Annotated in this window: 105 protein-coding genes and 3 pseudogenes (1 of these 108 cut by a window edge); 52 read left to right on the top strand and 56 right to left on the bottom strand. The window is 71.7% G+C overall.

All coding sequences use genetic code 11. From position 1 onward, the window contains the following. The 3 genes from G3I60_RS00530 to G3I60_RS00520 all read right to left on the bottom strand — a co-directional run. A protein-coding gene (locus G3I60_RS00530) for an aldehyde dehydrogenase family protein (RefSeq protein ID WP_138351406.1) crosses the window boundary here: on the bottom strand, positions 1 to 390 show its 5' end (the start). The gene continues 1,080 nt to the left of window position 1, outside the view; only the first 390 of its 1,470 coding nucleotides appear in the window; the start codon lies at positions 388 to 390; its stop codon lies off the left edge, out of view. 315 nt (positions 391 to 705) lie between these two features. Continuing rightward, a complete protein-coding gene (locus G3I60_RS00525; protein ID WP_138351405.1) occupies positions 706 to 897 on the bottom strand; it encodes a DUF1059 domain-containing protein in 192 nt (63 codons plus the stop codon). A 136-nt stretch (positions 898 to 1,033) separates the two neighbouring features. Continuing rightward, positions 1,034 to 1,654 carry a TetR family transcriptional regulator gene (locus G3I60_RS00520; protein WP_138351404.1) on the bottom strand — a complete coding sequence of 207 codons (621 nt, stop codon included), beginning with the start codon at positions 1,652 to 1,654 and terminating at the stop codon, positions 1,034 to 1,036. 102 nt (positions 1,655 to 1,756) lie between these two features. Here G3I60_RS00520 and G3I60_RS44415 point away from each other — a divergent pair, with 102 nt between their 5' ends. The 3 genes from G3I60_RS44415 to G3I60_RS00510 all read left to right on the top strand — a co-directional run bounded on the left by G3I60_RS44415 (position 1,757) and on the right by G3I60_RS00510 (position 4,251). Then, positions 1,757 to 1,915, top strand: coding sequence for a hypothetical protein (locus tag G3I60_RS44415; RefSeq protein ID WP_187144730.1), 159 nt, complete (start codon positions 1,757 to 1,759; stop codon positions 1,913 to 1,915). Between the two features lie 47 nt (positions 1,916 to 1,962). Next, complete coding sequence (locus G3I60_RS00515) at positions 1,963 to 2,247, top strand: DUF4190 domain-containing protein (protein WP_138351403.1); 285 nt, start codon at positions 1,963 to 1,965, stop codon at positions 2,245 to 2,247. A gap of 297 nt (positions 2,248 to 2,544) precedes the next feature. Further along, on the top strand, positions 2,545 to 4,251 hold the full coding sequence (locus G3I60_RS00510) for an MFS transporter (RefSeq protein WP_164292677.1): 1,707 nt from the start codon (positions 2,545 to 2,547) through the stop codon (positions 4,249 to 4,251). A gap of 173 nt (positions 4,252 to 4,424) precedes the next feature. On the opposite strand, the gene G3I60_RS00505 is transcribed toward G3I60_RS00510, so the two are convergent. Further along, on the bottom strand, positions 4,425 to 4,700 hold the full coding sequence (locus tag G3I60_RS00505; RefSeq protein ID WP_138351401.1) for a DUF2087 domain-containing protein: 276 nt from the start codon (positions 4,698 to 4,700) through the stop codon (positions 4,425 to 4,427). Positions 4,701 to 4,984: 284 nt separating this feature from the next. Continuing rightward, positions 4,985 to 5,668: a family 16 glycosylhydrolase gene (locus tag G3I60_RS00500; RefSeq protein ID WP_164292896.1), complete on the bottom strand. Its 684-nt coding sequence runs from the start codon at positions 5,666 to 5,668 to the stop codon at positions 4,985 to 4,987. A gap of 491 nt (positions 5,669 to 6,159) precedes the next feature. Here G3I60_RS00500 and G3I60_RS00495 point away from each other — a divergent pair, with 491 nt between their 5' ends. From G3I60_RS00495 to G3I60_RS00465, 7 genes are read left to right on the top strand one after another with little or no spacing between them, the layout of a single operon-like run. Continuing rightward, the gene (locus G3I60_RS00495) at positions 6,160 to 7,389 is read left to right on the top strand and encodes a substrate-binding domain-containing protein (RefSeq protein WP_164292678.1); all 1,230 of its coding nucleotides are present in this window, start codon (positions 6,160 to 6,162) and stop codon (positions 7,387 to 7,389) included. A 5-nt stretch (positions 7,390 to 7,394) separates the two neighbouring features. Further along, positions 7,395 to 8,192 (top strand): ABC transporter ATP-binding protein, encoded by a 798-nt coding sequence (locus G3I60_RS00490; RefSeq protein ID WP_343240790.1) that lies wholly within the window; start codon positions 7,395 to 7,397, stop codon positions 8,190 to 8,192. Next, positions 8,189 to 8,950, top strand: a complete 762-nt coding sequence (locus G3I60_RS00485) for an ATP-binding cassette domain-containing protein (RefSeq protein WP_164292679.1) — start codon at positions 8,189 to 8,191, stop codon at positions 8,948 to 8,950. Before G3I60_RS00490 ends, G3I60_RS00485 begins: the two co-directional genes overlap by 4 nt. Further along, a complete protein-coding gene (locus G3I60_RS00480; RefSeq protein ID WP_164292680.1) occupies positions 8,950 to 9,837 on the top strand; it encodes a branched-chain amino acid ABC transporter permease in 888 nt (295 codons plus the stop codon). The genes G3I60_RS00485 and G3I60_RS00480 overlap by 1 nt, the downstream gene beginning before the upstream one ends. Beyond that, positions 9,834 to 10,994: a branched-chain amino acid ABC transporter permease gene (locus G3I60_RS00475; protein ID WP_164292681.1), complete on the top strand. Its 1,161-nt coding sequence runs from the start codon at positions 9,834 to 9,836 to the stop codon at positions 10,992 to 10,994. Before G3I60_RS00480 ends, G3I60_RS00475 begins: the two co-directional genes overlap by 4 nt. Next, positions 10,991 to 11,908 carry an alpha/beta fold hydrolase gene (locus tag G3I60_RS00470; protein ID WP_164292682.1) on the top strand — a complete coding sequence of 306 codons (918 nt, stop codon included), beginning with the start codon at positions 10,991 to 10,993 and terminating at the stop codon, positions 11,906 to 11,908. The genes G3I60_RS00475 and G3I60_RS00470 overlap by 4 nt, the downstream gene beginning before the upstream one ends. Further along, positions 11,905 to 13,359, top strand: a complete 1,455-nt coding sequence (locus G3I60_RS00465; protein ID WP_164292683.1) for a PHB depolymerase family esterase — start codon at positions 11,905 to 11,907, stop codon at positions 13,357 to 13,359. The genes G3I60_RS00470 and G3I60_RS00465 overlap by 4 nt, the downstream gene beginning before the upstream one ends. A gap of 37 nt (positions 13,360 to 13,396) precedes the next feature. On the opposite strand, the gene G3I60_RS00460 is transcribed toward G3I60_RS00465, so the two are convergent. Further along, on the bottom strand, positions 13,397 to 13,726 hold the full coding sequence (locus G3I60_RS00460) for a hypothetical protein (RefSeq protein ID WP_343240791.1): 330 nt from the start codon (positions 13,724 to 13,726) through the stop codon (positions 13,397 to 13,399). A 13-nt stretch (positions 13,727 to 13,739) separates the two neighbouring features. Here G3I60_RS00460 and G3I60_RS00455 point away from each other — a divergent pair, with 13 nt between their 5' ends. Continuing rightward, on the top strand, positions 13,740 to 14,027 hold the full coding sequence (locus tag G3I60_RS00455) for a hypothetical protein (protein ID WP_239069440.1): 288 nt from the start codon (positions 13,740 to 13,742) through the stop codon (positions 14,025 to 14,027). Between the two features lie 405 nt (positions 14,028 to 14,432). Here the strand turns inward: G3I60_RS00455 and G3I60_RS00450 are convergent, their stop codons facing one another. After that, positions 14,433 to 14,972 (bottom strand): 2'-5' RNA ligase family protein, encoded by a 540-nt coding sequence (locus G3I60_RS00450; protein ID WP_164292685.1) that lies wholly within the window; start codon positions 14,970 to 14,972, stop codon positions 14,433 to 14,435. Positions 14,973 to 15,190: 218 nt separating this feature from the next. On the opposite strand from G3I60_RS00450, the gene G3I60_RS00445 reads away from it, so the two are divergent. After that, positions 15,191 to 16,255 carry a glycoside hydrolase family 19 protein gene (locus tag G3I60_RS00445; RefSeq protein ID WP_239069484.1) on the top strand — a complete coding sequence of 355 codons (1,065 nt, stop codon included), beginning with the start codon at positions 15,191 to 15,193 and terminating at the stop codon, positions 16,253 to 16,255. 119 nt (positions 16,256 to 16,374) lie between these two features. Here the strand turns inward: G3I60_RS00445 and G3I60_RS00440 are convergent, their stop codons facing one another. The 3 genes from G3I60_RS00440 to G3I60_RS00430 all read right to left on the bottom strand — a co-directional run bounded on the left by G3I60_RS00440 (position 16,375) and on the right by G3I60_RS00430 (position 21,025). After that, positions 16,375 to 18,876 carry an NlpC/P60 family protein gene (locus tag G3I60_RS00440; protein WP_164292687.1) on the bottom strand — a complete coding sequence of 834 codons (2,502 nt, stop codon included), beginning with the start codon at positions 18,874 to 18,876 and terminating at the stop codon, positions 16,375 to 16,377. A gap of 156 nt (positions 18,877 to 19,032) precedes the next feature. After that, on the bottom strand, positions 19,033 to 20,070 hold the full coding sequence (locus tag G3I60_RS00435; protein ID WP_164292688.1) for a helix-turn-helix transcriptional regulator: 1,038 nt from the start codon (positions 20,068 to 20,070) through the stop codon (positions 19,033 to 19,035). 169 nt (positions 20,071 to 20,239) lie between these two features. Then, positions 20,240 to 21,025 carry a trypsin-like serine protease gene (locus G3I60_RS00430; protein WP_164292689.1) on the bottom strand — a complete coding sequence of 262 codons (786 nt, stop codon included), beginning with the start codon at positions 21,023 to 21,025 and terminating at the stop codon, positions 20,240 to 20,242. A gap of 140 nt (positions 21,026 to 21,165) precedes the next feature. On the opposite strand from G3I60_RS00430, the gene G3I60_RS00425 reads away from it, so the two are divergent. Then, a complete protein-coding gene (locus G3I60_RS00425; protein WP_164292690.1) occupies positions 21,166 to 22,611 on the top strand; it encodes an AlkA N-terminal domain-containing protein in 1,446 nt (481 codons plus the stop codon). Positions 22,612 to 22,620: 9 nt separating this feature from the next. Here the strand turns inward: G3I60_RS00425 and G3I60_RS00420 are convergent, their stop codons facing one another. Both G3I60_RS00420 and G3I60_RS00415 read right to left on the bottom strand, forming a co-directional pair. Further along, positions 22,621 to 23,448, bottom strand: coding sequence for an isocitrate lyase/phosphoenolpyruvate mutase family protein (locus G3I60_RS00420; RefSeq protein ID WP_164292691.1), 828 nt, complete (start codon positions 23,446 to 23,448; stop codon positions 22,621 to 22,623). Positions 23,449 to 23,578: 130 nt separating this feature from the next. Then, complete coding sequence (locus G3I60_RS00415; RefSeq protein ID WP_164292692.1) at positions 23,579 to 24,136, bottom strand: MepB family protein; 558 nt, start codon at positions 24,134 to 24,136, stop codon at positions 23,579 to 23,581. Positions 24,137 to 24,319: 183 nt separating this feature from the next. Between G3I60_RS00415 and G3I60_RS44940 the strand changes: the two are divergent. From G3I60_RS44940 to G3I60_RS00395, 4 genes and pseudogenes are all read left to right on the top strand, one after another. Next, positions 24,320 to 24,703, top strand: a pseudogene (locus tag G3I60_RS44940) (MBL fold metallo-hydrolase); the annotation flags it as partial. Between the two features lie 127 nt (positions 24,704 to 24,830). Continuing rightward, entirely contained in the window at positions 24,831 to 25,100 is a 270-nt protein-coding gene (locus G3I60_RS00405; RefSeq protein WP_164292082.1) for a hypothetical protein, read from the top strand. Positions 25,101 to 25,288: 188 nt separating this feature from the next. Continuing rightward, positions 25,289 to 26,260 carry an aldo/keto reductase gene (locus tag G3I60_RS00400; protein WP_164292693.1) on the top strand — a complete coding sequence of 324 codons (972 nt, stop codon included), beginning with the start codon at positions 25,289 to 25,291 and terminating at the stop codon, positions 26,258 to 26,260. Between the two features lie 534 nt (positions 26,261 to 26,794). Next, positions 26,795 to 26,947 carry a hypothetical protein gene (locus G3I60_RS00395; RefSeq protein WP_164292695.1) on the top strand — a complete coding sequence of 51 codons (153 nt, stop codon included), beginning with the start codon at positions 26,795 to 26,797 and terminating at the stop codon, positions 26,945 to 26,947. A gap of 185 nt (positions 26,948 to 27,132) precedes the next feature. On the opposite strand, the gene G3I60_RS00390 is transcribed toward G3I60_RS00395, so the two are convergent. The 4 genes from G3I60_RS00390 to G3I60_RS00375 form a co-directional block, all read right to left on the bottom strand. Then, a complete protein-coding gene (locus G3I60_RS00390) occupies positions 27,133 to 27,864 on the bottom strand; it encodes a lasso peptide biosynthesis B2 protein (protein WP_164292696.1) in 732 nt (243 codons plus the stop codon). Between the two features lie 13 nt (positions 27,865 to 27,877). Continuing rightward, positions 27,878 to 29,761 (bottom strand): albusnodin/ikarugamycin family macrolactam cyclase, encoded by a 1,884-nt coding sequence (locus tag G3I60_RS00385; RefSeq protein ID WP_164606419.1) that lies wholly within the window; start codon positions 29,759 to 29,761, stop codon positions 27,878 to 27,880. Between the two features lie 41 nt (positions 29,762 to 29,802). After that, positions 29,803 to 30,000 (bottom strand): lasso RiPP family leader peptide-containing protein, encoded by a 198-nt coding sequence (locus G3I60_RS47005; protein WP_138351599.1) that lies wholly within the window; start codon positions 29,998 to 30,000, stop codon positions 29,803 to 29,805. Positions 30,001 to 30,307: 307 nt separating this feature from the next. Further along, on the bottom strand, positions 30,308 to 31,498 hold the full coding sequence (locus G3I60_RS00375) for an ROK family transcriptional regulator (protein WP_198359529.1): 1,191 nt from the start codon (positions 31,496 to 31,498) through the stop codon (positions 30,308 to 30,310). Between the two features lie 376 nt (positions 31,499 to 31,874). Here G3I60_RS00375 and G3I60_RS00370 point away from each other — a divergent pair, with 376 nt between their 5' ends. Then, entirely contained in the window at positions 31,875 to 32,351 is a 477-nt protein-coding gene (locus G3I60_RS00370; RefSeq protein WP_164292698.1) for a hypothetical protein, read from the top strand. Positions 32,352 to 32,371: 20 nt separating this feature from the next. Here the strand turns inward: G3I60_RS00370 and G3I60_RS00365 are convergent, their stop codons facing one another. Both G3I60_RS00365 and G3I60_RS00360 read right to left on the bottom strand, forming a co-directional pair. Then, positions 32,372 to 33,862, bottom strand: a complete 1,491-nt coding sequence (locus G3I60_RS00365) for a HAMP domain-containing sensor histidine kinase (protein WP_343240793.1) — start codon at positions 33,860 to 33,862, stop codon at positions 32,372 to 32,374. Then, the gene (locus G3I60_RS00360; RefSeq protein WP_164292699.1) at positions 33,859 to 34,605 is read right to left on the bottom strand and encodes a response regulator transcription factor; all 747 of its coding nucleotides are present in this window, start codon (positions 34,603 to 34,605) and stop codon (positions 33,859 to 33,861) included. The genes G3I60_RS00365 and G3I60_RS00360 overlap by 4 nt, the downstream gene beginning before the upstream one ends. Positions 34,606 to 34,729: 124 nt before the next feature. On the opposite strand from G3I60_RS00360, the gene G3I60_RS00355 reads away from it, so the two are divergent. From G3I60_RS00355 to G3I60_RS00345, 3 genes are read left to right on the top strand one after another with little or no spacing between them, the layout of a single operon-like run. Beyond that, positions 34,730 to 36,112 (top strand): ferredoxin reductase family protein, encoded by a 1,383-nt coding sequence (locus tag G3I60_RS00355; RefSeq protein WP_164292701.1) that lies wholly within the window; start codon positions 34,730 to 34,732, stop codon positions 36,110 to 36,112. Between the two features lie 5 nt (positions 36,113 to 36,117). Then, entirely contained in the window at positions 36,118 to 36,582 is a 465-nt protein-coding gene (locus tag G3I60_RS00350) for an FMN-binding protein (protein ID WP_164292900.1), read from the top strand. Positions 36,583 to 36,616: 34 nt separating this feature from the next. Beyond that, positions 36,617 to 37,357, top strand: a complete 741-nt coding sequence (locus G3I60_RS00345; RefSeq protein ID WP_164292899.1) for an FAD:protein FMN transferase — start codon at positions 36,617 to 36,619, stop codon at positions 37,355 to 37,357. A gap of 44 nt (positions 37,358 to 37,401) precedes the next feature. Here G3I60_RS00345 and G3I60_RS00340 read toward each other — a convergent pair whose 3' ends face one another. From G3I60_RS00340 to G3I60_RS00320, 5 genes are all read right to left on the bottom strand, one after another. Next, complete coding sequence (locus G3I60_RS00340) at positions 37,402 to 40,596, bottom strand: N-acetylmuramoyl-L-alanine amidase (RefSeq protein WP_164606417.1); 3,195 nt, start codon at positions 40,594 to 40,596, stop codon at positions 37,402 to 37,404. Positions 40,597 to 41,127: 531 nt separating this feature from the next. After that, on the bottom strand, positions 41,128 to 42,129 hold the full coding sequence (locus tag G3I60_RS00335; protein WP_164292704.1) for a hypothetical protein: 1,002 nt from the start codon (positions 42,127 to 42,129) through the stop codon (positions 41,128 to 41,130). Continuing rightward, entirely contained in the window at positions 42,126 to 43,487 is a 1,362-nt protein-coding gene (locus tag G3I60_RS00330) for an MFS transporter (protein WP_164292705.1), read from the bottom strand. The genes G3I60_RS00335 and G3I60_RS00330 overlap by 4 nt, the downstream gene beginning before the upstream one ends. Before the next feature lie 3 nt (positions 43,488 to 43,490). Further along, a complete protein-coding gene (locus tag G3I60_RS00325) occupies positions 43,491 to 44,906 on the bottom strand; it encodes an alkaline phosphatase PhoX (protein WP_164292706.1) in 1,416 nt (471 codons plus the stop codon). Positions 44,907 to 44,981: 75 nt separating this feature from the next. After that, entirely contained in the window at positions 44,982 to 46,571 is a 1,590-nt protein-coding gene (locus tag G3I60_RS00320; protein ID WP_343240794.1) for a discoidin domain-containing protein, read from the bottom strand. A 304-nt stretch (positions 46,572 to 46,875) separates the two neighbouring features. Between G3I60_RS00320 and cas3u the strand changes: the two genes are divergently transcribed. Next, a complete protein-coding gene (cas3u, locus tag G3I60_RS00315) occupies positions 46,876 to 49,782 on the top strand; it encodes a type I-U CRISPR-associated helicase/endonuclease Cas3 (RefSeq protein ID WP_164292707.1) in 2,907 nt (968 codons plus the stop codon). 6 nt (positions 49,783 to 49,788) lie between these two features. On the opposite strand, the gene G3I60_RS00310 is transcribed toward cas3u, so the two are convergent. Continuing rightward, on the bottom strand, positions 49,789 to 50,229 hold the full coding sequence (locus tag G3I60_RS00310) for a hypothetical protein (RefSeq protein ID WP_164606410.1): 441 nt from the start codon (positions 50,227 to 50,229) through the stop codon (positions 49,789 to 49,791). A gap of 148 nt (positions 50,230 to 50,377) precedes the next feature. Continuing rightward, a complete protein-coding gene (gene cynR / locus G3I60_RS00305; RefSeq protein ID WP_164292709.1) occupies positions 50,378 to 51,295 on the bottom strand; it encodes a transcriptional regulator CynR in 918 nt (305 codons plus the stop codon). A 110-nt stretch (positions 51,296 to 51,405) separates the two neighbouring features. Between cynR and G3I60_RS00300 the strand changes: the two genes are divergently transcribed. The 3 genes and pseudogenes from G3I60_RS00300 to G3I60_RS00285 form a co-directional block, all read left to right on the top strand. Further along, on the top strand, positions 51,406 to 52,011 hold the full coding sequence (locus tag G3I60_RS00300; protein WP_164292711.1) for a carbonic anhydrase: 606 nt from the start codon (positions 51,406 to 51,408) through the stop codon (positions 52,009 to 52,011). A 50-nt stretch (positions 52,012 to 52,061) separates the two neighbouring features. Further along, complete coding sequence (cynS, locus tag G3I60_RS00295) at positions 52,062 to 52,532, top strand: cyanase (protein ID WP_164292713.1); 471 nt, start codon at positions 52,062 to 52,064, stop codon at positions 52,530 to 52,532. Positions 52,533 to 52,691: 159 nt separating this feature from the next. Next, positions 52,692 to 52,823: pseudogene (locus G3I60_RS00285) on the top strand (transcriptional regulator); the annotation flags it as partial. Positions 52,824 to 52,870: 47 nt separating this feature from the next. Here G3I60_RS00285 and G3I60_RS00280 read toward each other — a convergent pair. Beyond that, positions 52,871 to 53,263 carry a signal peptidase I gene (locus G3I60_RS00280; protein WP_164292715.1) on the bottom strand — a complete coding sequence of 131 codons (393 nt, stop codon included), beginning with the start codon at positions 53,261 to 53,263 and terminating at the stop codon, positions 52,871 to 52,873. A gap of 134 nt (positions 53,264 to 53,397) precedes the next feature. On the opposite strand from G3I60_RS00280, the gene G3I60_RS00275 reads away from it, so the two are divergent. Together G3I60_RS00275 and G3I60_RS00270 are read left to right on the top strand one after the other, a co-directional pair. After that, positions 53,398 to 53,925 (top strand): DUF4232 domain-containing protein, encoded by a 528-nt coding sequence (locus G3I60_RS00275; protein WP_164292717.1) that lies wholly within the window; start codon positions 53,398 to 53,400, stop codon positions 53,923 to 53,925. A gap of 75 nt (positions 53,926 to 54,000) precedes the next feature. Further along, on the top strand, positions 54,001 to 54,219 hold the full coding sequence (locus G3I60_RS00270) for a hypothetical protein (RefSeq protein ID WP_164292718.1): 219 nt from the start codon (positions 54,001 to 54,003) through the stop codon (positions 54,217 to 54,219). Between the two features lie 331 nt (positions 54,220 to 54,550). Here G3I60_RS00270 and G3I60_RS00265 read toward each other — a convergent pair whose 3' ends face one another. Next, positions 54,551 to 55,978, bottom strand: a complete 1,428-nt coding sequence (locus tag G3I60_RS00265) for a HAMP domain-containing sensor histidine kinase (RefSeq protein ID WP_164292719.1) — start codon at positions 55,976 to 55,978, stop codon at positions 54,551 to 54,553. Then, positions 55,975 to 56,691, bottom strand: a complete 717-nt coding sequence (locus G3I60_RS00260; protein WP_138351361.1) for a response regulator transcription factor — start codon at positions 56,689 to 56,691, stop codon at positions 55,975 to 55,977. The genes G3I60_RS00265 and G3I60_RS00260 overlap by 4 nt, the downstream gene beginning before the upstream one ends. A gap of 35 nt (positions 56,692 to 56,726) precedes the next feature. On the opposite strand from G3I60_RS00260, the gene G3I60_RS44935 reads away from it, so the two are divergent. Further along, positions 56,727 to 57,275, top strand: a complete 549-nt coding sequence (locus G3I60_RS44935) for a hypothetical protein (RefSeq protein ID WP_232486087.1) — start codon at positions 56,727 to 56,729, stop codon at positions 57,273 to 57,275. A 239-nt stretch (positions 57,276 to 57,514) separates the two neighbouring features. Next, positions 57,515 to 58,312, top strand: a complete 798-nt coding sequence (locus G3I60_RS44930; RefSeq protein ID WP_239069439.1) for a CAP domain-containing protein — start codon at positions 57,515 to 57,517, stop codon at positions 58,310 to 58,312. Between the two features lie 417 nt (positions 58,313 to 58,729). Here G3I60_RS44930 and G3I60_RS00245 read toward each other — a convergent pair whose 3' ends face one another. From G3I60_RS00245 to clpX, 4 genes are all read right to left on the bottom strand, one after another. Continuing rightward, the gene (locus tag G3I60_RS00245; protein ID WP_164292720.1) at positions 58,730 to 60,646 is read right to left on the bottom strand and encodes a HAMP domain-containing sensor histidine kinase; all 1,917 of its coding nucleotides are present in this window, start codon (positions 60,644 to 60,646) and stop codon (positions 58,730 to 58,732) included. Next, complete coding sequence (locus G3I60_RS00240) at positions 60,636 to 61,334, bottom strand: response regulator transcription factor (RefSeq protein ID WP_164292721.1); 699 nt, start codon at positions 61,332 to 61,334, stop codon at positions 60,636 to 60,638. The genes G3I60_RS00245 and G3I60_RS00240 overlap by 11 nt, the downstream gene beginning before the upstream one ends. A 117-nt stretch (positions 61,335 to 61,451) precedes the next feature. Further along, entirely contained in the window at positions 61,452 to 62,177 is a 726-nt protein-coding gene (locus tag G3I60_RS00235; protein WP_164292722.1) for a class I SAM-dependent methyltransferase, read from the bottom strand. A gap of 51 nt (positions 62,178 to 62,228) precedes the next feature. After that, the gene (clpX, locus tag G3I60_RS00230) at positions 62,229 to 63,533 is read right to left on the bottom strand and encodes an ATP-dependent Clp protease ATP-binding subunit ClpX (protein WP_164292723.1); all 1,305 of its coding nucleotides are present in this window, start codon (positions 63,531 to 63,533) and stop codon (positions 62,229 to 62,231) included. A gap of 173 nt (positions 63,534 to 63,706) precedes the next feature. On the opposite strand from clpX, the gene G3I60_RS00225 reads away from it, so the two are divergent. Further along, positions 63,707 to 64,819, top strand: a complete 1,113-nt coding sequence (locus tag G3I60_RS00225; protein ID WP_164292724.1) for a TetR/AcrR family transcriptional regulator — start codon at positions 63,707 to 63,709, stop codon at positions 64,817 to 64,819. A 102-nt stretch (positions 64,820 to 64,921) separates the two neighbouring features. Here the strand turns inward: G3I60_RS00225 and G3I60_RS00220 are convergent, their stop codons facing one another. Beyond that, positions 64,922 to 65,353: a protein phosphatase gene (locus G3I60_RS00220; protein ID WP_138359097.1), complete on the bottom strand. Its 432-nt coding sequence runs from the start codon at positions 65,351 to 65,353 to the stop codon at positions 64,922 to 64,924. A 129-nt stretch (positions 65,354 to 65,482) separates the two neighbouring features. Between G3I60_RS00220 and G3I60_RS00215 the strand changes: the two genes are divergently transcribed. Then, positions 65,483 to 66,040: a dihydrofolate reductase family protein gene (locus G3I60_RS00215; protein ID WP_164292725.1), complete on the top strand. Its 558-nt coding sequence runs from the start codon at positions 65,483 to 65,485 to the stop codon at positions 66,038 to 66,040. 52 nt (positions 66,041 to 66,092) lie between these two features. Here G3I60_RS00215 and G3I60_RS00210 read toward each other — a convergent pair whose 3' ends face one another. Beyond that, a complete protein-coding gene (locus G3I60_RS00210; protein WP_164606408.1) occupies positions 66,093 to 67,655 on the bottom strand; it encodes an MFS transporter in 1,563 nt (520 codons plus the stop codon). A 109-nt stretch (positions 67,656 to 67,764) separates the two neighbouring features. On the opposite strand from G3I60_RS00210, the gene G3I60_RS00205 reads away from it, so the two are divergent. The 6 genes from G3I60_RS00205 to G3I60_RS00180 all read left to right on the top strand — a co-directional run bounded on the left by G3I60_RS00205 (position 67,765) and on the right by G3I60_RS00180 (position 74,289). Continuing rightward, positions 67,765 to 68,463, top strand: coding sequence for a TetR/AcrR family transcriptional regulator (locus G3I60_RS00205; RefSeq protein WP_164292727.1), 699 nt, complete (start codon positions 67,765 to 67,767; stop codon positions 68,461 to 68,463). Positions 68,464 to 68,653: 190 nt separating this feature from the next. After that, a complete protein-coding gene (locus G3I60_RS00200) occupies positions 68,654 to 70,183 on the top strand; it encodes a leucyl aminopeptidase (protein WP_164292728.1) in 1,530 nt (509 codons plus the stop codon). Positions 70,184 to 70,509: 326 nt separating this feature from the next. Then, positions 70,510 to 71,289 (top strand): GNAT family N-acetyltransferase, encoded by a 780-nt coding sequence (locus tag G3I60_RS00195; RefSeq protein ID WP_164292729.1) that lies wholly within the window; start codon positions 70,510 to 70,512, stop codon positions 71,287 to 71,289. A 66-nt stretch (positions 71,290 to 71,355) separates the two neighbouring features. Next, positions 71,356 to 72,276, top strand: coding sequence for an NADP-dependent oxidoreductase (locus G3I60_RS00190; RefSeq protein ID WP_164292730.1), 921 nt, complete (start codon positions 71,356 to 71,358; stop codon positions 72,274 to 72,276). A 356-nt stretch (positions 72,277 to 72,632) separates the two neighbouring features. Further along, entirely contained in the window at positions 72,633 to 72,848 is a 216-nt protein-coding gene (locus G3I60_RS46655; protein WP_203671800.1) for a hypothetical protein, read from the top strand. 166 nt (positions 72,849 to 73,014) lie between these two features. Beyond that, complete coding sequence (locus G3I60_RS00180; RefSeq protein WP_164292731.1) at positions 73,015 to 74,289, top strand: MFS transporter; 1,275 nt, start codon at positions 73,015 to 73,017, stop codon at positions 74,287 to 74,289. Positions 74,290 to 74,344: 55 nt separating this feature from the next. Here G3I60_RS00180 and G3I60_RS00175 read toward each other — a convergent pair whose 3' ends face one another. From G3I60_RS00175 to G3I60_RS00145, 7 genes are all read right to left on the bottom strand, one after another. Then, on the bottom strand, positions 74,345 to 75,217 hold the full coding sequence (locus tag G3I60_RS00175) for a helix-turn-helix transcriptional regulator (RefSeq protein ID WP_164292732.1): 873 nt from the start codon (positions 75,215 to 75,217) through the stop codon (positions 74,345 to 74,347). A 53-nt stretch (positions 75,218 to 75,270) separates the two neighbouring features. Then, positions 75,271 to 76,128: a class I SAM-dependent methyltransferase gene (locus G3I60_RS00170; protein WP_164292733.1), complete on the bottom strand. Its 858-nt coding sequence runs from the start codon at positions 76,126 to 76,128 to the stop codon at positions 75,271 to 75,273. Next, entirely contained in the window at positions 76,125 to 77,606 is a 1,482-nt protein-coding gene (locus G3I60_RS00165; RefSeq protein ID WP_164292734.1) for a 4-hydroxyphenylacetate 3-hydroxylase family protein, read from the bottom strand. Before G3I60_RS00165 ends, G3I60_RS00170 begins: the two co-directional genes overlap by 4 nt. Further along, a complete protein-coding gene (locus G3I60_RS00160; protein WP_164292735.1) occupies positions 77,603 to 78,178 on the bottom strand; it encodes a flavin reductase family protein in 576 nt (191 codons plus the stop codon). Before G3I60_RS00160 ends, G3I60_RS00165 begins: the two co-directional genes overlap by 4 nt. After that, positions 78,175 to 80,004: an asparagine synthase (glutamine-hydrolyzing) gene (gene asnB, locus G3I60_RS00155; RefSeq protein ID WP_164292736.1), complete on the bottom strand. Its 1,830-nt coding sequence runs from the start codon at positions 80,002 to 80,004 to the stop codon at positions 78,175 to 78,177. Before asnB ends, G3I60_RS00160 begins: the two co-directional genes overlap by 4 nt. Beyond that, positions 80,004 to 80,855, bottom strand: coding sequence for a hypothetical protein (locus G3I60_RS00150; RefSeq protein WP_164292737.1), 852 nt, complete (start codon positions 80,853 to 80,855; stop codon positions 80,004 to 80,006). The genes asnB and G3I60_RS00150 overlap by 1 nt, the downstream gene beginning before the upstream one ends. A 334-nt stretch (positions 80,856 to 81,189) precedes the next feature. Further along, positions 81,190 to 82,116, bottom strand: a complete 927-nt coding sequence (locus tag G3I60_RS00145) for a response regulator transcription factor (protein ID WP_164292738.1) — start codon at positions 82,114 to 82,116, stop codon at positions 81,190 to 81,192. 641 nt (positions 82,117 to 82,757) lie between these two features. Between G3I60_RS00145 and G3I60_RS00140 the strand changes: the two genes are divergently transcribed. From G3I60_RS00140 to G3I60_RS00115, 7 genes are all read left to right on the top strand, one after another. Then, a complete protein-coding gene (locus G3I60_RS00140) occupies positions 82,758 to 83,708 on the top strand; it encodes an ABC transporter permease (protein WP_164292739.1) in 951 nt (316 codons plus the stop codon). Beyond that, a complete protein-coding gene (locus G3I60_RS00135; RefSeq protein ID WP_164292740.1) occupies positions 83,705 to 84,337 on the top strand; it encodes an ABC transporter permease in 633 nt (210 codons plus the stop codon). Before G3I60_RS00140 ends, G3I60_RS00135 begins: the two co-directional genes overlap by 4 nt. Further along, positions 84,232 to 84,603, top strand: a complete 372-nt coding sequence (locus G3I60_RS00130) for an ABC transporter permease subunit (protein WP_164292741.1) — start codon at positions 84,232 to 84,234, stop codon at positions 84,601 to 84,603. Before G3I60_RS00135 ends, G3I60_RS00130 begins: the two co-directional genes overlap by 106 nt. After that, positions 84,600 to 85,418 (top strand): ABC transporter ATP-binding protein, encoded by an 819-nt coding sequence (locus G3I60_RS44920; RefSeq protein WP_239069438.1) that lies wholly within the window; start codon positions 84,600 to 84,602, stop codon positions 85,416 to 85,418. The genes G3I60_RS00130 and G3I60_RS44920 overlap by 4 nt, the downstream gene beginning before the upstream one ends. Then, entirely contained in the window at positions 85,415 to 86,212 is a 798-nt protein-coding gene (locus G3I60_RS44915) for an ABC transporter ATP-binding protein (RefSeq protein WP_239069437.1), read from the top strand. Before G3I60_RS44920 ends, G3I60_RS44915 begins: the two co-directional genes overlap by 4 nt. Positions 86,213 to 86,290: 78 nt before the next feature. Continuing rightward, entirely contained in the window at positions 86,291 to 87,925 is a 1,635-nt protein-coding gene (locus G3I60_RS00120) for an ABC transporter substrate-binding protein (protein ID WP_164292742.1), read from the top strand. A gap of 47 nt (positions 87,926 to 87,972) precedes the next feature. Then, entirely contained in the window at positions 87,973 to 88,998 is a 1,026-nt protein-coding gene (locus G3I60_RS00115; RefSeq protein ID WP_138353471.1) for an LLM class F420-dependent oxidoreductase, read from the top strand. Positions 88,999 to 89,041: 43 nt separating this feature from the next. Here G3I60_RS00115 and G3I60_RS00110 read toward each other — a convergent pair whose 3' ends face one another. Continuing rightward, positions 89,042 to 91,756, bottom strand: coding sequence for a tetratricopeptide repeat protein (locus tag G3I60_RS00110; protein ID WP_164606406.1), 2,715 nt, complete (start codon positions 91,754 to 91,756; stop codon positions 89,042 to 89,044). 280 nt (positions 91,757 to 92,036) lie between these two features. Between G3I60_RS00110 and G3I60_RS00105 the strand changes: the two genes are divergently transcribed. Beyond that, on the top strand, positions 92,037 to 92,213 hold the full coding sequence (locus tag G3I60_RS00105) for a hypothetical protein (protein WP_164292744.1): 177 nt from the start codon (positions 92,037 to 92,039) through the stop codon (positions 92,211 to 92,213). A 38-nt stretch (positions 92,214 to 92,251) separates the two neighbouring features. On the opposite strand, the gene G3I60_RS00100 is transcribed toward G3I60_RS00105, so the two are convergent. Next, positions 92,252 to 92,611: an STAS domain-containing protein gene (locus tag G3I60_RS00100; RefSeq protein WP_343240797.1), complete on the bottom strand. Its 360-nt coding sequence runs from the start codon at positions 92,609 to 92,611 to the stop codon at positions 92,252 to 92,254. A gap of 315 nt (positions 92,612 to 92,926) precedes the next feature. Between G3I60_RS00100 and G3I60_RS00095 the strand changes: the two genes are divergently transcribed. Beyond that, complete coding sequence (locus G3I60_RS00095) at positions 92,927 to 93,148, top strand: hypothetical protein (protein WP_138353469.1); 222 nt, start codon at positions 92,927 to 92,929, stop codon at positions 93,146 to 93,148. Between the two features lie 48 nt (positions 93,149 to 93,196). On the opposite strand, the gene G3I60_RS46650 is transcribed toward G3I60_RS00095, so the two are convergent. From G3I60_RS46650 to G3I60_RS00070, 5 genes are all read right to left on the bottom strand, one after another. After that, complete coding sequence (locus tag G3I60_RS46650; RefSeq protein WP_164292745.1) at positions 93,197 to 94,111, bottom strand: GNAT family N-acetyltransferase; 915 nt, start codon at positions 94,109 to 94,111, stop codon at positions 93,197 to 93,199. Between the two features lie 131 nt (positions 94,112 to 94,242). Beyond that, positions 94,243 to 95,184, bottom strand: a complete 942-nt coding sequence (locus G3I60_RS00085; protein ID WP_164292746.1) for a sigma-70 family RNA polymerase sigma factor — start codon at positions 95,182 to 95,184, stop codon at positions 94,243 to 94,245. 127 nt (positions 95,185 to 95,311) lie between these two features. Beyond that, positions 95,312 to 95,908 (bottom strand): TIGR03086 family metal-binding protein, encoded by a 597-nt coding sequence (locus G3I60_RS00080; protein WP_232485997.1) that lies wholly within the window; start codon positions 95,906 to 95,908, stop codon positions 95,312 to 95,314. A 445-nt stretch (positions 95,909 to 96,353) separates the two neighbouring features. Next, the gene (locus tag G3I60_RS00075; RefSeq protein WP_138353465.1) at positions 96,354 to 96,545 is read right to left on the bottom strand and encodes a ferredoxin; all 192 of its coding nucleotides are present in this window, start codon (positions 96,543 to 96,545) and stop codon (positions 96,354 to 96,356) included. Between the two features lie 61 nt (positions 96,546 to 96,606). Continuing rightward, on the bottom strand, positions 96,607 to 96,882 hold the full coding sequence (locus tag G3I60_RS00070) for a cytochrome P450 (protein ID WP_343240798.1): 276 nt from the start codon (positions 96,880 to 96,882) through the stop codon (positions 96,607 to 96,609). Positions 96,883 to 96,913: 31 nt separating this feature from the next. Here G3I60_RS00070 and G3I60_RS44905 point away from each other — a divergent pair. The 4 genes and pseudogenes from G3I60_RS44905 to meaB all read left to right on the top strand — a co-directional run. Beyond that, positions 96,914 to 97,132: pseudogene (locus tag G3I60_RS44905) on the top strand (hypothetical protein); the annotation flags it as partial. Between the two features lie 223 nt (positions 97,133 to 97,355). Continuing rightward, the gene (locus tag G3I60_RS00065; protein WP_138353463.1) at positions 97,356 to 99,257 is read left to right on the top strand and encodes a methylmalonyl-CoA mutase family protein; all 1,902 of its coding nucleotides are present in this window, start codon (positions 97,356 to 97,358) and stop codon (positions 99,255 to 99,257) included. Then, positions 99,257 to 101,506 carry a methylmalonyl-CoA mutase gene (gene scpA / locus G3I60_RS00060; RefSeq protein WP_164606404.1) on the top strand — a complete coding sequence of 750 codons (2,250 nt, stop codon included), beginning with the start codon at positions 99,257 to 99,259 and terminating at the stop codon, positions 101,504 to 101,506. Before G3I60_RS00065 ends, scpA begins: the two co-directional genes overlap by 1 nt. A gap of 4 nt (positions 101,507 to 101,510) precedes the next feature. Next, positions 101,511 to 102,506, top strand: coding sequence for a methylmalonyl Co-A mutase-associated GTPase MeaB (gene meaB, locus G3I60_RS00055; protein WP_138353461.1), 996 nt, complete (start codon positions 101,511 to 101,513; stop codon positions 102,504 to 102,506). Positions 102,507 to 102,521: 15 nt separating this feature from the next. Here meaB and G3I60_RS00050 read toward each other — a convergent pair whose 3' ends face one another. Further along, positions 102,522 to 103,532: a LysR family transcriptional regulator gene (locus G3I60_RS00050; protein WP_164292748.1), complete on the bottom strand. Its 1,011-nt coding sequence runs from the start codon at positions 103,530 to 103,532 to the stop codon at positions 102,522 to 102,524. A 258-nt stretch (positions 103,533 to 103,790) separates the two neighbouring features. Between G3I60_RS00050 and snpA the strand changes: the two genes are divergently transcribed. Then, the gene (gene snpA, locus G3I60_RS00045; RefSeq protein ID WP_164292749.1) at positions 103,791 to 104,450 is read left to right on the top strand and encodes a snapalysin; all 660 of its coding nucleotides are present in this window, start codon (positions 103,791 to 103,793) and stop codon (positions 104,448 to 104,450) included. A gap of 85 nt (positions 104,451 to 104,535) precedes the next feature. Here the strand turns inward: snpA and G3I60_RS00040 are convergent, their stop codons facing one another. The 5 genes from G3I60_RS00040 to G3I60_RS00020 all read right to left on the bottom strand — a co-directional run bounded on the left by G3I60_RS00040 (position 104,536) and on the right by G3I60_RS00020 (position 110,042). Next, positions 104,536 to 105,153: a DUF6629 family protein gene (locus tag G3I60_RS00040; RefSeq protein ID WP_164292750.1), complete on the bottom strand. Its 618-nt coding sequence runs from the start codon at positions 105,151 to 105,153 to the stop codon at positions 104,536 to 104,538. A gap of 80 nt (positions 105,154 to 105,233) precedes the next feature. After that, a complete protein-coding gene (locus tag G3I60_RS00035; protein ID WP_164292751.1) occupies positions 105,234 to 105,902 on the bottom strand; it encodes an NAD-dependent epimerase/dehydratase family protein in 669 nt (222 codons plus the stop codon). A gap of 115 nt (positions 105,903 to 106,017) precedes the next feature. Beyond that, positions 106,018 to 108,141, bottom strand: a complete 2,124-nt coding sequence (locus G3I60_RS00030; RefSeq protein ID WP_164292752.1) for a tetratricopeptide repeat protein — start codon at positions 108,139 to 108,141, stop codon at positions 106,018 to 106,020. Continuing rightward, a complete protein-coding gene (locus G3I60_RS00025; protein ID WP_164292753.1) occupies positions 108,138 to 109,316 on the bottom strand; it encodes a hypothetical protein in 1,179 nt (392 codons plus the stop codon). The genes G3I60_RS00030 and G3I60_RS00025 overlap by 4 nt, the downstream gene beginning before the upstream one ends. A 288-nt stretch (positions 109,317 to 109,604) precedes the next feature. Continuing rightward, positions 109,605 to 110,042, bottom strand: a complete 438-nt coding sequence (locus tag G3I60_RS00020) for a GNAT family N-acetyltransferase (RefSeq protein WP_138353456.1) — start codon at positions 110,040 to 110,042, stop codon at positions 109,605 to 109,607. Between the two features lie 155 nt (positions 110,043 to 110,197). On the opposite strand from G3I60_RS00020, the gene G3I60_RS46200 reads away from it, so the two are divergent. Next, positions 110,198 to 110,323, top strand: a complete 126-nt coding sequence (locus G3I60_RS46200) for a hypothetical protein (protein ID WP_275405853.1) — start codon at positions 110,198 to 110,200, stop codon at positions 110,321 to 110,323. Positions 110,324 to 110,335: 12 nt separating this feature from the next. On the opposite strand, the gene G3I60_RS00010 is transcribed toward G3I60_RS46200, so the two are convergent. Both G3I60_RS00010 and G3I60_RS00005 read right to left on the bottom strand, forming a co-directional pair. Then, positions 110,336 to 111,280, bottom strand: a complete 945-nt coding sequence (locus G3I60_RS00010; protein ID WP_164292755.1) for a glutathione S-transferase family protein — start codon at positions 111,278 to 111,280, stop codon at positions 110,336 to 110,338. A 40-nt stretch (positions 111,281 to 111,320) separates the two neighbouring features. Next, on the bottom strand, positions 111,321 to 112,348 hold a 1,028-nt coding region (locus tag G3I60_RS00005), incomplete at its 5' end, for a glycoside hydrolase family protein (RefSeq protein ID WP_239069436.1).

Genomic DNA, 112,348 nt, shown 5'->3' with positions numbered 1-112,348 from the left:
CGGGTTACCGGTGTCGATGACCCGGTCGGTGCCGCCCGAGGCGGCCAGATTGCCGAAGTACCGGAAGCAGTTGGCGATGTCGTCCATGTCGTACTCGCTCTCGACCAGCCGTTTCCCGGTGTCCAGGGATTCGGCGCGGGCGAAGGCGGCCTTGTCGCGCTCGAGCAGGTCGGCGACGCGCAGCAGCAGCCGGCCGCGCTGGGCGGCCGGTGTACCGGGCCAGGGCCCGTTGTCGAACGCCTCGCGTGCGGCGCCCACCGCAGCGGCGGCGTCCTTGGGACCCGCCTCGTCGACGGTGGCGACCAGCTTGCCGTCCGCCGGACAACGGATCTCGCGCACCTGCCGGTCGGAGGCGGCGGTCCACTGGCCGCCGATGAACAGCTCCGGCATGAAGGCTCCTGCAGTTCGTGTTGGGCTGTGCGGTCTTGTGACGGTCTGTTATCCGACACTAAGGCGACCGTCCGGCGTCCGCAGCACACGAGCGGCCAACCGGACGGCATCCCTCCGCGCATCTGTCCGCAAATCCGGAAACCATGCGTAACCCGTGCGGCCTAATCCTCCGTCACCATGGGGCGGGCATACGGAGGCTCCGCCGCAGGTCAGTGCGGCGGAGTCCGGCAGTGCTGGTGGTGCGGGACCTCGGCCCCGGTTTCGGACGGGGCCACGGCTTCGGGCGGGTCCACGCGTTCAAACGGGTCCGCGCGTTCAGACGTGTTGCGGGGCTTCGTCCTTCAGGCTTCCGCGGACCATCTCGCGCAGCTCCGGGGTGTCCGCGTGTCCGTGGACCGACGCGGCGTGCTCGGACGCCGCACGTACGACCTCTTCCTCCTCGCCGGCGATGGTCAGCGTGCAACCGGATTCGCTGGGCATGTCCCGGCAGTCGGCGACCTTACGCATGACAAACCTCCAGTCCGCCCGGGCCGCCTTACCGCTGGCCTGTGGGCACTGGAGCCGAAAGCCATGGGGGCAGGCGCTGGGCTTTATACACCAAATATAGGTATTCCTCACGAAGAACACCAGGTTGCGGACCGTCTCAGGAGTCGAGCCAGTGCCGCCGGCCGAGACTGATGACCCGCAGCTGGCGGCGTGCGGTGGAGGTGATGCGCTCCTCGTCCTCCGGCGTCGCCTCCAGGAACTGGGACGCGGTCGTCACCATGTGGTCCACATAGAGCTCCGCGAGCATCCGCACGTCATCGTCCGTCCAGCCGTCGGAGACGGGCTGAAGGGCGAGGCCGGCGGCCACCTCGTCGGCGAAGTGCGTCAGCTGGGTGGCGATCGCCTCGCGCACCGGACGGACGCCGCCGTGCCGCTCACGGGCGATGAAGCGGATGTGCGGCCGGTGGTCGAGGACATGGCCGGCGATGATCTCCACCGTGCGGTCGATCAGCCGGTCCGGATCCCGCTGCTCGGCCATCGCCGCCTGGATCGCCGAATGCAGGCTGCCGAGCGACTCCTCGACCAGGGCGACCCCGAGATCCGACAGGTCCTGGAAGTGCCGGTAGAACGCGGTGGGCGAGACGCCCACTGCCCGGGTGACCTCGCGCAGCCCGAGACTGCTCAGATTCTGGTGCTCCAGCAGGCCCAGCGCGGCATCGAGAAGGGCCTGCCGGGTCTGCTGCTTACGGGCCTGTCGGACGCCGAGGGTGTGACTCATGTCATTCAGTAAACATCTGTTCTCCGAAATTTGCCAGGGTAGACTCTCACTCAGTGAACAGTTGTTACCCGAATTTCCCAACTCCCCAAGGAGGGACCGCAGATGAGCCTCGTCGTACTCCTCATGGCCATGGGCATCCTGATGGGCGCCGCCGCCCACACCTCGCTCTCGGTCTTCACCATCGCGTCGGCCCTGATCGTCGCCTGGCTGCTGGCCTTCGGCGTCCGCGAGGGCATCGCCCGCGTCCGGAACCATCGCTGACCAGCAGAACCACCCGGTTCCACATCAACCAGCAAGGGGGAAACACCATGAACGCCATCAACACCCAGCTCGCCTCGCCCGCCACGCACTCGACCCGGGAGCGCAAGGACGCCGACGGCATGGCCGTCGCCTCGTTCCTGCTCGGCCTGCCCGGCCTGCTCGTCCTCAACCTCGTACTCGGCCCCTGCGCCATCGCGCTGGCCTGCACCGCACTCGCCAAGGGCACCCAGCGCCGCGGCCGCGCCCTGCTCGGCCTGGCCCTCGGCGTCGCCGACCTCGGCATCCTGCTGGTCATGACGATCGCCAACCACGGCGTGCTCTGGCAGTTCTGACAAACGACCCGGCTGCCGACGACCTGGCGGCCGACCCCCCGGCGGCCGATATACCGGCGGCCCATGACCAGCGACTCCAGGACTCCCTGGCCCCGTTCCTCAGGGGCCGGGTCGGCAGTCCGGAGAGCTGAACTCCGCACCGGCCGGACCCGGCGCTCGACGAGACCGTCGCGCCGTGTCGAACGGGTTCGAATCCTTCGTGCACACATCTAGGCCGTACCGACTGGTCGGTACTACCCTCTGGCCACGCCCTCCGAAGGCGCTCCGCTCGGCACATCCGTATCCAGGAGGAGCCGCATGGCCACGCCCCCGTCGTTGCACGACGACGCCAACGCCGTCCCCGAACCGTCCGCCAGACTCCGGCCCGGCCTCGCCGCCCGCCTGTGGCACCGCGACCTCGCGCACTATCCCGCCACCGGCCGCCGTATGGGGTACCTGGCGATCGTCGTCGTGACCACCGTCGTCCTGTACTACATGCTGTACATCCAGTACGCGGTCGCTACTTCGATCATCGCGCACTTCCACATGACCTACAGCTACTTCATCTGGGTCTCGGTCGTCGGCAACGCGGTGGGAGCCTTCGCATCACTGGCCGCCGGCCTCGCGGACCGCTGGGGGCGGGCCAACATGGTCGTCTACGGGCTGCTGATCGCCGCGCTGCTCGTCCTGTTCGGGCTGCCCAACGCCTCCTCCAAGGGCATGTACCTGGTGCTCTTCACCTGTGTGAGCTTCATCGAGGGTGTCGTCCTGGTCGCCACCCCCGCGCTCATCCGGGACTTCTCCCCGCAGCTCGGGCGGGCCACCGCCATGGGGTACTGGACGATGGGCCCGGTGATCGGCAGCCTCGTCGTCACCACGGTCACCAGTCACACCCTGGACACAGCCAGCTGGCAGGACGAACTGCGGTACTCCGGCGCCTCCGGACTCGTCGTCTTCGTCATCGCGCTGTTCGCACTGCGCGAGCTCTCGCCCGCGCTCCGCGACCAGATCATGGTCAGCCTGCGCGACCGCGCCCTGGTCGAGGCCCGCGCCAAGGGCATGGACCCGCAGGCCGTCCAGCAGGGGCACTGGCGCCAGATGCTCCGGCTGGACGTCGTCGGCTCGGCGTTCGCCATCAGCGTCTACCTGCTGCTGTACTTCGCCGCGGTCGGGAACTTCGTCGTCTTCTTCGCGACCGTCTTCGGCTACACCGAGCAGCGCGCCAACGCGGTGGCCAACTGGTACTGGGCCGCGAACGCCGTCGCCCTGGTGGTGGCCGGCCTGCTGTCGGACCGGCTCCGGGTCCGCAAGCCGTTCATGGTCGTCGGGGCGCTGGGCTCGATCGTGGTCACCGCCGCGTTCGCGATGCGTGCCACGCATCCGGGCACCGACTACTACACGTTCGCCTGGCTGTTCATCGGCATCGGCGCCTTCGCCGGGTTCGCCTACGCACCGTGGATGGCGAGCTTCACCGAGACGGTGGAGAGGCACAACCCGGCCGCCACGGCCACCGGCCTGGCCATCTGGGGCTGGATCATCCGGGCCGTCGTCGCGGTCTCCGCCGCCTTCATCCCGGTCCTCGTCACGGCCGTCACCCCGCTGGTCGACCACGGTGCCGAAGTACAGGCGGCCCAGGTCCAGGCGGGCCCGGCCCGCGCCGTGGTCGGCGCGCACCAGGAGCTGTTCGCCGAACTCGGTAAGTTCCCGCCGACCGCCATCCCGCCGGACCTCACGGCACGCGCGGTGAAGGAGGTCGGACCCGCCGACCTCGCGGTGGTCCAGAAGGCGCAACCCCAGCTGCAGTTGCTGCAGGAGTACGGCCCCAAGGTCCAGAAGGCCGCCAAGGACGGCCCCGGCCAGTGGCGCACCTGGTGGTGGGTGTGCGTCGGCGGCCAGGTGCTCTTCCTTCCGTTCATCTTCGTGATGTCCGGACGATGGAGCCCCAAGAAGGCCAGGGAGGACGCCGAGGAGCACCAGCTCGCCGTCGACCGCGAAATGGAAGCCCTCACAGCAGAACGCGCCTGACAGCACCGGCTTCCGTCGGTCCTGAACCCAGTGGTCTCGCCCGTGTCACCGGGAATCCGGTGGCGCGGGCGTTCACTGTCCCGGCCTCCAGCCAGTAGACGTCGAGCGACACAGCATCGCCGTACGCGTGCTCCAGCCGCACGCACTCGCAGCCAGGCGTGCACCGGCCCCGGTCAGTGGACCCGTCGGTAGCTCGCGCCGTCCCTGGTCCGGGCCAGCAGGCCGCCCTCCACCAGATAGCGCCGCAGCGCCGAGCTGTCTTCGTGCACCGTGTGCAGTGCCTCGTTGACCTCTCGCTCGGTGTACTCCCGGTCCCGCTCGAACAGGGTTTCCGTGAGATGGACGAGCAGTTGCTCGCGGCGGGCGGTCTTGCGCGGGATCGCTACCAGTCTCCCGTGGGAGAACAGGCCGGCCACCCCTTGTGACGTGCTCGGATCGTTGTCGGACATGACCGGAAGCCTCCCCTACCCGCCGACCGCCCGGCAAAGTGTTTTCGGGGGCCGGCAGGTGGAGGGCCGGATCAACCGGCGTCAGGCTGGTCCGGTCGCATCAGCATTCACCGCCCCGTACGAGACTCGTGATGGTGACTCCTGGGGCGAATCCGCGGATCGCGTACTCACCCCGACCGGGGTTGTAGTGCAGGCAGCGGTCCCAGGTCTTGCCGTCGAAGGTCCAGGTCGCCTGAATACGGCCCGGGCAATCCTTTCCATCTCCGTCGAAATCCCCAGGTCGCTCAGGCGCGCGCGGACGTATGGACGCGGAGGTAGTCGACCTCGTAGGACATGGCCGTCACGTCCGCCTCCGGCGCCGGGTGGTAGCGGCCGCCGCAGACCGAGAGGTTCACGATCAGGTAGGCATGCCAGTTGCGGCCCACGCCCTTCCCGTCGGCGAAGACCCGCGTTCCGTTGACCCACCAGACGACGGATCTCGCACGGAACTCGACCTTCAGATCGACCCAGGCACCGGGATGGATCGACGCGTCGGTGTAGGAGCTGTGGGCGCCCCTGACATGGTTCGACAATTCCAGCAGATCCGGATTGTCGGGGTGGTATTCGAATACGTCGATCTCGTTTCCACCGTCCCGCCACGTCCAGATCGCCGGCCAGGCCCCGATCGCCTCGGGCAGCCTGACCCGGGTCTCCAGAATGTCGCCGGTACGGAGGGTGAATTCCTCCGCACTGCCTTCGGTGGTCAGCAGGCCCGTGTTCCAGTTGCCGTCGGGACGGCGGGTCGCCCGGAACGATCCGCTGCGGCAGTAGTCGGCATCGGGCACGAGGTGATCGAGCTTGTCGTCTCCCGGATTCACCGGCCCGCCGTCCGGATACGCCCACGAATGCCCGGCGACCCACTGCTCCTGCGAGGAGAAGTCGGCCGTGAACCGGAGGTTCCCCTCCGTGGAGCGGGTGTTCCCCTCCATCGGCGGCGGTCCGCCGGGAGCGGGAACGGAATGCTTGGGCCCGAGCTTGTTGGTGAGCCATTCCAGGAGCACCGATCCGCGCTGGTTCACGGTGTCCCTCCTATCGAAATCGAAACTCGAAACTCGAAAACGGAGGCCGTCGTCCGGCCCCGGTTGATTCGTACGGCGACGGAACAGGACGGAAGGGAGAGCGGGATCGGTCTTTCAACTGGTGTTCATGCTAGGGGAATCATTCCCCGACGCGCCCGGAACGACGCGCGGCACCACCCGTACGATACGACCCGCGTCGGCGGCGTCACGTCCTGCGAATCGGTGCTCGATCCGCCCCGGCGCCACGGTGTCGACATGCTGATCACCAGGACGGTCGTCGACACGCCATGTTTCTCTCCCCCATTCCCGGCACGGCGGGAGGGTGGCTCCTCCACATGTCCGGTGCGGCGCGGCGCTCCTACGGTTTGCGCAACCCATCACCTCTGCGGGAGCCGGTCACCATGCGTTTGCGTACATCGCGCACCACGAGCAGCAGATTCCTCCGCGGGCTGTCCCTGTTGGCCGTCGGCGCGGTGCTGGCCGGGTGCAGTGCCGCGGGAACGGCCGGCGGTCCGGCCGCGGACGGCGCGGATTCCGCCGCCGTCAAGGTAGGACTCGTCTACTCCCGCAGCGGGCCGCTCGCGGCCTACGGGAAGCAGTACCGGGAGGGCTTCACCGCGGGCCTCGCCTATGCCACGCACGGCACCGGCAAGGTCGGCGGCCACTCCGTCGAGGTCACCGAGCAGGACGACGCGGGCGATCCGGCCAAGGCCGTCGCCGAGGCCAAGAGCCTGCTCGGCAAGGGCGTCAGGATCCTGGCGGGGACGACGGACTCGGGAGTGGCCCTGCAGATGGCGCCGCTGGCGGCGCAGAACCACGTTCTGTTCATCAGCGGTCCCGCGGCCACCGACGCGGTGACCGGGATCAACAAGTACACCTTCCGCTCGGGGCGCCAGTCCTACCAGGACATCCTCACCGCCGGCTCGCTGCTCGGGGACTCCCAGGGCAAGAAGGTGACGGTGCTGGCGCAGAACTCCGCGTTCGGTCAGGCCAACGTGGCGGCCGTGAAAGCCGTGTTGGGTGCGGGCGGTGCCCGTGTCGGCTCCGTGCTCGCGCCGCCCGGCGCGGGTGACCTCACGCCGTTCGCCCAGCAGGTGAAGGCCGGCAAGCCGGATCTCGTCTTCGTGGCGTGGGCCGGTGCCTCCGCCCCGGCGCTGTGGACGGCGCTGAACCAGCAGGGAGTTCTGGACACCGCGAAGGTGGTGACCGGGCTGGCCGGCACCGCCTCGTACCCGGTGTTCGGTCCCGCCGGTGGCAAAGTGTCGTTCCTGGCCCACTACTTCCCCGGCGCGGCCGCCAACCCGGTGGAGACCGCGATGCTCGACGGCATCACCAAGGCGGGCGGAACGCCCGACCTGTTCAGTCCCGACGGCTTCACGGCGGCCCAGATGATCGCGCACGCCATCGAGGCCGGCAGCGCCACCGACACCGCCGCGATGGCGAAGGCGCTGGAGGACTGGACGTTCAACGGGCCCAAGGGCAGCGAGCGGATCCGCGCCCAGGACCACGCGCTGCTGCAGCCGATGTTCACCGCGCAGCTGACGGGGCCGACCGCGGCCGCCAGGCCGCGCCTGCTCACGACCCTGCCGATGGCGGCGGTCACGCCCCCGGCCAAGCCGATGGCGGGCTGATCCCAGTGCACTCCACGATCCCCGCACCACTGGGCGCCGACGCGGGGCACGGCACACTCCCCGCTCCGGTGCTCCGGCTCCAGGACGTCGGCTGGACCGTGGGCGGCGCCACCATCGTCCAGGACGTCTCCTTCGACGTGCGCGAGGGCGAGTTCCTCGCCTTCATAGGCCCCAACGGGGCCGGCAAAACCTCGCTGTTCAACCTCATCAGCGGTCTCGTCCCGGCCACCGAGGGCACCATCGAGCTCGACGGTGCCGACATCACCGCCGAGTCCGTGCCGGCGAGGGCCCGGCGCGGGCTCGGCCGTACCTTCCAGACCTCCAGCCTGTGGCCCGCGATGACGGTGGCCGACCACATACGGCTGGCGGCGCAGGCGGCCACCGGAGGCTCGTACCGGATCTGGCAGCGCGCGGCGCGCTACGGGCGGCAGGTCGACGAGGTGCTGGAGCGCACCGGTCTGGCGGAGCGCGCCGAGTCACCGGCGGCGAGCCTGTCGCACGGCGGGAAACGCCAACTCGAGCTGGCGGTGCTGCTGGTCGGGGAACCGCGGCTGATGCTCCTGGACGAGCCGATGGCCGGGGTCAGCGCCGAGGAGGTACCGGCGCTGACCGACCTGATCCGTTCCCTGCACCGTGACGAGGGGCGCACCGTCCTCATGGTCGAACACCATATGGAGGTGCTGCTGGGCCTGGCCGACCGGCTCGCGGTGCTGCACCACGGCACCCTCCTGGCGCTGGACACCCCGCAAGCGGTGATGGCCGACGCCACCGTGCAGCAGGCCTACCTCGGGGAGGCGCTGTGAACGAGTCCGAGACCCCTTTGCTGACGGTGCGTGAGCTGCGGGTCGTCATCGGCGGCAGGCACATCCTGCACGGCGTCGACCTCGATGTCGCCGCCGCCGGGGTGACCGCCCTGCTGGGCCGCAACGGCGCGGGCAAGACCACCACGGTGCGCGGCATCCTCGGACTCGTCCCGCGCACCGGCAGCGTCCTGCTCGACGGCGAACAGACGATCCGGCTGGCCACCCACACGCTGGTCCGCCGCGGCATCGGCTACGCACCCGAGGACCGCGGGGTGTTCGCCGGTCTCACCGTCGCGGAGAACCTGCGGCTCGCCGAGCGGCGCGGCGCCGGCGAACCAGCCTACGGCCTGGTGCACGAGCTCTTCCCGGAACTGAGGCAGCGTGCCCGGCAGCCGGCCGGCACCCTCTCCGGCGGACAGCAGCAGATGGTCGCGATCGGACGCACCCTGCTCAACGGGAACCGGCTGATCATCGCCGACGAGCCGACCAAGGGCCTCGCGCCCAAGGTCGTCACCGAGGTGGCCCAGGTGCTGGAGCGCGCGGCGCAGGCCGTACCCGTCCTGCTCGTGGAGCAGAACCTCGCCATGGTGCGCCGGCTCGCCGAGCACTGCGTCGTACTGGCGGACGGCCGCACGTCGTACCGCGGCCCCGCCGCCCAACTGCTGGCCGACGCCGACGCCATGCGCCGTCTCCTGGGCGTCGGACGGCACGGCGCGGCACCGGCCGGGGCCGTGCGCACCGAGGAGGGCGGCGTCTGATGTCCACCGTCGTGCTGCTCGCACTCACCGGACTCGGGCTGGGGGCGCTGTACTTCCTCGTCGCGTCGGGGCTGTCCCTCATCTTCGGTCTGATGGACGTCCTGAACTTCGCCCACGGCGCGCTGCTGTCGATCGGCGCCTACGGCACCTGGTGGGCCGCGTCCGGTCATCTTCCGGCAGCCGGGTCCGGCGGATTCGGGTTCGTCCTGGCCGTCGCCTTCGGGACCGCTGCGGGGGCCCTGGCAGCCGTGCTCCTCGAACTGGCCCTGATCCGGCCGCTGTACGCGCGTCCCCGTGAACAGGTCCTCGCGACCGTCGGCGTCGGACTCGCGGTTCCGGCGCTGCTCTCCGCGATCTGGGGAGCCGACGCCCGCCCCTTCCCCGGACCGCGGGCGCTGTCGGGCACCTTCGGACTGCTGGGCGCCCAGATCCCCGTCAACCGCCTGGTCCTGACGGGCGCCGCCGTGGTCGTGCTCGCCGCCCTGAAGCTCTTCCTCGGCGGCACCCGGCATGGTCTGGTCGTCCGCGCGGGAGTGGAGGACCGGGCCATGGTCACCGCACTGGGCATCGACGTCCGCAGAGCGTTCACGCTGGTCTTCGCCATCGGTGGAGCCGCGGCCGCGCTGGCGGGCGCCCTCGGCGGTCTCTACTTCGGTTCCGTCGACCCCGGCCAGGGCACCTCGCTGCTCATCTTCGCCTTCGTCGTGGTCGTGATGGGCGGCATGGGCTCGATCACCGGCGCCGCGCTGGCCTCCGTCGCCGTCGGCCTCGTCCAGCAGTTCGCCAACTACTACACCACCGCGGGACTCGGCGACCTCGCCGTCGTCGTGCTGCTCGCCGCGCTGCTCCTCGTCCGGCCGCGCGGCCTCACCGGGAGACTCGCGTGACCACCACGACCCAGCCGAAGGACCCCGTTCGCGAGCACCCCGGCACCGCTGCCGGCCATGGCCGACGCCGCCGGCACCTCATCCGCTGGTGGCCGGCCGGCCTGTTGCTCGCGCTGCTCGCCGCACCGTACAGCGCACTGCCCCTGCCGGGGTTGCTGGACGGTCCGATCGGCAGCCCCGGCAGTCTCCAACTGCTCGCCCTGTGCCTGGCCTTCGGGGGCCTGGCCACCGGATACGACCTGCTGCTGGGCCGTACGGGACTGCTCTCCTTCGGCCATGCCCTGTACTTCGCCGCAGGCGGTTACGCCACCAACACGATCATGCTGGAGGCCGGGCTGCCGTTCGTCACCTCGGCGCTCCTGGCGCTGCTCTTCGGCACGGCGCTGGCCGCGCTGCTGGGAGCGGTCGGGCTGCGGGTGAGCGGCATCGGCTTCTCCATGGTGACGCTGGCGTTCGCCCAGGCCGGGTCGATCCTCGTCGCACGCGACCCGGGCGGCCTGACCGGCGGGGAGGAGGGGCGGGCCGTCCCTGCGGACCGGCTGCCCGCCTCCCTGGTGGGCATCGAACACACCGTCAATCTGTACTGGATCGCGCTGGCCTACCTGGTCGTCACGCTCGCCGCCGTCCACTGCGCGGTGCGTTCGCCCACCGGCCGGGTCTGGGAGGGCATCAAGGAGAACGAGCGCCGGGTGGAGGTGCTCGGGCTGCGGCCCTACGGCTTCAAGCTCGTGGCGTTCACCCTGTCCGGCGCCCTGGCGGCGCTCGGCGGCATCGTCTATCTGCTGCTCACCGGCGGTGCCACCCCGCAGACGACCACGTCGAACTTCACGTTGTCGCTCCTGGTGATGGTGGTGCTGGGCGGCTCCGGATCGCGCTGGGGACCGCTCGTCGGCGGGGTCCTCTACACCTGGGCCGACCACCGCCTCGGCGACCTGGCCGGATCCGGCGCGGTGGCCGGCCTCCCCGCGGTGCTGCGGGTCCCGCTCTCCCAGCCGCTGTTCCTGCTCGGCACCGTCTTCGTCGCGGTCGTGTACCTGCTGCCCGGCGGTGTGGTGCGGCTACCGGAACGGGTCCGCGTCACCTGGTCCTCACGAGCCACCGGGCGCACCATGACAGAAGCCGAGCCCGCCGAACGGAAAGAGATCCCCGCGTCATGACGCAGAATCCCACCCCCGCCGTCGAGGCGGAAACGTTCGAGGAGTTCACCGTCGCCGTGGAAGGAGGGGAACTCGCCGTACTGCGCTGGCCGGCCGCCGTGCCCGAGGCGCCGGTGGTGATGGCGCTGCACGGGATCACCGGCAACGCCCTGTCCTGGGCGCGCGTCGCCCATCATCTGGCGGGCCGCGTCACCCTGCTCGCCCCCGATCTGCGCGGGCGGGCGGGCAGTGCCGCGCTGCCGGGACCGTACGGGATCGCCCGCCACGCCGATGACGCGGCAGCCCTGATGGCGGCGGTCGGTGCGCCCCGCGTGGTGCTGGCCGGACACTCCATGGGCGCCTTCGTCGCGGCCGTGGCCGCGGTACGCCACCCGGACCGGTTCCCCTCCCTGCTGCTGGTGGACGGTGCGGTGGGCTTTCCGGCACCGCTGGAACTGGCACCCGACGAGCTGATCACGGCGGTCATCGGACCGGCCATGAGCCGTCTGTCGATGACCTTCCCGGACCGCGACACCTACCGGTCGTTCTGGCAGGCGCATCCGGCGTTCGGCGCGTCCTGGGAGCCCTGGGTGGACGCCTACGTCCAGCGCGATCTGGTGGGGCAGGAGCCGGAACTGCGGTCCTCCTGCCGGATCGAGGCGGTCCGCACCGACGGTGTCGACCTGTTCTCCGAGGACGTCCTGGCCGCCGTTCACCAGCTGCCCGGCCAGGCCCGGCTGTTGTGGGCCGAACGCGGTCTGATGGACGAGCCGCAGGGGCTGTACGACGAGGAGCGGCTGGCCGCGGCCGGCCTGGACCACCCGAACGTCACCCCGCTGAAGCTGGCGGGCACCAACCACTACACCATCCTCATCGGGGACGAAGGCGCCCGGACGGTGGCCCGACACCTCGTGGAACTGGCAGGTTCGTCATGACCGCACCCCGCCTGCGCGGCATCTTCCGACGCCTCACCCTGATCGTCGTTCTCGGGCTTCTCACCGCAGGACTGACGAGCGTGCCGGCTGCCGCGGCGGCCGGCACGTATCAGCAGGTCACCGGCTTCGGCTCCAATCCCGGCGATCTGACGATGTACCAGTACACGCCGGCGAACCTGCCCGCCGGCGCCCCGCTGGTCGTCGCCCTCCACGGCTGTACGCAGACCGCGAGCGACTACCACACGCACTCGGGCTGGCAGAAGTACGCCGACCTGTGGGGCTTCGCCGTGGTCTACCCGCAGACCGGCACGGCCAACAACATCCTGTCGTGCTTCAGTTGGTTCGACGCGACGAAGGACACCCGCGGGCGCGGTGAGGCCGCCTCGGTGCTCCAGATGGTGAACCACGCCGCGGCGCAGCTCGGTTCCGACAGCCACCGGGTCTTCGTCACCGGTCTGTCCGCGGGCGCCGGCATGGCGGCCGATCTGCTCGCCGACTACCCCGAGATGTTCGCGGGCGGCTCCGTCGACTCCGGGCTGCCCGCCCAGTGCGCCACCACCCAGGCCGCGGCTTCCTCCTGCCAGAACGCCGCCCAGAACCTCACGCCCGCCCAGTGGGGCGACAAGGTCCGCGGCTCCTTCCCCGGGTACACCGGACCGTGGCCGCGCGTCGCGATCTGGCAGGGCACGTCCGACACCACCGTCCGACCGGTGAACGCCACCGAGCTGCGTGACCAGTGGACCGACGTCTGGAGCATCGGCCAGACCGCGTCCAGCACCCGGAACCTGCCCGGCGGCACCACGCTGAGCACCTACAACGACAGCGCGGGCAAAGCCGCCGTGGCGCTGTACTCGATCTCCGGCATGGGCCACGGTCTCGCCGTGCAACCGGGATCCGGCACCGATCAGTGCGGTACCGCCGGCGCCTACTTCCTCGACATCGTCTGCTCCAGCTACTACACGGCCACGTTCTGGGGCCTGGACAGCTCCCCCGGCGGTCCCGGCTCCCTGCCCGCTCCCACCGGTGTCCGGGTCACCGGGTCCACCGGCACCTCCGCGTCACTGGCCTGGAACGCGGTCGACGGCGCGGCCTCGTACACCGTCCGGCGCAACGGTGCCGTCGTGGGATCCACCGCATCGGCGTCGTACACCGACACCGGGCTGGCCGCCGGCACCGCCTACGGCTACACGGTCACCGCGGTCGACTCCGCGGGCGCCGCCGGTGCCGCCTCGGCGACGGTCACGGCGACGACCACCGGGGCCGCGCCCCGGTGCTTCACCACCGACAACTACCACCAGGTCGCGGCCGGGCGCGCCCACCAGAGCGGTGGCTACGCCTATGCCAACGGCTCCGGCCAGAACATGGGCCTGGACAACGTCTTCACCACCCACACCCTCCAGGAGGCCCCGACCGGCTACTTCGTCATCGCCGACGCCGGCTGCCCCGCGTGAAGCCCCGGATCGGCCGCATCGGCCCGACCGCCCCGGCTCAGCCGGACGCTCGGGCGAGCAGGCCCGTGAGCAGCACCTCGAGCAGTTGGCGGAGGGTGTCGGTGAAGTCCAGCCGCATCGCCGCCGGCTCGGGATCGGTCTCGTAGACGGCGAGCATCGCGGCTGACGGCTGCGAGTGGGTCCACGTCGCGCCGGTCACCATGACGGTGGCACCGGCGAACCGTACGGCGTCGTGCTCTGCGAGCTCGGGCACCCGCTCCCGCACCATCCGGGCCAGCTCACCCACGTTGGTGATCGCGATGCGCTTGTACTCCGCGGTGACCTTCGGAGAGACGTTGCGTTCGAGCAGGGCGGCCTGCGCGCGCACCGACCTCCAGACGGTGGGCGCGACCCTGGGCCGCGACAAGCCGAAGCGCTCGCTGCTCAACAGCCTCGCCATCCTGCCGTCGCAGGGCGTCGAACAGGGTGCCGAGCCGCTGCTGTACGCCGCCACCAGCCCCGACGCCACTCCCGCCGCCTACTACGGACCGGGCGGACGATTCGGACTGGTCGGCCCCACCACCACCGCACGCACCACCCGCCGGGCCCTCGACACCACGGCCAACGCCCGGCTGTGGGCGGAAGCCGAACGCCTCACCGGCGTCACCCTGCCCGCCCTCGCCGCATGACGACCGCGACCCGGTGACTATCGTGCGGGCGGGCCGCGACCCGGCCGGTTCGTCACCGCGGCCCGGTCTGCGATCGCTGGGTCTCCTCCCCGGCCACGGCTCCACGATCACGCCCCCGCCGCCATTCGGCACCGGCACGCTCCGCGGCCGACGACGGGCGGACCGCGGGCACCGGTGGTATCCAGTCCACTGTGGATGAACAACGTGATGTGAACGGCCCGTCCCAGATGTCCCGGCAGCCGCGGCTGCTGTCGACCTCCTGCGGCAACTGCTCGTGCTGCGGAGAGGGCGCCTGCGTCAGAGGCCCGGACAACGGCTGCCCGGTGAATCTGGAGAGTGTGACGTCCTGCCCCTGTCTGACGGAGTGACCCGTTCGGCCCAGCGGCCGGATCCCGGTCAGGATGGTCAGCCGCGCAGCGGGAACGTCTCCGCGTCGTGCCAGTGGGCGCCGTCCCAGACGACCAGCTGCACCGCGGTGACGCGGGTCGTGACGGGAAGCCCGGCCGTCAGATCGGCCTCGATCGTGTCGAACACGCCCGGATCCGGGCTGTAGGCGACGGTCAGATGCGGTGCCGCGTCGGCGTACCGGCCTCCGTACGGTTGCGCCTCCGGCCAGCGGTCGACGACGCCACGGGTGAGCGCCCGGAGGGGGCCGTCCGGCTCGGGGACGAGATGGAGCATCGCGGGGAAGCGTCCGCAGCGACGGAAGGCCAACTCGAACGGGGCGTGAGCGCCCAGTGACTCCCCCAGGGCCTCGGCGACGGAACCATCGATCCGCGGGTGGTCCAGGAACGGGTAGAGCACCGACACGTGCGCCGGGACCCCGGTCCCCGTGGCGGGGTCGAACCGCCGCCGCCACTCCCCCACCAGAGGTTCCGCCTCCGGAACCTTGATGACCAACGCCGTACGGCCCGCCGGATGCCGCGCACTGCCTTCTGACGCCATTGCTCCGGTCACGGTCCCGTCGATCGTTCTGCGGTCACTGCCCAGGAGGCTACCGCAGCCGCCGCCAACCACTCCCCGGCAGCGGCTCGTTGGAGAACCGCTCCGACCTCGCGCACTATTGGTCCAGACCTTGACAGGTCCAGACCAATCGGGTTGAGTGCAGGGCTATCCCCACTCGATCCCCCACTAGGAGTGGCCCCGTGTCAAGAAAACGGATCATGGCGTTCCTCACCGCTCTGATCGTCGCGGTCGGACTGGCGGTCCTCGTACCGCTGGCGTCCACCGCTTCCGCCGCGCAGTGTACGACCGCGTGGAACTCCTCCACGGTGTACACCGGCGGACTGTCCGCGTCCTACAACGGTCATAACTGGTCCGCGAAGTGGTGGACCCAGAACGAGACACCCGGCAACGCGGCGGTCTGGGCCGACCAGGGAGCCTGCGGCAGCTCGGGTGGCTCCGGCGGCACCACCGGCGGCACCGGAACGTGCGACTACCCCGCGTGGGTCGCGGGCCGGGCCTACGTCACCGGTGACGTCGTCAAGTACACCGACGGCAACGCGTACCGCGCCGAGCACGACAATCCCGGCTACGACCCGGTCATCAGCACCTGGTACTGGGAGCCGTACACCTGCGGCGGATCGCCGACCACACCGCCCAGCCAGGGCGGCTTCCCGGTCAGCGAGTCCCAGTTCAACCAGATGTTCCCGAGCCGCAACTCGTTCTACTCCTACAGCGGCCTGACCGCGGCCCTCAGCGCCTACCCCGGCTTCGCCAACACCGGGAGCGACACCGTCAAGCGGCAGGAAGCCGCCGCGTTCCTGGCCAACGTCAACCACGAGACCGGCGGACTCGTCTACATCGTCGAGCAGAACACCGCCAACTACCCCCACTACTGCGACGCGAGCCAGTCCTACGGCTGCCCCGCCGGCCAGGCCGCGTACTACGGCCGCGGTCCGATCCAGCTGAGCTGGAACTTCAACTACAAGGCCGCGGGCGACGCACTCGGCATAGATCTGCTCCACAACCCCAACCTCGTCCAGAACGACTCGTCCGTCGCCTGGAAGACCGGCCTGTGGTACTGGAACACCCAGAGCGGCCCCGGCACCATGACCCCGCACAACGCCATGGTGAACGGCGCCGGCTTCGGCGAGACCATCCGTAGCATCAACGGAAGCATCGAATGCAACGGCGGCAACCCCGCCCAGGTGCAGAGCCGGATCGACGCCTACCAGCGCTTCGTCCAGATCCTCGGTGTCCCGGCAGGCAACAACCTGAGCTGCTGAGTCCCGTTCCTCCGGACGGAACGGCTCACGGACCCGGCGACCTGACTGCCGGGTCCGTGAGCCGTTCGTCCGTTGTGAGGTGTTCGGTCCTCCGTTGTCAGGTGTTCGGTCCTCCGTTGTCAGCAGGTGGGCAGGGAGTCGTCCCAGGCCGGTCCCTTGATGTAGATGTTGCTGATCCAGCCCTGCTGGTCCGCCAGCCGGCTCCAGCCGTCGTTGGTGTAGCCGTCGGCGGTGACGCTCTCGCTGTGCTTCTGGCACACCACGGTCACCTGGGTCGGCCCCGCCAGCGTGGCGACCACCCCGGACCCGGAGGTGGCGTCCTGGTGGACGCGCACATTGGTGCCCCAGGTCGTCCGGGTGTTTCCGTGGGTCTCGCCACCCGGACTGCCCGGATCACCGTCGCAGGCCGGTACGCCGTCGAGCCAGGCGGCACCCTTGACATAGATGTTGGAGATCCACGCCTGGCGGTCGGCGAGATGGCTCCAGCCGTCGTTGGTGATGCCCTCGGCCGTCACCGACTGGCCGTGCACCTGGCAGTCGATCGTCACCGCCGTCGGGCCGGGAAGCAGGTCCGCCCGCGCACTCGTGGCCGTCGGAGCGGTGTGCAGGTAGACGTTGGTCCCCCACGTCATGTGATCACCGCCCACGGCCCCGCCGCTGCCGCCCCCGCAGGTGGGGACGTCGACCAGCCATGCGGCGCCCTTGACGAAGATGTTCGACACCCATCCGTTGTAGTTGGGCAGGAAGCTCCACGCGTCGTTGGTGATGCCCGACGCCGTCACCGACTCGGCGTGCTTCTGACAGGAGATGCCGATGTCCGTCGGACCGGCCAGCGTGGTCACCAGCCGGCCGGAGGCCGACGGGATCGCCCGGATGTTGACATTGGTGCCCCAGGTGGAATGGGCACCGCCGCCCGGCGACGAACCGTCGCAGGCCGGGATGTTGGGCAGCCAGGCCGGTCCGCGGACATAGATGTTGGAGACCCAGCTGCCGCCGATGTCGGGCAGATGCGACCAGACGTCGTTGGTGTAACCCTCGGCCGTGACCGACTGGGCGTGCTTCTGGCAGTCGATACGGATCGCCGTCGGACCGCTGAGCGTGGTGTACACCGGGCCCGACGTCGACGGTGTGGTGTGCGTGCGGACGCCCGTGCCCCAGGTGGAGTTGGGACCGCCGACGCCTCCGCCGCCCCCGCTGCCGGAGCCCGACGGCCGGACCGCGCCCATGTAGTCGTGGTGGTTGGACATGGGTGACACCCGGATCTTCTCGTTGGACTGCGGGGCCTCGGCGATCAGCCCGGTGCCCAGATAGATCGCGGTGTGATGGATGTTCGCGGAGGTGCCGAAGTAGACGATGTCCCCGGCCCGCAACACACTCTCACCCATCGGAGGACCGAACCGCACCGACCACGGCGCACGGTACGCCGAGTCCGCCGTACGGTCGCCGATGATGTCGTACCCGGCGGCCTTGTAGTAGGCGAAGCGGACGTATCCCGAGCAGTCGAAGCCCTTGCGGTACGGGTCGTTGGCACTGCGGACGGGGTCGGACTGGTCGACCGAGCCGAATGTCGCCTGCGGCGGAGAGACGCTGTGCCCGCCGCCCCAGGTGTACCAGGTGTCCTGCGCGATGACGGAGCAGGCGGCCGCGATGGCGGCGGCGCCCATCGGGTCGGTGTCGGTGTGCGGTGCGCACGGGGTGTTGGGGTTGGGGTCCGATCCGCCCGATGCGGCGAAGCTGACCGCGGTGGACACCGCCTTGGCCGCCATACGGTTCGCCGTCGCGCCGTGGTCTCCGGCGCCGTACTGGGTGTGCGCGGGAAGGCTGTACGCGAACTGCTGCGCCAGGTCGTCCGTGCTGGGCGGACCCGGGCGGTTGCAGACGTGGTCGTCGGTGCGGCACACGTCGAAGTACCGGCCGTCGCCGATGAATCCGGCGAAGGCTCCCGGAACATTCAGCCGCCCCAGCAGCCCGCCGTCGGCGACGGCAGCCGTGCCGGTGCTGAAGTCAGGGTTGATGGTGAGCATCGCACCGGCCTGGGCCATGCCGATCTGGCCGTTGTTGCGGCTGGGGTCGGCGACCGTGAGCACGGCGCCTATGGTGTCCGCGTGGGACTGCACGACGGGCAGCTGCAGCGCCGACTTCACGACGTGCGCGCCCATCGAGTAGCCCAGCAGGATCAGATGGGGATGGTTGGCGCACCCCGCGTAGAAGTTGACCTCGCTGGCCAGCCGGTCACGGCCGATGCCCAGCCCCGTCCAGTAGTCCGGCAGGCCGCCGGGCCACGGGCGGGAGATCAGTGACGCCGGGTACTTGAGGTTACGGACCTTGATCGCCTGGTCCTGGACGCCCTTGTCGTGCAGGGACTGGACGATCCCCGCGATGAACCAGCTGTTGACTCCGCTGGAACCCCACTCCATCCCCGCGCCCTGGTGCGTGGTGTCCTCCTCGGTGCCGTACGCCGAGATCACCACCCAACTGGGCCCGCAGACCGGGTCCCCCGGATCAGGATTCGGATAGTCGGCACGGGCGTCCGGGGCCGCGCCGAGCGTCGTGGTCGCCACCATCGCCAGCAGGACGGAGAGGAGCAGAAGCCACCGTGGCAGCCTCGGCCTGGTAGTCACATTCACTGTACGAGAGACCTTTCCTGCGCTGCCGTTTCTGCACTGCCGCGGCATCGGCCGAAGGGACGCGGGGAACATCACCGCGAAGACCGTTGCCGGTGCACCATCACCTTGCCGGTGCGGGGACAGCATGCGGCGGGGCGGGCGGACGGGCAATCATTTCGAGCACAGGCTAAACGGGCCCTGCGGGAGCGGACTGTCGACCAGGCCCGGCGTTCCCCCGCCCAACAGCCGGAGGCCCAGCGGGGTCGCCGTGTGCAGAACGTACTTGCCGTCACGGCGGCTGGCCACGAGCCCGCCGTCCCGCAGTACCCCGATCTGGTAGCTGACGCTGGGCAGGGTGACGCCGACGGCTTCGGCCACCTCGGAGGTGGTCCGGGCGTTCCGGTTGGCCACCTCGGCCAGTACCGCTGCCCGGGTCCTGCCCAGCAGGCGCACCAGTCCCTGTTCCGTCGCGCCCTCTCCGTCGAGCGGCACCTTCGCCACCGGATAGACGAGCACCGGCGTCAGGCCCGGGTCCGCGAGAGCCGTCGGCCGGCCCCAGCAGAAGTACGAGGGCACCAGCAGCAGCCCACGCCCCGCCAGGTGCAGGTCGCGGTCGACCGGGTAATCCACTTCCAGCGTCGGGGAGTTCCATCGCGCCAGCGGGCGCAGTCCTTCCAGCAGCGCCTGGGTGCCGCCTCCCAGCAGAGTGCTCGCCCGCCGGCCGATATCGTTGTCAACGGCGGTCCGGATACGCGGCCAGAAGGGCTGCAACAGCGCCCGGTGGTAGGTGGAGAGCGCTTTGGTGAGCGGGACGAGCCCGTCGGCTCCCGGCCGGCCCATCGTGGTGGCCCAGACCGGGACCGGACGGGACTCGGCAAGCCGCGTCAATTCGCGGGTCAGTTGTCCTCGGGGAGTGCCGCGCACCTGGTCCAGGCCGGCGAACAGTTCGCCACCGGTATTGCTCGGTGTGAGAAAGTCCGGAATGTAGCCCGAAGCGGGGATCAATAACCGCAGCAGATGCAGCACCCCCTTCACGACGGGATCTCTGCGCAGCCGTTCATATGCCGTGCCGCGCCAATGGCCGAAATCAAGCGGTCCCTGTCTGGTCTGCAGACGACAGATACTGCACACCAGTTCCCACAGCGGGTCGGGATGCTGGGCAATTCGAATGTTCTGCAGGTCGTGGGGGGTGAAGTGAACGCGGAGCATGCAGCCTCTTTCGCTCGCAGGCCCAATGCGGGTCGCGGCCGTACCGGTTCGGCGCGGCCATGGGTAAAGACCCGCACCGGCTCTCCAAGGTTGCCCCCTGACCCGACTTCGCGCGGGGACAGGAGGCGGAACGCGGCAGACCTCGCCCGCAATTCCTCTTTATCGTTGCTCAAGGAGACCGTGTGAGGAGTCCGAGACCGGCGGCCACCGAACTCACCCGGGAGAACGTGGAGTAGGCGGTATCCGGGGTGCAGTATTTGTTGCCGCTGCTCACGATACCGATAACGCGGCCACCGGCGATCAGTGGTCCACCGGAGTCCCCGGCGCAGACGCTCTCCGGTACGGCACTTCGGGGAAGCCCGCAGATCTTCACGGCCGAGGTGGAGGACCACGGGCCGCAGTCACTCATCGGCGCCAGCTTGAGCGTCGCCTCCTTCAGCCGGCGACCCGCGGCGGCCGCATCGCTGTTCGCCACGGCGGTCTCCGTTCCTGTCCGCCCCCAGCCCAGGACCGTGGCCGGGCGCCCGTAGCCGTAAAGGGCGGAATCCGCGGGCCGGGACACCGGAACGGTCCTGTACGGCAGCGCCCTGTCGAGCGTGACGACCGCGGCGTCGTAATCACCCGCGAAACCCTGGTAGTCCGGGTGGACCTTCACCTTCACCGCGTGCCGGACCTGCCCCTTCGTGGTGCCCAGGTCGGTACGCCCGCCGATGAAGCGCAGGCCGGTCACGTCCATGGCGTCGAAGCAGTGTGCCGCGCTGAGCACCTTGGCGGGAGCGATCAGTGCCCCGGTGCAGAGCTCCTGGTGGTCCGGAGTCTCGATCGCGATCAGATAGGGGTACGTGGCGGTCGTGGCGGGCTTGCCGCCGAGCACCGCCGAGGCCGAACCCGACAGGGTGACGACGAGTCCCGCCGCGGCCATGCCGGCCACCGCGAGACGCACTAAAGCCTTCATCGAATCTCCTGGAAGTGTCTCCGACTACTGGATCACTGAGACGAGACCGCGAGACGCCTGGTTGCACCCCGGCCGGACAGCGGCGTCATCATGTCCGGATCCGGCTGGCCCGTGCCCCTTGCGGATGCGAGCCTGAGCAGGTGACTACGTATTCCGCTGTACGGACCACGGGGATCTACTGCCGGCCGGGTTGCGGGGCCAAGCCGCACGCCGAGAACGTCCGCACCTTCGAACTGGCGGGAGCCGCGGAGGCGGCCGGCTACCGGGCCTGTCTGCGCTGCCGCCCCTATCGTGTCGCCGGCACCGTCGCCGACGACACTCCCGAACTCGTCTGCCGGGCCGTCCAGCTCATCATCGGCGGCACGTTGGACGAGGCCAACGAAGCGGCGCTGGGCGCCCGGCTCGGCGTGTCCGCGCGCCATCTGCGGCGGATGTTCCACGACCACCTCGGGGTGACACCGGACCAGTTCGCCCGTTCACGGCGTGCGCACTTCGCCCGGCGGCTGCTCGACGACTCCGACCTGTCGATCGCCGAGGTCGCCTTCGCTTCGGGGTTCGGCAGCCTGCGCCAGTTCAACCGGGCGATCCGGGAGGTGTTCCGCTCCGCGCCGAGCGATCTGCGGGACCGGCGGCGGCGCGGAGACCGGCTCACCGCCGACGGCGGACTCGTCCTGCGCATGCCGTTCACCGCTCCTTACGACTGGGACGCCACCCTCGATTTCCTCGCCGAACGAGCGGTCCCCGGTGTCGAGTCGATCGAGTCGGGCCGGTACCGGCGGACCATCGCGCTCGACGGGGCGCCCGGGATGCTCGAGATCGGGCCAGGAGGCTCCGATCACCTCCGACTGCGAGCGCACCTGCCCTACTGGGAGGGCGTCATCCATGTCGTGGAACGGGCGGCCCGGCTCGTGGGTATCGACGCCGACCCGGTCCTCCCGTCGGCGCAGCTCATCGCCGACACCGCACTCGGTCCACTGATCGCCTCCCGCCCGGGGGTACGTGTCCCGGGAGCGTGGGGACCGTTCGAGGTCGCCGTGCACGCGGTGCTCCGCCAGGAGTTGCCTGCGCAGCGGGCCCGCGCCGCGCTCGGCGCGCTGGCCCGCTCCTACGGGCCGCCCGTCGACGGACTCGGACACGGGCTCACCCACGCCTTCCCGTCGGCTGGGACCCTCGCGGACGTGCCCCCGGACGCGTACGGACTGCCGGACGGAACCGGCGGGACCGTCAGTGCCCTGGCACGGGCGGTGGTCTCCGGGTCCGTCCACCTCGACGGCGGCGAACCACTGGCGGAACTCGTGGCATCGCTGGTCGCGGTCCCAGGCCTCGGCGCCGCCGCCGCGCACCATGTCGCCCTGCGCCTCGGCGCACGCGACGCGTTCCCGGCGGGAGACCCGGACGTGCGGCGAGCGGTGCAACAGCTCGCAGCCTCACTCGAAGTATCCGACTCACCCTACTCACCCGACTCGTCCGCTGATCTCGATGCCGTCTCCGCGCCCTGGCGTCCTTGGCGGGCGCTGGCGACGGTCCACCTTCTCGTCGGGGACCGCCACCAGGCACCACGCACCGCCCCGTCCGACAGCCGCTGAAGCGGACCCTCAGCGCAGCAGGTCGTTGAGCTCCCCGTAACCCATCGCCGCTTCGAGCGAGACGTAGGTGCCGGAACCGAGCAACTCCCTCGCCGCGTCCGCCGCCAGACCGTAGGCGGCCTGGGCGACGGCCGAACCCACACTGATGCGTGCGACACCGAGCGCCGCGAGTTCCGCGACGGTCGGCGCCCCCGGGTGCGCCATCACATTGATCGGCAGCGGCCCGTCGACGAGTGCGCGTATCGCCTCGGGATCGACGAGGCCGGGAACGAAGAGCAGGTCCGCTCCGGCCGCGGCGTACCGCTCGGCGCGGGCCAGGGTGGCTGCGAGCCGTTCGCTCGGCGCACCGACTCCGGCGAGGTAGGTGTCCGTCCGGGCGTTGATGCACAGATCGACGTCCCCGGCCCGCGCGCTGTCCCGGGCGGCGGCGAGCCGATCGGCCTGTGCGCCCGGGTCGAGGAGCGGCTCGCCCCGTACACCGGGGCTGTCCTCGATGTTGACGCCCACGGCACCCGTGGCGAGGACCGCGGTGATGGTCGACGCCACCTCCTGCGGGGTCGCGCCGTATCCCGCCTCGATGTCGGCGGTCACCGGAACGGAGACCGCGGCGACGATGCGCCGCAGGGCGTCGAGAGCGGCGGCGCGGCTCATGCCGCCCCCGTCCGGCACTCCCACCGCCCACGACACCCCCGCGCTCGTGGTGGCGATCGCGGTGGCACCGGCCGCCTCGATCGCCACCGCCGAGGCCGGGTCCCACGCGTTGGGCAACACCAGCGGAGGTTGAGCGTGCAGGGCGCGCAGGACACGCGCCTGTTCCTTCTGATCGAGCGCCTTCACGGGGCTCTCCTGATTCCACGGGTTCGGGCGGGCCGAACGACCCTCCACCAGGTAAGACTCTCCCGGTCCGCCATCATCGGTCTGGCCATATCCGGTCACGCGCCCGCCGTGCTCAGGGGCGCGCCCGGCGCTACGGGTGGTACAGCGCGCGAGCCCGCCCGGCGTCGGCCGGACCGTCCTCAGGGATCCGCAGGAAGTACCGCAACTGCCAGGCCTGGCTAGCGCGGGCCTGGCGGTTGACCGCGGTGGCCCAGGGCGGGTAGACGCGGAAAGCCCGTTTCCCGCCCACGCCGTTCCTGGAGACGACGTCCCGTTCGCAGAGCACATCCCTCGGAAACACGAACTGCCCGAAGTGCTGATCCTCGCGGGAACTGACCACGAGGAGGTCGACCGCGTCCGTGGAGTCGAACGGCTGGATGGGCCCCTCCGGGGACCGCTTCCACACGGTGACGAACTGCCCGATCTTCGTCGGGGTTGTCCTGGCCACCCGGAACCGCACGGAGGCGCCGTCCAGCGTGAACTCGTGCGCACCGTAGTCGGCACTCTCCGGCTCGGGTACCGGCCGGGAGCAGACGAACCCGTTGACGTCGTACACCCGTGTCTTCGCCGCGAGCAGATCGCTGTGGAGCGGCCCGGCGGACGAGGTCCACGGATCGGGACCGGTGCTCGTCCCAGGACCGGTGCTCATCCCTGATCTCCGGTTTCGGCGTCGCCGGCGGTGGGCCCGCCGGCCTGCGGTTCCAGGGTGCGCATGAACATCTCCATCGTGAGGTCGGGTGCGTCTCCGAACCTAGCCGAGGGCACTGTCAACGGGTCGGAGCGGCCGCCCGGGTCCCGGGGAAGCGGCCGGCGCACGACGGCTCGCCGCCCCCGTCGGCTGGCCACCGCCGCCTTCGCCTGTCACACCCGGTCGATCCGCCACCCGTCCCGCACCCTGGACCCGGCGGCCGACCCCTTCCCCCTGCGGCTGACCGACGACGTCCATCTGTGCGGGCACAGCTCCTCGCACACCGCGGGAGCCGACGCGTATCTCCTGCAACGCCCGTCCGGGCAGCTGATGATGGTCGACACCCCGCGCTGGAACAGCGGGCCGGCCGCGCGGTACGAGGCGCGGGGACCCGTCACCGATGTGCTGCTGACCCACCGCGACCAATCGGCGCACGGCCGGCGGTACGCCGACCGGTTCGGCGCCCGGCTGTGGATCCATGAGGGCGACCTCGACGCCTCCCCGGACGCCGATCACGTCATCCGGGGCAGGGTCGGGGTGTCGGGGGTCACCGTCCGCGTATACCCAAAATTTAGCGACTTGTCAGTGCCGCCTGGCAGGATCAGTGTGCTCGGTCCACGAGCGCTACGGGGGATGTACGGGGGATGGGGACAGCATGACGGAATTCCTATGGCCACGGGGGGCGGACGCGGGGGACACCGCCGCGTTCGAGGCCTGGCTCGACGCGCGGGGTTGGGAGATCGACCCGACCATGTTCATGGCCGGAGTCGGCGGTCCTGCGGTCCAGGTGCGCCGGATCGGCGAGACGTGGCAGGACGGGGACGACGGGCTGCTGATCCTGCCGGGCGAGTCCGTGACGTTCGACGCCTGGCGGATGAGCGTCATACGGACGACCGGTATGGGCATGCTCTGCCGCAGCTCGTAGGCCATGTCTTCAACGTCCCGGATCGCCCGGCCGTCGCGGGGGACGCGCGGCCGGGCGGACCGGTGTGCCGGTGGGCGGTCGGGGATGTGCGGTCGGTGGCGGTCGGGTTGAGGGCTTGACCTCAAGCGCGCTCCAAGTGACAGGGTTCGCGACGTTCCCCCACTTCCTCGCACCCCTGCGGAGCACTCATGCGTTTTCGTACTCTGGGCCGCCGTCCCGACGCCACTCCCGGCCCCGGTGTCAGCACCCTGTGCCTGGGCGCCATGCCCTTCGGAACCCATGTCGACGAGGCCACGGCCTTCGCGATCCTGGACCGCTTCGTGGAGCGCGGCGGCACCTTCGTCGACACGGCCAACTGCTACTCGTTCTGGGAGGACGGCGGGCGCGGCGGTGAGAGCGAAGAGCTGGTCGGCCGGTGGATGACCGCGCGCGGCAACCGGGACCGGATCGTGCTCGCCACCAAGGTCGGCGCCCAACCGACAGGTCCCGGCGACTGGCCGGGCAACGCCGAGGGGCTCTCGGCGAAGGCCATCCGTGGTGGCGTCGAAGGCAGTCTGCGCCGACTGGGCACCGACCGCGTCGACGTGCTCTACGGCCACATCGAGGACCGCGCGACGCCACTGGCCGAGACCGTCGGAGCGTTCGGTGAACTGGTCGCCGAGGGGACCGTCCGCATCCTGGGCGTCAGCAACCAGGTCACCTGGCGCATCGAACGCGCCCGGACCCTCGCACGCGAACACGGCCTGGCCGGATACTCCTGCATCCAGCAGCAGTACACCTATCTGCGCCCCAAGCCCGGCGCGGCCTTCGGAACGAAGGAGCACGTCACCCCCGAACTGCTCGACTACGTCCGCGCCGAACCCGACCTGACGCTCCTCGCGTACACCCCGCTGCTCTCCGGCGCCTACACCGACCCCGCCAAGTCCGTGCCCGAGCAGTTCGACCACCCCGGCGCCGCCGCCCAGCTCACCGCGGTGCGCGAGGTCGCCGCGGAAACCGGGGCCACGGCCGGGCAGGTCGTCCTCGCCTGGCTGCTCGGCGGCGAGCTGCCGATCATCCCCATCATCGGCGCCAGTTCCACCGCCCAGCTCGACGAATCCCTCGACGCACTGGACCTCGACCTCACCCCGTCCCAGCGCGACCGCCTCGACCAGGCCTGAGATCACGTCACACCATGGCACCACTGCGGCAGTTGGGGTTGCCGGGACCCTTGCACCGCTTTCCTCGTCGAGATTTTGCCGAATCCATACCGGGCGGCTTTTCCCGCGAGCGAGGGCCCGACCCGGGTGCGGCCCTGGTCGGTGCAGCGGTCGAATTTTTGCCGGGCCGCCGTCCGCGTCTCCCGCCGGTCTTCAATTCTCGCCGTACGGCGGGCAGTTCCATGGCCCGCGGACGCGAACCCTCGTTCTCGGGGATCCCGCCACCAGAGCTCACCGGGTGACGAACCCACGCCCCCGGCGGCGGGTGACACCGCGCCCCCGGGCTTCGAATTGAGGACGGACACACCTAGACGATCCATGCGTCCCTGCATTTCGAATACCGGTCATTCATAAAGGGTTCGACACAGCCGGACGACGTCTCCCTCCAGGCTTCACATCAGGCCGTATAAACGCCTGTTGCCCCACCGCGTAACCCTGCCACAGACTGAAGGAGTCAACCGGAAGGCCGAAAAAACCCTGGGAGGAGGCAGTCCAATGGAGCTCAACATCCGAGTAATCGCCCAGTGCGTATCACCCGTGCGCTGGGTCCACGTCCGGGCGGCGATCACCATCATCGTGATCGTTGTCCTGGTTCTCTTCGGGCACGGCGAGACGTCGATGTTTGACGCCCTCGCTCGCCGTCCCTGAAGTATCCGCAGTACAGCAGCATCCGCAGTCCTTTGGAGGGGCTCGGTCGCCCACCGGCGGCCGGCCCTTTCGTCATGTCCTGGGCCCGCTCGGCCGGCTGTGCCCGCCGACCGCCCGGGCGACACCTTTTCCCGCCATTGCCATCCAGCTAAAGGACGGCAGGCACAAAGAAACGTTCGTGCGGGTCAAATGGAAAGGACGCGCCGGAAAAGAGCGCTCTCAGAATCGGAGGGGTGCGTGACGGGAAGTTCATCGACCTCGGCCCAGGCATGGAACCGATAGGGATCGTCGACCGTCCCGATACACCAGTCGAGCCGCCGGCCCAGCAGCGCCATCGCCACGACGGCGCTCAGGGAGAGTTCGAGGCAGGCGGCCCGTCCGGGGAATCGGCGTGCCACGGCCTCGACCGCGATCACCGCCCACAGCGCCTGCTCCTCGGTGGCGGCCGCCCGGCACCATCGCTGCCGTGCCCCGACCAACGCGACGGTCCGCCGGAACGGGAGTCGTAGCAGCAGCAGCGCGATGGCGAAAGCCAGTTGGGGAAGCCCCCGATGGGACGGTGGCCGCGGTGCGGTGCGTGCGACCGGGAACTTCTCGGCCCGCTCCCCCGGCCCCGGCCACCCGCCCGGACCCGGTCGCTCGCCCGGCTCCCCGGACACCACCAGCCCACGCGCGGCCAGCCCGGCGGCCAGCTCCTCCGCGTCCGACCGGACCTGGGTGCGCCGCTCCAGTGGGTAGCGGTGTGCCATGGCGTCGACGGCGGAATCGAAGTCGCCGGTGCGCTGCCACTCCTGCCAGAGCGTGTGCGCGGTGGAGTTCAGGGCGTACCACTGCCCCGAGTGCGCGTTCAGCAGAACGCTGCCGCCGTGCGGGGAGACGCTGTCATGGATGTGCGCGGGAATGTACAGGTCCGGCATGGGTGCCATCTCCTCAGGAAGGTGGGTCGGTCCGCAGGGGGCGTCGGTCCAGACCCCGTAGCCACAGTTCGGCACTCAGCAGCCGGTTCAGCGCGGGCAGCGGCGCCCGGATCCCCATCAACACCCGGTCGAGCGAGCCGATCACGGCCCCCTGGTCGATGATCCCGAGGTCCGCCAGCCGCGATCCGGTGAGCAGCGATCTGATCTCCTTCGCGTGCAGCCGCGCGCCCTGGTAGTCCTCGGCCGTGTAGTTCCCCTTGCCGCGCCTCGTCAGCACGGGCTCCGGCACCAGACCGGCCAGCGCGGCTCCGAGCAGTGGCTTGACGGCGCGGGGGTCGGCCCGGTGGTACGACGACAGTCCCGTGCACGCCCTGACCACGTCGTTGTCGAGGAACGGGGCGTGCGGCCACACCTCGAACTCACGCGCCGTGTCCGACAGTTGCTGCTGGACGGTGGCCGCGATACGGAGTTCGGTGAGAGCCGTCCGGTCGCCCACTCCGATGCCCGGTGTCACCGTCTCGGTCCGTGCGCGGCTTCTGGCCAGCTCGGCCAGCTCGCCCCGCATGGCCCCGGTCAGCCAGCCGGCCTCGGATCCCGGGTCCGGCCACCAGGCGATGGTGTCCAGCCACTGCGGGATTCCCTCCGCCGGCCGTTCCAGTCGGTCGGCCAGCCGTTGCAGCGCTCCGGCCGGAGAGGTTCGTGACAGGCGCAGCGCTCGGGCGGCCACCGCCGTGGGCGCTTCGCGGCGGGCTTTCGCCACATCGCGGCAGTGCCGCCCGAAGGTGCGCGGTCCGCCCTGGCGTGCGAGGTCCGCCAGATAGCCGGCGGCCGGTACGAGGAGGGCGTCGCCGCCCTCGCCACCGAGGTGGATCGCGCTGCCTCCTGCGGCGATGCCCGCGAGCCGGACCCGGAGCCGGGCGCTGTTCACCGCGGCCGCCTCGGGCTGGCCGGCCGGGCGCACCTGATCCAGCCCGTGGTAGGTGAGGGTCTGCCGGGAGCCGGGAAGAACGGTCAGCTCCAGCCGCCCGTCGAGCCGGGCGAACCGCTCGGCATGCTCGAGATCGCCGGCGGGGGCGTCCGGGTGGTGATAGACGAAGACGGGGAGCGGAGTACGCGTCCGGTGTGCGGCGAGGAAGGCGAGGGAGGTGGAGTCCAGACCGCCGCTGAAATCCGCGGTCAGCCGCTCCCCCAGATCCACGCGTGCGCCGACCGCGGCCGTCAGTGCCGCCCTCAGCGCTTCGGCGCCGTCCGCGAGCGACACGTGGCGGTCAGGGATCAGCGGATCGTAGGTCCATGTCTCCGGATGTCCCGCGGCGTCGATCCGCAGCGCCTGGCCGCCACCGAGCCGGTGTACACCGTCGAGGACGGAGCGCTCCCCGAACAGGGGGTCGGCGGTGGGGCACAGGATCTGGGCCGCCAGGGTGGCGCGGTCGGGCCGTGCGGGGATTCCCGCCGCCGCTGCCGCGATGGCGGGTCGGGAGCCGAAGGCCACCCGCCCGAGTACGGGGCAGTAGTACAGGGGGAATTGGCCGGCCAGATCGGTGAACGCGAGGAGTCCGTCGTCCCGCGCCATGATGACGAGGTAGCTGCCGGGCCACCGGATGAGGGCTTCCCACCGGTCGCTCTCCACCGCCTGGACGAGCCCCGCCGTGAGCTGTCGGTCGTCGGCGAAACACTGCCCCAACGTGACGAGGCCGGCCCCCTTGTAGGTCACCCCTCGTAACTCGCCCGATCGCCACCGGCCCCAGGACCACAGGGAGGACAGCCCCGGCCAGACCCTGCTCATCCCGTGCGCCGGGAAGTCCGCGTCCACGGATTGCGGGACGGCGGCGGGTACGGGAAATGTGCCGGCCACGTACGGCGCACACTGTGCGGGCAAACGGGTCAGCAGGGTCATCGCGCGTCCCGGGTCGGAATGCGCTGCGATTTCACCGGGCCCTACCAATAATACTGTGAGTTGGCGTCCGCATTGCCGCTGGAGGAACTCCCCAGCGTCAGTTCCCGTACATGGCCAAGATCGGCGAGGAGCGGGGCCTCGTAGACTGCGGGCCCGCTGTCCTCGGCTGACCTCGGAGAACCCGGTCCGCACTGGACACAGAGGTCATCGGAACACTCGTTCCGCGAAAGGAAAGACATCATGTCTCCACAATGGGTCGGCAGTCATCAGTTCGCCGCGTAGCCCCGGACCGTTGGACGTCGGGGAACACCGTGCGGCAAGATGAAACTCTACCTGGACTGATGCATCATCAGTTGCCTGATTCCGCCAACGCTGCACGCGGCTTGTCGCACATCCAGTCGAGGAGTGCCACGTCAGGAACGGCACGGCCTTCGGTGCCGAATAGCGCGGGAAACGGTACGGATCGCGGGTCGATGACACGGGCTCAATTAATTGAACCGGCCGGCCGACGGATCTCCCGTTCCGACTTCAAATCGATCCCGCCTGTCAGCTCTTCTCGATCTCCTCGTCCGAGAGGATCGAGCTGAGCCCGAGGACCAGCGCGCCCAGCGCCTCGGCCCGCTGCTTCAGGTTGCTGAGCCGCAGCTCGAAGTCGGTCGACGGGTCCACGGCGCCCGACAGCGCGAACCGCTCCAGGGCCTCCCTGCAGGGCTTCAGGACCAGATCCTTGGCCGCGGCGAGCTGGCCGCCGAGCACGATGACGTCGGGGTTGAAGAGATTGCAGAGTTGCGCGAGCGCCCTGCCGAGCAGCCGCCCCGCGTCCTGCAGGGCACGCACGCACACGGCGTCGTTGGCATGTGCCTTGGCGATGAGCGCCGCGAGGGAGCCGGGCAGGTCCGCCGAGTTCCCCAACTGCGACTTCCTGACCTGGTCGATGAGGTACTCGGCGCCGATGATGGTCTCCAGGCAACCGCGGCCGCCGCACTGACAGATCACCCCGTGCGGATCCATGGTCAGATGGCCGAGCTCGCCGGCGATACCGCTGCGGCCCCGCAGCAGGTTGCCGCCGACGATGAGGCCGGAGCCGATCCCGGTCGACGCCTTCACGTAGACGACGGTCTCCAGGTGGTCGCTCCCGCCGTAGGTCTGCTCCGCGAGAGCGCCGAGGTTGGCGTCGTTGTCCATCACCACACGGACCCCGAGCGCCCTGGCCAGCTCTATCGCCGGATCGCCCCCCTCACCACTCCAGGGAGGCAGTACCGGGGCGGCGAACGTCCCGCTCCGGGGATCGATCATCCGGGGCACGGCGATGCCCACGGAGATGATGTCGTCCGACGTGCGGCCCGTCTCCGCCACCGCTTCCTCGATCATCCCCTTGACGAGCGGAATCACGTGCGCGAGGCCGCGGTTGGCCCCGTCGGTGCTCTGCTGCACCTTGACCCGGTCGTACTGCTCGTCGACCCGCCGGGCGATCACGGTGACGTGGTTGAAGCCCAGGTCGACCCCGACGGCGACATTGACCGCGCCCTGCAGGCAGACCCGGACTCCGCGGCCCCCCTTGCCCTGGGCGGCCGAGTTGCGCTCCATCCGGACGATGCCGTCCTTCTCCAGGTCGCGCACGGCGGTGGAGACCGTGGCCTGGGACAGGATCGTGCGACGCGCGATACCGGCCTGCGTATCCGGTTTGATCATGATGGCGAGGATGATCCGCTTGCGGTTGCTGTCGCGGTGACTCACGGCGGGACGGAGGTGCGCACGTAAGTCAAGCATGGAGTCCCCCGACGACCAGCAGTGATGATTACAACGAAGTTGAAGGCAATAATAATGTCAGGTGTATCTTCAATTCAATTGATTCACCACATCGAATCCAAGTGTTCCAAAATATCGAACATGTACACCCGGAAGTCGATCAGCCTCTTCCGATCTTGGCCGTAAACCGATCCCTCCGACGAGTGTTCCGGCGGTCCTCCAGCGGAACTTGAGGGGTGGCCCGGCGCCTCCCGAGACGGATTCCAGCACCGCGCGAGTCACCGGTGACAGACTTGGACGGCCCGCCTCGCGCGGTAATCCCGCGAGTCCCCCGGCCCCACACCCAACGATCTCCGTGCTCGACATGAATGCCCTTCAGCGGGGCGATGTACTGCTCCAGGCCGCCGTCGCCGAAGCCGCTCCCGGCGAGAGTGCCATGGCCCGCGGCAGGGTCGACCTGCTGCTCGAACTCGACGACGACACCCTGTTCACCCTGACCAAGGTCGCGGTGACCTTCCTCATGCGGATCCATCGGGCGGAGGGCCAGGAACGGACCGCGCTCCCGGACGACGGGACCGGCCCGAACGACTCCGCCCGGAGTTACACCATCGGGCTGCTCAACGCCTGGTCCGCCCGCGAGGGCAGCACCGTCAAGTCGCTCTTCGCCACCGCGGCCGCGGATCCGCACCGCCGGGAGGAGATCCTCCGCGATCCGTTCGACTTCGCGATCGAGCGGGCACTGGAACTGGCCACCAAACACGTCGGCCCGCACACGCTCGTACGGCAGTTGTGCAAGTCCATCGCGCGGGAAGACCGCTCGATGGCCCAGGACTGGCCCTGAGCCGACCGCGGGGCCGCGCACTACCGCGGCCCCGCACCCGCCTCCGGCTCCTCCTTGGCGCCGCCGGCGCCGTCACCGAGCGGCAGCCGCACCGTGAACTCGCTCCGGCCCGGCCGGCTGCGGGCGGTGACCGTGCCGTCGTGCGCCTCGACCACGGCGGCGACGATGGCCAGGCCCAGGCCCGCACCGCTGCCCGCGCCGGGGCGCCGCCGGTCGGCCCGCGCGAAGCGTTCGAAGAGCGTCGCGCGCACCGCCTCCGGCACCCCCGGGCCGTTGTCCGCGACTCTCACCTCGACCGTCCCATCGCCTGACGGTACGGTCCGCAGCCGCACCGCGACCTCGGTCCCGTCCGGGGTGTGGATGCGGGCGTTGGCCAGCAGGTTCGCCACCACCTGCTGCAGCCGGTGGGCGTCACCGGGGACGGTGACGGGCTCCTCCGGCAGATCGAGCACCCAGCGGTGACCGGGGCCGGCGGCCCGTGCGTCGTCCACCGCGTCCAGCACCAGCCGCGTCAGGTCCACCGGCCGGCGCTCCAGCGGCCGGCCGGCGTCCAGCCGGGCGAGCAGCAGCAGGTCATCGACCATCACGCCCATCCGCGCGGACTCCGCGGCCACCCGCTCCAGCGACCGCCGTACCTCGGCCGGCACCGGTCCCGGGTGGCGCAGCGCCAGTTCGGCGTGGCCGCGCACCGAGGCGACGGGGGTGCGCAGTTCATGGCTGGCGTCGGCCGCGAACCGGCGCAGCCGTTCCTCGCTCGTGTGCCGCTTGGACAGGGCGTCGCCGACATGGCCGAGCATGAGGTTGAAGGCGGTGGCCACCTGTCCCGCCTCGCTGCGCGGATCCGCGTCCGGGACCCGCAGCGGCAGGGCGACCTCGCCGCTGTCCAGCGGCAGCCGCGTCACGGCCGTGGCGGTCGCGGCGACCCTGCGCAACGGCCGCAGCGACCAACGCACCCACAGCGCCCCGGCCACACCGGTCACCACCAGGGCGCCGCCGAAGACGGCCGCCTCGACCAGTTCGAGCCGGTGCACGGTCTCCTCGACGCCGTGCAGGGGCAGACCCGTGATGAGCACGTCCTGGTCGTCGCCGGCCACGGCCCTGACCCGGTAGCGGTGCAGGGCCGACAGCCTGATGTCGTGGGCATGGCCGTCGACCGGAACGGCCGCCAGTTCCGCCTTGTCGGCCGCGTTGAGCTCCACCGTGGTGTCGGTGCCGGAGCGCACCACAGCGGCGTCGGTGACCACTCCCGCGAGCAGCCGGGCGCCGAAGGTGCCGGGCGACTGGCGGCGGGTGTCGGCGTGGTTGTCCGCGTCAGGTTCGCCGTGCTCCCCCGCGTGCTCCAGGCTCGCCGGGAACTGGCCGCCCGCGTCGCTGAGCTGCTGGTCGAGGCGCTCGGTGAGAAAGCCCCGCAGCGCGAGCACCGCGGCGACGCCGACGGCGGCGCAGCTGACCGCGAGCAGCACCACCAGCCCGCAGGTCAGCCGGGCGCGCAGCGAGTGCGGGCGGATCACGGGGTGCCCGGCTTGAGGACGTAACCGGCGCCCCGCACCGTGTGGATCATCGGAACGCGTCCGACGTCGATCTTCTTGCGCAGATAGCTGATGTAGAGCTCCACGATGTGGGCCTGGCCGCCGAAGTCGTACGACCAGACGTGGTCCAGGATCTGCGCCTTGCTCAGCACCCGGCGGGGGTTGCGCAGCAGATACCGCAGCAGCTCGAACTCGGTCGGCGACAGCTCGACGGTCTGCCCGTCCCGGGTCACCTCCCGCGCCTCCTCGTCCATGACCAGGTCGCCGACGCTCAGCAGCGCGCCCTCGGGCCGCTGCCGGGTCATGCCCGCGCGGCGCAGCAGCCCGCGCAGCCGGGCCAGTACCTCTTCGAGGCTGAACGGTTTGGTGACGTAGTCGTCGCCGCCCGCGGTGAGGCCGGCGATCCGGTCCTCGACGGCATCGCGCGCGGTCAGGAACAGCACACAGATCCCGGGCTGCCGGTCCCGCAGTCCGCGCAGCACGGACAGCCCGTCGAAGTCCGGCAGCATGATGTCGAGGACGACGGCGTCGGGCTGGAAGTCCCGGGCCGCGGTGAGCGCCGAGGCCCCGTCAGCGGCGGTCCGCACCTGCCAGCCCTCGTAGTGCAGGACCCCGGCGAGGACCTCGAGCAGGTCCGGCTCGTCGTCCACGACGAGGACCCGGACCGGGGTGCCGTCCGGGCGGGTCAGGGAGGGCAGCGGGGGTGCGGCGGGAGGGATGTCCATGGTCCGTCCAGCATGCCGCCCCAACCTCTGAGTTTCCCATGAGACCCGCCCCGGGCCTCCGGTTCAGAGCTGATTCAGAGGTTGCGGCGGCACAGTGGGCCGTCAGCCGACGAAAGGGGACATCGTGGCGACCACCTACGGCCACCGGGCGGGCCGGCGCCGGTCCGCGCCGCCCGAACCACCCGCGCCGCGCGGCCGCCGCTCACCGGCCCGCTTCATCCTTTCCCTGGTCGGGGCGGGTGCGGTCGCGGTGCTGGCGCTGTGGTGGCAGGACACCGCCTCGGTCGTCGGGCCGGCAGGCTGGCTGATCGGCGCGGGCCGGATCGCCGGCCTCCTCACCGGCTACGGCTGCGCCGTCCTGGTCGCCCTCATGGCCAGGGTGCCCGCCCTGGAACGCGGGGTGGGCAGCGACCGGGTGGCCCGCTGGCACGCGATGGCCGGCCGCTACACCGTCTGTCTGCTGCTGGCCCACATCGTCCTGATCATCTGGGGCTACGCGCTGCAGGCCCGCACGAGCGTCGTGCGGGAGACCACGACCGTGGTGCTGGACTATCCGGAGATGCTCAAGGGGACGGCGGGTGCGCTGATCCTCGTCGCCGTCGGCGTCTTCTCCGCGCGTGCCGTACGCCGTCGGGTCAGCTACGAGACCTGGTACTACCTGCACGTCATGACCTATCTCGCGCTCTTCCTCGCCTTCGGCCACCAACTCGCCCTCGGCGCCGATTTCGCCGGGAACGCGGCGGCCCGGAACGCCTGGTACGCGCTGTACCTCGGAGTCGCTGCGCTGGTGGTGTGGTTCCGCGTTCTCGTCCCCGTCCGGTTGAACGTGCGGCACCGGCTGCGGGTCGCGGCGGTCGTACGCGAGGCGCCCGGCGTCGTCTCCGTCCTGATCCAGGGGCGCCGGCTGGACGGACTGCGCGCCGAGCCGGGCCAGTTCCTGCGCTGGCGGTTCCTCACCGGCGGACTGTGGTGGACCTCCAGTCCGTACTCGCTGTCGGCCGCCCCCCGCCCGGACCAGCTGCGCATCACCGTCAAGGCCGCCGGCGCCCACAGCGCGGCGCTGGCCCTGCTCCGGCCCGGCACCCGGGTCTGGGCGGAGGGCCCGTACGGGGCGCTTACCTCCGCCCGCCGGACCCGTTCCAAGGTGCTGCTGCTCGCCGGCGGGGTGGGTGTCACCCCGCTGCGCGCGCTGTTCGAGACGCTCCCCGCCCGCCCCGGCGAGCTGACCCTGCTGTACCGGGCCCGCACGCCAGGGGACCTGGCCCTGCGGTCGGAGCTGGAGTCGATAGCGCAGTCCCGCGGAGCCCGCCTGTACTACGCCGTCAACGCGGCCGACGGCACCCGCGCCGCGATCACCGTCACCGGCCTGCGGACGATACTGCCCGACATCGCACAGCACGACGTGTACCTGTGCGGGCCGGAAGGCATGGCGCAGGAGTCGTACGACGCACTGCGCGCGGCCGGTGTGCCATCTGGCCGCATCCACCACGAATCCTTCGAGCTGTGAGCGCCATGCGAACCCATCCCCTGCGCCGCATCGTGCTGAGCGCGGCAGCCACCGTGACCGGCGTCGTCCTCCTGCTGTCGCTGAAACCGCACGCGCAACAGCAGTCGGTGGCGCAGCAGAACCCGAACCGGGGATCCTCCCCCGCAGCGGCTGGGTCCGCCCCGTCGGCGTCGGCGGGTTCGACGTCCGGCGGGGTCCGGACCGTCGACGGGGACACCATCCAGACGCGGTTCGGGCCGGTACAGGTGCGGATCACCCTGACCGGGTCGAAGATCACCGCGGTCACCGTGCTCCAGGTACCCGACGAGAACGGCCGGGACCAGGAGATCGCCGAGTTCTCCGTTCCGCTGCTCACCCAGGAGGCCCTCGACGCCCAGAGCGCGGGCATCGACACCGTCTCCGGCGCGACGTACACCAGCGAGGGGTACATCCGCTCCCTGCAGAGCGCGTTGGACAGATCCGGTGGCTGACACCCCGGATCGGCTGCGGCACCTGGAGCACGTGATGGGCACCGTGTTCTCGTTCGACGTCCGTGGTGACACGGGTCCGCGCACCCGTACCGCGCTGGCCGCCGCCACCGCCTGGCTGCACCACGTGGACGAGGAGTTCTCGCCCTACCGGACCGGCAGCCAGGTCAGCCGGCTGGCCCGCGGCGAGCTCACCCCCGACGAGTGCTCGGCGGAGGTACGGGAGGTGCTGCGGCTGTGTGCGGACGCAGAGTGGCTCAGCGGCGGCTGGTTCAGCGCCCGGTACGCGGGAGGGATCGATCCGACCGGTCTCGTCAAGGGGTGGGCCGTGGAGCGGGCGGCCGCGATGCTGCACTCCGCGGGTGCGCCCGCCGTCTGCGTCAACGGCGGCGGCGATGTGCAGCTGCACGGCGGACCCTGGCGGGTGGGGGTGGCGGACCCGCTGCGGCCCGGTGCCGTGGTGACCGTCGTCGAGGCCCGGCACACACTGGCCGTGGCCACCTCCGGCCCCGCCGAACGCGGCTGCCACATCCTCGACCCGCACACCGGCGCACCCCCGGCCGATGCCCTCGCCTCGGTCACGGTGGTCGCCCGCGGCCTGACCGACGCCGATGCCTGGGCCACCGCCGCCTGCGCAATGGGCGCGGACCGGGCCCGCGGGTGGCTGGAGGACCTGCCGGGAGCGGAGGCCTTCGCCGTCACGTCCGAGGGTGGTACGTGGCAGACCAGTGGCTTCGCGCGGACCCACTCCGGCGCGAACACGGCCCGGGAACGCTGAAGGGCCCGCCCGCTGGTCGCGGCCGGGCCCTTCCGTACCCCTTGTCAGCTGGTGTAGTAGCCGGTCAGGTCGGCCAGCAGGTGGACATTGCCCAGGAGGTTGTAGAAGTCGACCTTCCCGTTCACCACCGGAACCACGACCAGGTTCGGAATCGTCTGCTTCGCCACGAAGTTGAGGTTCGAAACCCCCGGCCGCGGCTGCCCGTCCGGATAGACACTCACGAAGCCACCGGAGGTCGGCGCGACCGCCGTCACGTTCAGGACCACCGCCGTCACACCCGTGGCCGGCAGCCCCGCGCGTCCGGCGATCTGCAGGGTGATGGTGCCGCCGGGGCCGACGGGGGCGTGGATGCCTCCGGTGCCGGAGCGGGTGTCGAGCACGCGGGTGGGTCCTGCGGTGTTGAACACCGATCCTGTGGAGGTGTAGTAGCCGGTGAGGTCGGCCAGCAGGTCAACGTTGCCCAGGAGGTTGTAGAAGTCGACCTTCCCGTTCACCACCGGAACCACGACCAGGTTCGGAATCGTCTGCTTCGCCACGAAGTTGAGGTTCGAGACGCCCGGCCGGGGCTGCCCGTCCGGATAGACGCTCACGAAGCCACCGGAGGTCGGCGCGACCGCCGTCACGTTCAGGACGACCGCCGTGACTCCGGTGGCCGGCACGGCACCGACGCCCGCGACCTGCAGGGCGATGCTCGCCCCCGGACCCACCGGAGCCTTCGCCGCACCCAGCCCCGACCGCGTGTCGAGCACCCGCGTCGGACCGGCGCTGTTGAAGCGGGAGCCGGTGGTCGAGGTGGAGTAGTAGCCGGTGAGGTCGGCCAGCAGGTTGACGTTGCCGGCGAGGTTGTAGAAGTCGATCTTTCCGTTGATCACCGGAACCACGACGAGGTTCGCGATGGTCTGCTGCGGCGAGAAGTTGAGGTTCGAAACGCCCGGCCGCGGCTGCCCGTCCGGATAGACGCTCACGAAGCCACCGGCGGTCGGCCCGACCGCCGTCACGTTCAGGACCACCGCCGTCACACCCGTGGCCGGCACGGCACCGACCCCCGCGACCTGCAGAGCGATACTCGCCCCCGGACCCACCGGAGCCTTCGCCGCACCCAGCCCCGACCGCGTGTCGAGCACCCGCGTCGGACCGGTCGGCGTGTACGTGCCCGTCGGGGGCTTGGCCGCCTCGACGGTGGTGACATCACTCGCCTTCACGAAGGCGATGCGGTGGTTGTAGCGGATCGGGTAGTACGTCGTCGTGCCGACGACCAGGGTGTGGTCCCCGGGCGCGTCCATGTTGACGTTCTGCGCGTAGAAGAAGTCGCTCGCGATCGGCGCGTCGGCGACATAGGCCTGGCCGGCCGGCATGGTGTAGCTGGTCGCCACGACCTGCTGCTTGGGGTCCTTGCCGACGGCGGAGAGGACGGCCGGGTACGCGGACTCCTCCGGGTAGGAGCGGCCGTAGACCGGTACGGCGGCGCTGCCGGCGGGGGTGACGACCTTCTGCGCGGTGCGGCTGTTGGCGACGGCGTTCTGTCCGCCGGGGTTGAAGAACCACGCCTTCTGGCCCGCGTACCAGATCGCCGTCCAGTCGCCCTGGACATCGGCGACGATGAAGGTCTGGCCGGAGACCGCCTTGTCCGTCCAGTCGGCTCCCTGGATGGTCCCCGTGGCCCCCTTCTTGGCGACGAGAGCGTCCTTGATCAAGGCCGCGGAAGCGGACGGGGAGGTCCGCAGATAGACGAAGTTCGCCGGACGTGCCGGGCACGGGCTCGTGGACGTCTTGCCGTCGCAACCGGTCACCACGGGCTGGTTCGCCGTGGTGAAGGGCGGAGCGATGGTGATCTCCCCGCCGACGATCGGAGCGCCGTTGCCGCCGAGCGGGGCGCCGAGCAGATCCATGTAGTGCGACCAGTCCCAGTACGTACCGGGGTCGTAGTGCATGCCCGCCACGTAGTCGTCCGTCGGGCCGGTGACATCGTCGTGGCCGATGATGTGCTGCCGGTCGAGCGGGATGTTGAAGCGGGCCGCCAGGTAGCGCACGAGTGCCGCCGAGGACTCGTACTGCGCCTCGGTGTACCAGCTCGCGTTCGTGAGGGCGAAGCCCTCGTGCTCGACGCCGAGGCTGTGCATGTTCAGCACCTTGCTGCCGGCGTGCCACGCCTCGTCCTTGGTGGGCACCACCTGTGACACCAGGCCGTCCTTCGCGCGGACCAGGTAGTTCGCGCTGACGTAGGAGGTCGGGTTCTGGAAGATGTTGACGGCGGAGCTGTAGTCGCTCTCGGTGTCATGGATGACGATGTAGCGGATCGTCTGGCCGTCGGCCGGCCGGTTGGCCTTGTCGTAGTTGCCGTAGACGGCCGGGTCCGGGGCGTTCGTCCCCTGGTAGGCGGCCGGGACGACGTCGCACACCAGACCCGAGGGGCACTCCGCCGCGGCGGCGGCCTTCGCTCCCGCGGCCTTGGCCGTGCGGGTGGGCGCCGGGGCCGCCGGGACGACCGAGGGGGCGGCGGCCAGCGTGACCTGCTGGCCGTCCGCGGTGGTGCGGGTGGCGCCGGTGCGGATGGTCGCGAAGACCCGGTCGGCGAACTGGTTCGCGGCGGCGGTGTCCGGGGACTGGGTGTAGCGCGCGACGGCGTCGTACCACTGGCCCGGGTCGGCGGCGAGCTTCCCGTGCGTCTGCTTCTCGTAGGAGGCGAGCAGGGCCGCACCGCCGCGGACGCTCTCCCGCGGATCGGTGCGGAGCGCCTTGGCGGGCTCGTCGATCAGCGCGGCGGCGGCGTCCAGGGTGTGCAGCGCCGGATCCGACGTCCGGACGGAGCCGACGGCGGCGAGCGCCGCCTTGTCCGGACGGAACCGCTGTGCGGCGCTTGCGCCGCCTTCGCCCCGCTGGTTCAGATCCGCGCGGCGCTCGCTGTCGGTGCGGGCCGGTACGGCCGACGCGTCGACCTGCGTGAGGCCCATGACATTGAAGTTGCCCGTGGCGCTCGGTGCGCCCTGGTGCGATTCCCAGCGCGTCTGGTGGTACGACACGGCGAGCAGCACGCTCTCGGGTACCTGGAACTCCGCGGCGGCCGCGCTGAAGTCCGCCTGCAGCGCACGCGACGCACCGGCGGGCGACGCCGCCTGCCCGTGGCCTGCCGGGGATGCGGAGGCGTACGCTCCGACCGCCAGCGCCGAGACCGCGACCGCCGCGGTGATACCGGTGACTACCCGCGACCGTGACCGGCCGTGTCTTCCCCGCACTGGCATGCTCCCACTGTGTAAGTAACGTCCGGGCGATTCCGGGCCGGGCCGAGCGACAAGGTCTCAGGCCCGGGGACGACTCGCCTTCCGCGCCGACGCTAGCAGGCGGCCGGCAACGTGAGCGGCGGGCGTCGCCCCATGTCCGTTTTCGGGGTGGAGCGGCCGACCGGACTCCCGGAATCCGCCGGGTGGGGGCCGTGTCAGGTGCAGATGCATCTCACTCTGTGGCAGCGGGGACAGACGACACGTCTCCTGACGTCAACGGCCGGCTCCGGTTCCATAACGCGCTCCTGACTCTCCAGCACCGCCACGGCTGTGCCCGGCAGGCTCGTTGTGCTCACTCCTTTAGACGCTTGAGCAGCGGTCTGGGTTCGCCTTTGACGCAACTTCGTGACAGCGCTTGCTCGATGGGCCGCCGTACGCCCGCTCTTGGGAGCCCTCGTCCGAGTTGTACCCCCACTCAGGTTTCGCACAGTGAAGGCGCGGTGGCCGTCGAAATGCTCACGACGGCCACCGTCCGTGCCCGGAACCCTTCCTTCAGCGACTTGGTGACGCTGCGTCGACAATGAGTTCACGGGGTTGTCCGGTCCCGTCGGACGGGACGGCCCAGACGTCGGAGCCGCCCTTGCCCCGCGATCTGGCGTACATGACGGTGTGCTCGTCGAACCACGCGGCCTGGTCGTCGATGCTCGCCGTCTCGGCGAGCGGGGTCTCCAGCATCGTCGCCAGGTCGAGCACGTGGAGCCGCCAGGGCCGCGCCGCGTCGGAGGAGACCCGCTTCTTGAACACCACCCGGGTGCCGTCCGGCGACAGGGAAGGGCACTCGGCGTTCTCACGCAGCGTGTGCGCCTCCCACTTCCCGTAGTCGCCCTGGACGAGGTACGTCTTCCCCTTCGTCGTCACGGTCGCGTAGAAGCGGTTGTCGTCCGCCGCGAAGGTCACCCCCCAGAAGTTGACGTCGGACGCGCGGTAGCGGCGGCCGTCGATGAACAACGGGATGTCCTCGATGTTCAGCACCGCGTAGCCGGTACGGGTATCGAGGATTCCGGTCCAGGTGGAGAAGCCGCCCCTGTTGTAGGAGTCCCCCTGGACGAACACCGTCCAGGAGACCATGCGCCCGCTGGGCGAGACCCGGGCGCGGTTGGGGATGCCCGACAGCTTCACCCGGCGGACCTCGCGCAGTTGACGGTCGACGATCAGCGCGTACGTCCTGGGCACGGCGCCGGTGCTGGTGACGAGGCAGACGCCGGTGCCCGCCGCGCTGTAGAACCGCTCGCAGCCCAGCCCGCTGACCGTACGGGGAGCGCCGGCCGTGCCGGCCGGCACTGCCGCGATGTTGCCGTGGCCGGCCCCGGGAGCGGTGTTCCGGAACAGCAGTTGGCCGGGGCGGGCGGTGTCGATCGGCTCGCCGTGGACGGCGGGGACCGCCTCGCGCTTTGCCGCGTGGACGCTGTAGCCGACCCCGAGCCCGGCCAGCACCAGCAGGGCGACCACCGGTGCGAGCAGCCGGAAGCGGGCGTGCTGCCGGAATGCGGTCATGCGATCGTCTCCTCGTCGTACGCCCGGGCGTTGGGTGATGCGGTGCCAGGTGCACGGTCGTCGGGTGCTTCGGTGCCGCCGGAGGAGTCGGTGTCGTCGGTCCGGGCGTCGTCCGTCGGGAAGCCGAACCTGGCCACCAGGAGGCACACCGCCAGCCCGGTCGCCATCACCGCGAGCCCGGTGCGCGGACCCCATGCCGTCCAGGCAGCGCCGAGGATGATCGAGGACACCACCCGGGCACCCGCCTGACCGGTCTGCAGCAGTGCCATCCCGCTCGTCCGCAGCCCGGCGGGCAGCATCGGTCCTGCCGCGGCCATCAGCACGCCGTCGGTCGCGGCGTAGAACACCCCGTGCAGCAGGAGCGCCGGGATGAGGACGAAGAGTCCGCCGGCGGGTCCGAGCAGCATCGCGTACGCGCCGAGCAGCGCCACATGGCCGCCGAGGAACATCCGGAACCTGCCGGTACGGTCCGCCATCCGGCCGAGCGGCACGGCGAGCAGGAGGTAGGCGCCGGTGGTGCCGAGCGGCAGCAGCGGGAAGTACTCCGGGGCGATCCCCAACCGCCGTTGCAGCAGCAGGTAGATGAAGGAGTCGCTGACCGTGACGAGACCCAGGGCGGCGGTCAGGACGCAGGTGCGGCGGAACGCGGCCGCGCGCAGCAGTCCGAACGCGGCGCGCAGCGCGGGCTCCCGCCGGTCCGGGGGTGGATCCTGCCGGTCCCGGACGAGTGAGACGAGCAGCACCACACCGAGCGCGGCGACGCAGAAGCTGACGACGAACACCGCGTCGTAGGCGGTGCCGGTCGCGGTGAGGACCGCGAAGGCCGCGAGCGGGCCGATGAAGGCGCCGACGGTGTCCATCGCCCGGTGCACACCGAAGGCGAGTCCGAGGGCCTGCGGTGGCGTACTGAGGGAGATGAGCGCGTCCCGAGGGGCGGTGCGCAGGCCCTTGCCCGCCCGGTCGGCGGCCACCACGGCGCCGAGGGCGCCCACCGAGCTCCCCGCGGCCAGCAGGCCGAGTTTGCACACCGCCGACAGCCCGTAGCCGATCCCGGCGACCAGTTTGCGGCGCTGACGGCGGTCGGCGAGATGGCCGCCGACCAGCCGTACGAGGACGGTGGCGCCGGAGTACAGGCTGTCGAACATGCCGAACGCGAGCGGGCTCAGCCCCAGTTGGAGGACCAGGTAGAGCGGCAGTACCGCACTGACCATCTCCGAGGAGACATCGGTGACCATGCTGACGGCGCCGAGTGCGACCACGTTGGCGGGGACCGTACGCAGCAGCCCGGCCCGGCGCCCCGGGCGGAGGCCCGGGGCGCCGTCGGCGGCACTGGTGCTGCTGCTCGCCGAGATGTACATCGGCTACTTCCACCCGCTGATGTCGAGCAGTACGCCGTAGCCGGTGACGTTGTACTGGACGATCACGTACAGATGGCGCCCGGTCGCGTCGAAGACGCCACCGGTGAACGAGCCCATCGGGTCGTTGACGGTCGCCACCCGGATACAGCCGTCGCTCTGCAGGTCGGGGTCGGACCCGTCCGGCAGACAGCTCCACAGGTCGTTGCCGTGGAAGCCCTGCAGATCGCTCTCGGTGTCACCGTCCTCGTGCACGACCCAGGTGCCGCGGCCCGGCCGGAAGGCCATGTTGTCGGGCATGTTGACCGCCGGACTGCCCGGGACGAACAACTGGATCTGCGGGATCGCCGCGTTGGTGGTGGCGGCGGCCACCGTCCCGTCGGTCAGGCACACCGACTCGCCCCAGTTCTGCGCCTCGTCCTCGTTTCCCGTCTCGTTGACGCAGGCGCGGACCTGCCCGGCGGCGAGCGCGGTCCCGTCCAGGTCCATGTCCTCCGGCCGGTACAGGCCGGTCAGATGGAGCGCGGCGGTGGCTCCGGTCAGGTCGGGGTCGGTGCGGTCGGGGACGGGGATCCAGGCGCCCTGGCCGGTCTGGGTGCCCTGCCCGTAGTCCCGGCCGCCTTCGTACCGGCCCAGCCGGAGCCCGTAGACCCGGCCGGACGCGAACGGCGACTCGCTCAGCCGGTGGATGGGGCCGGCGCCCGCCGCCCGCGGCTTGTCCGGTACGAACTTGAACAGCGCGCCGCCGGGCGCACCCTTGTCGGGACGGTTCTCGTCGGCGTAGTAGAGCAGGCCGTTGGGCAGCACCGAGATGCCCTCGTAGGACATCCGGCCGACGCCGGGCCGGACGGTGAGGTTCGCCGCCCCGGTGCCGCCGCTGAAGCGGCCGGTGGACCGGTCGAGCGTCACTCCGGTGGTGTGCAGCGGGTCGATCAGCTCGTAGAGCCGGCCGCCCTCGGGGCCGCCACCGGTCTCCTCCCCGATGACGATCGTTCCCCAGGCGGTGCGCCGCACGGGGTCGCAAGCCTCGGTGCCGGTCAGGATCGTCTGGGACCTGCCGGTCGCCAGCTCCGTGCGCAACAGTCCCGGCTTGTCCGGGTCGCTCTCGTTGCAGCTGATGAGCCATCGCGGGTCGGAGTCGCTGGGCCACAGCGCGCCCTGATCGGTCGTCAGCGGCAGCCGGGCGTTGACCACTCGCGTGTGCAGGCTCTTGGCGAGGGTGACCAGTCGCTCCGGGTGGGCCAGCGCCTCCGCCTTGCTGATGGCCCGGTTCGACGAGTGCGCCAGGTCGCCGGTGACGCCGTGCGGATTGCCGCGGTCGGCGGCTTCGGCCCGGTCCGGCACGGAGCCGGCGAAGATCGCACCGGCTCCGGCCGTCAGGGCCACCATGGCGGCGGCGAGCGCCGTCAGGTGTCGTTTCACGTGTTGTCTCCTTGTTCCACGGCGTTCGCCGTGAGTTGAGCGCGAGCGTGGGTCGGTGGCGGGTGACCGGACCTGTCAGTGGCAGGTGACGGGACCGAAGGTGTCGAGCACCGAGCCGTTGTCGCGGATCAGCTGCCCGGTGTACGTGGTCGGAGTGAGGGTCAGCTTCAGGACGGCCTTGACGTCGGTGATCCGCTTCTGGCTGTTGGGCTGCGCGCTCTCGAAGCCGTAGCTGTCGGCGCCGCCGGTGCCCACGATCAGTTCCCGTACGCCCGCCGGGTCGGCGCCGCCCGTCGCGTTCTGCGGTGCGAAGCGCTCGTAGAGGTGGTCGTGGCCGTTCAGGATGAGGTCGGCGCCGTGGGCGCGCAGGATCTGCCAGACGGGCTTGCTGACCATGTCGGCCTGCGGCCCGGAGCTGTACAGCGGGCGGTGCCAGTACGCGGCGACGCAGCCGTTGGTGTTCTTGGTGAGGTCCGCCTCCAGCCACTTGCCCTGCGCGGAGGTGGCGGACATGGAGATCTCGGTGTCGAGCGCCACGAAGTGCCAGCCGCCCCGGTCCCAGCTGTAGTAGGTCTTGCCGTCGGGGGTGGCGCGGCTGCCGAAGTACCCCTTGTAGCCGGCCGCCGGGGTGCTGTCGTCGTACTCGTGGTTGCCGGTCGACGGATGGGTCTTGTTGAGGAACCGGCCCCAGGTCGTCCCGTAGTACTTCTTGAAGTCGCTGAGGCTGCCGGTGTCGTACTGGTTGTCCCCGAGGGTGAGGACCTCGTCGGGATTGATGGCCTCGACGCGCTTGGCGGTGTTCTCCGCCCCGCAGTTGTTGCCCGCGGCGCAGCCGGGATCGGCGATGTCACCCGCGGCGACGACCGTGAACGAGGTCGAGCTCTGACCGGGTGTGCCGGTCACCGGTGCGCTCGCGGCGGAGACGTTGCCCGCCGCGTCCACGGCGTTGACGGTGTAGGTGTAGGCCGTCCCCTGGGTGCGGCCGGTATCGGTGTACGTGGTGCCGGTAGCGGTCGCGACGACCGCGCCGTCCCGTGTCACCTGGTAGCCGGTGACACCGACGTCGTCGGTGGACGCGTCCCAGGCGAGGGAGACGGACGTGGCGGTCGTGCCGGTGACGCGCGGGTTCCCGGGCGCGGTCGGCGCGGTGGTGTCCGGGCCGCCGGCCGGGCCGTACACCTCGAACTCCTTGAGGGAGTACCCGTATGCGGTGCCGCGGGCGGTGCCGTACACGCGGACGTAGCGGCCGGCGGTGGCGGCCGGCAGGGTCACCTCGTCGATGCCGCCGTCACCGGTGGTCGTCGAGTACGCCTTGGTCCAGGCGGAGCCGTCGGGCGAGACCTCGACGCGGTACGCCTTGCCGTAGGCGGCCTCCCAGTCGAGGTGTACGCGGGTGAGGGTGTGGGCGGCGCCGAGGTCGACGCGGATCCACTGCGGGTCGAGCCCCTCCTCACTGGCCCAGCGGGTGGCGGTGTTGCCGTCCACCGCCTTGGCCGCGTTGAGGGACGAGCTCTCGTCGGACGACGAGAGGGCCGGCCTGCCGCGGGACAGCAGCACGTCGCCGGCCGCGAATCCGGACGACGAGGCCGACAGGGTGATGAGCAGGGCGAGAGCCGCCACCAGGCCGTACAGACGGCGATGGCGGGCGGGCAGGAGCAAGGACACGACTGCCTCCGGGCGTGGGAGATCGATCGCGGAGCCCGGCTGCACCGGGACATCGCGAGGCCCACGGCCGGGGCAGATCTCTCACTGAGCGCGTCACATCCGGGGATGCCGCGCCAAGCCGCGTGCAGCGAGAGTGGCAAAGGTCCCGGTGGCCGTCAATAGAAGTTAGTAAAGTTTCCTAACTTGTAATTCCGAGCAACTCTCCGTTCACTCCCCTCACCTCGCCTCCGCGGCCGGCTCGACCTTCACAAGCCCCGGTGCCGCCTGCGAAACTGGGCGCCGACACCTGAGGAGCGTCCGATCCATGCTGGAACTCGAACCGGAGCCGGGCGACTTCACCGCCTTCTGCCGCGAGATTCACGGGTACGAGCCCTTTCCGTGGCAGACGGCGCTGGTGGACCGGGTGGTGAAGGACGGCTGGCCGCGGGCCGTCTCGGTGCCGACCGGACTCGGCAAGACCTGCGTCCTCGACGTCGCGGTGTTCACCGCGGCCCTGGAGCGCGGCCGGCCCGTCAACGGCGCGGGCCCTTCCCGGGCACCGCTGCGGATCTTCTACGTCGTGGACCGGCGGTTGGCCGCCGACGAGGTGTACGACCACGCGGCGCGGCTCGCCCGGGCGCTGCGGTCGGCGCTGTCGGATCCGTACGCCGACCGACCGGCAGCACCGACGGTTCCGGTGGTACCCACGGTCCCGGTGGGCACGGTCACCGGACGGGTCGCGCGGGCGCTGTGGCGCGAGGGCGACACCGATGTGCTGGAGGCGGCCCGGATGCGGGGCGGGGTGACCTGGTCCGCGAACTGGGTGGAGCGCCCGGACCGGCTCGCCGTGGTGGTCGGCACGGTAGACCAGGTGGGCAGCCGCCTGCTCTTCCGCGGCTCCGGCACCGGCACCCGGCGCCGGTCGATCGACGCCGCCCTGACCGGCACCGACTCACTGATCGTCCTCGACGAGACGCACGGGTCCGAGGAGTTCGCGGCCGGAGTCCGCGCCGCCTTCGCGCTGGACGGGACGCCCGGGGAACTGCGCCCCGTCCTGGTGACCATGTCGGCGGTCGCCGGGCTGGGGAGCGCCGACGCGCACGGCATCACCGGTGACGACGAGCGTCATCCGGTGGCGGGTCCGCGGCTGCGGTCGGCCAAGCGGCTCCATCCCGTCGAGGTCGGCACGGACGCGGATAGCCGGGATCGGTCGATGGCCGCCTCCCTCGCCGCGTGGGCGCAGCGGCCGGCCGCCGACGCCCAGGTCGTCGGGGTCGTCTGCAACACGCTCGGTCGGGCCCGGGCCGTCCTGGAGCTGCTGCCCGGCGAGAAGGTGCTGCTGACGGGGCGGAGCCGCGCCCTGGACCGGGAGTATCTGCGGGGCCGGTGGCACGACCGGACGAAGGCCGGCCACGAGTCCCGCGACGGCGGCCCGTTCCATGTGGTGACCACCCAGACCGTCGAGGTCGGCACCGATCTCGACTTCGACGCGCTGGTCACCGAAGCGGCCCCGCTCCCGGCGCTGATCCAGCGGCTGGGCCGGCTCAACCGCGTCGGGCGGCGCACCGACGCCCGCGCCGTCGTGGTCCACGGCACGGCGGACGTGCCCGGGCCGCACAGGGACGCGAGCGACGCCACCTGGCGCCTGCTGACCGGGCTCTGCCCGCCGGTCGTCACCCGCCCCGGCGAGACCCCCGAGCTCACCGGCCCCGGGCCGGCCGTCTCCCCCGCCGCGCTGCGCCGGTTGACGGCCGGCCTCGATGCCACGGAGTGGCAGGCGATGCGCGGATCCCCGCCGGTCAGAACTCCCGTGCACGCGGCAGCGCTGGACGCCTGGGTGCGCACCGAACCGGCGCCGGACGCCGACGAGCCGGTCGCCCCGTATCTGCACGGCATCGGCGCGGACGCCCGCCCTGTCGTCAGCGTCGCGTGGCGGACCCGCGAGGCGGGCCTGACCGCCGAGGAGTGGCGCAACACGGTGAACCTGTTCCCGCCGGCCGCCGAGGAGAGCATCGAACTGCCGCTGCACGCCGTACGGCGGTGGCTGACCGGCAGCCCGGACGCCGACGCGATCTCCGACGACGACGCGTTTCCCGGGCCGGGCGAGGAGCCCTCGGACGGCCCGTCAGAGGGCGGGTCCGGTTTGGAGATCCTCCGGTACCGGTTCGACGCGGCCACCGCGATCGTCACGCCCGACGACATCGAGGCCGACGATCTCATCGTCCTGCCGACGGAATTCGGCGGGTGTGACGCGTACGGCTGGAACCCCGCCTCCACCGATCCGGTCGTCGACATCGCGGACCTGGTGGGCGGCGGGGACGGCCGGGCCGGCGTCCGGATCGGCCCGGACCTGGCCACCGCCGTGCGTGTCCACGACCCCGCGCTCGCCTCCCGGGTGGACCAGCTGGTCACGGACATCGCCGCCGACACCGCACCCTTCACCGCCGAACAGCAGGCCCGCTACCGCGGCCGGTTCGCCGAACTGGCCGGCAGCGCGCCCGGCGACGTCCCGCACCTCAGGGTGTTCAGCGCCCTGGCCCGCGGAGGCCGCCTCCTCACCGTCAACGGCCTCCGGTTGTTCGTCGCCGGCCAGGCCCCCCTCAACGGACCCTCCACGGCCGGTCTGCCGCAGACCCTCGCCGAACACCAGGCCGAGGTGTCCGCGGCCGCCGGACTCTACGCCCGCAACCTTCACCTGGACGGCCGTACGGTCGCCGCCGTCGCCCTCGCGGCCGCCCTGCACGACGAGGGCAAACGGGATCCGCGCTTCCAGACGATGCTGCACGGCGGGGACGAGGACGCCGCCCTCGCCGCACCGGAGCCGCTCGCCAAGTCCGGTACGGACCCGGCCGACCGGACCGGGTCCGGGACGGCCCGGCGGGCCTCCGGCTATCCGCAGGGGATGCGGCACGAAGCGCTCTCGGCCCGCATCGCCGCACTGCACGCGGCCGGCCGCGACGACATCGACACGGACCTGGTCATCCATCTGGTCGCGTCCCACCACGGGTTCGCCCGGCCGCTGCTCCCGCCGGTCGTCGACCCGGACCCCCGGCACCTCCGTCTGACCATCGCGGGCCAGGAGGTGGTCCTGGGCACCGCCGAGACCGTGGACCGGGCGGGGCCCGCCCGGTTCGAAGCCCTCAACCGCAGGTACGGGCGCTGGGGGTTGGCCCGCCTCGAGGCGCTGGTCCGGCTCGCCGACGTCTACTGCTCCATCCAGCGGGAGATCTGACAGAACCTAGAACAGCTTCTGGCCGGTGGACCGCCACCGCTCTCCGAACGGCTCGGCCAGCCCGTCCTGGGCCAGCACCTTGAGGTGCTTGAGGATGGTGCGCGACTGGTAGCCGACGGCCGTGCACAGCTCCTCGACCGTGATCCCGCCGTCCCCGGCGGACTGCACCTCCTGCCAGGTACGCGCCGCATGATGACCGAGACCGCCGTCCGGCACCGGATCGGAGGCTCTGGGTGCGTCCGGCTTCGCGGACTTCGCGGGCTTCGCGGTCTGCGGGGCCTGGGCCACCGGGGAGGTCTCCGGGATGCGCGTGCCGCCCTGCTCCGCATCGGGAACCACCCGTCCGGCGGCCGGGGTCCGGCTCGCCGCCGGCGGCCGCGCGGGGCCGGCCGGACGGGGGTTGCGGTTGACCGTCCGGTGCCTACGGCCCTTTTGGTGCTTGCTCATCGTGTCGTCCTGTTCTGAGGGATACCACTGGCGTGGAAATGTGGTGTGGGCCTCTCACCTCAGGAAACGATCACAACGACAGCAGGTCACCCCCGGCCTTCGCCGCCCTGACGAGTCGTCCGCCGGCCGGCCGCGACCCGTGCCCGTGTCAGGCGGGGGCGTAGTCGCGGATGGCGGCCCATTGGTGGGTGAGGTCGGCGAACGCGCGGGCGGCGGCGCTCTCGTAGGCGGTCTCGCGGCGCAGCAGGGTGACCGTTCGGGCGGGCAGCGGTGGAGCCAGGGCGACGGGGTGCAGATGGGGGTGGTCGCGGGTGATGGCGTCGGGCAGCACGGTGGCCAGTGGTGTGTGCCGGACGATCTCGGTGAGCGCGTTGACGGAGTCCGCCTCCATGGCGACGTGCGGCTGCACCTGGTGCGCGGCGAGATACGCGTCGATGTGGCCGCGGGTGACGAAGCCGCTGGTGAGCAGCGCCAGAGGGTGACCGTGAAGTTTCCCCACCGGCAACGGGCGCTTCCGGCCGGCGTAGGGATGGGCGGTGCCGACGACGAGGCTCAGAGTCTCGGTGAAGAGCGCGGTGGCCGCGATGCCCGGCAGGTGTTGGCCGCTGAAGCCGATGCCCAGGTCGAGCTCGTCGGCCAGCAGCCGGGCTTCGACACGGTCCTGGGCGTCCTCCTGGATGTCCAGGGTGATGCCGGGGTGGCGGGTGTAGAAGTCCCCGGTCAGCGGGCCGACGAGGTAGGCGGTGAAGGTCGGGGTCATGGCCAGCCGCAGGGTGCCGGACGAGAGGTCCTGGACGTCCAGGACCGCGCGTTCCGCGGCGGCCAGGTCGCGCAGGGCGCGGCGGGCGTAGTGGACATAGGTCCGGCCGGCGTCGGTCAGCCGGACGGTGCGCCCGGTCCGGTCCAGCAGCTGCACCTTCAAGGAGCGTTCCAGCTGCATGATCTGCTGGGAGAGCGTCGGCTGGGAGATGTGCAGGGCCTCGGCCGCGCGCGTGAAGTTGGCGTGTTCGGCGACGGCGAGCAGATAGCGCAGGTGCCGTAGTTCCAAGGCCGCGCCTCCAGCCATAGATGACAGCAATCGCTGTCATGACTTCTCCGTCTTGGACACTATAGGCACTGGTCACGCAGGGTGGAGCACGTCGGCCTCCACCGACACCCTCACCGAAGGGAGTGACCATGCGCGATATCGCCGAGGGAGTCCAGCGCTTCCAGCGGGACGTCTTCCCCGCCCGGGCGGCGCTCTTCGAGCACCTCGCCGCCACCCACCGGCCGACCGCCCTGTTCATCGGCTGTTCCGACGCCAGGGTGGTCCCCGAGCTGATCACCCAGCGCGAGCCGGGTGAGTTGTTCGTCATCAGGACCGCCGGCAACCTCGTCCCCGCCCGCGGCGCCGGCGCGGACGGTGTGGCGGCCAGCATCGAGTACGCCATCGGTGTCCTGGGCGTCAGCGACATCATCGTCTGCGGCCATTCCGCCTGCGGTGCGATGACCGCGCTCGCCGAGGGCCGGGACCTGACCGCGCTGCCCGCCATCGCCGACTGGCTGCGGTACGCCGACGCCTCCCCGGCCCGCGCGGCCGCGGCGGACGGCGGGGACGCGGTCGCCGCCCTGATCCGCGACAACGTCCTCACGCAACTCGCGCATCTCGCCACTCATCCCAGCGTCGCCCGCGCACTGGACCGGCACACCGTCACCCTGCACGGCTGGGTCTACGACATCGGCACCGGTGCCGTCGAGGAACTCGACACCGCGAGCGGCCGCTTCACCGCACTCGCCGGCTGACGACCCCGTCGGCCGGCCATCACTCACACCGCACTCCGGAAGGAACTCCCATGATCCAGGCCCAGTTCGACCCGCAGGCCCGCGAGCAGCTCGCGATCCAGGTCGTCGACGCCAAGATGCGCAAGGACCTCAGCTGGCAGGAGCTGGCCGATGTCACCGGTCTGTCGGTGGCCTTCGTGACGGCCGCGCTGCTCGGCCAGCATCCGCTGCCGGCCGAAGCCTCCGACGCCGTCACCGGGCTCCTCGGCCTGGACGAGGACGCCTCCCTGCTGCTGCAGACGATCCCCTTGCGCGGCTCCGCCCCGGGCGGCGTCCCCACCGATCCGACGATCTACCGCTTCCACGAGATGCTCCAGGTCTACGGCACCACGCTCAAGGCGCTGATCCACGAGCAGTTCGGCGACGGCATCATCAGCGCGATCAACTTCCGGCTCGATGTGCGGAAGGTCGACGACCCCGACGGCGGCTCCCGGGCCGTCATCACCCTCGACGGCAAGTACCTGCCGACGAAGCCGTTCTGATCCGGCCCCGGCCCGGCGGACCGGGGCGCCGCGCGGGACTCAGGCCGCGGCGGGGTACGGCCGGTCACGCCGGGCGTCGTGCAGGACCGAGCCCCACCACAACAGCTGGTCCAGCAGCACCTTCGCGGCGGCGTCGGGTCCCTCGGGCTCCAGCAGGACGAGACACTCGACCTGGCCGCCGACGACGCCCAGCGCCTTGTCGTCCACCTCCCGGCGGACGACGCCACCTCCGCCGCCCTCGACCGCCTCGCCGGCCGCCGGCCGGGCGCACTGCGCGCGGTCTCCGGCTGAGCACCGACCGAGGACCGACCGAGGTCAGGGTCGGCAACCTGCTGCCGTCAGCCGGACACCCGGGCGGAGTCGCTCTCCTCCATCACCTTGTAACCGGCGACCGAGGGCCAGCGGACGGTCAGCACGACGGACTCCTCCTCCGCGTACCAGGAGTGGTCGACGCCCCGGCCCCACACCACGTAGTCACCCTGCTCGGCGAGGAGCACACTCCGCCCGGGAAGCTCCACCCGGAACCGGCCCTTGATGAGGACCAGCAGAGCCGTACGTTCCTCCGCGGTGACCCAGACCGCCCGCTCGTCACCCGGCGGGTGGACACCCCACTTGATCTCGACGTCCTCGCTGTGCCGGGGATCGGACCCGTCCTTGAAGTGACCGAGCAACCAGCCTTTGTCCAGTGCGGCGTCGACGCCCGCATTGCCCACATACACGCTGTCGTTCATGATTCCCGACGGTAGCAGCCGGCCGTTTCCGGCGCGGAAGCGGCCCTTGCGGGGGTTTACGCCGAACCGGTCGATGTCCCCGGTGATCGGCCTGACGGAGCGTAGCGGGGCGACGGCGGGGATAGGGAGTGGTCATGCGCACTCTGACGACACTCGCCCTCACGTCCGCTCTTGTCCTCACCGCGGCCCCGGCCGCACTCGCCGGATCCGCCACGCCCGCCTCGCCCGCCGCACCCGAGAAGGTGCGTGCGTGCGCACCGGGGGACCTCTCCTTCACCGTCCATATGCTGCCGCCGATCGCGAGTGCGGTGGCGCTCGTGAGCGTGCAGAACCGGAGCGCGAGCAGATGCACCGTCAACCGCTTCCCGACGGTGACGTTCGGCGGCCTCGACGGTGAGGCCCGCACCGTCCCGGATTCGGCCGACGGCCCGCGGGTCATCGCCGCACGCCGGAGCCAGTTCGCGGCGGTCAGGACCGACGACCGCAGCGCCCCGGCCCGGTACGCCCCGACCCTCACGGTGGCCGCCGACCCCGCGCACAGCGGGCTCACCTTCACGGCCGCCGGGATCGGCGCCCCGACTCCGGGCATCGCGGTCTACGACCCGGTCACCACCCTGTGGCACAACACCCAGGACGAAGCGCTGGCGGCCCTCGGGAACTGATGCGGCCGGCCCGCCGGTGACGATCCGGTTGCGGTGCCGGAGGGCGCGTTTCCGGTCCCCGAGCGAGTCGTTTGCGTGGGTATGCAGCACATCGAGAAGGAGGACCGGACGCCGCTCGTCGTCCGGTGGCTCAGCACATACGGACCGGACGGCGCGGCGGACGAGGGCCTGTGGGGCGGGCGGCGCCACGAACCCCTGCCGCGGGTGGATCCGGCCGGGCGGGCGCGCGGGGCGATGGTCGGCTTCGCGGTCGTCACGGTCGCGGCGGCAGTGGCGTCGGTGCTCATCGGCTGAGCACCGACGCGGCCGTCCGCCGGAAGGGCGTCCGGTTGCTCCCGCATTGGCATTCCCGGCCGGCACACAGCGCACAATGTCAGAAAACGCATTGCCGGCCTTGCAAATGGCTTAAAGAAAACTTAAGGCCACTCCACATAAACCCGTGCAACGTCTTCGACACCGATCTGCGCTTCCTGGCGCACAACCGCGCGGAAAGACCATCTGGGCCGAGCAGCCGTTCCCCGCCGGCCCGTAGACCAGAACGCGACGACCCGACCCCGACGGGCGGACCCGGTCGGGGAGGCGGGCGGGCCCTGTCAGGGAACGGGCACGCCTTGTCGCGGAAACGTCATGACGTGGTCCACCAGCGTGTCCGGGAGCCCCTGGAGGCGGCGGTACGACGGCGGCGCTTGCTGCGGCCGCCGCTGCCCTGGGCCGCGGCGAGTCCGAAGGTCACCTCGATGTGTGCGCCGCCCAGCCCGCCCCGGGAGATGTCCACCGCTCCGCGCGTCACGGCGGCGGCCCGGTGGGCGATGTCCAGTCCGAGGCCGGTGGAGACCGTACTGACCCCGCGGGCCACGGCACCGCCCGGATCCGGGATGCCGGGACCGGCGTCCTCGACCACGAGCGTCACACTCTGCGCACCACGCTCCAGGCGCACCGCGAACGCGGTGCCCGGCGCCGTGTGCCGGAACACATTGCCGACCAGGGCGTCGAAGACGGCCGCGAGGTCGTCCTCGGGCAGGTCGATCAGTGCCTCTTCAAGGGTGATGTCCACATGGAACGGCCGGTGTTGCTGCTCGGCCAGAACGGCCCAGAAGGCGGCTTTGCGGCGGATCACCGCGGCTGCCGCGCAGCCCTCCGCGGGCGGACCCGAGGCGGGTGTCCGGCCAGGGGTGGCGGCCCCCGAGAGCGGTCGCAGGCCCCATCCCATCGGTCCCACGGCGAGTGGTGTGCGGGCGGCGGTGATGATCGAGTGCAGTTCGGCGTCGAGGTGGTGGATCGCGGCGGCGATCCGTTCCGCGTCGGCGGTCGGCCCCATGCGGTCGGCGGTGAGGCGCAGTGCGGTCAGCGGTGTCCGCAGCCGGTGGGAGAGGTCCGCGACCAGTTCACGTTCGACGGCGAGCAGCTCCAGCATGCGATCGGCCATGGCGTTGAAGGCCAGCCCCGCCTCGTACAGCTCGGGCGGTCCCATCGGGTCCACCCGGACGTTGAGGTCGCCGCGGCCCAGGGCGTGGGTGGCGCGGGACAGCTGGTGCGAGGAGCGCACCACGCGGGCGGCGAGCCGGTCCGCGACGAGGGTGGAGCCGGCCACCAGGGCCACCGCGAGCAGCGTGATGGCCCCCCAGGAGGCGGCCACCCCCCGGTTGAGCCGGTCCGAGGGGACGAACTCCTCGATCACCGCAACCCGCCCGGGACCCAGGACGACCGGCTGGAGGTAGACCCAGCCGCCCGGCCGGTTCTGGGCGATCGCCTCGCCGTCACTGGCGGCTCGCTGGAGCAGGGCGGCGGGCGCGTGCGTCGGTCCGACGACCTGTCCGGCCGGCAGGTGGACGCTCAGGTCCTCGCCAGGGGCCAGCACGGAGATGGCCTGGCGCAGGTCGGGGATGTCGTCGGTCAGGGCCAGCACCGGGGCGAGCGCGGCGGCCTGCTGTTCGGCGGCGGTGATCGCCTGGTTGCGGGCCTCCGAACGCACCAGCAGGGCGAGGGGTATCAGGAAGGACAGGGCCACCATGGAAGTGACCGCCAGCGCCACCCCTGCCAGGGCGCGTCTCACGGTGGCGTCACCAGCTTGATGCCGACACCGCGCACCGTGTGCAGGTACCGCGGACGTATCGCCCGTTCACCGAGTTTGCGGCGCAGTGCGGACAGATGCACATCGATCGTCGCATCGTCGACATAGGACTCGCGCCACACCTCGGTGAGGATCTTGCGCTTGGAGACGACGCAGCCGGCGTTGCCGGCCAGGTAGGCGAGAAGATCGAACTCACGCCGGGTGAGATGCAGTTCCCGGCCGCCGAGATGCGCGGTGCGGGCCATGGCGTCCACCCGCAGCTCACCGACCACCATCGGGCCCTGCGTCGCGGTCGGGCCTTCGTGCAGACCTCCGGGGACCGAGGCGACGGCCCGGCCGACGCGTCGCAGGACCGCGGTCAGCCGGGCGGTCAACTGTCCGCTGGAGAAGGGCTTGACGAGATAGTCGTCGGCGCCCGCGTTCAGCAGCCGGACGATCTCGGCGTCGTCGTCCCTGGCGGTGACCACGAGCACCGGTACCTGGGAGATGCCACGGATCATGCGCAGCGCGTCACTTCCGTCCAGATCCGGCAGTCCCAGGTCCAGGATGACGGCGTCGAGGGGCCCTTGAGTCACCTCTCTCAGTCCGCTGAATCCATCGGCGGCACTGCGCACCACATGGCCGTCACCGGTCAGGATCTCGATCAGTGCCGCGCGTATGGCGGGGTCGTCTTCCACGACAAGGACGCTGGCCATGCGGCACACCGTAACGGATCAGCCATGATGGTGCCGTGCCCCGTCCGCTGCGCTACCTCATGATCTGGCTGTGCTGCACGGCTCTGACCGTGACCGCCGCCTTCCTGGCCGTGCGCTTTGTGGTGCATTCGACCGCTCCGCTACCGCCGACCGCGCATGCGCTGCCGACGGTCTTCAGCACGCCGTCCCCCACACCCGGCCTGCTCATTCCCGCCACTTCGGCGCCGAGCACCCCGCTCACTCCCACCCCGCGCAAGACCCCGACGGTGACGCCGTCCACCAAGCCGCCCACCACGCGGCCTCCGACGACCGCTCCGGTGAACGGGCGCAACACGTCGAACACCTGCAAGGGCGGCGTGGGGGTGCACAGCATGCAGTCGGTGGGCGGCCGGGTGACGTTCAACATGGGCGCCGACGCGATCTGCCTGGTCTCCGCGGTGCCGTCGCCGGGCTTCACCACGAGCACGGACCAGGACGCACCGGACACCCTGACCGTGACCTTCTCCAGTGCGAACCACCGTTCGGAGACCACGGGGACCATCCACCCGCAGCCGCAGGCGGTCACCCGCGAAGTCTCCTGGTAACCGCGGACGGTTGCTTCGAGGCGGCTCCGGCCGCCCGGAACCGAGCGGAACCTGTGGGCAACCTTAGGAGAATCTAAGGTTCCCGTCGCGGTGTGTGACACCGGCCGGAAAGCGCCTAGGTTCGGTCTCGCCCGGTCACTCAGCAGCACCCCTCGACCGGTCGTGACACATCCCGGCGCGGGGCATCCCCCTGTGCTCCGCGCCGGCCCCCGCCTCCGATCCCCCGAGGTCTTCCACACATGAGCTCGCACCGCCGCGCCGATCTGCCCAGCGCCCCCTCGCCGCAGCACCGCGCACCGCGGCAGCCCCGACTGCGCAAAGCCGTCATGGGCGCGGCCGTGATCGCCGCACTGGGTGGCGGGACGGCCTTCGCCTGCATAGGCGGCGGCTCCGGCCACGCCCCAGGACAGCCCACCGCTGCGACCCCCACCGCAGCGGTGGGCACACACAAGCCGCCGGCCGGCACCCGGCCCACGTCTCCCGTGACGCACCCCGCCCGGCCGACCGCGAAGCCGACCCCCACGCCCTCGCGTCACACCACCCCGCCCCGGCCGGCGCCGACCCCGACGAAGCCCGCCCCCACCACGTCCGCCCCGTCGACCCCACCGGTCTCCGGCGACGCGGTGCAGCAGGTGCTGGCCAAGGTCAACCAGGCCAGGGCCGCCCAGGGACTGCCCGCGTACACCCTTCTCGAAGGGCTGAACCGCAGTGCGGCGGCGCACAACAAGGTGATGTCCGCCGGCTGTGGACTGTCCCACCAGTGCCCCGGCGAGCCCGCGTTCGGCGACCGCGAGCGGGCGCAGGGCGTGCAGTGGATGTCGGCGGGAGAGAACATCGGCGAGGGCGGACCGGTCGCCGACACCGAGCAGGCCATCGCCAAGATGGCACTCGGACTCACGCAGAGCATGCTCGACGAGCGACCGCCGAACGACGGCCACCGCCGCAACATGCTGAGCTCCTCGTTCACCCATATCGGTATCGCGGTATTCCGGGACAGTTCAGGAACTGTCTGGCTCACCCAGGACTTCTCCAACTGAGCTTTCCGCACCATGCTCCGCAATGGGGAAGACGACGTATCGGCGGATATGCGCCGTCGCGCGCACGCCTCCCCGTCGCGGCGGAACCGCACAGCGACCGCTGCCCTGGCAGCGGTCGCTGTCGCGGCTTTCTTGCTCCTGCGAACAATTCGCCAGCCGGCCCTGACAACTTCCTAAAAAGTGTCGGCGAAGCTGACCGGCATGATGAGCGCATGGAAGCGATCGACAGCCACCCGGCCGCAGATGTGGCAGTCCGCCGCACTGGCCACCATCACGTTCTCGGTCCTGTCCGTGGTGACCGGTTGCGTCGGTGGCGAAGCGGGCGGCGTCAGGGAGTCACGGGTGGTCCTGGCACCCGAAGCACCCGACGCGGCCGACTCCGCTGCGGCGGCTGACGCGGCCGGTGCCCCCGCCGGTTCAGTGACCGCCGTGACGGTCACGCGAGTGGTCGCGCCCGAAACGGCGGCGTGGGGCGGCGGCGTCGCCCGGTACCCGTCCCGCTGACGCCGGACCATCGGCCGCCGCTTCCATGACGGGGTGCGGTGGCAGTCGCAGCGTGAAGACCGTGGACTCGCCGGGAACGCTGCGCGCGGTCACGGTGCCGCCATGGGCGTGCGCGAGCTGGCGGACGATGGCCAGCCCCAGTCCACTGCCGCCGGTGCGGCGGCTGCGGGACTTCTCCACCCGCCAGAACCGGTCGAAGATGTTGGCCAGGTCCTCCGGCGCGATCCCGGAACCGGTGTCGGTGACATCGATCGTGACCATGCCGTCGGCCCGGTGGGCGTGCAGCGAGACGCTCCCGCCCGACGGGGTGTGGCGCAGCGCGTTGGAGACCAGGTTGCCCAGGGCCTGGCGCAGCCGGACGGGGTCGGCGCTCAGTTGCGGATCCCCCTCCACGGAGGCGGCGATGCTCACCCCGGCGACCTGAGCGTGGGCGCGGTTCGCGTCGGCGACCTGCTGCAGGAGATCACCCAGCCGTACCGGTTCGGGGTGCAGCCGCAGGGTGCCGGCATCGGCGGACGCGAGGTCCTGCAGGTCGTCGATGATGTGCTGCAGGAGCAGCGCCTCGTCGTGGAGGGACGACAGCAGCCGCTGGTCGGGCACGACGATGCCGTCCTTGGCGACCTCCAGCCAGCCGCGGATGTTGGTCAGCGGGGTCCGCAGCTCATGGGCGATGTCACTGACCATCGCCTTGCGCTGGGTCTCGGTGCGTTCCCTGCGCTCTGACAGGTCGTTGAAGGCCGCGGCGAGGAATCCGGTCTCGTCGCTGGTGGTGACCGGGACGCGGGTGTGCCGTTCTATGGGCTCCTGCGCGGCGTTGGTCAGGGCACGCAGCGGCCGGACCAGCCGGGTGGCGATCAGGGCCGTCACGGTGACGGTGAGGAGCAGGACGAGTCCGGTCACGCCGGCGATGCGGGTGGTGTTGGCCCGTGACAGGTCGAAGCGCGGCCGGCCGGCGCCGGCGCCGGTGTCGCTGACGAAGAGCTGCGCGGCCGGGGCGACGAAGGTGCGCAGTTGCTCCCGGCGGCTGGCGTCGATGCAGTCCTGCAGCACCTGGTAGTCCGACGGTACCTTGACGCCCTTGCCCCAGGTGAAGTCGGACGACAGGCTCACGTATCCCGCGACGGTGGATCCCTGCCGGGCCAGACAGGCGTTCACCAGGATGTCGAGGCCGCTCAGGGCCCGCTGTTCGGTGGCGGTGGGCCGGCTCAGCCCCGCCAGACCGCAGTCGTCGTAGGCGTAATCGTCGAGCTTCGACTGGCCGTCGCGGGACACCTGCACGGTGGGCCGGCCGCCGGGGCTGTCGGCCACCTTCCCCACCCACCCCTCGTCGCGCAGGCACGCCAGCACCTTGCCGGCGAACTGCGTCAGCAGCGCGTGCTCGGCGGCGGGCAGCCGGTACGGGCCGACGGCGCGCGGATCGATGCGTGACACCGGCTGCGTTCCGCTCTGCCCCTGCAGCGGGGTGTCGGTCCGCAGGGCGTCGATGACGGCGAAGGCCCGCGGCGGCAGTTCCGGACCCTTCGGCGCGGAGTCGGCGAGCACATGGCGGTCCTGGTCGGTGAGCGCGACGCGGCGGCCCGTCGCCCGGGCCAGCCGGTCGATCGTCGGCTGGACGCCGGCCCATGCCTTGTGCCCGGCGGCGTAGCCGGTCAGCGTGTCGTGGATCATCGCGTCGTCGGACAGGATCTGGCCCTGTTCCTGCTGGATGGCCCGGGTGGTGGTCTGCACCGCGAGCCACGCGGTGGCGACGATCGAGCAGACGGCGATCAGCATCGAGGTGACCAGCAGCCGGGCCAGCAGGCTCTTGCGCAGCGGAACGTTACGGGCCACGGCGGCCTCCGGTGAGTTTGTATCCGACGCCGAACACGGTCACCAGGCGCACCGGCTTGCGCGGATCGATCTCGATCTTCTTGCGCAGGTTGAGGATGTGGACGTCGATGGCGCGCTCGGAGATGGCGCGCTCGTACCCCCGGACGCACTCCAGCAGCTGACCGCGGGTGAAGACCCGGTCCGGTTCGGCGGCCAGCGCCAGCAGGATCTCGAACTCCCCGGGTGTGCAGACCACCGGCTCCCCCGCGCAGCTCACCGCCCGCCGGGCGGGGTCCACCGCCAGGGTGTCGACCCACAGGACGCCGTCGGCCGCCACCGCGGGCCGTTGGACGCGCCGCAGCAGGGCGTGGATGCGGGCCATCAGCTCGCGCGGGCTGTAGGGCTTGGTCATGTAGTCGTCCGCGCCCAGCTCCAGGCCGAGCAGCAGATCGTCCTCATGGGAGCGGGCGGTGAGCATCAGCACCGGCAGATCGCTGCCGGGCCGCAGGATTCTGCACACGCCCAGGCCGTCGATCTCCGGCAGCATCCAGTCCAGGACGAGCAGGTCGGGCCGGCTGCGCAGCACCTCGTCGACGGCGGACCGGCCGTCGTGGACGACGGTCGCGGTGTGACCATGCGCCTCCACGCACCGGCGTACCAGCTCCGCCTGCATTTCGTCGTCTTCCGCGACCAGAATATGTGCGCACACCCCTGGGATGTTAAGCGCACTGGTGTTCGCCGATGCCGCGGTGAGATGTATGCCGCACCCTGACACTTTCCTCATATCCCGCTGCGATGATTCGCCCTCCGGAATTGAGGCGGTCCCTCAGGTACGCCGGGCCACCACCAGCCGGCAGTGCGGGCTGCCGTCCGGGCGGCGGCCGAACTCCTCCAGCGGGAACAGTTCCACGGTGAACCCGGCCCCGACCAGATCGTCCCGCACTCCCCGCAGCGGGAAGGTCCGGTAGTACATGACGAACGGCGGACGCCACAGCGCGTTGCGCACCCGCATGACCGCGTCGAATCCGTACAGCGCCCAGTACAGCGGGGAACGGACCGGCAGCGGAGCGCCGAGGGGGAAGGCGAACACCCCGCCGGGCCGCAACGAGCGGTGCACCTCGGCGAACAGACCCGGCCGCTCGGCGGGCAGGAAGTGTCCGAACGCGCCGAAACTCACGGCCAGATCGAACACCGCTGTGAACGGCAGCGCCCGCACATCCGCCCGTACCCAGTCCACCGCGGGCTTGCCCTCCACCGGGACGGCCTGCCCGGCGGCGGCCAGCATCCCGGCGCTGAAGTCGACCCCGGTGACCCGCTCCTCGCACAGTTCCCGCAGTACCCCGACCCCGGCGCCCGTACCGCAGCAGACGTCGAGCCCCGTCCCGAACGGCCCGAGCGGGCGCAGTGCGCCGGTCACCGCGTCCAGGAAGGGCTCGGGTGTGCGGAAGGGGGTGTGGTCGAACTTCGGCGCCAGCAGGTCGTAGCCGCGCTCGATCGACGAGAGCGCCTGCACGGTCAGTTCGCGGAGCGTGGGTCCTTCGGAGGTGAACACCGCCCCCAGCGTAGTCAGCCGCGCTCCCCCGGGCCCGGAGCGCGGGCGGGCTCAGGCGGTGCGTTCGCCGGGTTCCGGGGCGGGGCCGGGGCGGTCGCGCGGGATCAGGGTCGGGTTGACGTTGTCGAGCACCGTGTCGCGGTCGACGACGACGCGGGCCACGTCGCTCCGGCTCGGCACCTCGTACATCACGTTGAGCAGGACCTCTTCGAGGATCGTGCGGGCCGCCCGGGCGCCGGTGCGGCGCAGCAGGGCCTGCTCCGCGACGGCGGCGACGGCGTCCTCGGTGAACTCCAGCTCGACGCCGTCGAGCTCGAAGAGCTTCTGGTACTGCTTGATGAGCGCGTTGCGGGGCTCGGTCAGGATCCGGGTCAGCGCCGCCACGTCCAGCGGCTGGACGGTCGACACCATGGGCAGCCGGCCGACGATCTCCGGGATGAGCCCGAACTGCACCAGGTCCGCGGGCATGACGTCGGCGAAGGCGTCCTCGTTCCGCTTCCGCCGCTCCTCCGTGCTGCGCACCTCGGCGCCGAAGCCGATGCCCGAACGGCTGGCGCGCTGCTCGATGATCCGCTCCAGCCCGGCGAACGCGCCACCGACAATGAACAGCACATTGCTCGTGTCGAACGCGATGAACTCCTGGCGCGGCTGCTTGCGGCCACCCTGCGGCGGCACGCTCGCGGTGGTGCCCTCCAGCAGCTTCAGCAGCGCCTGCTGAACGCCCTCGCCGGAGACGTCCCGGGTGATCGACGGCCCGTCGCTCTTTCGGGCGATCTTGTCGATCTCATCGATGTAGATGATGCCGCGCTCGGCCTTCCGGACGTCGTGGTCGGCGGCCTGGATCAGCTTGAGCAGGATGTTCTCGACGTCCTCCCCGACGTAGCCGGCCTCGGTGAGGGCGGTGGCGTCCGCGATCGCGAACGGGACGTCGAGCATCCGGGCCAGCGTCTGGACGAGGTACGTCTTGCCGCAGCCGGTCGGGCCCATCAGCAGGATGTTGGACTTGCCGAGTTCGACGGTCTCGCCCTTCGCACCGCGCTGCCCGCTCCCGCCGGTCTGCGGACGGACCCGCTTGTAGTGGTTGTAGACCGCCACCGACAGCACCTTCTTGGCGCTCTCCTGCCCGATGACGTAGCCGTCGAGGAAGGCGTGGATCTCGCGCGGTGTCGGAAGTTCGAGCGAGCCGGCCTCGGGGGGCCCGCCGGTCTCCTCCACGATGAGTTCATTGCAGAGCTCGACGCACTCGTCGCAGATGCAGATGTCGGCCGGTCCCGCGATGAGCTTGCCGACCTGCTTCTGGCTCTTCCCGCAGAACGTACATTTCAGCAGGTCACCGCCGTCACCGATGCGTGCCACGCGGAAGTGTCTCCTCAAACGGTTGTGCCGGTCGAACGGCCCTGGAGGCAAGGACTCGGGAGTCGGGACGGCCACTCGAATGCTGCGACCATATGACGCCACCATTTGAATGGTCAAGGTATCTTGAGCCGCGACGGACGCAACGCGGAAGCGCGAAGGCAAGAGTGAGGGCGATGGGCCGGCCCAGCAGGGTGGAGCTGCAGGAGCGCAACCGCGCCAAGGTACTGACCGCGGCCCGGGACGAGTTCGCCGAGCACGGTTTCCGGGACGCCAAGGTGGACCGGATCGCCGGGCGCGCCGGTCTGACCCGTGGCGCCGTCTACTCCAACTTCCCCAGTAAACGCGCGCTGTACTTCTCGGTCCTGGCGGCCCTCGCCGAGCGCACCCCCGGACCGCCGCACCCCGAGCCCGGGCACACCGCCCCCGAGGCGCTCGGCACGCTCGCCCGCGCCTGGGTCGCACGCCTCCCGCTCGCGGACACCGACGAGCCGCACGGCCCGGCCCGGCTCGGGATGTACGTGATGCCCGAGATCCTCGCCGAGGAGCGCATCCGGCGGCCGTTCGCCCAGCTGATGAAGCTGGACGCGCTGCTGCTCGGGCTGGCGCTGGAGGGCCTCCGGCCGCCCGGAGCGCCGGACGGCAGTCTGGTGCGGGTCGCGGAAGCCGTGCTGACGACCCTGCACGGCGCCGGCCAGATGGCCGCGGCCGCGCCCGGATTCGTCGAACCGTTCAACGTCGTCAGTGCCTGCGCGCAACTGGCGGGCCTCGACCTCAACGGCTGGTGGCCGCCGCCGCACGTGATCACCCAGGCGTGGCCGACCGACGAGCCGTGGTCCCCGCCGCCCACGCTCGACGCGGTGCACGGCGGACCCGCCCGGCTCACGGACGACGGCGTGGTCGCGATCCTGGGGCTGCACCGGCTCGAGGCGGTGGAGGAGGCGGTACGGGCGGCGCCGCCCGGAGCGACGGTCACGGCCGTCCTGGTCACCGGGGACCCCGACGAACTGGCACCGCTGGCGCGGCTGGCCGTCGCGGACCTCTGCGGCTGTCTGCGCCAGGCGTTCCCGCCGTCGGCCTGGCCGCGCCTCCAGGTGGTCTTCGACGAGTCGGGCGCCCTCGCCGCGGCGGCCGGCGTGCCCGCCGTCAGTGACGGAACCGAGGTCGCCGTCCGCATCCGGGCGAGCCGGATCACGGCCCGCGCCGACGGCCGCGGCGCCTGCCACGCGACCGCGTCGGCCCCCGATCCCCGACCACCTTCGGCGCAGACGAAAGAGGACGCGGAATGACCGCCGAACGCATCGGCCCGCCCGCCGCGGGAGGGCGTCGACGGGACCGTCGGGCGTGAGGGCGCGGGCGGAACCGACTCCGGGGCAGTGCCCTCAACGGCGTCAGGGAGCGAAGCGGCGCACATAGCGGCGTTGCCAGGGCGTTTCCACGGCGTGGGCGTCGTAGTGGCGGCGGACGTACGCGACGGCCTCGCCGGGTGGGACTCCGTCGAGGACGGCGAGGCACGCCAGGGCCGTTCCGGTGCGTCCACGGCCGCCGCCGCAGGCGAGTTCGACGCGTTCGCCGCCGGCCCGGGCCAGCGCCTCGGCGAGGACGGACCGGGCCTCCGCGTCGTCGCCGGGCAGCCGGAAGTCCGGCCAGCGCAGCCAGCGCGCTTCCCACGGCACCTCGGGCGGCCGCTTGCCGAGCAGATGGACCGCGAAGTCGGGTACCGGTCCGGCCGGCAGCGGCCGGCGCAGGGCACGGCCGCGCACCAGTCGCCCGGAGGGCAGCCGGAGAACGCCGGCGTCGGTGGTGCTCCAGGCGTTCGTCACACGCTCACCGTAGTCATCGGTCCGCGCCGGGTGCCGAGATTTTCCTTGAGGTGGCGATGAGTTCGGATCTTCGCCGGCGTCTACCCCATGAGACGCACCGCACGGGGCGACAACGGAGGAAGTACCACCATGCGAAAGATCATCAACGCCACCTATGTGACCCTCGACGGCGACATGTCGAACATGCAGGACTGGCACTTCGACTTCTTCGGCGACGAAGCCACCAAGGCCGCCCAGGCCCAGCTCTTCGGCAGCGACGCGCTGATCATGGGGCGGAAGACCTACGACGGGTTCGCCCCGGCGTGGTCCTCGCGCGCGGGAGCCGATGAGTTCGCCGACCGGATGAACGGCATCCGGAAGCACGTCGTGTCGTCCACGCTAAGGGACCCCAGCTGGGAGAACACCAGCGTGATCAGTGGTGATGTGGTCGCCGAGGTGCGGAAGCTCAAGGAGGAGCCGGGCGGGAACATCCTGCAGTACGGCTTCGGCTCCGTGACCCGGTTGCTGCTGGAGAACGGGCTGCTCGACGAGTTCCGGGTGTGGCTCCACCCCGTCCTGTCCGGCAAGGCCACCTCCGAGCAACTGCTGTACCGCGACGCGCTGCAGACCAGGTTCACCCTGAACAGCACCGAGGTGCACAGCACCGGGATGGTCATCCTCAGCTACCTCCCGGTGCGCCCGGCGTAGTGCCCCCCGAGGGGGCGGGGGCACCACGACCATGGTCGCTGTCGGCGACTTCCTACGCGCCGAGGGCGGCCCCGGACTGCTCCAGCACCGGTCCGGACACCGGGGACACCGGTTCCGGCCGGGAGCGCAGCAGGAGGAAGACGGCCACGGCGGTGACGGCCATGACCACCGCGCCGCAGCGGACCGCGAGATGGAGGGCGTCCACGAAGGACGCGTCCATCGTGCGGTGCAGTGCCGGGGGCAAGCCCGAGCCGCGGACGAGTCCGCCCGCGCCGTCACCCGTGACCGAGGCGACGATGTCGTGACGTACCTGCGGCGGGGTGCCGGCGGACTCCAGACGGTGGGTCAGGCCGGAGGCCAGCCGGCTGGTCAGCACCGCGCCCAGGACGGCCACCCCGACGACACCGCCGAGTTCGCGGACGGTGTTGAGCGCCGCGGAGGCCATGCCCGCCGCGGACGGCGCGACGCGGCGCAGTACCGCGATGGAGGCGGGGGCGAAGCTCAAGCCCATGCCGAAGCCCATCAGCGGCAGCACCCAAAGGTACTGCGGGTACCGGGCGCCGGATCCGTACAGGGAGAGCCCCGCGAGGGCCACCGCACACAGCGTCAGACCGGCGACGAGGGGTGGCCGGACCCCGTAGCGCATGGCGAACCTGCCGGACAGCGGCGACGCGATCATGATCATGGCGGTGCACGGCAGCGCCGCCACCCCTGAGCCGGTGGGCGCCCAGCCCAGCACGTTCTGCAGGTACAGCGGCAGGAAGAACATGACGCCGAACATGCCGAAGCTGACCGTGAACGCGGCCAGCGCCGCCCCGGCCAGCACCCGGTCCGCGAAGAACCGCAGATCCATCATGGGTTCAGCGGCCCGCAGTTCCACGACGCCGAACAGCAGCAGTGCCCCCGCCCCGGCCGCGGCGGCGCCCAGCGTGACCGGGTCGGTCCAGCCGCGGCTGGGACCCTCGACGAGGGCGTAGACGAGTCCGCCCAGTCCGACGGCGGCAAGCAGCTGTCCCGGCAGGTCGAGCCGCGCGGTGCGGGTGAAGTACTCGGGCAGTACGCGGCTGCCCAGGAGCAGTGCGGCCCCGCCGATGGGGACGTTGATCCAGAAGACGCTGGCCCAGCCGAAGGCGTCGACCATCGGGCCGCCGATGACCGGCCCCAGGGCGAGACCGATGGCGGAGATGCCGGACCACAGGCCGATGGCGCGGATGCGTTCCCGCTCGTCCTCGAAGGTGTGCCGCAGGATCGAGAGGCTGCCCGGGGTGAGCAGCGCGGCGCCCAGTCCCTGTGTCATGCGCGCCGCGATGAGCAGTCCAGTGGTGCCGGAGAGCGCGGCGAACGCCGAGCCGGCGGTGAACAGGGCGAGGCCGGCGAGGTATATCCGCCGCCGCCCGTAGCGGTCGCCGAGGGTGCCACCGGTGAGCAGCAGGGCGGCGAAGACGAGGCTGTAGCCCTCCACGACCCATTGCAGGCCGCTCACCCCGGCATGGAGTTCCTGTCCGATCCGGGGCAGAGCGGTGTTCACCACTACGTTGTCGAGCATGGCCATGAACATCGTGGCGCACAGGGTGGCGAGCACCAGGTACTTGCGTCGGGAGCTGAGCTCCGCCATGGGGTCCCCTAACAGTGTTAGTCGATCTCTAACACCGTTAGATTGCCCCTAACGGTGTTAGATGACAAGTGGATATCCGCGGCACCGGCGGACACGGAGGAGGCGACCGATGAGGACAGACCGCGCGAAGGCGCCCGGCCAGCAGCCGCCGCTGACCCAGGAAGCGCTGGTGGGAGCGGCCCTGCTGGTGCTGGAGCGGGACGGCCTCGACGCCCTGTCCATGCGCAGGGTGGCGGCCGAACTCGGGGTGCAGGCGCCCTCGCTCTACTGGCACGTCCGCAACAAGGAGCAGCTGCTGGACCTGCTGGCCGACGCCCTGGTGGCCGACGCCGTGCCCCCGCCGCGGGTGGGCGACTGGCGCGAGCAGTTGCGCGCGTACTGCCATCTGCACCGCCGGCACCTGCTCGGCAAGCGCGACGCCGCCCGGGTCGTCGCCGGGCGCTTCAACCTCGGCCCGAGCCTCCTCGTCATCCTGGAGGACCAGCTGGACCGGCTCCGGGAGGCCGGATTCCCCGCTGCCGATGCCGCTCTGACCAGCTACCTGCTCGGCAACTACGTGGCGGGTTTCGTGCTCCAGGAGCAGTCCCCCCTCTCGGCCGCCGAGGCCGTCGGGCAGGCCACCCGGACCGAGGTCGTCAACGCCGCCCGCGAGCATCTCCAGCAGCTCCCCGCCGACCGGTTCCCCCATCTGGTGGCCCTCGCCGCGGATCTGTCGGAGCCCGACATGGAAGCCCGTTTCGCCTTCGGACTGGAACGCATCCTCGACGGGCTGGCCACCCTGCTGGAGCCGGAGCCCGGCACGCGGTGACGACGGCGGCCGGCGCCGTACGGTCCACGGGACCGGTTCCCTCGGTCCGGCGGTCCCTGGGTCGGCCGTTCGGCCCAATGCGGCGTGTTGCCGGGAGCGGGGCCGCGCGCCCTGTGCGCACAGTGGCATCCGCGCATCAGGACTGCGCGACCACGCGGCCGAAACCGCAGGCGTGAAAGGCAGACCCGCCATGTCCTTGCGTGCGGACACCTCCGACCCGGTTCCCTCCTTCGACCACATGCCCGAGATCGACGTCGTGGCCGCGCAGGAGTCCGGGCCCGGGGCCGGCCCGGACGACATCTGGGGGATTCCGGTCGCGGAGGGCCGCGAACTGCCCGCCGACGTGGGACTGACCCCGGCGGCCGCAGCGGCGGCCGGTTTCACCGGGCGCGTTGGACAGACACTGGTGTGCGCGCACACGCAGGGCACGCCCGTGGTGCTCTACGGCATCGGCGACCCGCAGGCCGCCGACCCCGCCTCGCTGCGTGACGCGGCAGCCGCGTTCGCCCTGGCCGCCGGGCGCTCCGCGCGGCTGACGCTGCTCACCCCGGTCGGCGCGGGCGTGGACAGCCTGGTCGCGGCGCAGGCGCTGGTCGAGGGCGCGCTGCTGGCCCGCTACACCTTCGAGCCGCTCAAGAGCGACACCGGGACCGTCCCCGTCATGGGCCTGACGCTCGTGGTGCCCGCGCATGACACCGATGCCGCCGACCGCGGGGCCCAGCGCGGCGGGCTCCTGGCGAAGGCGACCCTGCTGGCCAGGGATCTGGCCAACTCCCCGCCGAACCTGCTCACCGCCACCCGGCTGGCCGACTGCGCGACGCGCGTCGGCGCCCTGAGCGGTCTGGACGTCGAGGTCTTCGACCAGGACGCGCTGCGGGAGTTGGGCTGCGGCGGGCTGCTGGGGGTCAACGCGGGCAGCACGGAACCGGCCCGCATGATCAAGCTGACCTACCGGCCCCCGTCCGGCGGCCCCGAGGTGCCCCGGCTCGCGCTGGTCGGCAAGGGCATCACGTACGACTCGGGCGGCATCAGCCTCAAGCCCGCCGACGCGGTGCACGCCACGATGAAGAACGACATGTCCGGTGCGGGAGCGATCCTGGCGGCCATGTCGGTGCTGTCCGCACTGCACTGCCCCACCTTCGTGACCGGCTATCTGATGTGCACGGACAACATGCCCTCGGGGTCCGCGACCAAGCTCGGCGATGTGCTCACCCTGCGCGGCGGCACGACCGTCGAGGTGCGGAACACCGACGCCGAGGGGCGGCTGGTGATGGCCGACGCCCTGGTCCTGGCCACCGAGGAGCCCACCGACGCCATCGTCGACATCGCCACCCTCACCGGCGCGAGCCTGCGGGCGCTCGGCCCGCAGATCGCCGCGGTGTTCGGCAACGCGCAACCGCTGGTGGACCAGGTGCTGGAAGCGGCCCGGCGCACGGACGAGCCCGTCTGGCAGCTGCCCCTGGCCCGGCGCTACCGCGGCGAACTGGACTCGGACGTCGCCGACATCAAGAACATGGGCGGACCCAACGGCGGGGCGATCCACGCGGCCCTGTTCCTCGAGGAGTTCGTCGCGGGCCGCGCCTGGGCGCACATCGACATCGCCGGCACGGCCCAGAACGACACCGCCTCGTCCTGGCGTCCCCGCGGCTGCACCGGCTTCGGCGCACGACTGCTGACCGAACTCGCACTCGGCTTCACCCGGGAACCCGAGGACTCCTGACCCGCGTTGTCGGGGTAGCGCCGTCCGGCCGCGGGGGTCTCATTGACACGCTCTGTTCGGCGTGCCTAGCTTACGGCCGGAGCACCTCCGGCGGACGCCAGGCCCGCACGGGCAGAAGGACGATGGTGAGCGGTATGTACGCAGGTCCGGGGATGGCCGCGTGGCGACGCCACGGCCGGGCCTCGGCGTTCCTGCGACGGCACATCGATCTGCTGCGGGTCAACAGCGCCCTCTGTCGGGGCTGAAGTCCGGGCCGAACACCGTCCCGCGAACCGCCCCGCAGCAGCAGAAACAGCACCGTGCCAGAACGGAGAGTCCCCACCACCATGCCCACAGGTCTCCATCCTCCGCACCACTCCGGGCAGGACGCGGCCGCGCCGCCGCACGTCCTGGACAACCCCGCGTGGGCCGCACTGACCGGCCCGCACCGCCACCTCGCCGAGATCATCGGGGCCGCCGCCCGCTATCAGCCCGACGTGTCGCCGTTCGTGGCGCTCGCCGACGCCGAGGATCCACGCGGCTGGAAGGACCTGGCCGAGCTGGTGGAGCCGGGCCTCACCATCGCCGTCACGGGAACCGCGGCCGTTCCAGAGGACTGGGAGACCGTCGACTCCGGGTACGGGGTGCAACTCGTCGACACCGCGCTGCGCGCCGAGGCGGAACCGGAAGCGGTGCGGTTGAGCCCCGCCGATGTTCCGGAGATGCTGGATCTCGTCGCGCTCACCAGGCCGGGCCCGTTCCTGCCCCGCACCATCGAGCTCGGTGCCTACTACGGGATCCGCCGGGAGGGCAGGCTCGTCGCGATGGCCGGGGAGCGGATGCGGATCCCCGGCTGGACGGAGATCAGCGCCGTGTGCACCGACCCGGACCATCGCGGGTCCGGGCTGGCGACGCGGCTGATCCGCCATGCCGCAGCCGGTATCCGCGACCGGGGGGACACCCCGTTCCTGCATGCGGCGGAGTCCAACACCGGTGCCGTCCGGCTGTACGAATCGATCGGCTTCACCGTGCGCCGCAGAACGCTCTTCACCTTCGTCCGGGTCCCGGACACCGCGCGACGCCGCCCCGAGCGACCGCCGGGTCAGGGCCCCAGCGGCATCGTGTAGGTGGTTGTCCTGCCCGGCTCGTCTCCCGTTCCTCTCCAGCTCCTCGACCAGAAGTGTGAGATACCGATGCCCAAGGCCTATGTGTTCTCCCGGTTCGGCGGTCCCGAGACCGAGTCCTTCGCCGACGTGCCGCGGCCGGTGCCCGGCGCCGGCCAACTCCTGGTGGCGGTACGGGCGGCCGGGGTCAATCCCGTCGACTGGAAGCGCAGGACGGGATACGTCCAGGCCAACGCGCCGGCGGTGGAACTGCCCGCGGTGCTGGGCGGTGAGGTGTCCGGTGTGGTGGAGCAGGTGGGCGACGGCGTCGAGGGGTACGCGGTCGGGGACGCCGTGTTCGGCAATCCCCTCACCGGCGGGTATGCCGAGTACACGCTGCTGCCGGTGGCGAGCACCGCGCACAAGCCCGCCGGGGTCACCTGGGCCGACGCCGCGACACTGCCGGTCGCCGTGGCCACCGCGTACGACGGCGTGCAGCAGCTCGATCTGCCGGCCGGCTCGATGCTGCTGATCAACGGTGTCGGCGGCGGAGTGGGCAGCGCCGCCGCGCAGATCGCCACGCACCGGGGTCTGCGGGTGGTCGGCACCGCGAGCGCGGCGAAGAAGGAGTTCGTCGAGTCCCTCGGTGTCGTGCACGTCGAGTCGGGACCCGGTGTGGCGGACCGGGTGCGCGCGGCGGCGCCCGATGGTGTCGACGCGGTCTTCGACCTGGTCGGGGGCGATTCCCTGGAGGAGGTGGCCGCGCTGCTGGCGGACCCCGCGACGCTGATCAGCGGTCCTGACAAGGTGAACGTCGTCAAGCTCGGCGGGTCGACGGTGGCGAGGAAGCGGAACACCGAAGTGCTGGACGCCGTCGCGACGTTGGTCGCCGAAGGCGTCCTCGACCCGTTCGTGACCCGGACCTTTCCCTTCGAGCAGGCCGGCCAGGCGCTGCGCACCGTGGAGGAGGGCCACACCCGGGGCAAGGTCGTGATCGAGGTCTCGCGGTAGACCGGGGGCGGGGCGCCCGGCGGGCATTGCGCCGGGCAATAGCCGCGGGATGGCGTCGATATGAGGTGACGAGGCCACCGGCCGTTCGAACCGGAGAGAGGCGATGACGATGCGGACAGCACCCGGTCGTGTCGTCGTCGGCACTCTCGGCCCCCGCGGGCCCGTCGTCCATCGGTACGGACGCCAGCACATCGATCCGCAGCGGATCGCCGGCTCCCTCTGTTGTCACTGATCTGACTCCCTGCTGACGCTCACGCCCTCGGGGCGGTGCGTCCTCATCCGGTCGATCAGGAAGGCAACCGCCGCCCTGGGCGGCCGAGGCCTTCTCCGATCTGGAGACCGACGTACGCCAGTCCGTGGCGCGCATCAGGTCCAGCGCCTTCATCACGCACACCGACCGGGTGCGCGGCTTCGTCTTCGACGGGGTCACCGGCAAGCTCGACAAGGTCGTCGCCCAGCGCGACACCTGCCGCGGCACAGTCGGATTGAGGGGTCACTGCCGACGGGTCGTGGCCCCTCATCGGCGTGCTGCCTATGTGCTGCGGTCACAGGATGATCGCCTGTCTGGCTGACCGTTGCGCGGCGGCACACGATGGTGGGGCCGGACGGCCCCGACCCCGCCGGAGCCGCACCCCGCCGTCCCGCCCCGTCCCTGCCCCGCCGCGCCGCAGAGCGCCGCCGGGAGCCGGCCCGGGTTCACCTGGCTCCGGATCCCCGCTCGAAAAGGCTGTGATTCCCTTGAGCCGCACTTCCGGCGCACCCGCTGAGCCGGCCGCCGCGCCCGAGACCTACGACTGGCTGCGCTATGCCGGCGTGTTCGTGCTGCTGTTCCTGTTCGGGACCGAGACGTTCCTGGTCTCCCCGCTGCTTCCGACCATCGCGGGCGACATCGGCGTCAGCGAGGCGGCCGCCGCCTCCAGCGTCACCGCCTACGTACTCGTCTACGCCGTCTGCGCGCCGTTCCTCGGCCTGCTCAGCGACCGGATCGGGCGACGGCAGACGCTGCTCGCCGGCACTGCGCTGTTCATCGTGTCCAACGCCGCTGCCGCGCTCTCGACCGGACTGGCCCCGCTCGTGCTCTCGCGGGCGGTCGCGGGGCTGGCCGCCGCGGCGGCGGGGCCCGCGATCTGGGCGCACATCGCCGAGACGGCCCCTGACCGCTTCCGCGGCCGGGCGCTCGGGTTGGGCATGGCGCTGTTCTCCTGCGGCCAGGTCGTCGGTGTTCCCCTGGGCAGTGCGCTGGCCGGGATCGCCGGATGGCGTTCGGCCTTCGTGGCGCTGGCGATCGGCACCGCGGCGGCGCTGCCGCTGCTCCTGCGCCAGGTCGCCGCGACCCCGCGCCCGGCAGTGGCGATCGGCGCGGTCAGGGCCGTACTGGCCGGCTGGACGGACCCGGCACTGCGCAAGGCCCTGCTGGTCAACACCGTTTTCCACGCGGCCAACCTCGGGGCGTACACCTTCCTCGGGGCCCTGCTGGTCCACCGGTTCGATCTGACGGTGGCCGAACTCGGCCTGGTCGGGATCCTGGTCGGCGTGGGCAGTGTGACCGGCTCGCTCGCCGCCGGACGCCTCGGCGACCGGGCGCGGGCAGCAGGCAGGTCCCATCTGCCGCTGCTCGGGCTGTGGGGCGTGCTGCTCGCCGTGGGGGTCGCCCTCTCCGCCGGCGGTCCCGGCCTGATCGCGGCGCTCGTCGGCGTGACGGTCTGGTTCGTGGCCAGCGGCGGCTTCGTGACCGATCAGCAGACCCTGGCGGGCACGGTCGCACCGGAGCTGCGCGCCACCTCCAGCGCATGGCTGACCTCGACGATGTACGCCGGAACGGGCGTGGGGGCCTGGGCCGTCGGAGCCTTCGGGGACGTCTCGACCGGCACGCTGGTCATCGGCGTGGGTCTCGCGCTGCTCAGCGCGCTGGGAGGTCTGGCGGTCAGTCACGGCCTGCGCACGCCGGCGGACACCGGTCAGGCCGCCGGTCAACGGTCCGACGGCGTCGAGGAGGCCGCCGAAAGCGTCTGACGTGGGCAGCGAAGTGGGGGAAGGGCCGCGGCCCTTCCCCCACTTCTTCTGCGTCTCAGCCGGCGTGTCGTTCGGGCAGTCCGGTGACCGCACGCAGCGGGCGTTCGGTCAGCGCCGTCATACGGGAGTGGTCCTCGGCGGTGCGCGGGGTGAAGAGCAGCACCAGTGCCGAGGGGTCGTCCACCGGGTGGAAGGACGACAGCGCCAGCTGGATCCGGCCGATGCCCGAGGGTTCGACGACGACGGTACGCGTGGTCAGCTCCGCCACCGAGTGGCAGCCCCACCAGTGGCGCAACTGTGGGGCGTCCTCGTCCAGGTGCCGGTAGACCTCCCCGGTACGGGGGTCGGACAGAGAGGTGCCGGCCTGGGCGCGGAAGTGTTGGAAGACGTTCATCGCCAGCGGCTCCCAGTCGTGCAGCACGGTGCGCAGCTGCCGCCCCGCGACCATCAGCCACATCAGGTTGCGGCGGTCGGCGGGCACCGCCTCCGGAGCTCCCCACAGCGCGCTCCACGCGGTGTTCCATCCGAGCAGGTCGAAGTGCCGGTCCAGCAGTACGGCCGGGCTGGTGGGCCAGGAGTCCAGCACCGGCTGCATGGTCGACGCGAGGTCCCCGGATCCGTTCCGGTCCAGCGGACCGGTCGGTTCGTGGTGACCGGCCAGCCGCATGGCGTGCCGCAGCCCCGCCGGATCCAGCCGCAGTGCGCGGGCGACCGCCTCCAGCACCTGCCGGGAGGCGGTCACCCGGCCCTGCTCCAGCCAGGTGTACCAGGCCAGTCCCACTCCGGACAGCGACGCGACCTCCTCGCGCCGCAACCCCGGTGTGCGGCGGCGGGAGTTGGCGGTCAGCCCCACGTCGGACGGCTGGAGCAGTTCGCGGTGGGCTCGCAGGAAGGCGCCGAGTTCCTGGCTGGGGAGGGGGGTGGACATCGGAGGTGACTCCTCGGCCGGCGGGGTCGGTGACGGTGCTTCCAGACTAGGCGTCAATCGCGTGGCTGGAGTTTCCACAGTCGTACGGGCATGTTGCTGACCCAGCCGCGTTCACCCTGCCGTCGCCAGGCGGCGTCGCCGACCGCCCGGAAGAACTCCGCACGTTGCGTGGGCGGGACGAGACGGCTGTAGTAGTCGCCGAAGGTGGCGGCGTGGAAGTGGCTGTACTGGCCCGCGTCCTCGATGTGCACCACGGCGTCGCGGTCGAGGACCGACTCGACCCGGAAGTACCGCTCCAGGAGCCCGGCCAGGTCCCCGACCGTCCGGGTCCGGGTGGCGATGGGCAGCACCGCGCCGCCCGCCTCCCCCGCCGCGAACACCGCCGGCACGGCGTCCCGTTCGGCGCCGAGGGCCACCAGGGCGTCACGGACGAGGTCGTCCTCGCCGCCGAGGCCGTGCTCGTCCCGTGCCGGATGGTAGGTCGTCAGCAGGAAGTGCCCGCCGGGGGCGAGGTGGTCACCGACCCAGGCCAGGATGCGGTCCTCGTCGGGGTACAGCCAGTGCAGCACCGACGTCATGGTGACCACGTCCGGCCGGTACTCCAGCGGGGCGGGCACGGTCAGATCGGCCTGGTGCAGCGCGACCCGGTCACCGTACGGGCGCAGGTGTTCGGCCGCCTCGGCGATGCGGTGCTCGGACCGTTCCAGGCCGACCGCGAGCCGCAGTGACGGGTGGCGGTCGAGGGCGGAGCGCAGCAACTGGCCGATGCCGCTGCCGAGGTCGAGCAGCACCTCGGGCTCGCCCGGCACCTGGTCGAGCACCCAGTCACGGTCGTGGACTTGCCGGAGCCTGCTGGCGTCCGCGTAACCGGACAGCGTCCGGGCCTGGATCTCGACGGCTGACGCGGTCACGACTGGACCTCCGGGGAAGTGGTGGGTTCGGCGATGAGCCGCCGCAGGCGCTCGCGCACGCTGCTCTGGTCGTAGCGCCGGTACAGGTTGATGCGGTTGCGGGCCAGGTCTCCCCGGTGGACGAACTCGTAGAGGTCCTGGCGCTGGCCGAAGCCGTCACCGGTCAGTTCCCAGGCGAGCCGGAAGAGCCGGGACTTGTGTTCGGCGTCGATACCGCGCCCGCGCATGTAGCGGTCGAGGTGCGGCCGGAGCCGTGGGTTGGCCAGATCGTTCGCCGTCGGTTGCATCAGCAGCCCGGAGGCGCCGATGCCGCGCACGATGTCGACCGCCTTGCCCGCCACTTCGGCGGACCACACCCGGCTGGCCGCGGTGTCTCCGGGTGCCAGCAGGCCGCTGTCGGTGACGGTGGCACGGGCTTCGGCGGCGTCCAGGAAGTACTCGGTGAGTTCGGCGTAGCCGGCCAGCGTTCCCAGGTCCTCCTGGATGTTCCGGAAGCCGTCCACACCGATGCTCTCGGCCACGAGGGTCGCGGTGGCCAGCAGGGTGCGCAGCCGCTCGCGGTAGCGGACGTGCCCGATATAGGCGCTCCAGGCGTTGATCCGGCCCAGGCCGGTCCTGGCCAGTTCGCTCTCGCGCAGCAGGAACACCCGGTCCCAGGGCACCAGGACGTCGTCGAAGAACAGCATGGCGTCCTGCTCGTCGAAGCGGGCGCCGAGCGGATGGGCGTGTCCCCACGGGCTGCTGCCGAGGGGTTCGCGGCACAGGGTCACCAGGCCGGGTGTGTTCAGCGGCAGGGCGAACCAGACGACGAACTGTTCACCGCGGCGCTGGGCGAACGACGCCGACAGGTAGACCAGCACCTCGTGCGCCAGCGGGGCCAGGGTGGTCAGCTGCTTGGCGCCGCGTACGACGATGCCCCGCTCGTTCTCCGACAGCACGCGCAGCGCGAGATCGGGATCGTCCACCGGGTCGGCGGACCGGTCGATCTGCGGATCGCCCAGCGCGTGCGAGAGCACCAGGTCGTTGCGGGAGGTGTGGTGGTACCAGGCCTCGGCGTTGGTGCCGAATCCGGTGCGCGCCTTCTCCAGCTGGTGGCGGAAGTCGTAGAGGCCGACCGCGATGGAGGCCATGAAGGCGGGCGAGCGCCCGTGCTGGCCGAGGGATTCGGCGTGCCAGAACTCGGCACTGCGCCGCTGCACGCGCAGTTCCTCCACGGTGCGCGGCGGCTGGTAGGCGCGGGCCAGGCGCTGCCCGGTGGCCGGGTCCTGCCAGGTGAGCAGGTCCTGGTGGTCGGGATGGTGCTGGAGGTCGAGCAGCCTGCCTATCTCGTCGGCGGCGGGCTTGAACGCCGGATGGCCGGCCGGGTCGCTGATGCGCTTCCCGTCGAGATAGAGCTCACGGCCGTCGTCGAGCTCGGCCCGGTACCGGTCGGCGGTGAGCAGGCCCCGTCCGGTGTCGGTGGTGTCCAGCAGGGTCATGCGTGCACTCCAGTCGGGGTGATCGGTTGGCGGTCGAGGGAGCGGTACCGTCCGTCGTGGTAGAGCAGCGGCTCACCGTCACCGGTGTCCGCGGCGACGGCCTGCCCGACGAGGATCGCGTGGTCGCCGCCGGGCAGGACGCTGTGCAGCCGGCAGTCGAACCAGGCCAGGCAGTGCTCCAGGACGGGTGCGCCGGTGATCTCCGTCCGCATCGGCGCGGTGGTGAAGAAGCCGAGGGCGCGGCCTGCGCCCGGGGCGGCGAACCGCCGGGCGATGTGCTCCTGTTCCCGGCTCAGCGCGCTCACGGCGAACCGGCCGCTGCCGCGGACGGCGTCCACCAGCGGGCTGCGCCGGTCCACCGCGACGCTGACCAGCAGGGGTTCGAGGGACAGCGTGCACAGCGAGGAGACGGTCTTCGCGAAGACCTCCTCGCCCCTTTGCGTGGTCAGGACGCCGACTCCGGTGGTCCAGTGCCGGGCCGCGGCACGGAAGGAGTCCGCTCCGAGGGCCGGTTCGGTCCGCGGGCGGCCGGACGGGGCCTGCGCGCGGGCGGAGGGACTCGTGGGGCTCATCGCAGCCCCACGCGGTAGGCCCGCAGCCATTCGTCGACCTGGATCAGGTGGTCGAGGCCGCCGATCGGGTTGGGAGCCGTTCGAGGGCTGGGCAGCGGACGTCCTTCGGCGAGCGCGCGGCGCACCACGTCCCGGTCCACCAGGTCGAAGACCGGCGCCTGCGGATCGGCCAGCAGTTCGTGCGCGCGGGCGGTGAGCACCTCGCTGTAGCGGACCGCGGGGGTCGACGGGTAGCCGCTCTTCGGGCGGTCCGTCACCTGGGGTGGCAGCAGATCGCGGACGGCGTCGCGGAGCAGCCCCTTGGAGCGCCCGCCGGGGGACTTGAGGTGCCACGGTACGTTCCACAGGTACTCCACCAGCCGGTGGTCGCAGAACGGCACTCGCACCTCCAGGCCCACCGACATGCTCACCCGGTCCACCCGGTCCAGCAGCGGCGGGAGCCAGCGGGTCAGCGCGAGATGGAAGACCTCCCGCAGCCGCCGGTCCGGTCCGGTCTCGCCGTCCAGCCGCGGCACTTCGGCCAGCGACCGCCGGTACGCCTCGGCGGCGTACTCGTCGGGGCGTACCTCGGCGCGGACCTCGGGGCGCAGCAGTGCGGCCGGGGTGGTGCGGCCGTGCAGCCAGGGGAAGGTGTCGGCGGCGAGCGCCTGCGCGTCGTGGAAGTAGGGGTAGCCGCCGAAGATCTCGTCGGCGGCCTCGCCGGAGAGCGCCACCGTGGAGTGCCGCCGCACCTCGCGGAACAGCAGGTGCAGCGAGGCGTCCATCTCCCCCCAGCCGGGCCGGTCCCGGGCGCGCAGGACGGCGTCGCGGGCGTCGAGCATGTCGTCGTCGGGGACCACGACGGAGGTGTGCCGGGTGCCGATGTGCTCGGCGGCGGCCTGGACGTACGGGGCGTCCAGGGTGGTGCGCCAGGCGTCCGGGGTGCGTTCCTCGCTGCCGGGGAAGTCCACCGAGAAGCTGGTGACCTTGCCCTGGCCGGCCCGTTCGCGGGCGCCAGCGGCCAGCGCGGTGATGGCGCTGGAGTCCACGCCTCCCGACAGCAGGGTGCACAGCGGGACGTCACTGAGCAGCTGGCGCTCGACGCTGTCGGCGAGGAGCGCGCGGACCGTGTCCCGGGTGGTCGCCGGGTCGTCGGTGTGCGGCTGTGACTCCAGCGCCCAGTAGGCCGACTGCCGGGTCGCGGACCTGCCGACCGTCACCACGGTGCCGGGGCGCACTTCGTGCAGACCGCGGAAGAGTCCGTGGCCCGCCGTCGGCGCGGCCGGGAGGGCGAAGAGTTCGGCGATGCCCTCGGCGTCCAGTTCGGCCCGGAAAAGCGGGTTGGCCAGGACGGCCTTGGGCTCGGAGCCGAACAGCACCCCGCTGCGGTGGGCGTGCCAGTACAGCGGCTTGATCCCCAGGTGGTCGCGGACCAGCAGCAGTTCCTCGCGGCGGGTGTCCCACAGCGCGTACGCGAAGATGCCGTTGAACCTGCGGGGTGCCTGGTCACCCCACTGCACGTGCGCCCGCAGCACGACCTCGGTGTCCGACGCGGTGCGGAACTCGTGCCCGAGGGCCCGCAGTTCGGCGCGCAGCTCGCGGTAGTTGTAGAGCTCGCCGTTGTAGCTGATGACGGCGCGCGGAAGGGGGAGGTCCCGCAGCGGCTGCACACCGCCGTCGAGATCGATCACCGAGAGCCTGCGGTGCCCGAGTGCGGCGTACTTGGAGAGCCAGACACCGTCGGCGTCCGGTCCCCGGCACGCCAGGGTCTCGGTCATGGCCCGCACGGTCCGTTCCCTGGTGCGCAGGTCGGTCTCCCAGTCGACCCATCCCGTGATCCCGCACATCACGCCTCCCGCGCGTTGACGGGGAGGGTGACGTCGCCGACCGGGGCGTCGGCCTCCCAGCGGCAGCCGTGCCCGGTGGGTCCGCTGCGCAGCCGGTGCGAGGGACGGTAGCCCTTGGCCCGGATGTTGGCGGACAGCGCCTCCGTGCAGTAGGTGCACGGCGAGGCCAGTGTGAGGCGCACTCCACTGCGGCGGGCCCGCTCGCGGTAGTCCCAGATCGCGCAGTGGGTGATGGTCAGCGCCGCGTGGTCGGGGCTCTCGGGTGCGTCGGAGTCGAACTCGTAGTCGGAACCGTAGAGTTCGGCCTGCCGGGCGATGCGGTGGATCGGGTCGGCGGCGCCCCGTCCGTGGTCGGGCTCGACCGTGCGGTGCACCTCGGCGTTGGCACCGGCCCATCCGGCGAGCGACTCCTCGCCGTACCGGGTGACGAGGAATCGCTCCATCAGGGCCTGGCCGCGGAAGAACACCCGTTGCCAGGCTGCCGAGTCGGTGTCCCGCGCATCGGGCAGATCGGCGAAGAGTTCGGCCTGCAGCGCGAACCAGTCGGTCAGATGGAGATGGTCGCCGCGCGCCGCCAGGAACGAGGTGAGGCCGGCCTCGGCCTCGTGCAGGCGCTGGCGCCACAGGGCCGAGCGCTCGTCCTCGGGCATCGACCGGTACGCGGGGCGGTACGGGGCCGGGTAGGGGAGGTCGTACGGGCCGCCGGCCGCCGGGAGCGTGCTGCCGTCCGCGGAGCGCGACTCCCCCAGTACCGCGGTGCGCGGTCCGGGGACGGTCCCGGCGCCCGCGCCGCGTGGAGTGGGTTCCTGGGGTCCGGTCCGTGCGATGGCTGCCTCGGGCACATCGCTCATCAGCGTCTCCTTCTACAGGTTCTACGGGGACGGGTCGTGCGGGACCCGGGACCCCGGGCTGTGCGGCCGTCGCGGGTCGGGGGGTACGGACCCGGGATGCGGACCCGGGGTGCGGGTCGCGGCGGTCTCGGTCGTCGGCAACGCTACGGAGCGGCACCCCGTGGCCAGAAGCCCCGAACGGAGCGGGCCGGGGCGACCTACGGAGCCCACGGCTGCTCCTAAGGTCGCCCCGCTCCGGCCGGGCCCGGACATGCCGAAGGCGGGCACCCCGCACGGGTGCCCGCCTTCGGCAGGGGTAGGGCCGCCGCTCCGGTGCCGGAGCGGCGGCAGGTGATCAGCCGGCCAGGCCGTGCCGGTGCGCGTAGAGCGCCGCACGCAGCCGGTCGGACTGGCCGATCTTGCGCATCGCCTGGGTCAGGTGCTTCTTGACGGTGGCCTCGGCCAGCGCGAGCTCGCGCCCGATCTCGGCATTGCCCAGGCCCCGGGCCAGCTGGGAGAGCACGTCGCGCTCCCGGTCCGTCAGTCCGCAGTGCTGCGGCGGTGACTCAGCGGCGTGCCCGGCCAGGCTGGCCAGGTGCACCCGGGCCGACGGCGGGGCGGGCAGGAAGACCGCGCCGCCCGCGGCGGCGGTCGCCACCGCGCTGATGATGCGGTCCTCCGGCAGGTCCAGCGGGAAGCAGCCGTTCGCCCCGGTCAGCAGCATCCGGCTGGCCTCCGCCGTGCTCTCCGCCCGGCGCAGCAGCAGCACCCGCGCGTCGGGCGCCCCGTCGGCGCCGCGCAGTTCGACCACGGCGGCGAGGTCGTCGGCGAGTGTCGCGCCGCCGCCCAGCAGGATGACGTCGGGCTGTACTCGTCGCACGCCCTCCACGGCGCGCAGCGGGTCACCGGTGCTGCTGCCCACCACGGTCATCCCCGGCACGCTGGCCAGGACGCTGCGCAGTCCGGCGCTGGCCACCGGGTGCCGCTCCACCAGGAACACCCGGGTGGTGTCGGAGGCCCGGTCCGCGGCCACGGTGCACAGCGGATGCCCGCAGGAGCAGGCCGGTTCGGCGGCGGGGCGGCGTACCGGACCGCCGCCGGCGGAGAACGCGTCGGGCTCGGCCAGCAGTTGGTGTCCGGCGATGAGGTCCAGCGGATTGTCGATCTCGATGTGCAGCGCGTCCGTCGTGGCCGGCCGGGCCGGGGCGGACGGGCCCCGCCGCCCGGACTGCCGCCGGTTGCGTCCGGAGCACGGGTCGGCGAGTTCGGTCAGCGTTCCCATCGGGAACCTCCGGACCGGCGTGGCGGGTTGACGGTACGGGCGGGCTGTCCGGCCCGGCCGGCTGGTCGACGGGTCAGGTCGCGGATGTCGTGCGGCATGGCGGTGCGGTCCCCTCGGAGGTGACGGAGCCGGTCCCTGGCGGGACGACGCGGCGATAGGACGCGGGTTCCGCCCTGTTCCATGACGGTTCCGTGGTCCCGGGAACGTCACTGACGGATCATCAGAGGGGCGGCTGGCCGCTGCTGGAGGAGGGGCGCTGCCGGGCAGCCAGGGGCTGGGCGGTCAGCGCCGGGCGCCGGGGCGACATGTCTCGTCGAAGCACCTGCGGTGCCACGAGCCGCAGATGCCGACCAAGGTGAAGTCGGTGCGCCGGATAGCCATGCGCGCAGGGTAATTCCGTACGCGAGTACGGGTCAAGGTCGGTCCACGACCCGTGCTGCGGGGCAGCGTGCTGATCCGCACCCCGGATCCTATGACCACAGGTAACAGCATGAACGCCTGGCTGGCTGCCGCCCGGCCGGCTGAGCCACCTTCTTCCCATCGGCCGGAGTGACCGACCCTGGAAGGACCATGCTCATGCCAGCCCCTGCCCGTCTCCCCGTCGCCCGGCCGCCGGGCGCCCCGCTCCGGCCGGTGCCCGCATGAGACGGTTCCTGATCCGGCGGCTGCTGCTCGCGGTGCCCACCCTCGTCGGTGTGACGCTGGTGGTCTTCGCCACCGTGGCCCTGGTGCCCGGCGACCCGGTCAGCGCGTTCCTGGGCCCCGGGGCTCCGCCGCAGGCGCGCCAGGAGCTGACCGACCGTCTCGGCCTGGACCGGCCGCTGCCCGTGCAGTACGCCGACTGGCTGACACACGCGCTGCACGGCGACCTCGGCACGTCGATCGCCGGCCAGCGCCCCGTCGACCAACTGCTGCTGCCGGCACTGGGCCAGACCCTGATCCTGTCGGCTGCGGCGTTCACGCTGGTCCTCGTCGGCGGAATCGTGCTCGGTGCCGTCGGCGCCCTGCGGCCCCGCGGTCCGCTCGGCAGGGTGTCGGGCGCGCTGAGCACCGTGTCGGTCTCCGCCCCGCAGTACTCGGTGGCGCTGCTGCTGATCGCCGTCTTCGCGGTGCGGCTGCGCTGGCTGCCGGCCGGCGGTACGCATGACGTCTTCGGCGACGGCGGCCTGCCGGACCTGCTGCGCCATCTGATCCTGCCCGCCGTGGCGGCCGCCCTGGTTCCGCTCGGCCTCACCGCCAAGGTGTTCCGGGCCGCGCTCGGTTCGGTCCTCGCGGGGGATCTCGCCGACAGCCTGCGGGCCCGCGGGCCGAGCCGTACGGCCGTGCTGCGGCACTGCGTGCACAACGCCTCCCCCGCGCTGCTCACCATCGGCGGCCTCCAACTGGCCTATCTGCTGGAGGGCGTGGTCTTCGTGGAGACGCTCTTCGCCTGGCCCGGCCTCGGACATCTGCTCTACGACGCCCTCACCGCACGCGACCTGCCCCTCATCCAGGGCGGCGTCCTGGTGGTCGGGGTGGCCTTCGTCGGCGTCAACATCCTGGTCGACACCGCTCACGCCTGGATCGACCCGCGCGTCCGGAGCCCCCGATGACCGTGCTCCGTACCGGTACCTCCGCCCGAGGGCGGCTCCCCTTCCGAGCCCTGCGGGCCGCCGCACTGCGGCGTGACGCCGGGCTGCTGCTGCCCGCCGCACTCGCCGCGCTGCTGCTCCTGGTGGCCGTCGCCGCACCGCTGATCGCCCCGTACGACCCGGTCGCCGGATCACTGCGGGTGCGCCTGCTCGACCCCGGCAGCCCCGGCCATCTCCTGGGGACCGACGGGCAGGGCCGCGACGTGCTCAGCCGGCTCGTCTGGGCCGCCCGCCCCTCCCTGATCGGCGGGTTCGTCCCGGTGGCGATCGCCGCGACGGCCGGCACCGCGCTGGGCATCGCCGCCGGGCTCGGTGGCCGGGTCACCGAACAGGCGCTGCTGCGGTCGCTCGACGTGCTGTACGCCTTCCCGGGCATCCTGCTGGCGATGACCATCGCCACCCTGATGCCGGCGGGCCTCGGCGCGACCGTGCTCTCGCTGTCGGTGGTGCTCACCCGGCGGTGGCCCGGGTCGCCCATACCGAGGTGGCGCGGATCCGCACCGCCGAATACCTGGAGGCGGCCAGGGTCAGCGGAGCCGGCCGCACGCTCGTCGCCGTACGCCAGGTCCTGCCGGTCGTCGCGCCGGTGATCCTGGCCTACGCCTCGTCCCTGATCGGGCTGTCCGTGGTGTACGCGGCCGGGCTCTCCTTCCTCGGCCTCGGCGTCCCCCCGCCCACCGCCGAATGGGGAGCGATGCTGGATGACTTGCGTCCCAGCCTGCTGACCCACCCCGGTGTCGCTGTCCTTCCCGCGCTCACCATCCTCATTGTCTCGGTGGTCTTCAACACCCTCGGCGAGGCCCTGCGGCGCCGCATCGGCGACACGGGTGGACTCGCCGCGGAGGCGGTCCGATGACCCCGCACGCGCCGCTGGCGACCGGCCGACCCGGGCTGCTCGTCGAGGAGTTGTCCGTCGACCACCCGGGCCGGGACTCCCCCGTGCACGCCGTGGACGCCGTGTCGCTCTCCGTCGAACCGGGCGGTGCGCTGGTGCTGCTCGGTGAGTCGGGCAGCGGCAAGACCACACTCGCCAGGACCGTACTCGGGCTGCCCGGCCGGAACGCCCGGGTCACCGGCCGGATACGACTCGGCGGGACCGATCTGCGCGCGCTGACCGAGCGGGAGTTCTCCCGGGTTCGGGGCAGCCGGATCGGCTATGTGCCGCAGGATCCCACCGGTTCGCTCGATCCGCTGCGCCGCATCGGTCCGCAGATCACCGAAGTCCTGCGCCGGCACCGTGTGGTCGCCACCCGCCGCGCGGCCCGGGACGCCGTACCCGGGCTGCTGACCACGGCGGGGATCCCGGAGCCGGAGCGCATCGCGCGCAGCTTTCCGCATGAGCTCTCCGGCGGGCTGCGCCAGCGTGCGGCCATCGCTCTCGCGGTCGCCTGCGAGCCCGAACTGCTGATCGCCGATGAGCCGACCACCGCGCTCGACGCGCTGGTCCGATCGCAGATCCTGGATCTGTTCGGCAGTCTGCGCAGCAGGCACGGTATCGCGGTACTGCTGGTCACCCACGACCTGTCGGTGGCCCGGCGGGTGGGCGGACAGGTGGCGGTGATGCGCGCCGGGCGCATCGTCGAGTCCGGCCCCGCAGGCCAGGTGCTCTCCCGGCCGGCGCACTCCTTCACCGCCGAACTCGTCGCGGCCCGGGCGGGGGCACGCCGATGAGCGTCAGCGCGGGGACCGGCCACGAGGACACCCCCCTGCTTCATCTCGCCGACGTCACCAAGCGCTACCCGGGCGGGCGGCTCGCGCTGGGAGGGGTCAGTCTGGGCGTCGGGCGCGGCGAGACGGTCGGCCTGGTCGGCGAGTCCGGCTCGGGCAAGTCCACCCTCGCCCGACTGGCGCTGGGGCTGCTCGCCCCCGACACCGGTTCGGTCCGCTTCGCCGGCCACGACCCCCACCGGCTCCGCGGCCGGAGCGCACGTGCGGTACGCGGACGGCTGCAGTTCGTTCCGCAGAATCCCGGCGGCTCGCTCAACCCCGGCCTGCGGGCCGGGGAGGCGGTGGCGTTCCCGCTGGGCCTGCACGGCGTCCCGCGACGGGACCGGCCGGAGGCGGTGGCCGCCCTCTTCCAGCAGGTCGGGCTCGACCCGGGGCTGGCCCGGCGGTACCCGCGCGAACTGTCCGGCGGTCAGCTGCAGAGGGTGGCCATCGCGCGCGCCCTGGCCCCCGGCCCGGAGCTGCTGGTCTGTGACGAGCCCACCTCGGCGCTGGACCGCACCGTTCAGGCACAGGTCCTGGACCTGCTGGTGGAGCTCCAGGACCGCACCGGTATCGGGTGTCTGTTCATCTCCCACGACCTCGCGGTCGTCCGGCACCTCGCCGACCGGGTGCTGGTCCTGCGGCACGGACAGGTGGTGGAGGAGGGGCCGGTCGCCGACCTGTGGCGGGCGCCCCGCCATCCCTACACCCGTGCCCTGCTCGCCGCCGCCGGCGACGAACCGGCCGATCTCCCCTGACCGTTCGGGCCGCCCCCGCCCGATCCAGTTCTCCGTACCCGTCGACACCGACATCCCCACCGACCCCGAGGACTCACGATGACGCACCACCACGCCACGCCACGCTTCCGGCGCAGAACCGGGGCCCTGCTGACCGCGGGACTGCTGCTCGCGGCTGCCGGCTGCGGATCGGCGGCCACCACGACGGGTTCGGACGGTCCGGGTGCCTCCGACACCAACGGCCGGGGCGGCACCCTCGTCATCGGCGCGACCGGCAAGCTGCCCAACCCCGACACCGTCATCGGCGGCGCCGGATTCGAGGGCAAGCGCCTGGTCGGCTTCCAGCTGTACGAGGGCCTCACCCGTTACGACCTGTCCAGGACCGACGCGCCCCCGGAGATCACCGGCGCGCTCGCGGAGTCCTGGAAGGTCGCGGCCGATGCCAGGACCTGGACCTTCACCCTGCGCAAGGGCGTGAAGTTCCAGGACGGCACCCCCTTCGACGCCGACTCGGTCGTCTTCAACCTCGACCGGTACCTCGACAAGCACAACGCGCAGTACACCGACGCGCTCGGCGCCGCCGCGCAGGAGTACGCCGGGGACATCGCCACGTACCGCAAGGTCGACGCCGACCACGTCGAACTGGTCACCACCGCGCCCAACGGACACTTCCCCGAGGACCTCGCCCATGTCCTGATCGCGAGCCCCACCGCCGTACGGAAGTACGGAACGGCCGACTTCGGGCAGCACCCGGTCGGCACCGGGCCCTTCGCCTTCAGCTCCCAGACCGCCGGGCAGGAGATCGACCTGGTCGCGTACAAGGGGTACTGGCGCGGCGCGCCGAAGCTCGACCGGCTGGTGATCAAGTCGCTCCCGGATGTCGCCGCCCGTACCGCGGCGCTGCGCTCCGGCGGCGTCAACTGGATCGAGTACCCCAACCCCGACGACATCGACAGCCTCAAGGCCGACGGGGTGCAGCTCGTCACCAACAGCTACGACCACCTGTGGTACTGGATCCTGGACACGTCGAAAGCACCGTGGAACGACCCGCGGGTCCGGCAGGCGGCCAACTTCGCCATCGACCGCAAGGCGATCGCCGGCAAGCTGCTGCACGGTACCGCCGACCCGGCCTACCAGGCCGCGCCCCGGGCCACCTTCGCCTTCGACCCGGCCGGCGACGCGTACTCCTACGACCCGGCCAAGGCCAGGCAGTTGCTGGCCGAGGCGGGCAAGGCGGGCGGCTTCAGCACCACCGTCACCGTTCCGACCGGCGGCTCGGGCAACCTGCTGCCGGTGCCGATCAGCGAGGCGATCCAGCACGACCTCGCCGCCGTCGGCATCAAGGTGCAGCTCCGCACCACCGACTGGTCGACCCTGATCAGCGCCGAGGCCAAGGGCCAGGTCGCGCTCGGCTCGGACGCGATCGCGCAGTCCACCACCCTGTTCCAGTCCGAGGCGCTGCTGCCGCTCTTCATCGGCAGCAAGAGCCCCTTCTGGACGGGCCACTACACCAACGCGCGGGTGGACACCCTGCTCGCGTCCGCGTCGGCCTCGACGGACCAGGCCAAGCGGCGGGCCGACTACCGGCAGGCGCTGGATCTGGTGACCAAGGACGCGCCGTGGCTCTTCGTGGTGAACGACCGCAATCCGCGGGCGCTGTCACCCAAGGTCCGCGGTCTGGTGCAGCCGCAGTCATGGTTCCTGGACCTGACGACGGTCTGGGTCCGCAAGTAGCCCGGCTCTTCCCGCCGTTCACCCGCCACGAGAGGACCGTCGCCCCCATGACCGCCCCGCACGACCTGCCTCCGCGCCTCGCGGCGGCCCCACCGCGGTGGGGCATCACCCTGCCGCTGCCGGGGCTCACCATCGACCGGCACCGCTTCATCGTCGAACGGCTCCCGGACCTCGGCTACACCGACGTCTGGAGCGCCGAGGGCGGCGGGACCGACGCCTTCACCCCGCTGGCCGCGGCAGCCGCCTGGTCCTCGTCGCTGCGCATCGGCACCGGCATCGTCCCGGTGCACACCCGCGGTCCCGCGGTACTCGCCCAGACCGCCGCGACCCTCGCCCAACTCGCCCCCGGACGGGTGCTCCTGGGGATCGGCGCCTCCGTACCGGCCCATGTCACGGACATCAACGGCATCCCGTTCGACGAACCGTTCAAACGCACCCGGGACGTCCTGCGGTTCGTCACCCGTGCGCTGCGCGGCGAACACGTCTCCGGGGACTTCGACACCTTCTCCATCACCGGTTTCCAGCTGCCGCACCCGCCGGCCGCCCCGGTCAAGGTCATCCTGGGCGCGCTGCGTCCTGGCATGCTGCGGCTGGGGTTCACCGAGGGGGACGGGGCGATCACCAATCTGCTCTTCCCCGAGGACGTCCCCACCGTGCTGAACGCGGTCGGGCCGCAGCCGGCCGGCAAGGAGCTGGTGGTGAAGGTGTTCGTGTGCCCCACCGAGGACACCGACTACGCCCACCGCGCCACCCGCCCCTTCCTTGCGTGGATCCTCAACCGCGAGCCGTACCGCAAGTTCCACGAGTGGCTCGGGCACGGCGAGTTGCTGCGGGAGTCACACGAACGGTGGGAGGCCGGTGATCCCGAGGGCGCCCAGAAGTCGCTGCCGGACGAGGTCGTGGACGGTCTGTTCATCAGCGGATCGCCCGAGGAGTGCCGGGAGCGGATTCTGCGGTACCACATCCCGGGGGTGACCACGATCCAGCTGTACGTCTCGCTGCCGCCGGAGGTCTTCGTCAGCCGCGCCAAGCTGCTCGACACGCTGGCCCGGCTGGGACCCGCCGCCGGATGAGCGGTGTCTGGTCCGTGGGGGTACGGGTGTGGCTCCGCACGGTCTAGGAGCCGGCGGGGCTGCCCCAGTGCTTCAGCAGCTCCGCCACTTCGCGGGTCCGGGGATGTTCCGCGCCCTGGACCCGCGTCATGTCGGCCAGCAGGATCGTCAGACGAGTCGTCGCCCCGGCGCGGTCGCCCGCCCTGTCCTGCAGTTCGGCACTCTGCTGCCGGGTTCGCAGCGCCCGGGGATGGTCGGCGCCCAGGATCCGGTCGATGAGCGGCTGGAGACCGGCCAGTTCGGTCACGGCGTCGGCCGGGCGGCCGGTGAGGCCGCTCCAGAAGGCGAGGTTGACGCGGCAGGTGAGGGTCGTCGGATGGTCGGCCCCGAGCGCGCGTTCCGCGTCGTGCGCGGCGGCGGCGAACTCCTCGACCGCCTGCTCGGGGCTGCCTGCCAGGCCCCGCCAGTAGGCGAGGTTGTGCCGGGCGACGAGGGTGTCGTGGTGGAGTGGTCCGGCGGCCGTGCACAGGGCGTCGACGGCCTTGAGGTGCATCTCGACCGCCGCGTCGGGGTCTCCCGCCTCCCCGATCCACCGTCCCAGGTCGGTGAGGGCACCAAGGGTGGCCGGGTCGCCGAGGCCCCGTTCCCGCTCCAGGTCCTCGACGACCGCGGCGTAGGCGTCACGCGCGGCGACCGCGTCGCCCGCGAGCCCCCGGCACATGGCGGCGTAGCCGCGGGCGTCGAGAGTGAGCGCGGCGCCCGGCCCGAGCGCGCGGGCCGCGTCGGCGGCGAGGGTGGTGAAGGCCTCCGACGCCTCGCCGACCGCGCCCGACTCCATCAGGAAGCGGGCTTCGTGCAGCCGCACGGACAGCGTGTCGGGATCCGCCGCGCCGAGGTTCCGTTCGGCCTCGCGCCGGATCGCGGTCAGCTCGGCGTGGGCGGTGGTGGCGTTGCCGAGGTCACCGACGGCCTGGGCGACCTGCGAGCGGAGGATCAGGACGTCCCGGTGCCCCTCCCCCAGCCGGGCCCGTGCCCGGACCAGTAGTTCGGAGCAGGTGTCCCGGGCGGCGGCGGCCCGGCCCAGACCGGTCAGATGGGGACCGGTACGGCGCAGCACGGGATGCATCCGGCCCTCCCGGAACAGGTCGCCGGCCGTCAGCCGGAGCGCCTCCACATTGCGGTACAGAGCGGCCGCGAGGTCGGGACGGATCTCCCGCGACGCCCAGACCTCTTCCAATGCGTCCGCCGCCGCGGCGGCCAGGGCCGGCCGGTCACCGGCAGGTACGGTCTCCCGCGCGGCGCGCTGCACCAGGGCGTGCGCCTCGACCGTGGCGGGGCCGCGTTCGCTGTCGTGGGTGACCAGGCTCAGCCGGTGCAGGGCGCGCAGCGCGAGGAGGACGTCCCGTTCCCGGGGCCGGTCCTGCTCCTTGCCGATCCAGCGCCGGGCGGCGCCGGTGTGCAGCACCACCTCGGGTATGCCGCCGGGAGCCAGCATCGCCACCAGTTCCAGCGCCGCGCGGACCGTCCCGGGGTGGGCCAGCGTCTCGGCGCGTTCGAGGGCCGGCCGGAAGGTGCTGGACACCGTCCCGCCGTGTTCGTCGGCCGGGGACGAGGAGGGGAACAGGTCCGCCAGCGTCTCCTGCTGGTCGTCGAGGAGCCGCCGGTACTGCGCGAGGCTCAAGCCTGTGTCGATGACGAACGCCGCCGCCTGGGACAGGGCCAGCGGGAAGCAGCCCAACGCCTCGGCGAGGGACTCCACTCCGGTGTCGTCCTGCGGTCCCGTGATGCTGTCGGAGGCCGGGGACGACGAAGGGCCTGGAGCCGCGCTGAGGCGGGCACGCAGATATCCCGCGGCTTCCTCGGGGGTGAACATCCCGACCCGGATGATCCGGGCGGACGGCCGGATCACCGACGCGTCGCGGCGGCGGGTGGTGACGACGCTCGTCCCGTGGTCGCCGACGGGCCAGATCCCCGCCAGTTCCGCCGGGTCGTCGACGTCGTCCAGCACCACGAGCCACGGCCGGGTGGTCGTACGCAGCCAGCCGACGAACAGGTCCGCCTCCGCCTCCTCGTCCCATCCCCGGTCCCCGCCACCGGCGTCCCGGGCGCCGGCGGCACCCTCGCCGGCCATCACCCGCCAGGCGCGGGCACAGGCCGTCAGCGCCGACTGACGGGACGACGCGGGAACCCAGACCGCCAACTGGCCGCGCTGCCGGGCGCGGTGGAAGGCGGCCGCCGCCAGCTGCGACTTGCCGACCCCGCCCGCCCCGGTGAGCACGACCTGGCGGACCTGGGCCTCCTCGATGGCGGAGTCCAGCGCGCCGGCCAGGTCCGGGCGCTCCCGCAGGGCCGCCGCGTCGCTCGGCGGACGGCCGACGGCAAGGCCGCGCGCCGCTCCCGCCGGGCCCGGTTCCGTTCCGGCACTTGATTCCGCGGCGCCGTTCCGGGCAGGGGAGCGTTCCTCGTAGGCGGCGCGCCACAGCCGCTCCCACTGTGCGATGGACTGCCGGGGAGCCGGTCCCGGCCCGGTTCTGGCCACCGCGGTCTCGACGGCGCGGACCACGGCCACGACGACGTCGAAGTCCCGTGGCACCGACCGGCCGCCGAGCCACTCCCCCAGCCGCCGGGCGTTGACCTCGACCCTGCGCCCCGACGGCAGCGCCGTGCGGCCGGCGCGGCGCGCCAGTGTCTCGTCCGACACGTCGGGCAACTCCCGGCGCAGACGCGCCAGCGCCTCCGCGAACGCCGCCCGTGCCTCCCCGGATCCGCGCCCGGTCACCGCCGCCACCCCGCCCCCGCTCCCCGCGCCGCACCGGCCGATGTGAGTCCTGTGGGCCCACTGCCGCGTCGAGGTTCCCAGTCTGCCGTCCGGAGCGGCTCTTCGGCCGGTGTTCCCGGAGCGGGCCGCACCGGGGACCGGCTGTTTTCTCGGCGACCCCACTCCGACCTGGCACGACGTGAGTTGCGGCGCGGACGAACCCGCGACGGGGCCGCGCGGCCGTGGCTACGTTCGACCCATGCCGCAGGGACAGCGCGGCACTCTTCAGTGAGGAGCGGAAATGACGCAGCAGCAGACGCGCGGCCCCCTTGGCCGGTGGAAGGCGTTGATCTTGTTCGGGGTGGTGTGCAACGCCATCGGCCTCTTCACCCACGTGCCGGTGTGGACGCTACTGGGAGCGCCCACCGCCTTGGTCGGCGTGATCGGCCTGTTCGCGGCGCGGCGTCCGCGGACCTGAGCGGACCTGAGCGGATCTGAGAGGACCTGACCGGGGGGCTAAGGGGCCGGTTCGGGGGCCGGCATGTGCTCCAGCAGGTCGAAGTGCAGCCGGAGTTCGGGGAGCCGGAGGATCCGCAGCGTCGGCGGGTGGGTGCAGAGCAGTCGGAGCCGGCCGTCACGGGCGACCGCCCGGCTGCGGGCGCGCACCAGGGTCGTTATGCCGCTGCCGTCGAGGAAGTCCACCTGCCGCAGATCGATGAGCAGGTCCGGGTGGACGCCACCGGTCAGGTCGTCCAGGAAGCGGGTGAGGTCGGGGGCGGTCAGAAGGTCGATCTCGCCGCGAAGCGGCACCACGGTGCAGTCCCCGTGGGTACGGGTGTGATCCGGTGAGAACACGGGCAGGGTGGACTCTTCCACGACGGCTCCCTCAGCTACGGGACGATCGTGCAGGGGTACCGACAGGGTCAGGGTCGACGCGAGTCACCGTACGGGCACCCGGCGCGATCCGGACCTGTTTCACGGAACAGCTGCGTCCTGACCCCCATCAGTGCTAGGGGTCGGGTCCGTGCTCCGCCGGATCGGCATCGATCGCACCGCGACCACCCGCTGTGCCGGCTGCGCTCCGGCGGTGGTCAGCAAGGGACGGACCGGGGAATCTCCGGGGCCGGCGGTTCGTTGGCGGAGTGGGAGCCAGAGGGTTCCCATCTGTGCCGAGCCGAGTCCGGGGTCGCCATGAACGCACGTCATGAACGAGCGGGTCATTCCAACGGGCAGGGCCTCGACGGGCAGCGTCCCGCCGAAGACCCGGCCGAGGGGCGGGCCGCCCGCTTCGGGCAGCTTCCCGAGCGCATAGCGCCGGAGCAGATGGTCGAGGAGAGCCCGTCGGATCCGCCGAACGACCCCCAGTTCGGCCGCAACCCCGACAACGACTGGCTGATCCGCTACTGCGCCTGACGCAAGGGGGCCGGGAAGAGGTCCGATCCGGTCCCGGTCCGGTCGCTGTTACGGCAGGGAGCCGGTCCTCGTCGGCAGTTCGATGGACCGGGTCTCCTCGACCACCGGGTAGCCCGCGCTGGTGTACAGGCTCATCGCCACCTCGTTCCCACCGAACACGTTGAACATCAGGGCGGAGTCGCCGGCCTCGACGGTGGCCCGCTCCCCCACGGCCATCGCGGCCCTGCCGTACCCCTTGCCGCGGTGTTCCTCGTCGACCTCCAGCGAGAAGCCGAAGGTCACCCCCGGCATGTGGCGGTGCTTCAGCCACCCGGTGCCGATCCGGGCTCCCGCGTGCTCCAGGACCAGGATGGAATGGTCCTCGGTGTCCAGGCCTTCGGGGATCAGTTCCGTGTAGGCCCTGTCGGCCTTCTTGCGGGCCTCGTCAGGGGTCGTGGCACCGGACCGGACGATATCGGCGGCGAAGGCCGCGTTCTCGGCCGCCAGCCACCCCGGATACTCGGCCGGTGTCATCGGCCGGGCGGTGACCCCGTCGAACGGCGTCGCCGCGGCGGCGATGACGCGCATTCTGAGCTGGCCCCGCACCGGGTAATCGGCGAAGAGTACGTCCGGCTCGACGAGCCGCACGGCGACCCGCGTCGCGCCCTGTCGCGCGCACCATCCCTCGGCCCAGGTCCTGGCGGCCCGTTCATGGCCCTGGCCGGCGTGGGCCGCGTCGACCCAGAGGTCGCCGATGCGGCCGGTGGGGGTGTCCGCTTCCATGGTCACCGCGACGAAGCCCACCCGGGTACCGGCCGAGCGGATCTCGGCGACGGTCCACTCGGCGATGCCGTCGCGTAGCCGTCCGAGGCTGAACTCCGCCGCCGCCTCGGGATACCCCACGGCACCGTACGCGGCGCGGAGCCGTCGTTCGAAGCCCGGCTGCCAGGTAGATGTATCGACAAGAACACTGAATTCCGTCACTCCGCCACTCTAGTGAACGGGGCTGACGCACCGTCGGGCCGGGCGCACGGCGCGGTGTTCGCTTTGGTGTTCGCTGCAGTGTTCACTGCGGTGTTCACTGTGGTGTTCGCCCACGCCGTACGCCCCTGCGGTCAGCCGATGCGGGAGAGCTTGTCGGGATTGGTCACGAAGTAGATGCCCTGCACCTGAGCACTGTCCGGGACCAGTTCGACGACCAGCACCGCGAAGGGCGATCCGGCGCGGAACAGCACCGCCGACGGGTCCCCGTTGATCCACTCGTAGCGGATGTCCAGGCCGCGTCCGACGCTGCCGGCGCGGGTGGACAGCAGCTTGGCCACCGTGTCGCGGCCGTGGACCGGCCGCAGTCCCGCGGCCGTGGCCTTGCCTCCGCCGTCGGCCCACAGCGTCACATCGGGCGCCAGCAGTTCGAGCAGGGCCCGCAGGTCACCGCCGGACACCGCCGCGGCGAACCGCTCGGTCACCTGCTGCCGCAGCCGCGGGTCGGCCCGGTAGCGGGGACGCCGGGCGTGCACGTGTTCACGGGCACGGTGCGCGAGCTGGCGGACCGCCGCGGGACTGCGGTCGAGGATGTCCGCGGTCTCGGTGTGGGCGTAGCCGAACAGCTCGTGCAGGACGAACACCGCGCGTTCCAGCGGGGTCAGGGTCTCCAGGACGACCAGCAGCGCCATCGACACCGACTCGGTGCGTTCGGCCACATCAGCGCCGTCACCGGTGGCCGTCGCGTCGGTGAGTGGCGTGATCAGCGGCTCGGGGAGCCACGGGCCGATGTACGTCTCACGCCGCCGGCTGATCACGGCCTGGCGCGCGAGCGCCTTGTTCACCGCGACCCGCACCAGGTACGGGCGCGGGACGAGGATCGGCTCCGCGCCGGGCGCTCCGACTCTGGACGTCCACGCCAGCCAGGTCTCCTGCAGGACGTCCTCGGTGTCGGCGACGCTGCCGAGCATGTCGTAGACGATCGAGAACAGCAGCTCACGGTGGCCGACGAACACCCCCGTGGCATCGTCCGCCGCCGTTTCGCGGGCACGGTCGGCGGGCGGGGTGTCGGACATCGTGGGCCTCCTGTCGCTGGTGCGACCTGAGAGCGGTACGGACGGCCGGAGTGTGACATCCGCACCGGGATTGTGGTCCACGTCTCATCGCGGCGCCGGCAAGTCCCACACCCGGTGGGCCGGTGCATCAGCCCCGCTGCTGGGGATCACGGCCGAAGAACGCCGCGAGGCGGTCGTACACCGGGGCGTCCGGGCGGGCGGTCACCTCCGGGCCGAAGGCCTCGGGGCCGCCTTCCTCGCCCCGGAACTCCGGGCGCAGCGCGCCCCGGGCCCAGCCGAGTGCCGCCTCGCCCACCTCGGGGTCGAGGGTGACCGGCCGGCCCAGCGCCTTCGCCAGGTCCCATGCGTGGACGGCGAACTCGGTGATCTGCTGGTCGACGGGAAACCTGGCGGGTACCTCGCCCATGCCGGGGAGCTCGATCGTGCCGGTGAGATCGCCGGCCCGCGCCCAGGTCCCGAGGAGCGCCGCGGAGCCGTCGGAGAAGGCCTCGGCCCGCCCGCTGCCCGTGCCCTGCCCCGACTCGCCCGCCGTGGGAGTACCGCCGCCGGCCCGTTTCGTGAACTGCTCCAGATCGTCGATGAGGTGATCGACCAATGCGGCGACGGTCCAGGCGCGGCAAGGGGTCGGCAGCGGCAGCTGGTCATCGGTGACCGAGGCGACGAGCGCGCCGGCCTGGTCCAGGGAGCGGGAGAGCAGCGCGAGGGGTTCGGCGGACGGCGTCATCGGCATTCCTCGGGTTCTGGAGCGCCGGACGGGGCCGCCGCGCTCCGAGCCGGCGTGAAGGACCGGCTCAATATCGCATCCGGATCATGGACCCGGGGCGGACGACACGATCCGCGGACCGGCGACGGCGGGACGCCGCGCACGGACACACGTACCGCATCGGCTGCGCTCCGCGCCAACTGCGTTGTCCTTCAACGGTGTTCACCCGAGCGGGCATCGAGCGGGGCGCCGAGGCAGCAGGGCGTGATCTCCCCAGGAGGGGGGTACGCGACGAGCGACCATTGTCACCCACGAGACCCGGGAGTGTGCCGTGGATTCTTCCCGCCTGTCGATGAGCGCCGTCGTGCGCGTGGTCTGCCCGCGGTGTCACCGCACCAAGTGCATCTGCGCGAAGCGGAGGCAGTGGTCCCACTGACCGGCCTCCCCCGGCGGGCCGCCGGCGGCGTCAGTCCGTGACGCCGATGGCCCCCGCCGGGCAGCACGCGACCGCTTCCTCGACAGCGGATTCCTCGCTCTCGGGTGGGCCGGCCAGCAGAAGAACCCGGCCGTCGTCGTCCGCCTGGTCGAAGACGTCGGGGGCGGTCAGGACGCAGAGGCCCGAGCTGCAGCACAGGGCGCGGTCGACGGTGACACGCACCGGGTACTCCTTCACGATGTCGTGATGGGGAGGGACGGCTGGTTCACGGCGGGGGCCGGGCTCACCAGACGACGGGCAGGTGGAAGAGTCCGAACTCCGCCATGGTGTGGCGGAACGACAGCTCCCCGGCGGGAACGCCGATCCGCAGTCCCGGAAGTCTCCGTACGATGCCGGTGAGGGCGATCTGGAGTTCCAGGCGGGCCAGCGGCTGTCCCAGGCGCTGGTGGACGCCGAAGCCGAAGGCCAGATGCCGGCGGCCGGGACGCCCCACGTCGAGCCGGTCCGGCTCGGGGAAGGCCCGTTCGTCGCGGTTGGCCGCGGCCAGTGGGACGAGCACACCCTCACCCGCCCGGACGGTGACGTCACCGAGCTCCGTCTTCGGCGTCGGGCAGGCCTTCTGGCGCACCGTCGGACATCCCCAGCGCGGAACGCCGGAGTTGGGCCCGATCCGGGAGAAGTGCGAACGGACGGCTGGCGCCGGCATCGGCGACGAGGCCTACGAGCGGGCCTTCCGGCGCGGCGCCTCCGCGAACCTCCAAGCCGCGCCGGCCTCCGTACTGGACGCCGCCTCCCCGATCGAGGCCTGATCCGGCCCGCTCGCGGATGAATCGGGCGCCGGTCAGTGTCGTCCGGGCCGGCGCGGGCTCCCCACCCACCCCCTGGCCAGACCCGTCGGGCCCCCTGACCGTCCGCGGCAGCCACCCGCCGAAGGCCCAAAAGCCCCAGTTCAGGACGGTGGGGACGGACAAGGAGGGCAAGGTCACAGTCGTGGGCCTGCCCTGCCTTTAGCGGCTGCCCTAGCCTTTCCTCATGACGGTCCTGCCTGATCCCGGACTCCCCTTGGCCGACGAGTTCCCCGACGCTTCCCGCGAGCAGTGGCAACGCCTTGTCGAAGGCGTTCTCACCAAAGCGGGTACAGCGGTCCCGGGTACCCCGGCCGAGGAAACGCTGTCCACCATGCTCCAGGACGGCATCGCCACCCGTCCGCTGTACACCGCGCAGGACAGCGCCGCGGATCCCGGCTATCCCGGCTTCCCGCCGTTCACCCGCGCCGGACGGCCGGAGGGCACCGCGGGCACCGGGTGGGACGTGCGCCAGCGGCATGCCCGGCCCGATCCGAAGCGCACCAACGAGGCGGTGCTCGCGGACCTGGAGAACGGCGTCACCTCACTGTGGCTGCTGGTCGGCGGCACCGGCATGCCGGTGTCCGGGATCCCGGCGGCCCTCGAGGGCGTCTATCTCGACCTGGCGCCGGTCGTTCTGGACGCCGGCCCCGAGTTCGAGGCCGCCGCCGCGGAGTTGCTGCGCCTCTACGGGACGCGCGGGGTGCCCGCGCACTCGGCGCTCGGCAACCTCGGCGCGGACCCGCTGGGGCTGGCGGCCCGTACCGGACAGCACTCCGCCCTCGACGCGCAGTCGGCGGCCGCCGCCGCGCTCGCCGCCCGGTGCGACCGTGAGTACCCCGGACTGCGGGCCCTGACGGTGGACGCGCTGCCCTACCACGGGGCCGGTGCCTCGGCCGCGCAGGAACTGGGCTGTTCCATCGCCACCGGCGTCGCCTATCTGCGGGCGCTGACCGCCGCGGGACTGACCGTCGACGCGGCCTGCGCCCAGCTGGAATTCCGTTACGCGGCGACCGCCGACCAGTTCCTGACCATCGCCAAGCTGCGCGCCGCGCGGCGGCTGTGGGCCCGGGTGGCCCAGGCCAGCGGGGCGGCCTCCACCGCGGGGGCGCAGCGCCAGCACGCGGTGACCTCGCCGGTGATGATGACCCGGCGCGACCCGTGGGTGAACATGCTGCGCACCACCGTCGCCTGTGTGGCGGCCGGTGTGGGCGGCGCCGACACCGTCACCGTGCTGCCCTTCGACGACGCGCTCGGCCTGCCGGACGACTTCGCCCGGCGGATCGCCCGCAACACCTCGTCGATCCTGATGGAGGAGTCGCACCTGGCCCGGGTCATCGACCCGGCGGGCGGCTCCTGGTACGTGGAGCAGCTGACGGACGAGCTGGCGCATGCCGCGTGGTCCTGGTTCCAGGAGATCGAACGTGCCGGGGGCCAGGCGGCGGCGCTGCGGTCCGGTCTGGTCGCCGAACGCCTGTCGGGCACCTGGGAGCAGCGGTCCGCGGACCTCGCGCACCGCCGCGAGCCGATCACGGGTGTCAGCGAGTTCCCGAATCTGTCCGAGCAGTCGGTGGAGCGCGAGGCCGCGCCCGATCCGGCCGGGGTCGCCGAAGGGGACGGCGGCGGCCTGCCGACGGTCCGGCGCGACGACGCCTTCGAGGCGCTGCGGGCCCGCTCCGACGCCCATCTGGCCGCCACCGGTTCCCGGCCGCGGGCCTTCCTGGCCGCACTGGGCCCGGCCGCGGCGCACACCGCCCGCGCGAGCTTCGCCGCCAACCTCTTCCAGGCGGGCGGCATCGAGACCGTGCAGGACCCGGTGACGGTCGACGCGGCGTCGGTCGCCGAGGCGTTCGCGCGCAGCGGCGCCACCGTGGCCTGTCTGTGCTCCAGCGACAAGCTCTACGCCGAGCAGGCCGTGGACACGGCGGCCGCCCTGGTCTCGGCCGGCGCACTGCGGGTGTTCCTCGCGGGCCGCCCTGGCGAGCAGCGTGAAACGTATCTTCGGGCCGGAGTCGACGAGTTCGTCTTCGCGGGCGGCGACGCGGTCGCCGTCCTCGCCTCCGTCCTCGACCGCATGGGAGTGGCGTGATGCAGGGCAGCACGGGGCAGCCGGGACCGATCCCGGACTTCGCGGACATCGGCCTGGAGCCGGACGGCCCGGCGGATGCCGCCCCCGGTGGCGGCATCACCGGTGACCAGTGGCGGGCGGCCGTGCGGGAGAGCACGGGCAAGGACGACGAGGACCTGCTCTGGCAGACCCCGGAGGGCATCGCCGTCAAGCCGCTCTACACCTCCGACGACCTGGCCGGGCTCGACTTCCTGGAGACCTATCCGGGGATCGCGCCGTATCTGCGCGGACCGTACCCGACCATGTACGTCAACCAGCCGTGGACGATCCGGCAGTACGCCGGCTTCTCCACCGCCGAGGAGTCCAACGCCTTCTACCGGCGCAACCTCGCGGCCGGGCAGAAGGGGCTGTCGATCGCCTTCGACCTGCCCACCCACCGCGGCTACGACAGCGACCATCCGCGAGTCACGGGCGATGTCGGCATGGCGGGCGTGGCCATCGACTCCATCTACGACATGCGGCAGTTGTTCGACGGGATCCCGCTGGACCGGATGAGCGTGTCGATGACGATGAACGGCGCGGTGCTGCCGGTCCTCGCCCTCTACATCGTCGCGGCCGAGGAACAGGGTGTGCCCCCGGAGAAGCTCGCGGGGACCATCCAGAACGACATCCTCAAGGAGTTCATGGTCCGCAACACCTACATCTACCCGCCGCAGCCGTCGATGCGGGTGATCTCCGACATCTTCGCGTACACCTCGCAGAAGATGCCGCGCTACAACTCCATCTCCATCTCCGGCTACCACATCCAGGAGGCCGGGGCCACGGCCGACCTGGAGCTGGCCTACACACTGGCCGACGGTGTCGAGTACCTGCGCGCCGGGCTGGCGGTCGGTCTTGACGTGGACGCGTTCGCACCGCGGCTGTCGTTCTTCTGGGCCATCGGCATGAACTTCTTCATGGAGATCGCCAAGCTGCGCGCGGCCCGGCTGCTGTGGGCCAAGCTCGTCAAGGGCTTCGATCCCAAGAACCCCAAGTCGCTGTCGCTGCGCACCCATTCCCAGACCTCGGGCTGGTCGCTGACCGCGCAGGACGTGTTCAACAACGTGCCGCGCACGTGCGTGGAGGCCATGGCCGCCACCCAGGGCCACACCCAGTCGCTGCACACCAACGCGCTGGACGAGGCGCTGGCGCTGCCCACCGACTTCTCCGCGCGCATCGCCCGCAACACCCAGCTGTTCCTGCAGCAGGAGTCGGGCACCTGCCGGGTCATCGACCCGTGGGGCGGCAGCGCGTACGTCGAGAAGCTCACCCACGATCTCGCCCGGCGCGCCTGGCAGCACATCGAAGAGGTCGAGGCCGCGGGCGGCATGGCGAAGGCCATCGACGCGGGCATTCCGAAGCTGCGCGTCGAGGAGGCCGCTGCCCGTACCCAGGCCCGTATCGACTCCGGGCGGCAGGCGCTGATCGGCGTCAACAAGTACCGCGTCGGCACGGACGAGAAGATCGACGTCCTCAAGGTCGACAACTCCTCGGTCCGCACCCAGCAGATCGAGAAGCTGCGGCGGCTGCGCGCGGAGCGCGACGAGGGCGCCTGCCAGGACGCGCTGCGCGCGCTGACCGCGGCCGCCCGGGACGGCAACCGGCCCGGCGGCGGCCTGGAGGGCAACCTGCTCGCGCTCGCGGTGAACGCGGCGCGCGCCAAGGCGACCGTCGGAGAGATCTCGAACGCATTGGAGGAGGTGTACGGGCGGCACGTCGGCCAGATCCGTACCATCACCGGTGTGTACCGCGACGAGGCAGGAACGTCACCCGGCGTGGAGCGCACCCGCAAGCTGGCGGACGCGTTCGCCGAGGCCGAGGGCCGCCGCCCGCGCATCCTGGTCGCCAAGATGGGCCAGGACGGCCATGACCGCGGCCAGAAGGTGATCGCCACCGCCTTCGCCGACCTCGGATTCGACGTCGACGCCGGCGCGCTGTTCCAGACGCCGGCCGAAGTGGCCCGGCAGGCGGTCGAGGCGGACGTCCACATCGTCGGTGTCTCCTCGCTCGCGGCCGGCCATCTGACGCTGGTGCCGGCGCTGCGCGAGCAGCTCGCCGAGGCCGGCCGGGAGGACATCACGATCGTCGTCGGCGGCGTCATCCCGCCGCAGGACATCGAGACCCTCCACCAGGCGGGCGCGGCGGCGGTGTTCCCGCCCGGCACGGTGATCCCGGACGCGGCGTACGACCTGCTGAACACCCTCGCCGCCGCTCTCGGCCACGAGTTGTGAGCCGATGGCACCCACGATCGACATCGACGGCTATATCAAGGGCGTCCTCGACGGGTCGCGGCCGCACATCGCCCGTGCGATCACCCTCGTCGAGTCCACCCGCCCCGCCCACCGCGAGCTGGCCCAGCGGCTGCTGACCGAGCTGCTCCCGCACTCGGGAACGGCGCGCCGGGTCGGCATCAGCGGGGTGCCCGGCGTGGGCAAGTCGACGTTCATCGACGCGCTCGGCACCCTGCTCACCGGCCTCGGCCACCGGGTCGCGGTCCTCGCCGTCGACCCGTCCTCGACCAGGACCGGTGGCTCCATCCTGGGCGACAAGACCCGGATGGAGCGGCTGGCGGTGGACCCGGCGGCCTTCGTGCGGCCCTCCCCCACCTCCGGCACGCTGGGGGGCGTGACCAGGGCCACCCGTGAGTCGATCATCGTCATGGAGGCGGCGGGCTACGACGTGGTGCTCGTCGAGACCGTCGGGGTCGGCCAGTCCGAGACCGCCGTGGCCAACATGGTCGACTCCTTCCTGCTGCTCACCCTTGCCCGCACCGGCGACCAGCTGCAGGGCATCAAGAAGGGTGTCCTGGAACTCGCCGACATCGTCGCCGTCAACAAGGCCGACGGTCCGCACGAGCGCGAGGCGGCCTCCGCCGCCCGGGAACTGGCCGGCGCACTGCGGCTGCTACAGCCGCTGGACGCGGGCTGGACGCCGCCCGTGCTCACCTGCAGCGCGCGGGAGAACAGCGGACTCGACGCGGTCTGGGAGCGCCTCGAACAGCACCGGCGCGTGCTGCGGACCGATGGCCGGTTGGAGGCCAAGCGGCGGGACCAGCAGATCGAATGGACCTGGTCCATGGTCCGCGACCAGCTCCTCGCCCGGGTGCGCGAGCACCCCGACGTCCGTGGTCTCGCGCCCGTGGTGGAACGGCAGGTCCGCGAAGGCACCCTCACCGCGACGCTCGCCGCCGAACGCCTGCTCGCCGCCTTCCAGCCGCCGGACGCCGGCTGACCGCTCCGGCGGGTGTCAGGCGCAGCCGGCGGTCCGGGACAGCTCGTCCTCGTCCACGTACAGCAGCGGCCGGTTGTTCCTGGCCAGCCACTGCCGGTAGGTGGTCGCCGCGGCGGCCGCCTCCCGGTAGGCCGCCACCAGATCGGCGTAGAGCGCTTCGACCTCGGCGGTTCCCACCCCACCGGCGGCACCTTCGGGCAACGCCCGGGACGCCATGAAGAGTTCGACCGCTATCGGGTCGCCGCGCAGCGGCCGGATGGCCATGCCGTGCCGGGGCTGCGAAGTCGGCTGGCAGGGGGCGACCGCCTCACCGGCGGCGACCATGTCGGCGGCGGTCAGATAGTCCCCGTACGCCACTCGCGGCGTGAACCCCGATGCGCGCAGGGCCCGTTGTACACCGTCCCACTCACCGTCCACGCTCGGGTCGACCATCCAGCGGTCGCCGGCGACGTCGGACAGCGGGACCACGCTCTGGCGCGCCGCCGGATGGTGCGCGTGCAGGGCGATGAACTGCGGTTCCCGCGCGACGAGGACCCGCCGTTCGAGACCGTCCGGGATCCGTAGCGGCGCACCCTCGACCTCGTGGACGAAGGCGACGTCGAGCTGGTTCAGGGCGACCATCTGCAGCAGGGCGTTGGCCGACACGTCCACCCGGATCGTGGTGTCCGAGTCCGGCAGCCGGGCGTGCACCCTGCTCACCCATCCGGCCATGGCGCGGCTCGCCGTGCCGCCGATCCGCAGATGCGGTCCCGCGGCCCTGACCACCGCCGCCTGTGTCTCGGCCACCAGCGTGTTCATCTCGGCGACGAGCGGCCGCGCCCGGCACAGGACCGTGCGCCCCAGCGGCGTCGGGCGGCTGCCCGTGCGCTCCCGGGAGAACAGCTGTCCGCCGAGGGCGCTCTCGATCCGTCGGAGCTGTGTCGTCAAGGACGGCTGGGTCATCCCCAGCTGCCGCGCCGCCTTGCGCACACTGCCGGTATCGGCGATGGCGCACAGTGCGCGAAGGTGCCTCACCTCGAGCTCCATGAGCGGAGGATATGGCGGGATCCGCACGTCGCACCAGGGTCCCGAACCGCAGCAATACCCGTCTTTCGCGTACGAGTTGGCCACCCGGTACCGGGGATGTTCCCGGCCTATCGGCCCCTGACATCATCCCCGGCGGCGCGCTTCTCCCGCACACTCACCGGCAACAGCAGTTCATCCCCCAGCCCCGGTCGCCGTTCCCCCCAATGCAGCTGTACCCGACAGCGACCGACGGCTTCTCGGAGGAGAAGGAGACCCCCCATGCGATACCCCAAGGTGCTGCTCACGGCAGCGCTGGGCATCGGCCTCGCTGCGAGTCTGGGCACTGTGCCCGCCATCGCCGCCGCCCCCCAGGCGGACCAGTCCGCGGCCCAGGCCTCGGCGTCCTACGCCACCTACGCCGGTTCGAACGAGAACGCGGCCGCCAACAAGGCGTTCTTCGACGCCGTCCAGCGGTCCGTCGCGGCCAAGCGCGCGGCCAACCCCGGCCTGCAGACCGTCACCCTCATCTACAGCACCGGCAACGCTCCGTCGTTCAGGTCCCAGATATCGCGCAGCGCGCAGATCTGGAACTCCGCGGAGAAGAACGTGAAGCTCCAGGAAGGCAGCAACGCGGACTTCGCGTACTACGAGGGCAACTCCAGCCAGGGCTCGTACGCCAGCACCGACGGCCACGGGAACGGCTACATCTTCCTGGACTACCGGCAGAACCAGCAGTACGACTCGATCCGTGTCGTCGCCCATGAGACCGGGCACGTGCTCGGCCTCCCGGACCACTACTCGGGTCCGTGCAGCGAGCTGATGTCGGGCGGCGGCCCCGGCACCTCCTGCCGCAACGAGGTTCCGAACGCGACCGAACGCGCCCGTGTGGACCGGCTCTGGGTCAACGGCCTGGCGGCCGGGACCGTGGCGCGCCGCTAGGGCATGTCCCTGGTCCGTTCCGCCTGATGGCCCGAGGTCCCCGCACCGCACGGTGCGGGGACCTTCCGGCGCCCGGCGCCCTGGGTCACGGACCGGCCGGGCGGCGGTGCACCCGGGCGAGGACGACGACGGAGGCGACAGCGGCGAAGGCGCACCAGGTGGAGATGAACTCCAGCCGCCACACCACCGCGCAGATCAACGCACCGGCCGCGACGAGCCCGCCGAGCAGCCGCAGCAACCGGTCGCCACTGAGAAGCAGCGAACCGATGGTGGCGACGAGATAGCCCGCGATGATCAGCGACGACTGCGGCAGGTCGAGACCGTAGCCGACGGTGTGGCCGCGGACGTCGGCGATCACGATCCGGGTGGTGAGGAAGTACGCGAGCGTCACGGCGGTGACGAGCCCGACGAGGGCCGGGATCATCAGCAGCAGCCGTGCGCTCCTGGGCGCGGCGAGCAGCACCCCGAACGGCACCCACACCGGCAGCAGCGGCAGGGCGATGACGGCCCAGGCCGTGGTGGCCGGCCCCGCGCCGCCGTCGGAGCGCCAGACGACGGACTCGATGATCTGATGGGCTCCGAGGATCAGCGGCAGCGCCGCGATCGGCAGATCGCGGGCCCGCCGCACCCGCGCCACGCAGGCCACCCCGATCGCGGCGATACCGGTACCCACCACGAGGTCGGCTGTCGCGCTCCAGCACATGAGGTCACCCGGGGATCGGAGGGGACGGCGGATCCAGGTACAACGATCTCCACCGTACGACCCCCGTGCCGCCGCAACGGTCAGGCGGCGCCCAGCCGGTTGATGTCCTTGCTGTACAGAATGTGTTCGCCGGCGCCCTTGAGGTCGACCGCGGCGAGCATGGCCCGTCCCAGGTGCTCGGTCGTCGTGGTGTGTCCTGGTGCCAGCCTGCGCAGGACCGGGTAGAGCCAGGACGTCAGGGAGTACGCCACCCGGTACCAGCGGGTCCTGGACTTCTCCCCGTTCAGGGGCTGGATCCAGGCGGGACGGAACATGTACGCGTGGAAGTCCAGGGCGAGCAGTTCGTTCTCGGTCCGGCCCTTCACCCGGGCCCACGCCGAGCGGCCCCGCTCGGTGCTGTCGGTGCCCTCTCCCGAGACGTAGGTGAAGGTCAGGGACGGGTTGCGCGCGGCGAGCGGGGTCGCGGCCGCGAGGGTGCAGTCATGCGTGATCCGCACGTACTCCTCCTGGCTCCGCCCGCCCGACGAGACACCCAGGCAGAAGAAGCACGCGTCGAGGCCGGCGAACTCGTCCTCGATCGCGGAGAAGTCGGTGAAGTCCTGGTGGATCACCTCACGGACCTTCGGGTGGCTCCGGCCGAGCGGCGCACGGCCCACCACCAGGACGCTCTCGACCCGGTCGTCCAGCACGCACTCGCGCAGGACCCCCTGACCGACCATGCCGGACGCACCGAAGATGACTACGTTCACGTGCGTGTCCTCGCGATGTCGGCATGCGGATGGGCAGGGCCGTGGGTCGGCTCGGGCAGGGTACCCCGAAGCCGGTTCCCATCGGCGGACGGCGGCGCTGTAGTCCTTTCCCCCGTCAGCCCGCTACCGCGACCGCCAGGGCCGCTTGGCATTCGGCGAGTTGGCATTCGATGGCGTCGCGGTCGGCGCCGGGCAGGTCGAGCGCGTGCCGGTAGTCCGCGATGGCGGCCCGCCAGCTGCCGGCCGCCTGGTGGGCGAAGCCGCGGTTGTACAGGAGATCGGCGTCGTCCCCGGTCACCGCCAGGGCGCGGGTCAGGTCGTCGACGGCCGCGGCGTGGTCGCCGGCCTCGTAGTGCAGGACGGCACGGTTGGCCAGGGCCGCCGAACGCAGCGGGTCGGCGGCGAGTGCCTCGTCGAAGGCGCGCAGGGCTTCGTCCGCGTCGTCCTGTTCCATGGCGATCAGGCCCCGCGTGCACAGCAGGTCCGGTTCACCCGGGTGGAGTTCGAGGCCCTGCGCGAGCTGGACGGAGGCGAGTTCCGTGTCGCCCTCGTCGATGAGCAGGGAGACGAGGTTGACCCGGGCGGCGAGATAGTCGGGTTCGAGCTCCAGGACGTAGCGCAGGTCGCCGATCGCGCCGTCGGTGTCACCGGCGGCCGCGCGGGCGTCGGCCCGGTTGTAGTACAGCTCGTGGATGGGCGGGGTGAGGGTGGCGGCCTGGTCGTAGTCGGCGAGCGCCGCTTCCAGGTCGCCCCGCTTGTACTGCAGTGCGGCGCGGTCGCAGTAGTACTCGGGGTAGTACGGGTCGAGCGCGAGGACGCCGTTGAAGTCCTCCAGCGCCTCGTCCAGCCGGCCGAGGGCCACGTTGACCTGGGCCCGGTTGTGCAGCAGCACGGAGCGGTGCAGCGACTGCCTGCCCGGCTCCAGCTCGCGGTCCAGCCGGGCCAGCCCCTCGGTGACCAGCCGCAGGGCGGTCTCGGGGTTGCCCCGGCGCAGTTCGACCAGGGCCAGTCCGTTCTCGTGGAAGACGGTGTGGAAAGCGCGGTCGGCGGGATCCGGCAGCTGCTTGGCGATGGCGATGGAGTTGTTGACGTACTGCTTCGCCAGGTCCGAGTCCTGACGCTCGGCGGGGTGGATCCGCGTGTACAACATGGACAGGGCGTAACTGGAAACCATGTGCACCACCGGGTCGGTGTACCGGCCGCGCAGCTCTCGGTAGATCACCTCGGCTTCCTCCGTACGCCCCAGCGCGCCCAGCGCCTGGGCCGTCTTGCCGCCGGCCACGCAGTACAGCCGCTCCTGGGCCACCGGGTCGAAGCTGTCGCGTCCTTGGCCGCCGAGTTCGATGGCCGCGTCGTAGTAGCCCATCCGGAGGCAGTAGTCGGCGGCGGTCAGCAGGTCGCGGCACTCGTCATCGGTCCGTCCGCCCGCGTGCGCGCGGTGGTAGGGGATGGCGCCGAGCCGCAGGCTCCAGTCGTCCTCCTCCTCGAGTTCGACGGCGCGGACGCGGTGCAGTCCGGAGCGCAGCCGCGGATCGGCGTTCCGGTAGGCGGCCACCTCCGCCGGGATGTCGCTGGTGCCGTCGGAGGTGATGTACGCCTGGAGGAGTTCGTTCTGCACGCGGGTGTCGGGCGCCGCGGGTGCGGCCGGCAGCTCGGTACGCCGCGCCTGGCGGTCCAGGGCCTGCGCCAGCCCGTCGGGGAGGTCCGGGGAGGCGCTGGTGCCGACCGCGATCGTGAGGACCTCGGTCCGGGCACGGCGCAGCAGGACCGTGATCAGTTCCTGGTCGGTCGGGTCGGCGGCGTGCAGGTTGTCGAACAGGACCAGTTGCGGCCGGCCCGCCGTCGTACCGGCCTCCTGGGCCCACGCGTTGAGGAACTCGGTGAGTCCATGGGCGATCCTGCGGGTGCGCAGGGGTGAGTAGTACCGGGTCCGCTCGGTCGGCGACGCGAGGGACGTCAGTGTCTGCGGCGGCGCGTCGACGAGGTCCTTGAGTTCGGGCGCGACCGAGAGGATCTCGATGGCATGCCGGGCGACCAGCGCGGGCCTGGTCTTGAGCACCTCGGGCACGACGGCGCGCAGCAGGCTGCCTGCCGCGGTGTACGGTCCGCGCAGCCGCCGGTGGCAGTCGACGGTGGTCAGGTGCCCGGCGGCGGCGAGTGCTTCGGCGGTCGCGGCCCGCACCCTGCGGTCGGGTCCGCTGAGCCAGCTGTGGCGGGGCGTCTGGCGGTTGCTGCTCATGTGGTGCGTTCCTCTCTGCGGGCGCTCTTCCTGGCCGGCAGGAGGAACGGCAAGACGAATTGCGCGAGGATCACGGTGACGGAGCCGATGGAGTCCCAGAAGGCGAGGCCGGTGCCGCCGTCGCCGGTCAGCCCGGCGGCCACCCGGGTCACGAACTCCACCAGCGCCGGGATGATGGCGAGGGCCGCCCACCCGAAGAGGAGGATGACGCCGCCGATCATCGCGGGGGCGTACCAGCGCGCCACCGCGGCGTCGCGCGGTGACCAGGGCCCGGCGTCGGCCGGCCTGGGGCGGACTCCGGGCACCCACCGCCATTGCCTGCGCAGCCGGGCGGTCGCCGCTTCGTGCAGGTCCGTGCAGCCCAGCACCGTCGTCACCATGTAGTAGAGGTCGGTGCGCAGGAAGAAGAAGAACTGCCAGGCGATCCTGAACAGGGTGGGGAAGGCGAACGCCAGGGCGACACGGCCCGGCCAGGACAGCCCGCCGTTGGCCGCGTCGGCTGCGGCGCCCACCGTCAGGGCCGAGAAGAGCAGGACGTCGGCGAGGACCCCGGCGGTGAAGGGCAGATAGCGGCGCCGGCTCGGTACACCGAGCAGGCCGTCGAGATGGGTCTCCAGGACGAGGAAGTACATCCGCCGGCCCACGGTCATCCGGGATCCGACCCCGAGCCGGCGGGCGGCCAGGACGTGGAACAGCTCGTGCCACAGCAGACCCGGAATCTGGCCCAGCAGCAGCACGAGTTGGGTGAGGAGCAGGGAGTCCGCCAGGAAGATCGCGTGGGGGTGCGGGCGCGCCTGCGGTTCGCGGACCATCGCGACGACGCCGGCGGCGGTCAGCACGGCGAAGACGATCCAGGCCGGGGGCGAGAACAGCCATCGGCCCAGCCGCTGGTGGCGCACCGTGCCCAGCCGTGCGGTGTCCTCGCCCTCCGAGCGGACGAAGCCGCAGTCGTCGAGGGTGCTGAGGAAGTCCGTGATGTCGACCGGTTCGCCGTAGGTCTCCTGGTACCAGCGGGCGGCGGCGGTGGTCTCCATGCCGTCCATGAGGCGTCGCAGCAGTTCGGCGCCGTCCGCCGGGAACGTCACGTAGGACTCGATGTCCGGGCGCCCCACAGTGACCTCGTCGCGTTCGGTCACGAAGGTGAGCTCATGGAATTCCGGGTGCGGTGCTGTCATCACGCGTCTCCTGCAACGGCCTGAGCCCGCGCGCGGGAGGGCTTCCCGCACACGGGCCAACAGCGGAACTCAGATCAGCACCAGGGCCAGGTCCCGTACTGGGACGAAGCCGAGGTCAGCTTGACCGGGCCGTTCTTGCGGACAGTGATCTTCTTCATGACATCACCTCCTCAGGCGGAAGGTGATGACCGTGCTCGGCAACACTGCAGAAACACTCAGGTCCTGCGGGACCCCCAGCTCAGCACGGTGTACGCGGCCGATTACGGCCCGTCATCCGGACGTGGTCCGTCAATCGAGCGGCAGGACATAGCAGACGAAGCCGTGGTAACGCGTCACCCTGTCGTACAGCGCCCGGGCCTGCGCGTTGTCCTGCCGGGTGTGCCAGTACAGCCGCGGCACAGCACGTTCCCGCGCCGCCTCGGCCACCTGTTCGATGAGTGCCCGCCCCGCCCCGAGGCCCCGCGCCGCCTCGTCGACGAACAGGTCCTGCAGATAACAGGCGCCGGCCGACCAGACGTTGGCGTGGAACAGGTAGTGGGCGATGCCCACGACCTCGCCGTCCAGACGCGCGGCGATCCCGTACAGCTCCCCGCCGTTGATCAGTCGCTGCCACGTCTCCTCGTACCCCGCGTCGGGCACGGTCGTCCCGTAGAACGCCATGTAACCGCGCGCCAGTACTTCCCACTTCACGCGGTCCCAGGGACGCAGGGGACTGATTTCCAACATGGCGCCATCCTGGCACGGGCGGGTGGCCCGGGACCTCGGGCCCGGGTCACCGTGCACGCGGCCGCCGACGCCGTCGTCGAGCGCATCACTCCGGCGGTGGGTGTGGTGGAGGCGGTCGACGCGGGCACCGCGTCCTGGACACCGGTGCCGACACGGTGGAGACGCTGGGCGTGTACCTGGGCATGCTGGGGTACGACTTCGACGTGACCGGCCCGCCGGAGCTCCTGGCCCATCTGCGCGAACTGGCCGTCCGCTACGCCCGGTCCGCCCCGGCGGAGTGAGCGGTCGGAACCTCAGGAGCCCAGGGCCTCGCGGCCGTGCGGGGTGGTCCAGCCGGACGGGTCCGGGCCCTTGGGCACGATGCGGGACGGGTTCAGCTGCTCGTGGGTGGCGTAGTAGTGCCGCTTGATCTGGTCGAAGTCGACGGTGTCGCCGAAGCCGGGGGTCTGGAAGAGGTCGCGGGCGTAGGCCCACAGCACCGGGTTCTCCGTGAGTTTGTTCCGGTTGCACTTGAAGTGGTTGTGGTACACCGCGTCGAAGCGCACCAGCGTGGTGAAGAACCGCACGTCCGCCTCGGTGATGCGGTCGCCGACCAGGTACCGCTGTCCCGCCAGCCGCTCGGTGAGCACGTCCAGCCGGCTGAACAGGGCGTCGTAGGCCTGCTCGTACGCCTCCTGCGAGGAGGCGAAACCGCAGCGGTACACACCGTTGTTGACATCACGGAACAGGTCGGCGGCGACCTCGTCGATCTCGGGACGGAGGTGCGCCGGATAGAGGTCGGGCGCTCCCGGCCGGTGGTACGCGGTCCATTCGGTCTCGAGGTCGAGGGTGATCCGCGGGTAGTCGTTGGTGACGACCGTCCCGGTCTCCGTGTCGACGAGGGACGGGACGGTGACGCGGCCCTCGAAGGCCGGATCCGTCCGCAGGTACGCCTCGGACAGGAAGCCGATCCCGAGCACCGGATCGCGGTCGCCCTCGTCCAGGGTGAAGCGCCATCCCCGCTCGTCACGGATCGGATCGACCACGCCCAGGCTGATCGCGTCCTCCAGGCCGAGCAGCCGCCGCACGATGATCGCGCGGTGCGCCCATGGGCAGGCGAGCGAGACGATCAGCCGGTAGCGGCCCGCCTCCGGCACCCGCCCGCCGGCGCCGTCGGCGGTGATCCGATCGGTGAAGCGGTTCGCCTGTCGGGTGAACTCGCCCTTGGTGCCCGTCTCCCGCGCGAACTGTGCAGCCATGTCTCCGACCCTACCCAGTGCACCGCGAGGCTGCCACGCCTCAGCGCGCGGCGCGGAACGCCCGGCCCGCCTCGGTCGCGACGGCTCCGCTGCGGAAGAGGCCGCTACTGGGGGCGGTGTCCGAGGCCGGGAGGCCGAACCAGGCGTAACGCTGCACATAGGGCAGTGCCGCCAGCATGGCGGTGGAGGCGGTGACGAAGGAGGCCTGCTGCTGCGGGGTGGGGAACCTGGTGCCGTGCGAGAAGTCGATCAGGGCGTACTCGGTGAGCCAGATCGGCTTGTGGTACCGGTCGTGGACGGCCTGCAGATACGACTTCAGCCGGCTGACGGCGGCGGGGGTGGAGAAGTCCCCGCCGTACCAGTGCAGCGCGATGAAATCGACACGGTAGCCCCGGGCGGCGGCCCCGGACATGAAGCGGTCGAGCCAGCCACCGGCGGTGTCACCGCCGTAGGCCACGGCCGGGCTGCCGACCGTCCGGCCGGCCGCGCTGAGCCGGGGCCACAGGGACAGCGCCTGCTCCACCGTCATGTTGGACTGCGCTGCCATGTCGGGTTCGTTGAAGCCCAGCAGGTAGGGGCTCGCGGCGCGGGCCTGCGCCAGGGCGGCGTCGGTGACGGACGCGGCGCCCCAGATCATCGGGACGAAGCCGGCGGTGCCGGACCCCGCGACCCCCTGATGCCGGGTGGACCAGGTGTAGTACCAGCTCGCGCCGGACTGCGTCAGCGCCTGGTCCACCCCCGGAAACGTCCAGACGCCCACGCCCTTCTTCGCCGAGCGCGCGACGGGGACGGTGGCCGCCGGGACCGGGTGCCGGGACGGGGTCACGGTCGGGGTGGGTGTGGGTGTACGGGAGGGGGTGGGCGTCGTGGACGGTATGCCGGACGGTGCCGCGGCCTGCGGGGTGACGGCTGCGGACGTGGACACCGTCGGCGCGGGCGCGGCGTCGGCGGCGAGCGGGCCCGGAGGGGCCGCGGTCAGATGAGTGGCGACCAGGACGCCCGCGACGATGACCGCCGCGGCCGCGAGCGCCGCCGCGCCGGCGACGGGAGGGCGCCGGAACACCGACC

Source organism: Streptomyces sp. SID13666 (genome assembly GCF_010548325.1).
Taxonomy (GTDB): Bacteria; Actinomycetota; Actinomycetes; order Streptomycetales; family Streptomycetaceae; genus Actinacidiphila; species Actinacidiphila fildesensis.
This window is presented reverse-complemented; position numbering and strand designations above follow the sequence as displayed.

What these genes read in the sequence shown, in the direction of transcription:
- G3I60_RS00525 (WP_138351405.1), bottom strand. Translation starts at nt 897, where the DNA reads ATGCGTAAGGTCGCCGACTGCCGGGACATGCCCAGCGAATCCGGTTGC.
- G3I60_RS00520 (WP_138351404.1), bottom strand. Translation starts at nt 1,654, where the DNA reads ATGAGTCACACCCTCGGCGTCCGACAGGCCCGTAAGCAGCAGACCCGG.
- G3I60_RS44415 (WP_187144730.1), top strand. Translation starts at nt 1,757, where the DNA reads ATGAGCCTCGTCGTACTCCTCATGGCCATGGGCATCCTGATGGGCGCC.
- G3I60_RS00515 (WP_138351403.1), top strand. Translation starts at nt 1,963, where the DNA reads ATGAACGCCATCAACACCCAGCTCGCCTCGCCCGCCACGCACTCGACC.
- G3I60_RS00510 (WP_164292677.1), top strand. Translation starts at nt 2,545, where the DNA reads ATGGCCACGCCCCCGTCGTTGCACGACGACGCCAACGCCGTCCCCGAA.
- G3I60_RS00505 (WP_138351401.1), bottom strand. Translation starts at nt 4,700, where the DNA reads ATGTCCGACAACGATCCGAGCACGTCACAAGGGGTGGCCGGCCTGTTC.
- G3I60_RS00500 (WP_164292896.1), bottom strand. Translation starts at nt 5,668, where the DNA reads ATGGAGGGGAACACCCGCTCCACGGAGGGGAACCTCCGGTTCACGGCC.
- G3I60_RS00495 (WP_164292678.1), top strand. Translation starts at nt 6,160, where the DNA reads ATGCGTTTGCGTACATCGCGCACCACGAGCAGCAGATTCCTCCGCGGG.
- G3I60_RS00480 (WP_164292680.1), top strand. Translation starts at nt 8,950, where the DNA reads ATGTCCACCGTCGTGCTGCTCGCACTCACCGGACTCGGGCTGGGGGCG.
- G3I60_RS00470 (WP_164292682.1), top strand. Translation starts at nt 10,991, where the DNA reads ATGACGCAGAATCCCACCCCCGCCGTCGAGGCGGAAACGTTCGAGGAG.
- G3I60_RS00465 (WP_164292683.1), top strand. Translation starts at nt 11,905, where the DNA reads ATGACCGCACCCCGCCTGCGCGGCATCTTCCGACGCCTCACCCTGATC.
- G3I60_RS00450 (WP_164292685.1), bottom strand. Translation starts at nt 14,972, where the DNA reads ATGGCGTCAGAAGGCAGTGCGCGGCATCCGGCGGGCCGTACGGCGTTG.
- G3I60_RS00445 (WP_239069484.1), top strand. Translation starts at nt 15,191, where the DNA reads ATGGCGTTCCTCACCGCTCTGATCGTCGCGGTCGGACTGGCGGTCCTC.
- G3I60_RS00435 (WP_164292688.1), bottom strand. Translation starts at nt 20,070, where the DNA reads ATGCTCCGCGTTCACTTCACCCCCCACGACCTGCAGAACATTCGAATT.
- G3I60_RS00430 (WP_164292689.1), bottom strand. Translation starts at nt 21,025, where the DNA reads ATGAAGGCTTTAGTGCGTCTCGCGGTGGCCGGCATGGCCGCGGCGGGA.
- G3I60_RS00415 (WP_164292692.1), bottom strand. Translation starts at nt 24,136, where the DNA reads ATGAGCACCGGTCCTGGGACGAGCACCGGTCCCGATCCGTGGACCTCG.
- G3I60_RS00405 (WP_164292082.1), top strand. Translation starts at nt 24,831, where the DNA reads ATGACGGAATTCCTATGGCCACGGGGGGCGGACGCGGGGGACACCGCC.
- G3I60_RS00400 (WP_164292693.1), top strand. Translation starts at nt 25,289, where the DNA reads ATGCGTTTTCGTACTCTGGGCCGCCGTCCCGACGCCACTCCCGGCCCC.
- G3I60_RS00395 (WP_164292695.1), top strand. Translation starts at nt 26,795, where the DNA reads ATGGAGCTCAACATCCGAGTAATCGCCCAGTGCGTATCACCCGTGCGC.
- G3I60_RS00390 (WP_164292696.1), bottom strand. Translation starts at nt 27,864, where the DNA reads ATGCCGGACCTGTACATTCCCGCGCACATCCATGACAGCGTCTCCCCG.
- G3I60_RS00385 (WP_164606419.1), bottom strand. Translation starts at nt 29,761, where the DNA reads ATGACCCTGCTGACCCGTTTGCCCGCACAGTGTGCGCCGTACGTGGCC.
- G3I60_RS47005 (WP_138351599.1), bottom strand. Translation starts at nt 30,000, where the DNA reads ATGTCTTTCCTTTCGCGGAACGAGTGTTCCGATGACCTCTGTGTCCAG.
- G3I60_RS00370 (WP_164292698.1), top strand. Translation starts at nt 31,875, where the DNA reads ATGAATGCCCTTCAGCGGGGCGATGTACTGCTCCAGGCCGCCGTCGCC.
- G3I60_RS00360 (WP_164292699.1), bottom strand. Translation starts at nt 34,605, where the DNA reads ATGGACATCCCTCCCGCCGCACCCCCGCTGCCCTCCCTGACCCGCCCG.
- G3I60_RS00350 (WP_164292900.1), top strand. Translation starts at nt 36,118, where the DNA reads ATGCGAACCCATCCCCTGCGCCGCATCGTGCTGAGCGCGGCAGCCACC.
- G3I60_RS00345 (WP_164292899.1), top strand. Translation starts at nt 36,617, where the DNA reads ATGGGCACCGTGTTCTCGTTCGACGTCCGTGGTGACACGGGTCCGCGC.
- G3I60_RS00340 (WP_164606417.1), bottom strand. Translation starts at nt 40,596, where the DNA reads ATGCCAGTGCGGGGAAGACACGGCCGGTCACGGTCGCGGGTAGTCACC.
- G3I60_RS00335 (WP_164292704.1), bottom strand. Translation starts at nt 42,129, where the DNA reads ATGACCGCATTCCGGCAGCACGCCCGCTTCCGGCTGCTCGCACCGGTG.
- G3I60_RS00330 (WP_164292705.1), bottom strand. Translation starts at nt 43,487, where the DNA reads ATGTACATCTCGGCGAGCAGCAGCACCAGTGCCGCCGACGGCGCCCCG.
- cas3u (WP_164292707.1), top strand. Translation starts at nt 46,876, where the DNA reads ATGCTGGAACTCGAACCGGAGCCGGGCGACTTCACCGCCTTCTGCCGC.
- G3I60_RS00310 (WP_164606410.1), bottom strand. Translation starts at nt 50,229, where the DNA reads ATGAGCAAGCACCAAAAGGGCCGTAGGCACCGGACGGTCAACCGCAAC.
- cynR (WP_164292709.1), bottom strand. Translation starts at nt 51,295, where the DNA reads ATGGCTGGAGGCGCGGCCTTGGAACTACGGCACCTGCGCTATCTGCTC.
- G3I60_RS00300 (WP_164292711.1), top strand. Translation starts at nt 51,406, where the DNA reads ATGCGCGATATCGCCGAGGGAGTCCAGCGCTTCCAGCGGGACGTCTTC.
- cynS (WP_164292713.1), top strand. Translation starts at nt 52,062, where the DNA reads ATGATCCAGGCCCAGTTCGACCCGCAGGCCCGCGAGCAGCTCGCGATC.
- G3I60_RS00280 (WP_164292715.1), bottom strand. Translation starts at nt 53,263, where the DNA reads ATGAACGACAGCGTGTATGTGGGCAATGCGGGCGTCGACGCCGCACTG.
- G3I60_RS00275 (WP_164292717.1), top strand. Translation starts at nt 53,398, where the DNA reads ATGCGCACTCTGACGACACTCGCCCTCACGTCCGCTCTTGTCCTCACC.
- G3I60_RS00260 (WP_138351361.1), bottom strand. Translation starts at nt 56,691, where the DNA reads ATGGCCAGCGTCCTTGTCGTGGAAGACGACCCCGCCATACGCGCGGCA.
- G3I60_RS44930 (WP_239069439.1), top strand. Translation starts at nt 57,515, where the DNA reads ATGAGCTCGCACCGCCGCGCCGATCTGCCCAGCGCCCCCTCGCCGCAG.
- G3I60_RS00225 (WP_164292724.1), top strand. Translation starts at nt 63,707, where the DNA reads ATGGGCCGGCCCAGCAGGGTGGAGCTGCAGGAGCGCAACCGCGCCAAG.
- G3I60_RS00215 (WP_164292725.1), top strand. Translation starts at nt 65,483, where the DNA reads ATGCGAAAGATCATCAACGCCACCTATGTGACCCTCGACGGCGACATG.
- G3I60_RS00210 (WP_164606408.1), bottom strand. Translation starts at nt 67,655, where the DNA reads ATGGCGGAGCTCAGCTCCCGACGCAAGTACCTGGTGCTCGCCACCCTG.
- G3I60_RS00205 (WP_164292727.1), top strand. Translation starts at nt 67,765, where the DNA reads ATGAGGACAGACCGCGCGAAGGCGCCCGGCCAGCAGCCGCCGCTGACC.
- G3I60_RS00200 (WP_164292728.1), top strand. Translation starts at nt 68,654, where the DNA reads ATGTCCTTGCGTGCGGACACCTCCGACCCGGTTCCCTCCTTCGACCAC.
- G3I60_RS00195 (WP_164292729.1), top strand. Translation starts at nt 70,510, where the DNA reads ATGCCCACAGGTCTCCATCCTCCGCACCACTCCGGGCAGGACGCGGCC.
- G3I60_RS00190 (WP_164292730.1), top strand. Translation starts at nt 71,356, where the DNA reads ATGCCCAAGGCCTATGTGTTCTCCCGGTTCGGCGGTCCCGAGACCGAG.
- G3I60_RS00175 (WP_164292732.1), bottom strand. Translation starts at nt 75,217, where the DNA reads ATGTCCACCCCCCTCCCCAGCCAGGAACTCGGCGCCTTCCTGCGAGCC.
- G3I60_RS00165 (WP_164292734.1), bottom strand. Translation starts at nt 77,606, where the DNA reads ATGACCCTGCTGGACACCACCGACACCGGACGGGGCCTGCTCACCGCC.
- G3I60_RS00160 (WP_164292735.1), bottom strand. Translation starts at nt 78,178, where the DNA reads ATGAGCCCCACGAGTCCCTCCGCCCGCGCGCAGGCCCCGTCCGGCCGC.
- asnB (WP_164292736.1), bottom strand. Translation starts at nt 80,004, where the DNA reads ATGTGCGGGATCACGGGATGGGTCGACTGGGAGACCGACCTGCGCACC.
- G3I60_RS00150 (WP_164292737.1), bottom strand. Translation starts at nt 80,855, where the DNA reads ATGAGCGATGTGCCCGAGGCAGCCATCGCACGGACCGGACCCCAGGAA.
- G3I60_RS00145 (WP_164292738.1), bottom strand. Translation starts at nt 82,116, where the DNA reads ATGGGAACGCTGACCGAACTCGCCGACCCGTGCTCCGGACGCAACCGG.
- G3I60_RS00140 (WP_164292739.1), top strand. Translation starts at nt 82,758, where the DNA reads ATGAGACGGTTCCTGATCCGGCGGCTGCTGCTCGCGGTGCCCACCCTC.
- G3I60_RS00135 (WP_164292740.1), top strand. Translation starts at nt 83,705, where the DNA reads ATGACCGTGCTCCGTACCGGTACCTCCGCCCGAGGGCGGCTCCCCTTC.
- G3I60_RS44920 (WP_239069438.1), top strand. Translation starts at nt 84,600, where the DNA reads ATGACCCCGCACGCGCCGCTGGCGACCGGCCGACCCGGGCTGCTCGTC.
- G3I60_RS44915 (WP_239069437.1), top strand. Translation starts at nt 85,415, where the DNA reads ATGAGCGTCAGCGCGGGGACCGGCCACGAGGACACCCCCCTGCTTCAT.
- G3I60_RS00120 (WP_164292742.1), top strand. Translation starts at nt 86,291, where the DNA reads ATGACGCACCACCACGCCACGCCACGCTTCCGGCGCAGAACCGGGGCC.
- G3I60_RS00115 (WP_138353471.1), top strand. Translation starts at nt 87,973, where the DNA reads ATGACCGCCCCGCACGACCTGCCTCCGCGCCTCGCGGCGGCCCCACCG.
- G3I60_RS00105 (WP_164292744.1), top strand. Translation starts at nt 92,037, where the DNA reads ATGACGCAGCAGCAGACGCGCGGCCCCCTTGGCCGGTGGAAGGCGTTG.
- G3I60_RS00095 (WP_138353469.1), top strand. Translation starts at nt 92,927, where the DNA reads ATGAACGCACGTCATGAACGAGCGGGTCATTCCAACGGGCAGGGCCTC.
- G3I60_RS00085 (WP_164292746.1), bottom strand. Translation starts at nt 95,184, where the DNA reads ATGTCCGACACCCCGCCCGCCGACCGTGCCCGCGAAACGGCGGCGGAC.
- G3I60_RS00080 (WP_232485997.1), bottom strand. Translation starts at nt 95,908, where the DNA reads ATGACGCCGTCCGCCGAACCCCTCGCGCTGCTCTCCCGCTCCCTGGAC.
- G3I60_RS00065 (WP_138353463.1), top strand. Translation starts at nt 97,356, where the DNA reads ATGACGGTCCTGCCTGATCCCGGACTCCCCTTGGCCGACGAGTTCCCC.
- scpA (WP_164606404.1), top strand. Translation starts at nt 99,257, where the DNA reads ATGCAGGGCAGCACGGGGCAGCCGGGACCGATCCCGGACTTCGCGGAC.
- meaB (WP_138353461.1), top strand. Translation starts at nt 101,511, where the DNA reads ATGGCACCCACGATCGACATCGACGGCTATATCAAGGGCGTCCTCGAC.
- G3I60_RS00050 (WP_164292748.1), bottom strand. Translation starts at nt 103,532, where the DNA reads ATGGAGCTCGAGGTGAGGCACCTTCGCGCACTGTGCGCCATCGCCGAT.
- snpA (WP_164292749.1), top strand. Translation starts at nt 103,791, where the DNA reads ATGCGATACCCCAAGGTGCTGCTCACGGCAGCGCTGGGCATCGGCCTC.
- G3I60_RS00040 (WP_164292750.1), bottom strand. Translation starts at nt 105,153, where the DNA reads ATGTGCTGGAGCGCGACAGCCGACCTCGTGGTGGGTACCGGTATCGCC.
- G3I60_RS00030 (WP_164292752.1), bottom strand. Translation starts at nt 108,141, where the DNA reads ATGAGCAGCAACCGCCAGACGCCCCGCCACAGCTGGCTCAGCGGACCC.
- G3I60_RS00025 (WP_164292753.1), bottom strand. Translation starts at nt 109,316, where the DNA reads ATGACAGCACCGCACCCGGAATTCCATGAGCTCACCTTCGTGACCGAA.
- G3I60_RS00020 (WP_138353456.1), bottom strand. Translation starts at nt 110,042, where the DNA reads ATGTTGGAAATCAGTCCCCTGCGTCCCTGGGACCGCGTGAAGTGGGAA.
- G3I60_RS00010 (WP_164292755.1), bottom strand. Translation starts at nt 111,280, where the DNA reads ATGGCTGCACAGTTCGCGCGGGAGACGGGCACCAAGGGCGAGTTCACC.